Raw genomic sequence first — 111540 nt, 5'->3', positions numbered from 1 at the left:
CAGCGAGCACGGCGCGCGCGTGGCGATGCTGGAGCCGGGCGAACTGGGCGGCACCTGCGTCAACGTCGGCTGCGTCCCCAAGAAGGCGATGTGGCTGGCGGCGCAGCTGTCCGAGCACATCGCGCTGGCGCGGGAGGTGGGCTTCGAGGTGGCGCGGCCGAAGCTGGACTGGTGCGAATTCATCGCCGACCGCCAGCGCTACATCGCCAACATCCACGCCAGCTACCGCCGGCGCCTGGACGCCGGCGGCATCGTCCTCGTGCCCGCGCGCGGACGGCTGCTCGATGCCCGCACCGTCGTCACCGACGACGGCGCGCGCCTGGTGGCCCCGCACATCCTGATCGCCACCGGCGCGCGGCCGCAGCGGCCGTCGATCCCCGGTACGGAGCTGGGCCAGGTGTCCGACGACTTCTTCCGCTGGGTCGAGGCGCCCGCGCACGTGGCCGTGGTCGGCGGCGGCTACATCGGCGTGGAACTGGCCGGCGTGCTGCAGTCGCTGGGCAGCTGCGTGGAGCTGTTCGTGCGCGGCGACCGCGTGCTCGGCCATTTCGAGGCCGAGCTGGCGCTGCACCTGGAGGAGAACTACCGGCAGGCCGGCATCGCGCTGCATCACGGGTTCGATCCGGCCGCGCTGGAGCGCGGCGGGGACGGGCGGCTGCGCATCCTCGCCCGCGACGATCGCTCGGCGACGGAGTTCGACGCCGTGCTCTTCGCCACGGGCCGCGTGCCCAATACCGGCGATCTGGGCCTGGAAGCGGCCGGCGTCGCGCTCGGCGAGCGCGGCCATGTCTGCGTCGACGATCGGCAGAACACCAATGTCCCCGGGCTGTATGCGGTGGGCGACGTCACCGACCGCATCGCGCTGACGCCGGTGGCCATCGCGGCCGCGCGGCGACTGATGGATCGCGTGTTCGGCGGCAAGGCCGAGGCCCGGCTCGACTACGGGAACGTGCCGACCGTGGTGTTCTCGCATCCGCCGCTGGCCAGCGTGGGCCTGAGCGAGGCGCAGGCGCGGGAGCGTTTCGGCGAGGACGTGCACGTCTACCGCGCGGAATTCCGCGCCATGCTGCACGCCCTGGCCGAGTCGCCGCAGCGCAGCCTGTTCAAGCTGGTCTGCGTGGGCGAGGAGCGCCGCGTGCTCGGCATCCACCTGCTCGGCGACGGCGCCGACGAGATCCTGCAGGGCTTCGCGGTGGCGCTCAAGCGCGGCATCGTGCTCGACGACCTGCGCGACACGGTGGCGATCCACCCGACCTCCGCCGAGGAAGTCGTGCTGATGAAGTGACGTCCGCGGCGCGCGGGCGCCGCCTTCCCGCTGGCATCGGCGGCCAGCGGCATTTTCCTCCAGCGAGCGAAACGACGATGCGAGTTCGGACAATCTGCGGGGCGGTGTGGATCCTGCTGTCGGCCTTGCCGCTGGCGCAGGCGGCGGCGCAGGCCCCCGCGATCGACGCGCTGCTCGGCGCGCCGCTCCCCGATGCGCCGGTGGCCGCCGCGCGCGCACCGGTGATCGCCTGGAGCGCCAGCGAGCGCGGCGTGCGCAACGCCTGGGTGGCGCGGGCGCCGGCGTTCGCGCCGCGCAAGCTCACCGCCTACGACCGCGACGACGGCCAGGCGCTCAGCGGCCTGCGCCTGAGCGCCGACGGCCGCTGGCTCGCCTACGTACGCGGCACTCCGAGCGCCACCGCGAGCGGGCAGGCGGTCAACCCCGACAACGATCCGGACGGCGCCGCGCGCGCCGTCTGGCTGCTCGCCACCGACGGCGGCGCGGCCGCGCGCAGCTTCGCCGGCCGCGATCCGCTGTTCTCGCCCGACGGCGCGGCGCTGGTGCTCGGCGGCGCGGCGGGCATCGAATGCCACGCCGTCGCCGCGGCCGGGCCGGGCTGGTGCGCGGAGACCCTGCTCAAGCTGCCGGGCAACAACAGCGCGGTGGCGTTCTCGCCCGACGGGACGCGCCTGCTGTTCACCAGCGACCGCGGCGACCATGCCTACGTCGGCGTGCTCGATCTGGCCGCACGCGAGGTGCGCTGGCTGGCCCCGGACTTCAACCGCGACGGCAGCCCGGCCTGGTCGCCCGACGGCAAGCGCGTGGCCTTCCTGCGCGGCGCCGGCGCGCGCAACGACGAGAAGTTCGACGTGACCGCGGCGAGTGCCTTCGAGGTGTGGACCGCCGACGCGGCGACGGGCGAGGGCGCGCGGTTGTTCCGCTCCGGGCCGCGCGCCGGCGGCTATGCGCAGTTCGCGGTCGAGGAGCCGCTGCGCTGGGCGCGCGACGGCCGCATCCTGTTCGCCTCCGAAGAGGACGGCTGGCTGCACTGGTACGCGCTGGCGCCGGGCAGCGGCGCGCCGAACCCGCTCAGCCGCGGCGAGTGCGAAGCCGAAAGCGCGGCGCTGGCCGACGACGGCGCGCTGGTGTTCGCCGCCAACTGCGACGACATCGAGCGCCGGCAGCTCTACGCGGTCGGGGCCGGCGGCGCGGCGCAGCGGCGACTGACCTCGCCCGAGGCCATCGCCACCGATCCGGTCGTGGCCGGCGAATGGATCGCCTTGCTGCATGCCGACGCGCGATTGCCGACCGCGGTGGCGGTGATGCCGCGCGCCGGCGGAGCGCCGCGACGCATCTTCCCCGCCGCGCTGCCCGCCGATTTCCCGGTGCGGGCGCTGGTCGTGCCGAAGACGCTGACCCTGCGCGCGTCCGATGGCGTGGTCTCGCATGCGCAGCTGTTCGAGCCGGCCGGCGACGCGGGCAAGCGCGCGGCGATCATCTATGCGCATGGCGGGCCGATCCGGCAGATGTTCCCGGGCTGGCACCCGATGGACTACTACTACCACGACTACGCCAACAACCAGTGGCTGGCGGCGCAAGGCTACGTGGTGCTCTCGCTCAACTACCGCGCCGGCACCGGCTACGGCCAGGCTTTCCGCACCGCGCCGAAACAGGGGCCGCGCGGCATGAGCGAGTACCAGGACGTGCTGGCGGCGCGCGCCTATCTGGCCGGCCGCTCCGACGTCGATCCGGCGCGCATCGGCATCTACGGCGGCTCCTACGGCGGGTACCTGACCGCGCAAGCGCTGGCGCGCGACTCCGCGCTGTTCGCCGCCGGCGTCGACCGCCACGGCGTGCACGACTGGCGCGAGGCCGCCAAGGGCGGCGACAACAGCGGACTGTGGGGGCTCAAGCCGGACGAGCTCGACCTGGCCTGGCAATCCTCGCCGGTGTCCCGGCTCGAGGGTTGGCGCTCGCCGGTGCTGGTGGTCCACGGCGACGACGACCGCGCGGTAAAATTCGCCCAGGGCACCGACCTGGTCGCGCGGCTGCGCGAACGCGGCGCGCCGGTGGAGACGCTGGTGGTGCCGGGCGAGGAGCACCTGTTCCTGCGCCATGCCACCTGGCTGCAGGTCTACCGCCACTCGGCGGACTTCTTCCGACGCAAGCTGACGCCATGACCGATCCGATCTTCCATCTGCACCGCGGCACCGCGCCGCTGCTGATCAGCGTGCCGCACAACGGCACGCACGTGCCGGCCGGGATCGCCGCGCGCCTGACCGAGGACGCGCGGCGCGTGCCCGACACCGACTGGCACGTCGCCGATCTGTACGCCCCCATGCGCGAGCGCCTGGGCGCCTCGATGATCGCGTCCACGCATTCGCGCTACGTCGTCGACCTCAATCGTTCCGAGGACGACGTCTCGCTGTATCCCGGCCAGAACACCACGGGCCTGTGCCCGGTGGTGCAGTTCACCGGCGAACCGGTCTACCTCGACGGCCAGGCCCCGTCCGAGGACGAAATACGTACCCGCGTCGACGCCTATTGGCGCCCCTACCATGCCGCGCTGCGCGAGGAGCTCGAGCGCCTGCTGGCCGAACACGGCCGCGTCGTGCTTTGGGAAGCGCATTCGATCCGCAGCGTGCTGCCGTTCCTGTTCGACGGCCGCCTGCCGGACCTCAACCTCGGCACCGCCGGCGGCGCCAGCTGCTCGCCCGGGCTGCAGCGGAGGCTGGAGGACGCGCTCGACGCGCAGGCCACCTACAGCCACGTCGTCAACGGGCGCTTCAAGGGCGGCTACATCACCCGCCACTACGGCGATCCGGCGCGCGGCATCGAGGCGGTGCAGCTCGAGCTGGCCCAGCTCAACTACATGGACGAGGACAGTTTCGCCTGGGCGCCGGAGCGCGCCGCGCGGCTGCAGCAGACGATCGCGCGCCTGCTCGACGCCGCGCTGGCATGAGGCGCGCGGCGGCGTGAGCGATCCGCGCGATGCGCCCGGAGCCACCGTGCAGGCGCTGGACGTGGCGCCGATCGACGCCCCCATCGAGTCAGCGGCCGAGCCGGCAGCCCCGTCGCGGGAAAGCGCGGCGGCGGCCGCGCACCGGCTCGACGCCGTCGGCGTGCTGCTGGCCGCGGGCGGCGCGATCGCGTTCTCGGGCAAGGCGATCATCGTCAAGCTCGGCTACCGCCATGGGGTCGACGCGGTCACGCAGCTGGGCCTGCGCATGCTGGTGGCGCTGCCGTTCTTCCTGCTGATGGGCCTGTGGGCGGCGCGGCGCGCGCGGCCGCTCGCCCGCGGCGATCGCGGGCGCATCCTGCTGCTGGGCTTCTTCGGCTACTACCTGGCCAGTTTTCTCGATTTCGCCGGACTGGCCTACATCACCGCCACGCTGGAACGGCTGATCCTCTATCTGACGCCGACGCTGGTGCTGTTGATCGGCGTGGTCCTCGCGCGGCGCCGGCCGACCCGCACGCAGCTGCTGGCGCTGGCGATCAGCTATGCCGGCGTGCTGCTCGCCTTCGGCCACGACCTGCGCGCCGGCGAGGGCAGCATCGCGATGGGCAGCGCTTTGGTGTTCGGCAGCGCGCTGTCGTACGCCATCTATCTGTTCGGCAGCGGCGAGATCGTCGCGCGGGTGGGCGCGGTGCGCCTGACCGCCTACGCCAGCGTGGTGGCGAGCGTGCTGTGCATCGCCCAGTTCCTGCTGACGCGGCCGCTGGCGGCGCTGCGCCTGCCGGCCGAGGTGTATTGGCTGTCGCTGCTCAACGGCACCGCGTGCACGGTGCTGCCGGTGCTGGCGGTCATGATGGGCGTGGCGCGGATCGGGTCCTCGCTGGCGGCGCAGATCGGCATGATCGGGCCGGTGTCGACCATCGTGCTCAGCCTGTTGATCCTGCACGAACCGATGGGGCCGTGGCAGTTGGCCGGCACCGTACTGGTTCTTGCCGGCGTGCTGGTGGTGACCCGGGTGCGTTCGGCCTGAGCCGATCTCCCCGGCGCGGCCCTTCAGGCCTTGGCCAACGCCTGCAGCTTGCAGGCGGTCGCCCAATTGCGCGTGGTGATGGCGTCGCGGAACCTGGCGCCGACCAGGGCGTTGGCGACCTTGTCTTCCAGGATGCCGTGCCGGCACCAGAGATAGAACGCGTGCGCGCCGAGCGAGCAGTCCTCGCCGGTGTCGGCGAGGGCGCGAAGCGCCGTCCGATCGGCTTTGGCCCCGAAGAAGCCGAGCAGCATCCGCGACGGATCGTCGATGCGCGCGGCGAACGGATTGCCGGCGATGGCCGCGTCCAGTTCCTGCACGGTGATTACCAGCACGTTGGCGGTGACGCCGGTGCGCTCGGCCAATGCGGCGGCGATGCGCGTCGCGTTGGCGGCGGGCGCCCTGCGTCCGGCCTCGAACACCGCGTTGCCGCTGTTGAGCAGGGTGCGTACCCGGGTGAAGCCCAGTTCCTCCAGCAGCGTGCGCAGATCGGCCATGGCGACGCGCTTGGCCTTGCCGACGTTGATGCCTCGGAACAGGGCGATCTGGATGGCCACTCAGACTTCCAGGGTCGCCAGATCGCCCTTGGTTTCCAGCCAGGTCTTGCGGTCGCCGGCGCGCTTCTTGGCGAGCAGCATGTCCATCAGCGAGCGCGTCTGCGGCTCGTCGTCGACGGTGAGCTGCACCAGGCGGCGCGTATCGGGGTGGATGGTGGACTCGCGCAACTGCTGCGGGTTCATCTCGCCCAGGCCCTTGAAGCGGGTGACGCTGACCGCGCCCTTGATCCTCTCGCGCTCGATGCGCTCCAGCAGCAGGCGCTTCTCCTCCTCGTCCAGCGCATAGAACACCTGCTTGCCGACGTCGACGCGGAACAGCGGCGGCATCGCCACGAAGACGTGTCCGGCCGCCACCAGCGCCGGGAAGTGGCGCAGGAACAGCGCGGTGAGCAGGGTGGCGATGTGCAGTCCGTCGGAGTCGGCATCGGCCAGGATCACGACCTTGCCGTAGCGCAGTCCGGTGATGTCGTCCTTGCCGGGGTCGCAGCCGATCGCCACGGCGAGATCGTGCACTTCCGTGGACGCCAGCACGCCGCCGGAGGCCACTTCCCAAGTGTTGAGGATCTTGCCGCGCAGCGGCAGGATCGCCTGGAAGTCCTTGTCGCGCGCCTGCTTGGCCGAACCGCCGGCCGAATCGCCTTCCACCAGGAACAGCTCGGTGCGGGAAAGATCCTGCGACAGGCAGTCGGCGAGCTTGCCGGGCAGGGCGGGGCCCTGGGTGACCTTCTTGCGCACGATCTGCTTTTCGGTCTTCAGGCGCGCGCTGGCGCGCTCGATCGCCAGCTGCGCGATGCGCTCGCCCAGGTCGGTGTGCTGGTTGAGCCACAGCGAGAAGGCGTCGTGGGCGGCGTTCTCGACGAAGCCGGCGGCCTGGCGCGAGGACAGGCGCTCCTTAGTCTGTCCGCTGAACTGCGGGTCGGTCATCTTCACGCTGAGCACGAAGGCGACGCGGTCCCAGACGTCCTCCGGCGCCAGCTTGACGCCGCGCGGCAGCAGGTTGCGGAAATCGCAGAACTCGCGCAGCGCGTCGGTGAAGCCGGTACGCAGGCCGTTGACGTGGGTGCCGTGCTGCGCGGTCGGAATCAGGTTGACGTAGCTTTCCTGCACCAGGTCGCCTTCCGGCACCCAGGCCACGGCCCAGTCGGCGACTTCGGTGTCCTTCTTCTGCGCGCCGACGAACAGATCCGCCGGCAGCAGTTCGCGGCCGACGAGCTCGCCCTTCAGAAGTTCGCCTTTCAAATACGCGCGCAGGCCGTCCTCGTAATGCCACTCCTCGCGTTCCTTGCTGGCCTCGTCGTACAGCTTCACGGTCAGGCCGGGGCACAGCACGGCCTTGGCGCGCAGCAGGTGCTTGAGCGCGCGCAGGCCGAACTTCGGCGTGTCGAAATATTTCGGATCTGGCCAGAAGCGCAGGCGCGTGCCGGTATTCTTCTTGCCGACGCTGCCGACGACTTCCAGCTTGGAGGCCCGGTCGCCGTCCTGGAACGACATCTTGTATTCGTTGCCGTCGCGCTTGATGTAGACATCCACGCGCCTGGACAGCGCATTGACCACGCTCACGCCGACGCCGTGCAGGCCGCCGCTGAAGGTGTAGTTCTTGTTGCTGAACTTGCCGCCGGCGTGTAGGCGGGTGAGGATCAGCTCGATGCCGGGGATCTTCTCCTCCGGGTGGATGTCCACGGGCATGCCGCGGCCGTCGTCGGCCACCTCGCAGCTGCCGTCGGCGAACAGGGTCACCTCGATCTCGCGCGCATGGCCGGCCAGCGCTTCGTCGACCGCGTTGTCGATCACTTCCTGCGCCAGGTGGTTCGGGCGCGCCGTGTCGGTGTACATGCCGGGGCGGCGCTTGACCGGGTCCAGCCCGGAGAGGACTTCGATGTCTGCGGCGTTGTAGCGTGAACTCATGCGGTTCGGATTCTCGGTGCTGGCGGTTGCGCCGTGGCGGCGGAGGCGCCGCGGCGGGGGAAGGCGCCCTAGTTTAGAGATTCTGGGCTGCCGCGGGGCGATTCGGCCCGTCGGAATCCGGGGCGCGCCGGTCTAGGTGTCGGGCCGCGAGTCGCGGCTGCGCATGGCATTCGGGAGCGCCGGCCGCGGGCCGGGTGGGCCGCTGGCGCCTGCGCGAACGGCATCGGCCCGGCGCTGTCCACGCGGCTGATGCGAAGTCTCCGTTCCCCCTGCATGCAAGGCCGGATGGACGGGAATCCGGCCCGGTTCGCATGCGGCTGCCGGCATCGATCCGTATGCTATGGTCGCAGCGCAGGGGCGAACGCGGACAGCTCAGGGGTGCCGTAGAAAACGCATGCACGCAGGCCGCGAGTCGCCATCGCAGGACATCACGCAGCTGTTCGTCTCGTGGCGGCACGGGAACGGGGCGGATTTCGACGCCCTGTTCGCCGCGCTGTACCAGGAGCTGCGCGCGATCGCGCACCAGCAACTGGCGCGCGCCAGGGCCTCGGACACGCTGCGCACCACCGCCTTCGTGCATGAGGCCTATCTGCGGCTCGCGGACGGCAAGCGGCTCGACGTCAACGACCGCGGACATTTCCTCGCGCTGTGCGCGCGCGTGATGCGCAACGTCCTGGTGGACAGGTCGCGCGAGCGCGGCAGACAGAAGCGCGGCGGCGATCTGCAGCGGGTCGAGCTCGACGAGGAACCGGTCGGCGACGCGCCCGGCGCGGCCGACGTGCTGGCGGTGGATGCCGCCCTCGAGCGCCTGGCCCGGCTCGATGCGCGCCAGGTCGAGATCGCGCAGATGCGCGTGTTCGGGGGGCTGACGCTGGAAGAGGCCGCCCAGGCGCTGGGCGTGTCCGCGGCAACGGTCAAGCGCGATTGGCGCAAGGCGCGCATGTTCCTCGTGCGAGAGCTGAACCTCGAGCCCGGCGCATGAGGCAGGAGGGCGAGGAGAAGCGCCGGCAGGCGCGATGGCGGCGAATCTGCGCGGTGCTCGATGCGGTGCTCGACGCACCGGAGGCCGAGCGCGCACGCATGCTCGACGCGCAATGCGCCGGCGATCCGGACCTGCGCGCGGAGGTGGAGGCATTGCTCGCGGCCGAGGCCGTGACCGACCGGCGTATCGACTCGCCGGTCGCCGACTGGGCCGGCGGCGCGCTCGGCGAGGGCGAAACCGCGCAGGCGCATGTCCCGAGCGAGACGGTCGGCCGCTATCGCCTGGTGCGGGAGCTGGGACGCGGCGGCATGGGGGCCGTCTGGCTGGCGGAGCGCTTCGAGGAAGGCTTCGAGCAGCAGGTCGCGCTGAAGCTGCTCAAGCGCGGCCTGGACACGGATGCCATTCTCGAGCGCTTCCTGGAAGAGCGCCGCATCCTCGCCCGGCTGCGCCACCCGAACATCGCGCTGTTCCTCGACGGCGGCGTTTCCGGCCACGGGCAGCCGTGGTTCGCCATGGAATGGGTCGACGGCGAGCCGATCACGCGCTGGTGCGATGCGCGCACGCTGGCGGTGCGCGAGCGCGTCGCATTGTTCCTGGACGTGATCGCGGCAGTGCAGTACGCCCACCAGCAACTGGTCGTGCACCGGGACCTCAAGCCCGGCAACGTCATGGTGGGCGGCGGAGGACAGGTCAAGCTGCTGGACTTCGGCATCGCCAAGATGCTCGAGGCGACGGAGGGCAGCGCCGAGGCGGCGACCCTGACCCGCCTGGGCTGGCGCATGCTCACGCCCGAGTACGCGGCCCCCGAGCAATTGCGCGGCGAGCCGGTGAGCACGGCCACCGACGTCTACGCGCTGGGCGTGCTGCTCTGCGAGCTGCTCGTCGGACAGCGTCCGTCGGTTGCCGGCGCCGCGGCGCCGCAGCGCCCCTCCGCGCAGCTTTCCGAGGCCGCCGCCGCGCTGCGCGGCGGCGGCAGGGAGCGCCTGCGGCGCATGCTGCGCGGCGACCTGGACACTATCGTGCTCAAGGCCCTGCAGCCCGAGCCGGCGCGCCGCTACGGCTCCGCGCAGGCACTGGGCGAGGACCTGCGGCGCTGGCTGGACGGCCAGCCGGTGCAGGCGCGGCCGGACAGCGCCTGGTACCGCACGCACCGGTTCGTGTCGCGCCATCGCTGGGGCACGGCGGCTGCGGTCGTCGTGGCATTGTCGCTGGCGACGGGCGCGCTGGTGGCCGCGTGGCAGGCGCGCGAGGCGCAGCGGCAGGCGCTGGCGGCGAAGCAACAGGCGCTGGAAGCCAAGAGGCAGACGCAACGGGCGGAGCTAGCCAAGGATTTCCTGATCAAGATCATCTCGCAGTCCGATCCCTACGCCTGGCGCGACGACAAGGAGCCGACCGTGACGGCCGTGCTCGAGGCCGGCACCAGGCTCGCCGACGAGGATCTGCGGCAGTCGCCGCAACTGCATGCGGAAATGCTGGTCGCGCTCGGAAACATCTACGAGGCGCGAGGCCAGCTCGATCGCGCCGAAGGACTGATGCGGCGTTCGCTCCAGGAGCGGCGCAAGCTCTTCGGCGAAAACCATGAGGCGTATGCCGACTCGCTGTTCCAGCTCTCCAGCGTGCTTTATGCCAAGGGCGACTGGAAGGCGGCGCAACAGGCGGCGAGCAGGGCGGCTGCGATCTTCGAGCGCACGCTCGGGAGTCATCCACGCACCGCGGAGGCGTACGAGGGGATGGCGAATGCCCTGGGGCTGGGGAATGATCCGGACGAGGCCATTCGTTTGCGGCGCCGCGCGCTGGAAATCTTACGCCGCGCGAAAGGCGAAAACGGCACGCAAGCGGCCCGCGTCGAGCAGACGCTCGGCCTGGATCTGATCGATCGGGGACGGCACGCAGAGGGCGAGGCCATGCTGAAGCATGCGGTCGACGCCCGCAGGCGGCTTTCCGGTCCCCGTAGCCTGGGCTACGCGAATGCGCTGGGCAGCTACGCGACGGGACTGGCGAACATGGGGGAGATCGAGCGCTCCATCGCGCCGGATCGTGAAGCTCTCGCGATCTACCGCAAATTTCGGGATGCCGGCCAGTTGGAAATCGCGATCGGCAATCTGGGACAGACGTACCAGCGGGTCGGCCGCTTCGGCGAGGCGGAACGAGCCCTGCGCGAGGCCTTGGATATCGCCATGAAAGGCCCCAAGGCCGGTACGCGCTGGGAGGGACGTCGACTCCTCGGCTTGGCCAACCTGTTGGTCGCAAGCGGGCGGCACGACGAGGCGGAGCCCTTGATGCGCCAGGCGTTGGCGATCATGGAGCGCGATGCGGGCCCGGAGCACGAATGGACGGCAGAGGTGTTGAACAAGTTTGCGGGACTGCGCCTGGACCAGGGTCGCACCGAGGAGGCCGCCGTCCTGGCAAAGCGCGCCGACACGATGCTTCGGCGCCAATATGGACCGGACGATTTCAGGACCGCGCTGAACCAGGGACTGCTGGCACGGTTGCAATACCTCGATGGCGATCCTGAGGCAGGATTGGCCTCGTCGGAGCGGGCATTGCGGAGCGTGGCGCGGGCACGCGGCACGGGCTGGGCATCGACATCTTCGGCCGCCTCGGGGCTGGCCAAACTGCAATTGCAGGTCGGTCAGGCGCGGCAAGCCGAAGCCGCTTTCGGCGAGATCGCCCGGGCGTCCGACGCGAAGGAACTCAGGCCGGAAGCGGTCGAGGCCGGGATGCTGCGCGGTGCGGCGCTGATGCTTCTCGGTCGCCTGAAGGAGTGCGAGCCCGTCCTGCGTGAGGCGCTGTCGCGGCGACAGGCGCTGTATGGAGACGGAAATCCATGGACCGGCGAAGCCAGGCTTTATCTGGGGGTGTGCCTGTCCAGGCAGGGCAGGGTTGACGAGGGACGCGCCTTGATCGGTCGGGGGCGCAAGGAGTTCGCTCGTCAGTTCGGCGCCAACCACTTCGTGGTGCGATTGGCGGACCAATCGCTGCGATCAGGCCGATGACCAGGGCATGGCGGCGTAGCCTGTCTCCAGGCGATACGCCGTCGCTCGCTTCGGCTTGATCCACAGGTCTGGCGATGCGCCTGCCGGATTTATCTGTGCGGAACCCCGCCCATGGGATGGCGGCGAGCGGTGCGATGCCCGCCTCGCTGCAAGACAGTTTCGGCGGATGCCGACGATCTTTTACGAACGCGTCTCGAGCTGCTCCAGCATTTCCTGGATCGCCGTGCGCGCCTCTTTCGTCGGCGCCGTTTCCAAAAGCTTTTCGAGCGCGCCGGCCAGGGAGGCCTGGTCCCGAGACTTGGCCAGTTGCGCTCTCCACTCCGGGCTGATCACGGCCGCCTTCACGAAATGCCGCAGACCCGTTTCGCCCGTCGCCGAGAGCAAATCCATGATTCTCGCCGGCTGCAGACCAGCGCCTTTGAGTGCGTCAATCAGGATGCCCAACCCGAGCATGTCTCCCTTGCTGGAGAGAAGTCCCGGAAAGCGCCGGGCGAGAGCGGCGACCTGACCGGGATCGAAACCAGCGTCCACGAGCTGCTTGATCGAATCCGGATTGGCGGCGAATACTTCGGCCAGGCTCGGTTCGAAACCGATCTGGCCCAGGTATTTCCTGATCTCGGCTTGCATCTGCTGTTCATCCACGAAGTCCCCGATCACCTGGCCCGCGATGCTCAAAACGACCGCCGCAACCGCCAGGAACGGGGATGCGGGCGTGGGAATGGCCGCTGCGATGGCGACCATTCCGCTGGCGATATTGAACATGTCCGCCCAGTTGAGCTTGCCTTCCTGCATCTGTCTCTCGAGGCTTTCGCCAACGCTCACCAAAGACAGGAGCACGCCAAGGGTCTTGCCGAGGAACTTTACCGTTATCGCGGCGCCTTCAAGGACCGCGGCGAACTTTCCGCTTTCGGAAGCGAAGTGGCTCAGGATCGCGACGATGCCGCCGGCGGTGTCGGTTGTCGCCACGCCAAGCTCGATCAACGCACGCATGGAGTTGTCGAGTTCTCCGCGGCTCGATGCCGTAAGCGCGACCGTCATCGACAGAATTCCGCCAACGAGATTGCGGAAAGGCCCCGTCTCGTCGAGGATTTCGGCCAATTCCCTGGCATTTGGACAACGACCTTCCGGGAAGAGGGCGAGCAGTTTCTCCAGTTTTCCGATGACGCCGTCCACGCCATCGAAAGAACCCTTCAATGCTTCCAGGAGCGCCTGCAGCCCGCTTTTGACGTCACCCTCGTTCTGAACGGTGGTCTGTGCGAGCGCGCTGGCGCCCGCGGTCCGCTCCAGCGCCGCCACGTCGATGCCGCTCTTTTCCAATTGTGCGAGTGCGGCCGGAACCGCTTTTACCGCTATCAGCACTTGGACAGCAGCGATGCCCTCGCCGTATCTGGCCAGGCTGCCGATCAGGTCCGGAATGTCGGACAACTCGTATCTGTTCAGAAGCGTCGCCACGACATCCCTGGCGGCAACGGCCACCACTTCGGCCATGGGCGCCGCGGTGCTCGCGGCCCTTTCGTAGATCGCCGCGTTCGCGGGATCGCTGATGAACTTCCGATAGAGCTCCTGCTTCTGCTCGTTGGTCAGACTGTTCCCGAGCCGGACCAGCATGGCGAAGAACTCCTTGTCCTTGGCCGCCTTGGCATCCTGTGCGGATTTGTAGGCCTGATAAACTTCCTTGACCAGTTCGGCGACGCCGTTGCGGAGTTCAAGAGCCTGTACCGAACGAAGGGTCCCGTTCTCGACCCTGGATTGAAGTTCCTTGAGGACCAGGATTTTCAGCGTCCGGCTATCACTGGCACCCTGATGCAGCGCCTGCAGGAACTCGCGAACCTGCTGGTCCGACATCGCCCCAGCCAGATTCCGCGCGACCTCACGCATCAATTGCTGGCCCTCGATGCTTCCGGAAAAGCGCGACATCATGCTTCCGAGCGTCGCCTGCAATTGCTTGTCCCCCGCCGCATCCCTGGCCAGTTGCCCGAGGACGTCCTTGCATTCCGTTGCGAACCGGGCGGCCACTTCGGGCGGCATGTCCTTCATCTTGTCCGCCAGGTACTTCGCGGCGGCTTCCTTCATGCCCGCGTTGTACAGCTGCTCCGCCACCTGCCGCTCGTTCGCGGCCATTTCCTTGAACTCCGGGCTCTTCAGGTACTTCTGGATCGCCTCGCGGCTCATCGATTTGAAGTCCGGCACGACCTGCAGGCCACCGTCCTCGCCCGGGGGCGGGGCGGGCTTGAACTCGACCGATTGCGCCGTGCCGCTGTCGCCCGCGGCCGGAGCGGCGCGCGGCGGGATCAGCAGGGCGGTTCCGGGGTACACGGCCTGCCCGGGGCCGAGGTCGTTCGCCTCGCGCAGCGCGGGCTCGGTCACGCCGTGCTGGTCGGCGACGCTCGCCGGATCCTCGCCGGACTGGAGCACGTGCAGCTTGGGCGCCGCGTCGGTCTTTGCCGGAAGCTGGTCGGCCCGCGCGGGCGAAGGGGCGGGGGCCAGTCGAGGCAGGGCGTTCTCAATCATGGGGGTCTCCGGTTCGGAAGCGGGGTTGGCATCCAGGTCGCCGGGGCGATGCTTCGCCCGCGACCGGTTTGCCGGGAACGGCAGCGCGCTTCGCGGTCGCCGTCTCCTTCAACAACGCCCATCGCCGTTCGGCGACGGATTGGATCGCCGGAAGATGAACGGCGTGCTCCGCAGCGGTACGGGGCGCGGTCGAGTGCGGAAAATGGGAGGCGCGGGCGGGGCGTTCCGGCGCCCGGCCTGTCTTCAGCCCGTCTCCGGCCGGTGCAAAGGCGTCGCCGCGCGCCATTCAGCCGAGAGCCGAGCCGCGAGGGGTAGGGTGGCGGCTCGGCGCGAATCCATCGCGCCTTTCGCGACCACAGGAGAGTCCCATGACCCATCGCAGATTTCTGTTCGCGGCCGCCATCGCCGCCGTGATCGCCGCGCCGGGCGCCCTGGCGCAGTCGCACGCCGATGCCGACAAGGCCGCCAAGGCCGAGCAAGCCGAGCAGGCCAGGCAGTCGGCCGAGGCCGCCGAGGCCAAGGCGCGCGCGGCCGAGCAGAAGGCCCGGGAGGCCGAGCGCAAGGCCGCCGCGGCCGCCCAGCAGCCCGAGGAAGAAGAAGAGGAACGCAAGAAGCCGATCTGACGGCCGGAGGCGCCACTGCGTCACAAAAGGGTGGAAATCGGCGCCCGATCGGCGCTTTTTCGCCGATCGGGCGCCGTCGCGCGATTGCGAAGGCCATCCCGGACCAGTATCTTGGCCGCCTCGGCTGGCGACCCCACCTCCGCCGCCTGTCAGCCTTCAAGGAGCGAATGCTATGAACAGATTGATCGTGACGGCCGTTCTGGCCGTTTCCGCGCTGGGCCCGTCGCAGGCGGCCCAGGCGCAATCCCGCGTCCAGCCGCAACTGCAGACGGATTCGCAGCGCGCCGGCACCGCGGGCGAGGGCTATACGCAACTGCTCACCGACTCCCAGCGCCGGCAGAGCCGCCAGGACACCGCCGGCGCGGCCGCCGGCATGCGCGGCGGCCAGGTGGAAGCGCAGGTGGACGGATACGCCGCGCAGGGCGAGGGCCAGCAGGGCTACGGCGACGAGTCCTCGCGCCGGCCCGCCGGCGCCATGACGAGCCTGGGCCGGGCGGCGGCGGTCGACGCGGTGAATGCCGCCGCCGGCATCGCCAACAACGCCATCATCCGTCACGGCGGCCAGACCCTGGAGCTCTACAAGGGCCCGGACGGCATCGTCAGGAACCGCGTGCGCGGGGGCGAGGACGGCCACGACCACGCGCAGGAAGCCGCGCCCGCTTCGGGCGAATAAGCGCCGCAAGGCACCCGCCGGGGCCGCCGCGGGCGCGCCCTGCGGCGGTTCATGTTCCGGCGCAGCCGCCGAACCGGTAGAATGTGGCTTTCCAGCGATCTGCTGAGCCCATGACTCCCCCTGCTGCAGTTACCCCGCTTGTTTTCGTTACCGGCGGCGTGGTCTCTTCCCTCGGGAAGGGCATCGCGGCCGCCTCCCTGGCTGCCATCCTCGAAGCGCGCGGCCTGCGCGTGACGATGATGAAGCTCGACCCCTACATCAACGTCGATCCGGGCACGATGAGCCCGTTCCAGCACGGCGAGGTCTACGTCACCGACGACGGCGCCGAGACCGACCTCGACCTCGGCCACTACGAGCGCTTCGTCAACGTCCGCCTGTCCGGCAGGAACTCGATCACCACCGGCAAGATCTACGAGAACGTGATCCGCAAGGAGCGCCGCGGCGACTACCTGGGCGCCACCGTGCAGGTGATCCCGCACATCACCGACGAGATCAAGCGCTGCATCGACGCGGCCACCGAAGGCCACGACGTGGCCCTGGTGGAGATCGGCGGCACCGTCGGCGACATCGAGTCGCTGCCGTTCCTGGAAGCGATCCGCCAGCTGCGCACCGACCGCGGCGCCGACAAGGCCATGTTCATGCACCTCACCCTGGTGCCGTACATCGCCGCCGCCGGCGAGCTGAAGACCAAGCCCACCCAGCACTCGGTGAAGGAGCTGCGCTCGATCGGCATCCAGCCCGACGTGCTGCTGTGCCGCAGCGAGCAGCCGCTGCCGGACGGTGAGCGCCGCAAGATCGCCTCCTTCACCAACGTGCCGGAGAAGGCCGTCATTTCGGCCATCGACCTGGACAACATCCACAAGATCCCGATGTGGCTGCACGCCCAGGGGCTGGACCAGATCGTGGTCGAGCGCCTGCGCCTGGAGGAGAAGGCGGCGCGTTCGGCCGACCTGTCCGAGTGGCTGGCCGTGGTGGACGCCGCCGAGCACCCGATCGACGAGGTCACCATCGCGGTGGTCGGCAAGTACGTCGACCACAAGGACGCCTACAAGTCGGTGGGCGAGGCGCTCAAGCACGGCGGCATCCGCCAGCGCACGCGCGTGCAGCTGAAATGGCTGGAGTCGCAGGACATCGAGCGCAACGGCGCCGAGGCCGAACTGGCCGGCGTCGACGGCATCCTGGTGCCGGGCGGCTTCGGCGACCGCGGCTTCGAGGGCAAGGTGCTCACCGCGCAGTACGCGCGCGAGCGCAACGTGCCGTACTTCGGCATCTGCTACGGCATGCAGGCCGCGGTGGTCGACGTGGCGCGCAACCTGGCCGGCCTCGAAGGCGCCAACAGCACCGAGAACGACAAGCGCTCGCCGCATCCGGTGATCGGACTGATCACCGAATGGCGCACGCAGGCAGGCGAAGTCGAGCGCCGCAGCGAGGAGAGCGACCTGGGCGGCACCATGCGCCTGGGCCTGCAGGAGCAGCGCCTGAAGCCCGGCACCCGGGCGCGCGAGCTGTACGGCAAGGACGTGGTGGGCGAGCGCCACCGCCACCGCTACGAGTTCAACAACCGCTACCGCACCCAGCTCGAGGATGCCGGCCTGCTGATCTCCGCCAAGTCGATGGACGACCTGCTGGTGGAGATGGTCGAGCTGCCGAACCATCCGTGGTTCATCGCCTGCCAGGCGCATCCCGAGTTCCTCTCCACCCCGCGCCACGGCCATCCGCTGTTCGTCGGCTTCATCCGCGCCGCGCGCGAGTTCAAAGTCAATGAAGGCAGGGCCGGCGGGCGCCTGCTCAAGGAGGCCAACGCGTGAGCGCGCGCGCCGCCGTCCCGTCCCCCGCAGCGACGAAGGGTCGAATGCGATGAACCTGTGTGGCTTCGAAGTCGGCCTCGACCGGCCGTTCTTCCTGATCGCCGGCCCCTGCGTGGTCGAATCCGAGCAGCTGCAGCTCGACGTGGCCGGGCAGCTGAAGGAGATCACCTCCGACCTCGGCATCCCTTTCATCTTCAAGTCCAGCTTCGACAAGGCCAACCGCACCTCCGGCAGCAGCTTCCGCGGCCCCGGCATGGAGGAGGGCCTGCGCGTGCTGGCGGAGGTCAAGCGCCAGATCGGCGTGCCGGTGCTCACCGACGTGCACGAGTACACGCCGATGGACGAGGTCGCGGCGGTGGTGGACGTGCTGCAGACCCCGGCCTTCCTGGTGCGGCAGACCGACTTCATCCGCAAGGTGTGCTCGGCCGGCAAGCCGGTGAACATCAAGAAGGGCCAGTTCCTCTCGCCGTGGGACATGAAGCCGGTGGTGGAGAAGGCCAAGTCGACCGGCAACCAGGACATCCTGGTGTGCGAGCGCGGCGCGAGCTTCGGCTACAACAACCTGGTCAGCGACATGCGTTCGCTGAGCGTGATGCGCGACACCGGCTGCCCGGTGGTCTTCGACGCCACGCACTCGGTGCAGCTGCCGGGCGGGCAGGGCACCTCCAGCGGCGGCCAGCGCGAGTTCGTGCCGGTGCTGGCGCGCGCCGCGATCGCGGTGGGCGTGGCCGGCGTGTTCATGGAAACCCATCCGAAGCCGGAAGAGGCGCTCAGCGACGGCCCCAACGCCTGGCCGCTGCCGAAGATGCGCGCGCTGCTGGAGACGATGCTGGAGCTGGATCGCGTCACCAAGCGCGGACAGTTCCTGGAAAGCACCGTATGAAAGGGGCCGTATGAAATTGTTGCCGGCGGCGCGGTTCCCGCGCCACCGCATTCGCTTCGCCATTCGCGCCTCCGCCGGGACGGCAGCGATCCACGACACCGTCTCCAAGTAGCCAGCCCATAACCCCATGAGCAAAATCGCCAAGATCCACGCCCGCGAAATCCTCGACAGCCGCGGCAATCCCACCCTCGAAGCGGAAGTGACGCTGGAAGACGGCAGCTTCGGCCGCGCCATGGTGCCTTCGGGCGCGTCCACCGGCACCAAGGAGGCCGTGGAGCTGCGCGACGGCGACAAGACGCGCTATCTCGGCAAAGGCGTGCAGAAGGCGGTGGCCAACGTCAACGGCGCCATCGCCCAGGCCCTGGTCGGCTTCGACGCCGACGACCAGACGGGGCTCGACAAGCGCCTGATCGATCTGGACGGCACCGAGAACAAGGGACGCCTGGGCGCCAACGCGCTGCTCGGCGTTTCGATGGCCAACGCGCACGCCGTGGCCGCCTCGAAGAAGATCCCGTTGTGGCGCTGGCTGGGCGATATCAACCAGGCGCACCTGGCGGCCGTCCATGGCGCGGCGGCATCGGCTGCGGATGGTCCGGCCAGACCATCCGCAGCCGGGCGCTCGCAGGCGCTGACGGCGCCTGCTCTCCCGGTGCCCATGATGAACATCATCAACGGCGGCGCGCATGCCGACAACAACGTCGACCTGCAGGAGTTCATGGTGCTGCCGGTGGGCTTCGATTCCTTCTCCGAGGCGCTGCGCGCCGGCACGGAGATCTTCCATGCCCTGAAGTCGGTGCTGAAGGGCAAGGGCCTGAGCACGGCGGTGGGCGACGAGGGCGGTTTCGCGCCCGACCTGCGCAGCAATGCCGAGGCGCTGGACACCATCCTCGAAGCGATCGGCAAGGCCGGCTATCACGCCGGCGAGGACGTCCTCCTCGGCCTGGACGTCGCCTCCAGCGAGTTCTACGACAACGGCAAGTACCACCTGGTCGGCGAGAACAAGCGCCTGACCAGCGAGCAGTTCGTCGACTTCCTGGCCGACTGGTGCGCCGAGTACCCGATCATCACCATCGAGGACGGCATGGCCGAGGACGACTGGAACGGCTGGAAGCAGCTCACCCAGCGCCTGGGCGAGAAGGTGCAGCTGGTGGGCGACGACCTGTTCGTCACCAATCCTAAGATCTTCAAGGACGGCATCGACCAGGGCGTGGCCAACGCCATCCTGATCAAGGTCAACCAGATCGGCACGCTGAGCGAGACGCTGGAGGCCATCGCGATGGCCGACGCCGCGAAGTACGCGGCGATCGTCTCGCACCGCTCGGGCGAGACCGAGGACACCACCATCGCCGACATCGCCGTGGCCACCACCGCCACGCAGATCAAGACCGGCTCGCTGTGCCGCAGCGACCGCGTGGCCAAGTACAACCAGCTGCTGCGCATCGAGCAGGCGCTGGGCGCGCAGGCGCGCTACGCCGGCCGCGACGCCTTCGTCTCGCTCAAGCGCTGACGGTCGCCGCATGCGGGTCCTGTCCATCGTCGCGCTGCTGCTGGTGCTGCTGCTGGCCTGGCTGCAGTACCGGCTCTGGGTCGGCCATGGCGGCGCGGGCGATGTGGCCGAGCTGCAGCAGCAGGTGCTGGAGCAGGAACGCGCCAACAGCGGCCTGCGCCAGCGCAACGACGCCCTGGCCGCCGAGGTGAAGGACCTCAAGAGCGCCGACGGCGGCGCCGCGGTGGAGGAGCGCGCGCGCAGCGAGCTCGGCATGATCAAGCCGGGCGAGACGTTCTACCGCGTCGTCGAGCGCAGCCCGCAGTCCGCGCCGGCGCAGCAGCAGGCGCCGCAGCCGCAGGAGCAGACGCCGTGACCCCGGATCGGGTCCGGGGCAGGCTCTGGGCGGTGGTGCCGGCCGCCGGCAGCGGCAGCCGCTTCGGCGGCGAGGTGCCCAAGCAATACCTCGCGGTCGACGGCCAGCCGCTGCTGGCGCATACGCTGCAGGCGCTGCTGGCGCATCCCAACCTCGAAGGCGCCGTGGTGGTGCTGGCCGAGGGCGACGCGCATTGGGCCGGCTGGTCGACGTTCGCCGGCAAGCCGCTGCTGACCTGCGTCGGCGGCCGCGCGCGCGCCGACTCCGTGCTCGCCGGCCTGGCCGCGCTGCCCGACTCGGTGCGCATGGACGACTTCGTGCTGGTGCACGATGCCGCGCGACCGAACCTGCGCGCGGCCGATCTGGACCAGCTGCTCGAGCGCGGCCGCAACGATCCGGTCGGCGCCATCCTGGCCTCGCCCGTGCGCGATACGCTCAAGCGCGCCGGCGACGACGGCGGCATCGATTGCACCGAACCGCGCGAGCGGCTGTGGCGCGCGCTCACGCCGCAGCTGTTCCGGCGCCTGCAGCTGGCGCGCGCGCTCGAGGCCGCGCGCGAGGCCGGCGTCGACGTCACCGACGAGTCGATGGCGATGGAACGGCAGGGCCTGCGGCCGTTGCTGGTGGAAGGCGCCGAGGACAACTTCAAGATCACGACCCCGGCCGACCTGGCGCGGTTCGAATTCGTGCTGTCGCAGCGCTGAGGCCGGAATGGACGTCAGGATCGGACAGGGCTTCGACGTGCACGCCTTCGGCGAGGGCGACCACGTGATGCTGGGCGGAGTGCGCGTGCCGCACGCGCGCGGCGTGCTGGCGCACAGCGACGGCGACGTGGTGCTGCATGCGCTGTGCGACGCCATGCTCGGTGCGCTGGCGCTGGGCGACATCGGCAAGCACTTTCCGCCCTCGGATCCGCGCTGGAAGGGCGCGGACAGCCGGACGTTCCTGCGCCACTGCCGCGACCTGCTGCGCGAGCGCGGCTGGCGCCTGGGCAACGCCGACCTCACCGTGATCTGCGAGCGCCCGAAGCTCGGGCCGCACGCCGAGGCGATGCGCGCGCTGATCGCGGCCGACCTCGGCGTCGACGCGGACGCGGTCAGCGTCAAGGCCACCACCAGCGAGAAGCTCGGCTTCACCGGCCGCGAGGAAGGCATCGCGGCGCAGGCGGTGTGCCTGCTCGTGCGCGCGTGAGTTCCGTCGCGATGCCTGCCGCGCTTGCGCGCGCCGCGGGGGCGCCGGCGCTGTCGGCGCGCATCCGCACCGAAGCCGAGGATTTCTTCGTCGAGGAGCTCGACGGCTTCCAGGCCAGCGGCAGCGGCGAGCATCTGCTGCTGACGGTCGAGAAGCGCGGCATGAACACGGCCTTCGCCGCCAGGCGCATCGCCGAATGGGCGGGAGTGGGCGAATCGTCGATCGGCTATGCAGGCCTGAAGGACCGCCATGCCGTGACGCGCCAGCGCTTCAGCGTGCACCTGCCGCGGCGCAACGCGCCGCCGGTGGAGACGCTGGGCGGCGACGACCTGCGCGTGCTCGCGTATGCCTGGCATGCGAAGAAACTGCCGCGCGGCGCGCTGGCGGGGAACCGCTTCGCGCTGCGCCTGCGCCAGGTGCGGGGCGAGCGCGCCGCCATCGAGGATCGCCTGCGCCTGCTGTCCGCGCGGGGCGTGCCGAACTATTTCGGCGAGCAGCGCTTCGGCCGCGAGGGCGGAAACCTTGCCAATGCCCTGGCGATGTTCGCCGGGCGACGCGTGCACCGCGACCAGCGCACGCACCTGCTCTCGGCCGCGCGCTCGGAATTGTTCAACCGGGTGCTGGCCGCGCGCGTGGCGGAAGGCTCGTGGAATCTCGCCCTCGACGGCGAAGTGTGGATCCTCGATGGCAGCCGCAGCGTGTTCGGTCCGGAAGCCTGGAGCGACACGCTGGCCGAACGCCTGGCGCGCTTCGACATCCATCCCAGCGCGCCGTTGTGGGGGCAGGGCGCCTCGCGCGCGACGGGGGACGCGCTGGCGCTGGAGCAGCGCGTGCTGTCCGACGGGACGTCGCCGGCATTGCGCTCCGGCCTGGAAAAGGCGGGGCTCAGGCAGGAACGGCGCGCGACGCGCCTGCGTCCGCAGGAATTGTCCTGGCAATGGCGCGAAGACGGGGACTTGCAGCTGGCCTTCGCCCTGTCGCCCGGCGCGTACGCGACGACCGTACTGGCCGAGCTCGGCGAGATCGCCGACGCGCACGGCGATTAGCGCATCGCGATGGGGCGATCGGAAGCGGTTCCGGCCGGTTCAGGCATCGCCCTGATGCACGTAGAGGGTTTCATGGATCTCGGCGACGACGCTGTCCTCCTCCAGATCGAACTCCAGGTAGCCGTAGTGCTCGGTGAACACGGCAGCCACGGAGTGCGCCGGGCGAATGAGGGCGAACGCCAGGGAGAACCGGACGACCCTGCCGGGCGGTTCCCGAATCTCCACCGAACGCGAAACGGAGAAGTCGGAGGCGCTGAGGCCCTCGCGCGCGATCTCGGCGATCGGACGGCCCAGTCTGGCCGAGAGTTCCGGCGCCCAGTCCTGGATCATTTCCTGCATGGGGCGGGGCGGTCTCATCGGCGTCCTATCGGGGCTTGAGCAGCACCAGCACCGCGCCGCCGCCGCCCTGCGCGGCGGGCGCGGAATGGAAGGCCAGCACGTCGGCGCGCTGGCGCAGCAGGCGGTCGACCAGGTTTTTGAGCACCGGCACGCGGCTGTCGCCGTGCAGGCCCTTGCCGTGGACGATGCGCACGCAGCCGATGCCGGCCTCGCGCGCCTCGCGCAGGAAGCGGCGCAGCAGCGCCTCGGCCTCGGCGCTGTCGGCATGATGCAGGTCGAGCTCCTCCTGCGCGGCATAGTCGCCGCGCCCGAGCCGGCGCAGCACGCGCGGCGGCACTTCGTCGCGGCGGTACTGCATCGCGTCGCCGGCCTCGAGGAAGGACGCCTCCAGCGCACGCTGGAATTCGCTGCGCGCGTCCTCCTCGTCGCGGCGCGCCATGCGCGGCACCGGCGCCGGCTTCGACGCCGCGGGCGGGGCCTGGACGGCCGGCAGCTCGCGCACCGGCCCGATGGCCGCGCGGAACAGCGCCGCGTCGTCGTCGCCCCGTGCGTCCGCCGCCGGCCCGGGATCGGGGCCCGAAGGCTTGGAACTGGGACGTTTGCCGGTGGGAGCCATGTCCCAGCCTAGGAAATTTCCGTCGCAGTGTCATGCCGGCCGTCATGCCGGCCGGAGCGGGGATCGGCGGACGGGACAGGCGCGGCGTTCGGGAAGCAGGTCCATTCGAACGCCCGTGTCCGTCTGGCTTCCCGAGCGCCGCGTGCGAGGAGTTCATCACACCCGGGCCGGGAACGCCCGTGACCCCTGTCAGAATTGACAGGGTCGGCGCCGATGTAACGCGTTACAGCGCGATCAGCCCCAGCGCCACCGCCCGCGCGCAGGCGGCGCGGCGTCCCTTCACTTGCAGCTTGCGCGCGGCCTGCTGCAGGTGGAAGTTCACCGTACGCTCGCTCAGCTGCAGGATCACCGAGATTTCCCACGAGGTCTTGCCGACCGCCGACCAGCACAGCACCTCGCGCTCGCGGACGCTGAGCGGGCGGACCGATTGCCGGTTGTCCTGCAGGCGGTCGAAGGTGGCCTGCAGGCAGTTGACGAAATACACCATCGCGCCGATGTCGCGATCGATCGCCGCCAGATCGTGGGTGGCATCGGTGGAGAAGGTGACGAAGGCCCAGTCGATGCCGCGCGACCAGCTCGGCACCGTGATCCCGGCCGACATGCCGAAATCGCCGGCGGCGCGCGTCTGCCGGCGCGCGCGCCGCAGCAAGGCCGGCGTGGGCGGCAGGTAGCCGAACTGTCCGCGCGTGTTCCAGGAGATCGCCGGCATCCCGGTGCGCGCGTGCAGCACGCGGGCATCGCCGCGCGCCATCTCCGGCCGGTGCAGGGTGGCGTAGCGGTCTCCCCACTCGTTGCGATAGTTCTCGAAGCTGTGATAGCCGGCGCGCCCGGTCGCGGGCCGCGACAGCCGTGCCGCGAAGCCATGGTGCTCGAAGCCCAGCGCGGCGGCGAAATCGGAGGTGCTCCGCCGCAGCGCCTCCATCGAGCCGGCCGCCAATACACGCTGGATGTGATCCCCGTATTGCATGCGGTCTTCCAGGGCGATCTTCCACGATGATCGGCCGGAACGATCTTCCGGGCGATCCTCGGCGCCATCTTAGTCGTTTTCGCGCTCCCGGCCCGGGACGCATATCCGTTATCATTCACGCTTTCCACGGAAAGCCTATGCGCATACTCGTCAGCAACGACGACGGCGTCGACGCCCCCGGCATCCGCATCCTGGCGGAGGGCCTGCGCAACGCAGGCCATGACGTGCGGATCGTCGCGCCCGACCGCGACCGTTCCGGCGCCAGCAACTCGCTGACGCTGGACATGCCGGTGCGCGTGACCCGGCTCGACGAGCGCACCTGGCGCGTGGCCGGAACGCCGACCGATTGCGTGCACCTGGCGCTCACCGGCATGTTCGAGGACGACGCCGAACCGGACATCGTGGTCTCGGGCATCAACAACGCCGCCAACCTGGGCGACGACGTGATCTATTCCGGCACCGTCTCGGCGGCGATGGAGGGGCGTTTCCTCGGCCTGCCGGCGGTCGCGGTCTCGCTGGCCACCGTCGACCAGGAGCCACGGCACTTCGAGACCGCGGCGCGCGCGGCGGTGGAGATCGTGGCGCGGCTGAAGTCCGATCCGCTGCCGGCCGACACCATCCTCAACGTCAACGTCCCCGACCGCGCCTGGCAGGACGTCAGCGGCTTCGAGGTCACGCGCCTGGGCAACCGCCACCGCTCCGAGCCCTGCGTGCCGACGCAGGATCCGCGCGGGCGCAGCGTGTACTGGATCGGTCCGGCCGGCCGCGAGCAGGACGCCGGTCCCGGCACGGATTTCCACGCCGTGCGCACCGGCCACATCTCGATCACGCCGATCCACGTCGACCTGACCCGCTACCAGGCGCTCGAGCAGGTCGCCAGCTGGGTCGGCGGCCTGGCGGCGGAGCTGCGCGAGGAGACGGGTGCATGACCGCGAGGATCCGCCTCGATTCGCAGGCGATCGGCGTGGGCATGACCTCGCAGCGCGTGCGCGACCGCCTGATCGAGCGCCTGCGCGAGGCCGCTCCCAACGGCGGGGGCATCCGCGACGAGCGCGTGCTCAACGCCATCCGCACCGTGCCGCGCCACCTGTTCGTGGACGAGGCGCTGGCCACGCGCGCCTACGAGGACACCGCGCTGCCGATCGGCTTCGGCCAGACCATCTCGCAGCCCTGGGTGGTGGCGAAGATGACCGAGGCCCTGTTCGCCAACGGCGCGCAGCCGCAGAAGGTGCTGGAAGTGGGCACCGGCTCCGGCTACCAGGCCGCGATCCTGGCCGCGCTCGGGCTGGAGGTGCATACCGTGGAGCGCATCGGCGAACTGCTGCGCACCGCGCGCAAACGCTTCCGCGCGCTGGGCCTGAACGTGCGCAGCAAGCACGACGACGGCCGCATCGGCTGGCCCGAGAACGGCCCGTTCGACGCCGTGGTGGTCACCGCCGCGGCGCCGTCGCTGGTGGACGCGCTGACCGAGCAGCTGGCGCCCGGCGGCACCCTGGTGGCGCCGGTGGGCGGCGGCAACGCGCAGTCGCTGCTGTGCCTGCGCAAGGACGCGAGCGGCGCGATCGAGCAGACCACGCTGGCGCCGGTGGTGTTCGTGCCGCTGCTTTCGGGCCTGGTGGACTGATGCGGGCGAAGCGGCGCGTCTACGGGCCAGTGGCTCGTGCGCTGCCGGGCGCACGGCCACGGGTGGCCGGGCCGGACTTTCCGGAGACCGCATCGCAGCGCCATGGATGGCGGCAGGATGCGATCGCGGCTGGAATCGCCTGCGGTAGAAGCATCCAGGGAGCGTTCGCATGAAGCTGTTCGCCCCCCTCTACGAGCGCGCGCTGGCCTGGGCGCGCCATCCGCGCGCGCCGTCGCTGCTGGCCGGCCTGAGCTTCATCGAGGCCATCGTCTTTCCGGTCGCGCCGGAAGTGATGCTGGCGCCGATGTGCCTGGCGCAGCCGCGGCGCGGGTTCTGGTTCGCCACGCTGAGCCTGGCCGGCTCGCTGGCGGGCGCGGTGATCGGCTATCTGCTGGGCCATTACGCCTACGAGGCGGTCAAGCCGCTGCTGCAGACGCTGGGCTGGATCGACAGGATCGAGGCGCAGGTGGCCTATTTGCGCGAGGTGGTGGCGCAGTCGCCGTGGAAGGCGTTCTGGATCCTGGTGATCGCCGGCTTCGCGCCGATCCCGCTGAAGATCTTCACCTGGGCCTCGGGCATCGTGGGGGTGCCGTGGCTGCCGTTCCTGGCCAGCATGGCGGTGGGGCGGGGCAAGCGCGTGTTCCTGATCGCGCTGGCGATCCGCCTGGGCGGCGAGCGCGCCGAGCGCGCGCTGCACCGCTACATCGAACCCATCGGCTGGGGGGCGCTGGTGCTGATCGCGGCCGGCATCGTCTACGTTGCATTCAGGGCGCATGCGGCATGAAAGGCGTTCGGATGCCGAGAGGGACGGATATGCTGCGCAGGGCCTGGGTGCGGATCGCGATCGCGTTGCTGGCTTCTGCCGTGCTGGCCGCGTGCAGCAGCTCGGTGGTGCGCGACAAGCGGCCGGGGCGGACGGTGTCCACGCCCAAGTACGGCGCCACCGCGGTGGTGAACCGCGGCGAGACCCTCTACCGGATCGCCACCAACAACGGCATCAGCCCGCTCGACCTGGCCACCTGGAACAACATCCCGCCGCCCTACACCATCTATCCGGGCCAGCGGCTGCGCCTGTATCCGGGCAGCGGCCGCCGTCCGGTGGCCTCGGTGCCGCGCCGCGCGACGGGAGGCACGGCGCCGTCGCGTCCGCCCGCCTCCACCGCCGCGCCGACGCCGGCTCCCGTGGCGGCGGCGCCGGTGGCCAGCCCGTTCGCCTGGCGCTGGCCGACCGAAGGACAGCTGGTGGGCACCTACATCGCCGGCAATCCCACCCGCCAGGGCGTGGACATCGCCGGCAGCGCCGGGCAGCCGGTGCGCGCGGCCGGCGACGGCGTGGTGGTGTACTCCGGCTCGGGCCTGGTCGGCTACGGCGAGCTGATCATCATCAAGCACAACGAGGAATGGCTGTCGGCCTACGGCCACAACCGCGCGCGGCTGGTCAACGAGGGCCAGATCGTCAAGGCCGGCCAGCAGATCGCCGAGATGGGGCGCAGCGGCGCCACCCGCGACATGCTGCACTTCGAGATCCGCTACAACGGCAGGCCGGTGGATCCGATGCAGTACATGCCGAGGCGATAGCCGCGCGGCCGGGATGACGCGCATGCGCACCGTGCCGCTCGTCCTGCTGGCACTGCTCTCGCTGGCGCTGCTTTCGTCAGCGCCGTCCGGCTGCCGTAGCGCCCCGCGCGCCGCCGCCGATGGCAAAGCCCATGCCGGCCCGGCGCCGGCGGCCGCGCTCGAAGTGGTCACCCTCAATCTCTGGCACGACAAGGGCGACTGGCCGCGCCGGCGCGAGATGATCGTCGCCGCGCTGCGCGCCTCGCGCCCGGACGCGATCTTCCTGCAGGAAGTGCTGCAGGACGCAGGCCTGCCCAACCAGGCCGAGGATCTCGCGCGCGCACTCGGCTATGCCTGCTTCTTCGTCTCCGTCGATCCGCCCGACAGGACGCGGCGCTACGGCAACGCGGTGCTGACCCGGCACCCGGTGCGGATGCGCGCACAGCGGGCGCTGCGGCCGCCGGAGGACTACCGCGTGGCCGGCATGGTCCGCGCCGACGTCGGCGGGCAGCCGCTCAACCTCTACGTGACCCATCTGAATTTCACCGACGCCAGCGGCGCCACCCGCGCCCGGCAGATCGGCGACCTGCTGGCCTTCGTCGACGCCACGCGCGGCGACGCGCCCTCGGTGATCGCCGGCGACTTCAACGTCGGCGCCGCCGCGCCGGAGCTGGCGCCGCTGCGCGCGCGCTACACCGACGCCTTCGCGGCCCTGCACGCCGCTCCCGATGCGCCGGCGAACACCACGCTCAATCCGCATTACGGGCATCCGCGAACCCGGATCGACCACGTATTCCTGCAGACCGGCGTGCTGATGCCGGTGCGCGCGCGGATCGTGCTCGACCGGCCGGATGCGTCGGGCACCTGGCCTTCGGATCACTTCGGATTGCAGGTCGGCTTCCGGCGCGAATGAGCGCGGGCCCGACCGCCGGCTACCGGCAGGGCGAGCTGCGGCGGCGGTAATCGCTTCCCCAGGTGCGATAGCCGGCGCTGTCCACGTGCACGTGGCGGTTGTCGTACAGGCCGAGCCCGAAGCCGCTGGACGCCCCGGCCTTGCGCCAGTGCGCGCACAGCCGGGCGATGCGCGAGGGATCGGCCGGAAGATCGAAATCGAGCGCGGCGTTGCGAAGATGCTGGCTGCGCGTGCTGCCGCCCTCGCAGCGGTTGAGGGTGGCACCGCGATACGCCGATCCGACCTCGGCGCCGTCGAGCAGGCCCTGTTGGCGCAATGCGCGCACCAGGCGCAGGGTGGGAATCATCCGCGGCCAGGCAGCGCGTGGCGGCACCGCGAACTCGGAAGCGCCGCAGCGCCACCAGGCGCGGCCGCTGCGCAGCAATTGCGCGGGCGGCAGGACGTCCGCCACGCCCGCCTGCCGCAGATAGGCCAGGTAATCGTCGGTCGCAGCCGCGGCGTCGGACTCGCGCCAGCGGGCGTAGCGTTCGGCGGGAGAGGGCGAGAACGCCCCGCAGGCGGCGAGCAGAAGCGGCATCGCCACGGCGGCACCGGCCAGGCGCCACGGCGCGCCACCGGCTAGGCGGGGAATACGAACCCGGCGACCACGCGCCGGCCCTCGCTGGCCAGCACGTTGAAGGTGCGCGCGGCCGCGGCATTGGTCATCGCCTCCAGGCCGATGCCCCGCGCGAGGCAGGCGGCCTGGACCTCGGGCGGCGGGAAGGCCTGGGCGCCGCCGCTGCCGAGCACGATCAGCTCGGGCGCCAGGCGCAGCAGCGGCTCCAGGTCGGCGGGCGTCATCCGCGCGACGTCGGTGACCGGCCACTGTTCGACCAAAGCGGCGGGCGAGAGCACGAAGCTGGCGTGCAGGGTGCGCTCGTTGACCAGGGCGTGGCGCCCGTCGGCGCCGCGCAGGAAGTAGTCGTAGTCCGGGCGTTCCAGAAGCAGTTGCACGCGAGCTCCGAAGCGGTGTCCTAGGCGCGCGGCAGCACGATCTGGCGCTTGTCCTTGCTCGGCCGGTAGAGGGTGGCGGTATGGCCGATCCGCTGCACCAGGGCGGCGCCGCTGCGCTGGGCGAGCTGCTCGATCATGGCGTCGCGCGTCTCGCGGTCCTCGGCGGCCACCTTCACCTTGACCAGCTCGTGGTGCTCCAGGACTTCGTCGAGTTCGGCCACCACCGCGTCGGTGACGCCCTTGCCGCCGATCTGCAGCAAGGGTTTCAGGCCATGGGCCTGGCCACGCAGGAAGCGGTTCTGGGCCGCGGTCAGGGGGGCCGGGCCGCGCCCGGCCGATGCCGTATCCTTATCGGCCGCCGCAGGTCGCGACGCCCGGCCGCGGACGGCCGGGCCGGACGTTCCGTAAGCCGATCTGCGCTGCGCCATGGGTGGCAACCCGATACGTTATGAAGTGGCGGACAGAGTATCATAACTGCCCGCAAAGCCCTGATTTGCAGGCATTTCCCCCGCCGCATGGCCACCCGCAGCAAAAGCAGCCGCCGCTGGCTGCAAGAGCATTTCTCCGACCCCTACGTCAAAAAGGCGCAGGCCGAGGGGATGCGCTCGCGCGCGGCCTACAAGCTGGAGGAGCTGGTCGAGCGCGACCACCTGCTCAAGCCCGGGATGGTGGTGGTCGATCTGGGCGCCGCCCCGGGTGGCTGGTCGCAGTGGGTGCGCCAGGAACTCGACCGCCTGGCCCCGGCGCAGCCGGGGCGCGTGGTGGCCCTGGACATCCTGGAGATGCCGCCGCTGGCCGGGGTCGAGTTCCTTCATGGCGACTTCAGGGAGGAAGCCGTCTTATCGCAGCTTGAGACCAGCCTGGACGGCCGTCCTGTCGACCTTGTCCTGTCCGATATGGCCCCCAATAAGAGTGGCGTGGACGTCGTCGACCAGCCGCGGGCCATGCACCTGGCGGAGTTGGCGATGGACTTCGCCGATCACCACCTGCGCACCGGCGGCGCGTTCCTGATCAAGCTGTTCCAGGGCGCGGGATTCGACGATTACGTGCGGGAGCTGCGGCGGCGCTATGCCAAGGTGGCGGTCCGCAAGCCGGCGGCCTCGCGCAAGCGTTCGCCGGAAGTCTATGCCCTGGCGCAGGGCAAACTGGCGCAGATGAAGTAAGGTAGCGGCGGTGCCGCGGAGCGAAACTGGATGAACGATTTGGTCAAGAATCTGCTGCTCTGGGTGGTGGTCGCCATCGTGCTGATGATGGTGTTCCAGAGCTTCAACCCGAAGAGCGGCGTAGGCGGCTCGGAAGTCGACTATTCGTCGTTCATTTCCGACGTGCGCGGCGACCGCATGAAGCAGGTCAAGATCGCCAGCGACGAGCGCCATGTCGAGTTCGTGCGCAAGGACAACTCCACCGGCAAGACCATCGCGCCGCTGCGCGACGACAAGCTGATGGACGATCTGGTGCTGCACAAGGTCGACATCGAGCAGGCGCCGCCGGAGTCCAACAACCTGCTGTGGACCCTGCTGATCAATTTCCTGCCGGTGCTGCTGATCATCGGCTTCTGGTTCTTCATGATGCGGCAGATGCAGCAGGGCGGCAGCAAGGGCGCCATGTCCTTCGGCCGCTCGCGCGCCAAGCTGCTCAACGAGGACCAGACCAAGGCCACCTTCGCCGACGTCGCCGGCTGCGACGAGGCCAAGGAGGAAGTGGCCGAGCTGGTGGAATTCCTGCGCGACCCGGGCAAGTTCCAGAAGCTCGGCGGCAAGATCCCGCGCGGCGTGCTGATGGTCGGCCCGCCCGGCACCGGCAAGACCCTGCTCGCCAAGGCGATCGCCGGCGAGGCCAAGGTGCCGTTCTTCTCGATCTCCGGCTCCGACTTCGTCGAGATGTTCGTCGGCGTGGGCGCCTCGCGCGTGCGAGACATGTTCGAGCAGGCCAAGAAGCACGCGCCGTGCATCATCTTCATCGACGAGATCGACGCGGTCGGCCGCCATCGCGGCGCCGGCCTGGGCGGCGGCCACGACGAGCGCGAGCAGACGCTCAACCAGCTGCTGGTGGAAATGGACGGCTTCGAGGGCGGCGAGGGCGTGATCGTGATCGCCGCCACCAACCGCCCCGACGTGCTCGACCCGGCGCTGCTGCGCCCGGGCCGCTTCGATCGCCAGGTCGTGGTCGGCCTGCCGGACGTGAAGGGCCGCGAGCAGATCCTGCGCGTGCACATGCGCAAGGTGCCGCTGGCCGACAACGTCGAGCCGATGGTGGTCGCGCGCGGCACGCCCGGCTTCTCCGGCGCGGACCTGGCCAATCTCGTCAACGAGGCGGCGCTGTTCGCCGCGCGCGAGAACGCCAAGGAAGTGCGCATGGACCACTTCGACCGCGCCCGCGACAAGATCCTGATGGGCGCCGAGCGCCGCTCGATGGCGATGAGCGAGGACGAGAAGACGCTGACCGCCTACCACGAGGCCGGCCATGCCATCGTCGGCCGCCTGGTGCCCGAGCACGACCCGGTCTACAAGGTGACGATCATCCCGCGCGGCCGCGCGCTGGGCGTGACCATGTACCTGCCCGAGGGCGACAAGTACAGCTACAACCGCACCGCCATCGAGTCGCAGTTGTGCTCGCTGTACGGCGGGCGCGTCGCTGAGGAGCTGATCTTCGGCGTCGACAAGGTCACCACCGGCGCCTCCAACGACATCGAGCGCGCCACCAAGATGGCCCGCAACATGGTCACCAAGTGGGGCCTGTCGGACGAGCTCGGCCCGATCGCCTACGGCGAGGAGGAGGACGAGGTATTCCTCGGCCGTTCGGTGACCCAGCACAAGAACGTCTCTGACGACACCGCGCGCAAGATCGACGAAGTGGTGCGCAGCATCCTCGACAAGGCCTACGGCCGCACCACCCAGATCCTCACCGAGAACATCGACAAGCTGCATACGATGGCCAAGCTGCTGCTGCAGTACGAGACCATCGACGCGCCGCAGATCGATGCGATCATGGAGGACCGCGATCCGCCGCCGCCGGCCGGCTGGGGAAAGAGCAACGGCAAGGGCGAACCGCGCCCGCTGCCGCCCATCGGCGGTCCCGCGGAGCAGACCTGACGCCCGGGCGTTGCGATCGGCAGTCGAAAAGGCCAGAGTCCGCTCTGGCCTTTTTCTTTTGCGGGGGCGGGATGGAGCAGGACAAGACTGCGGCGCAGGCAACCTCGAAGATCGGCACCGGCATCGCCCTGGGCACCGCGCTCGGCGCGGCGATCGGCCTGGCATTCGACAACCTGGTCATGGGCGTCGGGATCGGCGTGGCGCTGGGCGTGGTGCTCGGCGCCGGCATGGACGGCGCGAGCGCGAAGAAGAAGACCAAGGCACAGGCGGACTGATGTTCGACGCCTCGCCGCAGCTGGACTGCGCCGGACGCGTGCTGACGCTCGATCGGCCGCGCGTGCTGGGCATCGTCAACGTGACGCCGGATTCGTTCTCCGACGGCGGCGCGCACCACAGCGCCGAGGCCGCCGTCGCGCACGGGCTTCGATTGGCGGAGGAGGGCGCGGACGCGCTCGACGTCGGCGGCGAGTCGACGCGCCCCGGCGCGGACGAGGTGCCGCTGGAGGAGGAGCTGCGGCGCGTGGTTCCCGTCGTCGAGCGCCTGGCGCGCGAAACCGCGCTGCCGGTCAGCGTCGACACCTCGAAGCCGGAGGTGATGCGCGCGGCGGTCGCCGCCGGCGCCGGCATGATCAACGACGTTTACGCGCTGCGCCGCGAAGGCGCCCTCGATGCCGCCGCGGCGCTGGGCGTGCCGGTGGTGCTGATGCACATGCTGGGCGAGCCGCGCTCGATGCAGGATGCGCCCGAATACGACGACGTGGTCGGCGAGGTGCATCGCTTCCTGGCCGAGCGCCTGTTCGCGGCGGAAATGGCGGGCATCGCCAGGAAGCGTATCGTCGTCGACCCCGGTTTCGGCTTCGGCAAGACGCGCGATCACAACCTCGCGCTGCTGGCCCGGCTGCAGCGCTTCACCGAACTCGGCGTGCCGGTGCTGGCCGGGCTGTCGCGCAAGCGCAGCATCGGCGATCTGACCGGCCGCGCGGCGCCGGCCGAGCGCGTGCACGGCTCGGTCGCCGCCGCGCTGATCGCGGCCCAGCGCGGCGCCATGCTGCTGCGCGTGCACGACGTCGCCGCGACCGTGGACGCGCTCAAGGTATGGACCGCCGTCGCGGCGGTGCCGACGCCGCGCGCTAAGACGCCAGGTCCGGATATCCGCTGGCCTGACGAGATCTGAGGCTTCGTTCCGCCGCGGCGAGGCGGATGCGCTTCATTCGCTGGGCAGGTCGAAAGGCTCGATCGGCGTATCGAAGTCGAAGACGTAGGTGGCATCGGGCATCGTCCGTTGCCAGGTGGTGGAATATCGCTCCGCGAATACGATCGGCTTGCCGTCCTGGTCGCGTGTGAGCGTATAGATGTGGAAATAGGTCTCGGGCACGGCGGTAATGGCGACGCCATCGTTGGCCAGGGTATAGGCCTGCTTGATCCGGTATGCGTCGCAGATCCCGGTCTTGCAGAGCAGCCGGCCATGCTCGACGTCGAGGATCGCGTCGCGATAAATCTTCGGAAGGCCGAGATAGAAGCCGTCGGTATGCGGATCGCATTGCCATGCCGGCGCGGAAAGCGTCCTTCTGCAAACGGTTGCATCGATGGCAATGGCTTCGTGGCCGGGACGGATCTCGCGAAGCCGGCGCCTGGCACCGCCGAGGTAGTAGTCGGTGCCGTAGCCCATGGTTCCGTCGGGAGCGACGAGAACGACGTCGGCGGAAAACCCTTTGATGGACCTGTCGATCAGGTAGCGATGCGCCTGCGAGAAGGCCGTGACCGCTTCGTCCAGCAGCGGGGGCGCAGGATATCTGGCGCGAAATTCCGCCGGACTCAGATAGCCCTGCCGGGCCCGATCGAGCTTCTCCGGGTCGGGCTTGCCGGCATTCGCGGACGATGAAGCAAGCGCGAGCGCCAGGCAGAGAGCCGCATACGGGGAAGGTTTCGGGTAAGTTCTCCAGCGAGACGGCTTCAAGACGATCATCCCCAGGCAATGGCGCACGTATTCCAGAGCACCAGGATGCCCTTTCGCGGGAGGGCGCCCGATGGGGGCTGATGCCCGTTTGCCCGCCATCGCCATTATGGGCCCCACCGCGTCGGGCAAGACCGCGCTGGCGCTGGAATGGGCGCGGCGCCTGGGCGGCGAGATCGTCAGCGTCGACTCCGCCCTGGTGTATCGGGGGCTCGACATCGGCGCGGCCAAGCCGACGGCCGAGGAGCGGGGCGGGATTGCGCATCATCTGATCGACGTGCGCGATCCCTGGCAGGCGTACTCGGCCGCCGAGTTCGCCGAGGACGCCCGCCGCGCCGTCGCCGGCATCCTCGCCCGCGGCGGCATGCCGATCCTGGCCGGCGGCACCGGCCTGTATTTCCGCGCGCTGCTGCAGGGCCTGGCGCCGATGCCCGAAGCCGACGCCGAGGTTCGTGCGGCCATCGCGGCCGAAGCGGCGGCGCGCGGCTGGCCTGCCCTGCACGCGGAACTGGCGCGCGTGGATCCGGCCGCGGCGGCCAAGATCCGGGCCGGCGATGCGCAGCGCATCCAGCGCGCGCTGGAGGTCCACCGCATCAGCGGCCGGCCGATCAGCGCATGGCAGCGCGACGCGGTCTCGCCGGCGCGGCTGCCGTGCCGGGTGCTCAAGCTGGTGGTGGCGCCGCGCGAGCGCGCCGTGCTGCATGCCCGCATTGCCGAGCGCTTCGACGCGATGCTGGCGGCGGGCTTCCTGGAAGAGGTGCGGCGCCTGCGGGCGCTGCCGCAACTGCGGGCGCACCCGCGCCCGGACGAGCTGCCGGCGGTCCGGGCGGTGGGCTATCGCCAGGCCTGGGCGCATCTGGACGGCGCCACGCCGGCTGCCGATTTCCGCGACCGCGCGATCTTCGCCACCCGCCAGCTTGCCAAGCGCCAGATCACCTGGCTGCGCGGGGAGCTGGATGCCCGGTGGTTCGACCCGGCCACGGACCGGCCGCGGCTGGAAGCCGCCGTCTCGCTGTTCCTCGGCAAGCGCGTAGGCTGAACGGGCGGGGCGAGGGGCGTGGGGCACCCGCGAGGCGGGAGGCTGGCCGAGCGGCCCATGGCCGGCGTCGCGACCGGGCGGACCATTCCGCGACATGCGTCACCATCATGCGGCCAACATCGCCCAACTGTTGTATAACATCGCTTGCGCCGCCGTGGGGATACGGGTCGGGCGTTGGGGCGCAAGCCATAACAACAATAACCAAGCTGAGAAAAAACAATGTCTAAGGGGCAATCTCTCCAGGATCCATTCCTGAACGCGCTGCGGCGCGAGCGTGTGCCGGTCTCGATCTATCTGGTCAACGGCATCAAACTGCAGGGCACGGTAGAATCCTTCGACCAGTTCGTCGTGCTGCTGCGCAACACCGTCAGCCAGATGGTCTACAAGCACGCGATCTCCACGGTGGTGCCGGCGCGCAACGTGCGCGTGGGTCCGGGCGGCGGCTATGTCCAGCCTGGCGATGGCACCGCGACCGAAGCCGACGGCGACGAAGCCGAATAGACCCACCCGAACACCAGAGGCCTGAACGCTCTTGTTTGAACGCTCCCGCAAGGGCGAACACGCGCTGCTGATCCAACCCCACGCCGGCGGACCGCCGGACGAGGGCGTGCTGGAGGAATTCGCCGATCTGGCGCGCTCCGCGGGGGCCGGCGTCGCGGCGGTGCTGACCGCGCGCATCGACCGCCCCAATCCGGCCACCCTGATCGGCAGCGGCAAGCTCGCCGAGGTGAAGGCGGCCGCCGACGCCAGCGGCGCCGACCTGGTACTGGTCAACCACCCGCTCACGCCCGGCCAGGAACGCAACCTGGAGAAGGCGCTGGAGCGGCGCGTGGTCGACCGCACCGGCCTGATCCTGGACATCTTCGCTCAGCGCGCGCACAGCCATGAGGGCAAGCTGCAGGTCGAGCTGGCGCAGCTGCGCCACATGGCCACGCGCCTGGTGCGCGGCTGGACCCACCTGGAGCGCCAGCGCGGCGGCTCCATCGGCCTGCGCGGTCCGGGCGAGACCCAGCTCGAGACCGACCGCCGCCTGCTGCAAAAGCGCGTGGAGCAGCTGCAAAAGCGCCTGGAGAAGGTGGAGGTGCAGCGCACGCAGATGCGCCGCGCGCGCGTGCGCAGCGAGATGCCGCGCGTGGCCCTGGTCGGCTACACCAACGCCGGCAAGTCGACCCTGTTCAACGCGCTCACCGGCGCCGGGGCCTACGCCGCCGACCAGCTGTTCGCCACCCTCGATCCGACCGTGCGCCGCGTCGTGCTGCCCGGCGGCGACATCGTGCTGGCCGACACGGTCGGCTTCGTGCGCGACCTGCCGCACGAGCTGGTCGCCGCCTTCCGCTCCACGCTGTCGGAGGCGCGCGAGGCCGACCTGCTGGTGCACGTCATCGACGCCGCCGACCCGCTGCGCGAGGAGCGCGTCGCCCAGGTCGATGCCGTGCTGCACGAGATCGGCGCGGGCGAGATTCCGCAGTTGCTGGTCTACAACAAGATCGACAGGATCGACACCGACAGGCCCGAGGGGGTGCAGCCTCGGCACGACCGTCCCGGCGGCGAGGACGCGGATGCGGCCGCGCGCGATCGCGTATGGATATCCGCGCGCGACGGGATCGGCCTCGACCTGCTGCGCACGGCGCTGGCCGCGCGCCTGGGCCTGCGCCGGGTCCGGGCCGAGCTGCGCCTGCCGCCCTCGGCCGGGCGTCTGCGCGCACGCCTGCACGCGCTGGATGCGATCCGCGGCGAGACGCACGACGAACACGGCTGGACGCTGGAAGTCGATCTCGCCCTGGCCGACGCCGAGCGCCTGGCCGGGCAGGCCGACGGCGCGCCGCTGCTGGCGCTGCTGGCCGATGCCGATCCGGCAAGCCCGGGTTTCAACGAGCCCGATTCAAGGCGTCTTGATCCGGCACGTCCCGACCGGGCATGAGCGTGGCGCTCCCGTCCGACGGCGGGTGCTTGTGTCCGGGCGGTCCCGGCCCAACCTTCAGTAAACTGTCGCGCCGGCCCCCGACCAGGCCGCGCGGCAACTTCCCAGATTGGAGCAGGCATGGCCTGGAACACCCCCGGTAGCGGCAGCCCGAAGAAAGACGAGGACGGATCCGGCAGGAACGGGCAGCAGCGCAACCCCTGGCAGTCCAGGCGCGGCCGCGGTGGCGGCGGCGGATTCGGCGACTGGTTCAACAACCTGCGCGGCCTGCCCGGCGGCGGTCCCTGGCGCTGGATCGGCCTGGCCGCGGTATTGTGGCTGGCCTTCAGCGGCTTCGTGCTGGTGGCCGAGCAGGAGCGCGGCGTGGTGCTGCGCTTCGGCCTGTTCTCGCGCGTGCTGCAGCCCGGCCCGCATTTCAAGCTGCCCTGGCCGATCGAGCGCGTCACCAAGGTCCAGGCGACCAAGATCCAGAGCTTCGGCGAGAGCGTGCTGGTGCTCACCTCGGACGAGAACATCGTCCGCGTCGACATCAACGTGCAGTACCGCATCAACGACCCGCAGAAATTCCTGTTCGGCACCCGCAACAGCCGCGAGGTGCTGGAGCAGGCGGCCCTGTCCACCGTGCGCGAGCAGATCGGGCGCTCCAGCCTCGATACCGTGCTCGGCGCGCGCGAGCAGCTCGCGGTCTCGGCCAAGACGCAGCTGCAGAAGTCGCTGGACGCCTACCGCACCGGCCTGTACGTCACCGAGCTCAACCTGCCCAACGCCCGGCCGCCGGAAGAGGTGAAGCCGGCCTTCGACGACGTCAACAGCGCGCAGCAGGACAAGGACCGCTCCATCAGCGAAGCGCAGGCCTACGCCGCCAAGCTGGTGCCCGAGGCGCGCGGCCAGGCCGCCGGTGTGCGCACCGTGGCCGAGGGCTACAAGACCGCGGCCATCGCCCGCGCCACCGGCGACGCCGAGCGCTTCTCGCTGCTGGTGGAACAGTACCGCGGCGCGCCCGAGGTCACGCGCAAGCGCCTGTGGCTGGAGGCCGTGCAGCAGGTGCTGGCGAACAACCGCAAGATCGTCGGCGGCGACAGCCGCCAGCTGATCTACGTGCCGATGGTGGGGCAGGGCGGCGGCGCCTCCGCTGCCGCCTCGCCGGTCATCACGCCCGACATGATCGCCCCCACCGTCAGCGCCACGCCGGGCGATGCCGATCCGCGCGGCGAACGGACGTCGCGCAGCAGCCGTGACGAGGAGCCCGGCCGATGAGACTGAATCTTGTACTCCCGGTGCTGATCGCCGCGGCCCTGGCCCTGCTGGGTTCGGTCTATGTCGTGGCCGAAGGCCATACCGCGATCGTGCTCAACCTCGGCCGCGTCACCCGCACCGACATCGCTCCCGGCCTGCATTTCAAATGGCCGCTGATCGAGCGCGCGCTGGTCTTCGACCGCCGCCTGCAGGTGATCCCGGCCGATCCCGAGCGCTACCTAACCTCCGAGCGCAAGGACGTGAGCATCGACTTCTTCGCCGTGGGCATGATCCAGGACGTGCGCGCCTTCTACCGCGCCACCGGCGGCGACGAGGAAGTGGCGACCAAGACGCTGGCGCCGATCATCACCGACTCGCTGCGCAACGAGATCAACTCGCGCACGCTGTCGCAGGTGGTCTCGGGCAACCGCTCCGAAGTGATCGGCGAGCAGCTCGACGCCATCAACAAGGGCGCGGCCAACATCGGCGTACGCATCGTCGACCTGCGCATCAAGCAGGTCGACCTGCCTACCGACAGCACGGTGATCAAGGACGTCTACCGCCGCATGAGCGCGCAGCGCCAGCAGGTGGCCAGCCGCCTGCGCGCGGAAGGCGAGGAGCAGGCCCAGGCGATCAAGGCCAAGGCCGACCGCGACCGCGCCGTGATCCTGGCCGAGGCCGAGCGCGACGCGCAGAAGCTGCGCGGCGAGGGCGACGCCGAGGCCACGCGCATCTACGGCGCCGCCGCCAACAAGGACCCCGGCTTCTACGCCTTCCAGCGCAGCCTCGATGCCTATCGCGCCACGTTCAGCGACGGCAAGGCGGTGATCGTGCTCGACCGCAACGATCCCTTCCTGCAGTACATGCGCAGCGACAAGTAGCGGGCAATGCGATGAAGGACATGCTGGCGGCCCTGTGCCTGGTCGCCATCCTCGAGGGCCTGCTGCTGTTCGCCTTTCCCGACGCCTGGCGGCGCATGGCCGAGCAGCTGCACGCGATGGACGACCGCAAGCTGCGGCGCGCCGGCGGCATCCTGCTGGCGATCGGCCTGGTCGCGCTGTTCCTGGTGCGCGGCTGACGGACGGAGGGGCGGCGGCTGCCCGCCCGCACTGAACGGCGGCCGAGCGGCGCCAGCGCCTTGCCGGCAACGGCCGCGCGCAGGGTGGCAAGGGCACCATGAAACCCGGATAATGCACAAAAGCCGGACGAGCGCGCCCCCAACCCGGGGCAGCCCGCCGGCTTTTGCGTGTGCGGATCCCTCCGCAAGAGCCCGGCCGTCCCTGGCCGGACTTTCTAATGCTTAGGAGCTTAGCCATGGGTCAGTCAGTTGTGGTCTTGGGAGCCCAGTGGGGCGATGAAGGCAAGGGCAAGATCGTCGATCTGCTCACCGAGGAGATCGGCGCCGTCGTCCGTTTCCAGGGCGGCCACAACGCCGGGCATACCCTGGTCATCAACGGCAAGAAGACCGTCCTGCACCTGATTCCCTCCGGCATCCTGCGCGCCGACGCGCTGTGCCTGATCGGCAACGGCGTGGTGATCAGTCCCGCCGCGCTGCGCAAGGAGATCGAGGAGCTGGAGAACGGCGGCGTCGAAGTGCGCTCGCGCCTGAAGATCTCGCCGGCCGCGCCGCTGATCATGCCCTACCACATCGCCCTCGATCAGGCCCGCGAGAAGGCCGCCGGCGGCAAGGCCATCGGCACCACCGGTCGCGGCATCGGCCCGGCCTACGAGGACAAGGTGGCGCGCCGCGGCATCCGCGTCGCCGACCTGCACTATCCCGACCAGTTGGCCGAGAAGCTGCGCGCCGCGCTCGACTACCACAACTTCGTCCTCACCCGGTATCTGGGCGTGGACGCCGTCGACTACCAGCAGACCTACGACGAGGCGCTGGCCTTCGGCGAATACGTGCAGCCGATGAAGTCCGACGTCGCCGGCATCCTCCACGACCTGCGCAAGCAGGGCAAGCGCGTCCTGTTCGAGGGGGCGCAGGGCTCGTTGCTGGACATCGACCACGGTACCTATCCCTACGTCACCTCCAGCAACACCACCGTGGGCGGCGCCCTGGCCGGCGCCGGCGTGGGCGCGGACGCCATCGACTATGTCCTGGGCATCGCCAAGGCCTATGCCACGCGCGTGGGCGGCGGCCCGTTCCCGACCGAGCTGGACGACGACGTGGGGCAGGGCATCCGCGACCGCGGTCAGGAATACGGCGCCACCACCGGCCGGCCGCGCCGCTGCGGCTGGATCGACATCGTCGCCCTCAAGCGCGCGGTGGCCATCAACGGCATCAGCGGCCTGTGCATCACCAAGCTCGACGTGCTCGACGGCATGGACAAGCTCAACATGTGCATCGCCTACCGCTACCGCGGCAAGGAAACCGAGTACGCCCCGCTCGACGCCCAGGGCTGGGACGAATGCGAGCCGGTGTACCTCGAGTTCCCGGGCTGGAAGGAGACCACCCACGGCATCACCGAGTGGGACAAGCTGCCGCCCGCCGCGCGCGCCTACCTGCGCGCGCTGGAGGAGCTCTCCGGCTGCCCGCTGGCGATCGTCTCCACCGGCCCGGACCGCGAGCACACCATGGTGCTGCAGGATCCCTTCGCCTGAGGCGAGGTCGGCGGCATCGAGCGATGGACAAAAAGCCCGCGCGACGCGGGCTTTTTGTTTTGGCGCGTGCTCCAGGCAATATTGCGGATCGAGCCGGTTCGGATACCGGGCATCGGAGTAGGCCATGTTCATGACCAAGCGCCGCATCCGCTTTGGAGACTGCGATCCGGGCGGCGTGATCTACGCGCCAAGGCTCGGTTATTTCGTGGTGGAGGCGGTCCTGGATTTCCTCTCGGATCGACTCGGCGGCCCGGCGGAGCGGGAAATCATGAAGATGGGAGTGCTCCCGCCCGCGCGCGCATTGTCGATCGAATTCCTGAGCCCCCTCGAGTGGGACGCGGACGTCGAGATCCGCGTATCCGTGCGCGAACTGCGGACCCATGCCATCGCGTATGCCGTCGTGGGCAAGCTGGCGTCGGGCGAGACGGCGTTTCTCGCCGAACTCACCCAGGTCTGCGTATCGCCGGAAACGCGTCGTCCGGTGGCCGTGCCGGAAGCGTTGCGCCGGGCGTTGGGCGGGTCCGTCGATGCCTGATGCGGCCGGCGGCGCGAGAACCGTTTCGGGTAGCCACTTCCCGAATGTTGTGCGATAACCGCGGTCGAGCCATCGGAGGCGGTCCTTGGAATTCCAGCAGATCCTGTTCCTGATCATCCTCGGCGTCAGCCTGGCGCTGTTCGTCAGCGAGAAGCTGCGCGTGGACGTGGTGGCAATGCTGGCGCTGATGGCGCTCTCCTTCAGCGGCATCCTCAGCCCGCGCGAAGCCTTGTCCGGGTTTTCCAGCGAGCCGGCGATCATCGTCGCCGCGGTCTTCGTGCTGTCGGCCGGCCTGTCCTCCACCGGCATCACCGAGCGCATCGGCGCGGCGATCGGCAAGGCCGCGGGCGGCAGCGAGTGGCGGACGATTGCCGTGATCATGCCGGCGACCGCCGCGCTCGCCGCGTTCTCGCATCATGTGATGGTGACGGCGATGATGCTGCCGATCCTGATGCGCCTGGCGCGGGACCAGAAGATGGCGGCCTCGCGCCTGCTGATGCCGATGTCGCTGGCCGCGTCCCTCGGCACCACGCTGACCCTGGTCAGCGCGCCGGCCTTCCTGCTCGCCAACGATTTCCTCAAGCGTTCCGGCGGCGATGCCCTGGACCTGTTCGCGATCACCCCGATCGGCGCGGTGCTGGTGCTGCTGGGCACGCTGTACATGCTGCTGGGGCGCTGGCTGGTGCCCAAGCGCAGCGGCGAGGCGGGCCAGGCGGACTATCTGCGGCTGGAGCGCTACTACACGGAGCTGGTGGTGGACGCACAGTCGCCGTGGATCGGCAAGACCTACGGCGAGTTCCGCAAGCATTTCGACGAACGCCTGCAGGTGGTCGACTGGCTGCGCTACGGCATGCGCCGCCGCCGGCAGGCGCCTGAAAGCCCGCTGGCCGAGGGCGACGTGCTACTGGTGCGGGCCTCGCCGGACGAGATCGCCTCGATCAAGGACGAGCCCGGCCTGTCGCTGCACGCCGTGGTCAAGTACGGCGAAAACCCGAAGGACGGCCGGCACACCGATCTGCTCGGCGAGGAACAGCTGATCCAGGCGGTGGTCGCGCCGAACTCGGAGTTCGTCGGACGCAGCGTCGGCAGCATCGATTTCCTCAACACGCTGGGCGTGGTCGTGGTCGGGCTGTGGCGACGGGAGGGATGGCTGAGCGGAGAACTGTCCGAGCAGGTCCTGGAGCAGGGCGACCTGCTGGTGCTGTGGGGCGCGCAGCAGACCTTCAGCCAATTGTCCCAGCATCACGGCTTCATGATGCTGGTGCCGTTCGAGGCGCAGAAGCGCACGCGCCGGCGCGCGCCGCTGGCGCTGGCGATCATGGCGGCCACGGTGGTCGCGGCCGCGACCGAAACGCTGAGCCCGCAGATCGCCTTCCTCGCCGGCGCGGTGGCGATGGTCGTCACGCGCTGCGTCGACATCAAGCGTGCCTATGCCGAGATCGACGTGCGCATCTTCGTGATGATCGCGGGCGTCATCCCGCTCGGCATCGCGATGGAGAAGACCGGGACGGCCGAGTGGCTGGCGCAGTTGCTTTCCAGCCACACCAAGGACTGGTCGCCGCTGATGCAGCTGCTGGTCATGTTCTCGGCCGCCGCCCTGCTGACGCAGATCCTGTCCGACGCCGCCACCACGGTGCTGTTGGCGCCGATCGCGCTGGCCATGGCGGAAGCCTTCGGCCTGCCGCCGGCGCCGTTCGTGATCTGCATCGCGATGGGCGCGGTGGCCTCGTTCCTCACGCCGATCGGCCACCACGGCAATCTTCTGATCCTCAACCCGGGGCAGTACACCTTCGGGGATTTCCTGCGCGTGGGCGTGCCGCTGACCGCCCTGATCGGCATCGCAACGGCATGGATGGCGCGCTGGCTTTGGCTGGGAGGGCCGTTGCTGCCGTAGGGCCGCAACGGTCGGGGCCGTCAGCCTCGACGCGCCGCCTCGATCGCGGCGATGTCGATCTTGCGCATCTGCATCATCGCCTCGAAGGCCCGCTTGGCGGCCGCCCGGTCGGGATCGTTGATCGCATCGATGAGCATGCGCGGCGTGATCTGCCACGACAGGCCCCACTTGTCCTTGCACCAGCCGCAGGCGCTTTCCTGGCCGCCGTTGTCGACGATCGCGTTCCACAGGCGGTCGGTTTCGGCCTGGTCGTCGGTCGCGATCTGGAACGAAAACGCCTCGTTGTGCTTGAAGGCGGGGCCGCCGTTCAGGCCGACGCAGGGAATGCCGGCCACGGTGAACTCGACGGTCAGCACGTCGTTCTCCTTGCCGGAAGGATTGTCGCCCGGGGCGCGAAGGATCCTGCCGACGGCGCTGTCGGGAATGGTTTCGGCGTAGAACCGGGCGGCGTCCAGGGCGGTGCCGTCGTACCAGAGACAAATCGTGTTCTTGCTGATCATCCACGTTCTCCATCGATGACAGGGGGCGGAACCTCGGCATCCGGCCCGGTGCGTGCCGGCGCGGCGGTTTGCGCGTCGGCGAGAATACCCGGTTCGGCTTCCGATGGCGTTGCGCAAAGCCGGATATCGCCGCTGGGGCGCGCGCGGCACGCGGAAGGCCATCTCCAGGATTGCGACGGCCGTCGCGATCTTCGCGGCCGCTCGCGGTCCTCTCGCCTGCGTTCCAAGCCAAAAACAAAAAAGGGGAGGCGCCGCGCGCCTCCCCACCATCAATTTATACAACACGGGGGGGCTTGCGGCAAGGCCCCGCGCGCGATGCAGCATCGCCGCCTTCACGCAAGCGGAGAAAGGCAATGACGGGTTCGCAAACGTACTACCACGGCACGAAGGCCGACCTGAAGGTCGGCGACCTCATCGAACCGGGCCGTGCCTCCAATTACGGCAAGAGAAAGCCCGCGGTTTTCATCTACCTGTCAGCGACATTGGACGCGGCCATCTGGGGCGCCGAGCTGGCCGTCGGTGCGGGACGCGGCAGGATCTACATCGTGGAACCGACCGGCTCCATCGAAGACGATCCGAACCTGACCGACAAGAGATTCCCCGGCAACCCCACCAAGTCCTACCGCTCCCGCGAACCGTTCCGTGTGCTCGGCGAGGTCATGGAGTGGCAGGGACATCCGCCCGAGCGGCTCAAGGAGATGCGCGATTATCTCGAGGACCTCAAGCGGCGCGGCATCGAGGCCATCGAGGAATGAGCGCGCCCGCCAGGCGGGGCCGGCCCGTGCCGGCCCCAGGGGCCGGCGGAATCCTCGCGGGGCCAATTCAAAGGTCCAACACCCAATCGTTGTAGCCCGGGAAATAGGTCGGGTGCGCGTCCATGTAGGCCTTCATTTCGTCCATCTGCTCCTTTTCCCGCTTGAAGTCGGCCTTGCGCTTGTCCGGGTCCAGGAATTCCACGTAGGTGTCCGCGCCGCGATCCTTCTCCCACTTGCTCTTGAAGTCGGCGAACTCCTCGCGGTGGAAGTCGAAAATGCTGCGGTCGCCGGGCGACTGTCGGCCGCCCCAGTCGTCGTCCTTCAGATCATCCACGTTGTCGATGTACGAGCGCGCCTCGTCGAAGCGGGCGAGGGTGGTGACGGCGTAGTCGTACTTGACGTTCCAGTCGCCCTTGGTGACGCCGTCCTCTCCCAGCTTGGAGAACCACTCGTACTGTTCCTTGGCCTCCTTCTTCTCCTTGGCGTCGCTGACGAACACCGAGACCAGCTCGGAGGCGATCGTCAGCAGCACGCCGACCGGACCCAGGCCGCGGGTGATGGCGCCGATCACGCGCTCGGCGACCTCGCCGGCCGCCTTTCCGCCCACGGCGGAGACGAACTTGCCGCCCGCGTTCAGGACGTCGGGCGCCAGGTCGAGCGTCCCGGACATCACGCCGAGCACGGCGGACGCCTTCTCGGCGCTCGAGGAGTCGTCGTTGAAGGTTGCCGCGGCGTCCATTCCGCCGGTCACCACGCCGAGCAGGCCGCCCGCCTTGCCCGAGTAGTCGCTCAACACCTTGAGCGTCGACTTCGACATGCGCGACAACAGGCCGTCGCTCGGCGGCGATCCGTTGGGATCGCCTGCGGCGCCGCGCAGGCCCTCGAGAACCTTGTCGGCGTTCTTGACGCCGTCGGCGTCCGGGATCTCGGTGCTGCCGACGTTTTCGCCGATGGCCGAGACGGCGCGGTTGCCGTTCCTGGTTTCCACGCCCATGTGGGACTTGATCGACTTGTCGACTCCGAGCAGATCGAGCGCCGAGCCGTCGACGCCCTTGACCAGGTTGCCTAGCAGCTTGGTCGTGTCGGGCAGCGATCCGACCATCTCGACCAGGCCGCCGACGGTGGCGAGCTTCTCCTCCGGCGTCTCGCCCAGGCCGTCGTTGACCAGGCCGCGAACCGTCGAGGCGATGCCGATCGCCCCGGTCACCGCCGGCAGCACGCCGTTGGAATCCAGGCTGTCGTAGAGCGACCGGATCGATGCCTTCTTGTCGCTGCTGAAGTCGAAGCGGCCGAAGACCTTGTCGATGTCCTCCTGGGAATGCCCTTCCTGGCGCAGTTCCGCGGCGATGTCGGCGAAATCCGTCTTTGCCTTGTCGCCGCCGTCCTTGAGGAAGCCGTCGATCTTGTCGGCCAGATCGAACGGCAGGCCGGCCTTCTCGATGCCGTTGGTGATCGCTTCCAGGCCGGCATCGACCGCGTCCACCTTGGCGTCGTCGCCGATCTCGTCGGGGTTGGCGAAGGACGCGTCGATGTCGCTGGCGAGCGCGTTGACGGCGAACTTCTGCCCGGCGCCCTTGGCGCGCTCGGGATCGAGCAGGGACAGCTGCGAGATCGCGTCCTCCACGTCGGCCTGCATCCGCGGCTTGTCCCAGGCCGGCAGCTTGCCGGCCTCCGCCACGTAGTCGGGGCTCTCGACGACCTTGGCCAGCTTGTCGGCCATGTCCTTGCGGTCGCTTTCGGGCACTTTGCCGATGGCTTCCTTCAGGCTCTTCTGATAGAGCGTGGAGACCTGCTCGTTCCGCATCACCTGGTCGAGCTTCTGGTTGATGGCGCCCTCGTCGAGCATGTCCCGCATGTCCGCCGGCTCGAGCTTGACCAGGTTCTCGGACTCGGTGATGGTGACGCCGCCGACGTTGATGTTGCGGTTCTCGTACACCGGATGCACGAACTTCCCGTTGGTGACCGCGCTGCGCGCCTCGATCAGGCGGAGGAACTCCGCCTGCGGGCTGTCCTCGTACAGATCCTTCTTGCCCTTGATCTCGTCCACCATCAGCTTCATGGCGGCATCGCCGACCTTGAGCTTGTGGCCGTCCACTTCCTCGCTGGTCTGCAGCGAGAACAGGTCGGTATCGGCGATGGGGTCGAGGCCGGCGCGATCGCGGGCGTTGTCGATCGTCTGCCGGCCGACGTCGAGGTACTTCTGCTTGGCGGCGGCGTAGGCGCCCGGCGAGTTGGCTTCGTTGACCGCGTACTTGCCGCCGCCCTGGGTGTCGAAGCGGAGCCAACCGTCGGCATATTCGCCCGGATACGACACGTTCTTGATGTCTTCGTAGACGAACTTGTCGTCCGGCCCGATTTCCTTGTAGCCGTCGGCGAGTACATCCTTCGGCGCGTCGCTCTTGTCCGGGGGAGGCGACGGATCGGGCTTGTCGCTTCCGCCCGGGTTGTCGGTGTCGATGAGCTTCGACGCCTTGTCCTTGCCGATGTGGTTGTCGGTGTAGCCGCGCCCGACGGCGTCCAGGACCCGGGTTCGGTCCTCGGCGCCGATGCGGCCGCTGTCGACCATCTTGTCCAGGCGGGCGCTCTGCAGCCAGGACTCCGTGGCGCCCTTGTCCTTCTCGAGGATCACGCCGAGGAAGCGGCCGCGGTCCTCCTGGCTGAGGGTCGGGAGGAATTCGTTGGACAACGATTCCAGGCGCCGGTCGTAGTCGTCCTTCTTGGCTTTCTTCTCGCCGACGTCGTGCAGCTTGTCCGCCAGCTTCTCGAGGTCCGCCTTGCTCGGCGAAACATAGTGTTCGTTTGCGCCGGTGGGAGTGTTGACGCTTTTGCTCTGATTGCCGGCAGGTCCGATAGCCATATGCGCCTCGCGTCATGGAGAGGAAGGCCGGCAAACATGCTGTCCGGAGACGAGCCTGGCGGCCGCGGAATCTGCGGGTCGAGCGGCGTCTTGCCGTCGGCGCCCGCCGCAACGCAAACGGTGCTGCGAAGCTTTCGCCGAAATCAGGATGGGCGCGGGATTGGATCGTGTTAACTGGGGTAATCCCTAGGTTTTGCGCACAAGCGGTTTTCTGAATTGAAGACGCATCACGGAATGCGAAGAGCGAACGGGATTGGGTTTGCCGGTGGCCGGACGAGAAGGACGTGCGCGGTGTCCGGATGCTTCGGCATGCGATGCCGCCGCCGCGCGAGGCCGTGATGGCGCCGTGAAATCGTGATGCCTCGTTCGACACCGGCTGGAAGGGCTATTGGCGGCGGCCTGTCGATGCGCCGGCGATCGGACGCGCGATGCGGTGGAAAGAGGCTAGTCCGCCTTCAGCCACCGCCGGATGCGCGCGTACACGGCCGCATCGCCAAGAAGCTCGAGATGATTGATGCCGTACCCGATCCATCGCCGCGACGCGGGAATGCCGAGGTCGAAAGCGGGATTGGCGTGATCGCCCAGGGCGCTGGCGACCGGGACCAGTCCGTCGCCGCTCAGGCGGCGGGGCTTGCCGTCCCGGCGTGCCGCCTGCGTGGTCGCGGCGATGGCGTAGGCGCGGACCGCCGCGGGGAGCGGCAGCGGGGTTCGGTTGTCCTCGCGGCCGTTGCCGCGTTTCCAGTCGCGATCGAGGAGGTTGCCGTGGCGAAGATCCTGGATGCCCGCGCTGCGCAGCTGGCTCAGGCGCACGAACGGGGCGCTGTAGGGGCTGAAGGCAATCAGTTGCTCGGCCCAGTTGCCGGCGCGTTCCAGCGGCGCGCCATGATGCGGGGTGCCCAGGAATACGGCACGCAGCGGCAACCGCGTCCAGGACTTGTCCTTGCGCAGGCCGGCCTCGAGCGCGCTCCTGACCACCAGCCCGCCCATGCTGTGGCACAGGAACACGACGTCCTCCACGTCGACCGGCCAGGCCTTGAGCAATCGCTCGAGCAACCCGGCCAGTTCCCGTCCGTTGTCCGAGATGCGCCGTCCGGAGTTGTAGTGCAGGTAGACCGGGGTGTAGCCCAAGGTGCGCGCGAGGGCTTCGCCGTGGTCGTGGCCATCGTATTTCCACTGCCTGTCGTTCATGCACAGGCCGTGCACCATGACCAGCAGCTTGCCGCCGGCTTGAGGCAGCCGTGCGCGCAGGGCGCCGCGCGCCAGCGGCAGTTCCTGCCCATCGCGTCGAAACCGCATGGGGATCGCCAGCGGATTGCCGCTGGCTTCCAGGTGATCGCCCAGCACGCCGTTGATCGCGGAGAGGATCGCATCGCGCCACGGCGACGGGCCGACGCTGCCCAGCGTCGAGGCGAACGCGGACAGCGACAGGTCCATGCCGTCGCCCACCAGGCGGGTGAGACCGCGAACGCTGCGGTACGCCAATCCGGTCACGCCGGTGGTGGCGGCAGGGGCCGGGCGGCCTATCGCCGCAGGCAGGTACGTGATCGCGGCATGCGTGGCCTCGACCAGTTCGGCAGCGCCGATCACGCCGTCGATCGCGAGTTGTCCGATGCCGCGCAGATCGTCCGCGACGCCTCGTGAAACCTGTCGCTTGCGCAAGGACATCGCGTGGCCAGGAAAAGTCGGTGCCGAAATCCTAGGCGCCCGTCGCGGCGGAATCAACGGCGATCGGAGTGCCGCGCCGGTCCATGGCCGGCGCGCGCGGCTGTTCGGGCCGTCGCGGACGGCTATCGGCAGTAGGCCTGCCATCGCCTGCGCTGGCGTTGCAGTTCCGGACTGTCCCCCTGCGGCTCGAGCGCCGCAATCGACATGCGTGTCCGCGCGCAGAAGTCCTGCAGGTATCCCGCTTCGCCCATCATCCGCCGCCCGCGGTCGATGCCTTCCAGGGTCGGGGGCGGCGGCGGCGCGGGAAGCCATCCTTTCTTGCCGGGCAGCCTGGGAATATGCGAGCGCATCGGGTCGGCCGGCGCGATCACGATCGGTTCGTTGGCGCGTACCCATCGATGCGCCTGCGCGAGGATGTCGGCGGCGCCGGAGGAAGGGGGAGGCGCATCCACGGTTGCCGTCGCGGGTCGTGGCGCGCGCGTGCGGGCCGGCCGCGGGCGATGGGAGGCCGCCGGCGCCCTGCGTTGCGACGGCCCCGGCGGCCGGGCAAGCGGCGTCGGGGCGGCGGGCGGATCGATCCAGACCACAGCCGTGGCCGGTGCGCGATGGGGAGGCGGCGGCGCCAGGACGAGCATCCGCCAGAGCAGGAGGTGCACGAGCACCACGGCAAGGCAGGCCAGCGCTCTCCCTCCGGTTCCCTCCACTCGTCGGCTGCGCTTCCCTGGCAGCGTCCGTGCAACGACCGGACTTGGAGCGCGGCGGTGGAGGGAAAGTTCAACGACGGCCCGCCAGCCCTGCATGGCCGGCGCCGCCGGCCCGGCATCAAAAGCGGTAGGTCACCGCCAGGCGCACGTTCCGCGGCTCTCCCCAGGTGTAGGTGCTGTAGACATCGAAGATCGTGTAGTAGCGCTTGTCGAGCAGGTTGCCGACATTGAGCGTCGCCGACAGCCGTTCGTTGAACTCGTGGCGGGCCATCAGGTCGAGCAGCCAGTAAGGCGCCGTGCGATGCTCGACCGTGCCCCCGGCGGGCAGCGGGATCGATCCCCAGGTCGAGCTCTGCCAGCGTGCGCCGCCGCCGACCGTCCAGCCTTGCAGCGAGCCGCGCAGGCGATAGCTGGTGTGCACGCTGAACTGGTCTTCCGGCTCCAGCGTCGAGATCTTCTCGCCGGACTGCCGCGCCACCTTGCGCGTATAGCCGCCCTGGATCTGCCAGCCGGGGCGCAGCTGTCCGGACAGTTCGAGCTCGTAGCCTTGGGTGCGCACGCCGGGCAGGGCGCGGTAGGCGATGCCGCCGCTCGGCGTGCGCCCGCCGGTGGGCTGCGGGAAATTGTCCTGCTCGAGCCGGAACGCGGCTACGCTGGCGTTGAGGCGGCCGTCGTAGAACTCCGCCTTGAGGCCGGCCTCGTAGTTGCGGCCTTCCAAGGGGTCGAGCCTGCGGCCTTGCTCGTCCTGGTTGCTCTGCGGCTTGAAGATCGTGGTGTAGCTGGCGAAGGCGGACAGATGCGGGCTCAGGTCGTAGACCAGGCCGGCGTAGGGCACCACGATGCCGCTCTTGTCGATATCGACCGATCTGTAGTTGGCGATGCGGCTGCCGACGATGGCCTTGAGCGGATCGGCGAGATCGAAGCGGCCGACCAGGTACAGGCCGCTTTCGCGGGTGACGTCGTCGTTGGCGAAGCTGGGGATCCAGGCCGGCTCAGGGATGTCGCCGTCCCAGGTGCGGTAGTCGGGAACCTGCAGCGGGTAGTCCGCGGGCGCGGAGTAGCCGGTATTGGTCCAGCGCTTGCGCGACACGCTGCCGCCGACCACCAGTTCGTGCTCGCGGCCGAACCACCGGAAGCGGCCGCTGAGATAGAAATCGGCGGCGTTGCTGACGGTCTTGCCGACGTACTGTCCCAGCCACAGGCCGACGCCGGTGCCGGTGAGCGGATCGGGATTGCCGGAGGCGGCGGCGCCGAGCGCGGCGTCGTAGCCGTTGACCTGGTGGTTGAGCTGCAGCTTGGCGATCCAGTCGTCGCCGAAGCGGTGCTCGAGCGTGGCGAAGCCGGTGCGGGTGTACTGGCGCCAGCGGCTCCAGCGCGCGCCGTTGTTGAACGAGCGCGGCCTGCGGTAGAAATCGCCGTTGCCGTCGAGCAGCGGGATGCCGCCCCAGCTGGAGCCGCGCGGGTCGCTGTCCTGGTAGTCGGCGCCGACGGTGAGCAGCGTGCCGTCGTCCAGGTCGGCCTCCAGGATGCCGTACAGGACTTCGTTGCGCCGCCGGTAGTGGTCGGTGTGGGCGTGCGCGTCCTGGAACGCGGCCACCGCGCGGCCGCGCACGCGGCCGTCCTCGCGCAGCGGTCCGCCGACGTCGATTTCGGCGCGGTACTCATCCCAGGAGCCAGCGCCCAGGGTGGCGCTGCCGCGCAGGCCCTCGCGCGCGGGCTTCTTGCGGATCAGGTTGATGGTGGCGCCCGGATCGCCGATGCCGGTCAGCAGCCCGGTCGCGCCCTTGAGCACCTCGACGCGGTCGTAGATGGCCATGTCGCTGAGCGTATTGCCGGCGGAGTAGGCCGAATCGCGCTGCATCGGGATGCCGTCGTACTGGAAGTTCTGCACCGGGAAGCCGCGCGCGTAGTACTCGGTGCGCTCGCTGTCGTAAGTCACGATGCTCAGTCCGGGCGTGACGCGCATGACATCGTCGATGCCGGTCATGCCGAAGTCGTCCATCTGCTGGCGGGTGATTACGCTGATGGTCTGCGGCGTCTGCCGCGGCGTGAGCACCAGCCGCGTGGCGGTGGCGATGGTGCCTGGCGTATACGCGCCGCTGCCCTCGGTGACGGTGCCGAGCTGGTTGGCGGTGACCTGCACCGTGTCCAGCGTTTTCGCTTCGTCCGCATGCGCAGCGGCCGCCTCCACGGGCGGCGATTGCGCCCACGCGTGTCCCGCGGCGAGCGCGAGCATGGCGGCTACGACGGCCTTCGCCAATGGCGTGCGCCGCCGGCGCCTCCCGGCGGAACAGGGAAGCACGGCGTCAGGAGCGGAAAGGAAAGGAGACCACCACGAGCGGCAAGGCACGGACATGCATGCGATTCCAGGGGAAGAAAGACATTCCTCTGGCGTCGGCTTGAGGCGTTGGAGGCGCGGGCCGGAGCCTCGCGCAGCGCCGTGATTATACGGCCGGCGCGCGGCCGACGGGAGGCGCGGCCGGCCGCCGCGGGGCCTTTCCCCCAAGCGTTCGCGGATCAGCCGTGGGGCCCGCCCATGACGGGCAGGACGATGCCGTTGACGTAGGCGGCGGTGACCGGAGAGGCCAGGAAGACGAACGCCGGCGAGATCTCCTCCGGCTGCGCGGGACGGCCCATGGCGCTGTCCTGGCCGAATTTCGCCACCTCGGCGGCGGGCCTGTCGGCCGGATTGAGCGGAGTCCAGACCGGCCCCGGGGCGACGCAGTTCACGCGGATGCCGCGTTCGAGCAGATTGCCCGCAAGCGCCTTGGTGAAGGCATGGATCGCCCCCTTGGTGGCCGAATAGTCGAGCAGGTGCTTGCTGCCGAACAAGCCGGTTTCTGATCCGTTGTTGACGATGCTCGCGCCGCGCTCCATCAGCGGCACCACGGCGCGCGCCATGTGGAAGTAGCCGCCGATGTTGGTCTGCAGGGTTTCCTGCAGATGCTCGTCGGTGATGTCCTCGATGCGCTCGGCATGGAGCTGGAAGGCGGCGTTGTTGACCAGGACATCGATGCGCCCGAACTCGCGCTTGACCTGCGCGGCGGCCTTGCGGCAGAAGGCGCTGTCACGCACGTCGCCGGAGATCAGCAGGCAGCGCCGGCCCTCGTGCTCGACGTCGCGCCTGGTCTGCTCGGCATCCTCGTGCTCGCTCAGATACAGGACGGCGATGTCGGCGCCTTCGCGCGCGAACAGCACGGCCACGGCGCGGCCGATGCCCGAGTCGCCGCCGGTGACGATCGCCGCCATGCCCTCGAGCTTGCCGCTGCCGCGATAATCCTCGGCCAGATAGCGGGGCGGCAGGCGCAGGTCGGCCTCGAGTCCCGGCTTGCGCAGGTGCTGCGCGGGCAGCGGGTTCTGCGGCTGCTTTCTGGGACCGGCCTGCACGGGCGTGGATTTCGCGGCCTTCTTCGCCGGCGGCTTGGCGTCGATGCGTTTCTGGATCTTGCGCTGCCGCTTGGCTGTCGCGGATGCGCTTTTCGGGGCGGTCATGGGGCGTCCTTGGTCGTCACATCATTTTTTCGCGTGCCTTCTCGGCGCGCGCGGCGCCGATCGCCGTCTCGACATGCTTTACCTCCTCTGGCGGAGGCAGCACGGCCGGCATCCCGAGGCTTTGGATCCACAGCTCACGGCACCAGCCCTTGGTGTGATAGAGGTGATGGTCCTCGTCGCTCTCCACCGCCTCGAAAGCCTGCTGGAACAGCGCCGCATGCGGGCCGCCTTGCCGCGCCACCTGTCCGATCAACTCCCAATTCTGGTGATCCTTGGTTTCGGCCAGCACCACGCATTCGGCGGCCACCAGTTCGGCCGCCGCGGGGTCGGCCTTCGACGCGGCCATCTCGATGGCCTGCACGAGCGAGGCGCCGAGGTGCGCGACCACCGCGCGACCGGGGCTTTTCTCCTCGAGGTCCATGCCGAGCTCGCCGAAGACGTGCGTCAGCACCCGTTCGTGGGTGCGGGTTTCCTCCAGATAGCCCTGCCATTCCTTGCGCAGGTCTTCGTTCTTCGCCGCCTTGATCGCGGCCGTGTAGATCTCGATGCCGCCACGCTCCGTCTCCAATGCCTGCAACAGCAGTTCGTGGACCTGCGCACCATCGGCTTTTCTTCCCATCTCGATGCTCCCGTTGGATCGTGCATCCTGATTACGCCGCGCATCGTTCCCGTTCCGTGAACAGTTCATTGCTTGCGCGTGGAAGATGGCTGCATGATGAATGCATCCGATCAACTTGACGGAATGCAATCGCCGTCGATTGAAGTGGCGTGTAGGGTCTGTCACCGTGAATGCGACGCGGAACCGTGGTCATAGCGAATAGTTAACAAGCGGGGGATCCAGCACCGAAGAAGGAGCGGAAAATGGGCATTCGTGCGGAAAGCAATGTGATGCGGACCAGGACGAACCGGGCGACGAGGGACAGGCTGGAAGTCCTCATGGTCGAGAATTCGCCCTACCTCTGCCGGGGCGCTTCGAAAACAGGCAGCGCGCCGACGCGCGGGAGGGATTCGGCATGCCATGCGCCGGGCGATGCCGGGGCCGTTCGCGAATTCGTCAACATGGAAGCGGAATTGGGCCGTTGGTGCGACCGCTACCGGGAATTCGCGCTCGGCATGGGAATGCGCCGCAGCGATTACGTCCCCGCCGTGAAGCTGGGCATCGATGCCTACGTGCGCGCGCACGGCCGCCCGGTGGACGCGCTGAAGACGGAGCTCATGGGTTGCTACCTGCGTACCCGGGGCGTTTCCCGCCTGAGCTGGGACCAGGCCTGGCCGGTCGTCGAAACCGTCTGGCGGGGCCTTCAGAAGCAGGGCGCGGGCGCTTTCCGTCATGCCGCTCCGGCCGTCCCGAGCCAGCGGGGCTGAGCCATGGCGCGCCCCATCTGGACAGGTACGATTTCCTTCGGGCTGCTCAATATTCCCGTCAGGCTGATGACCGGCGAGCGCCGCGTCGATCTGCATTTCCGCATGCTGGACAGCCGGAACAAGGCGCCGATCCGCTACGAGCGGATCAACGAGGAAACCGGCGAGGAGGTGCCTTGGAAGGAGGTGGTCAAGGCGTTCGAATACGACAAGGGAAGCTATGTCGTGATCGAGGAGGAGGACATCGCCGCCGCGGCGCCGGACCACAAGGAGACGGTCGAGATCGACGCGTTCGTCGACGCCGACAGCATCGCCGCGGAATTCTACGAAAAGCCCTACGTCCTGGAGCCGGGCAAGAAGGCCGAAAAAGGCTATGTCCTGCTGCGCGAAGTGCTCAAGAACACTGGCAAGGTCGGAGTCGGGCATGTGGTGATCCGCACGCGCGAGTACCTGGCGGCGGTGATGCCGCGCGGCGACGCCCTGGTCATGATGATCCTGCGCTATGCCCAGGAGCTGGTCGATCCCGCGGACTACGGCCTGCCCAAGGGCGGCATGTCGAAATGGAAGATTTCCCCGCGCGAGGTGCAGATGGCCGAGAAGCTCATCGACTCGATGAGCGGAAGCTGGGAGCCGGGCCGCTACAAGGACGACTTCCGGGAGCGCCTGCACAAGGTCATCGAGAAGCGGGTCAAATCGAAGCACGTGGTGCGCGGCAAGGCCTCGGAAGAGGCCAGGCTGCCGGAGAACGCCGCGACCAACGTCATCGACTTCGCGGAGCTGCTCAAGCGCAGCCTGGAGAAGAAGGGCGGTTCGCCCGCCAAGGGCGCGAAGAAAACGCCGGCGAAAAAGGCCCGCAAGGCGCCGGCCAGGAAGAAGCGCGCCAAGAAGACGGCCTGACGCCGAACGCCCCTTCGCCGCGGCGGCGCCTAGTCTTCGGCAGCCGTCGCGTCGGCCGGGCCGCGGGCCGTCACGTCCCCGTTGCTCTCGCGAAACTCCCGGGCCAGGCGCACGTACTCGTCGCGCAGCTTTTCCAGCTTGGCCTCGTCCAGGTTCTCCAGGTCGAGGAGGGCGTTGCTGGCCTTGCTGATCCGGATCAGCTCGTCGAGCTTGATCTGCAGCGCGGCGGTGTCGCGGTTCTGCGTGCTCTGCAGCAGGAATACCATCAGGAAGGTGACGATGGTGGTGCTGGTATTGATCACCAGCTGCCAAGTCTCGCTGTAGCCGAAAAGCGGCCCGGACGCGGCCCAGGCCACGACCAGGGCCGCCGCCGCGACGAAAGTGAGCGGATGGCCGGCGATCCTGGAGGCGTGGCTGGTCATGCGGTTGAACCAGGACGACATGGCGTTCTCCTGTCTAGCCTTCGGTGGATGCGCGCAGCTTGAGGAGCCGGCGCACCTGGTCGAGATCCTGCCGGACCTTCCCGATGCCCGCCCATGGGTGGGATCGCCAGCGTTTCACCCGTCGCGGCGCGTTCTCCAGCGTGAACTGGTGCCCGCCGGCGACCTTGGAAAGCTCGGACCAGCGCAGCGGCATGGCCACCGGGGCGCCGGGCCGGGCGCGCAGCGAGAACGAGGCGACGCTGGTGGCGCCGCGGCCGTTGCGCGGGTAGTCGACGAAGATCCTGCCCTTGCGGAATTTCTTGGTCGCCGTGGAGACGAAATCCAGGGGGCGGCTTTCCGAGAGCATCTCCGCGATCGCCCTGGCGAACGGCTTGACCAGGGACCATGGGCAGCCGGGATTGAGCGGCACGACCACGTGCAGGCCCTTGCCGCCGGAGGTGCGCACGAACGACCGGAGCCGCAGGTCGCGCTCGAGGATGCGGTGCAGCAGCCGCGCCGCGGAAACCACCTCGCGCCAGGCCACCTCGGGGCCGGGATCCAGGTCGAAGACGATGCGGTCCGCGCGGTCTGGCGTCTTGGCCAGCGCGCCCCAGGGATGGAACTCGATGGAATTGAACTGGACCAGTTCCATCAGCGCGTCTGCGTCGCGGACGACCAGGTAGTCGGCGCGATGCCCCGACTCCTCCTTCAGCCGCACCGTGTCGACCGCGTGCAGGCCGGCCACGTGGTGCTTCTGGAAGAAGCACTGCCGGTCGATGCCCTGCGTGCAGCGCACGATCGACAGCGGCCGCCCCTCGATCTCCGGCAGCATCCACGGCGCCATCGCGGCATAGTAGTCCGCCACCTGCCGCTTGGTGATGCCGTCCTCGGGGTAGAGCAGCTTGTCGGGGCTGGTCAGGCGCGGGGCGGTCTTGGCGGTCTTCACGGTCTTCTTCCTAGCGATGGGGCGCGGCGCGCGGTCGGAATCGAGCAGGTCGCGCGGCGTCTTGTCCGGGCGCAGCGCCTTGAGCGAGGGCTGGCGCAGCAGGCCCTGGCTTCCGGTACCGCGATAGAAGACTTCCACGACCGCGGCCGGCGCGAACCAGCGGGCCGATCGCAGGTCGGTGTCGTTGGGCGGCACGTAGACGGTGGGGCGCTTGGCGGAGGCGCCCAGCGTGGCGCTGATGTCGTCGATCATGGCCTCGCTGAAGCCGGTGCCGACGCGGCCGGCATAGCGCCAGCCGTGCTCGGCATCCGGGCGCGCTAGCAGCAGCGAGCCGAAGCCGGTCCTGCGCCCCTTCGGCGCGGTGTAGCCGACGATGGCGAACTCGTCGCTGGCCAGCGACTTGGTCTTGCGCCATTCGCCGCTTCTTCCGGAAACGTGCGGGCGATCGGCGCGCTTGGAGAGGATTCCCTCGAATCCGCCATCGATGGCCAGGCCGTAGGCATGTGCGCCGCTGCCGGGAACATGCGAGCTGAAGGAGAGATGGGCGGGGGCGGGATCGAGGATCCGCGCCAGCAATGCCTTGCGCACGGAGAGCGGCGCCTTGCGGATATCGATGCCGTCCACCTGCAGCAGGTCGAACAGCACGTAGCTGAGCACGCCCTGCTTGTCGCCCGAGAGCGTGGCCTGCAGGAGATTGAAGTCGTCCTTGTTGCCGCCGCCGGCGATCAGTTCTCCGTCCAGCGCCGCCGAGCGCAGGCCCAACGTTTCCAGCGCCGCCGCGATCTCGGGGACCTTCGCCGTCCATGCGAGCGCATTGCGCGACCAGAGCTCGGCCTTGCCGTCGACGATGCGGGCGACCAGGCGGTAGCCGTCCCATTTGATCTCGTGCAGCCATTGCGCGCCGTCGGGAGGCGCCTCCACGAGCTGGGCGAGCTGCGGCTCGAAGAAGCCGGCTTGCCGGCCCGCCTTCGTCGCGCCGGGCAATTTCGCCGCGATTTCCGCCCATGGCCGCTTGCGCCGCCTGGGCTGCGCGACCTCGCGCAGCCGCTTTTTCCCGGGCTTGCCCTTGCCGGCGCGTTTCGCGTCCGCGGCCGGCGGCGGCGCGACGTCGGCGAGCAGATCGTCGGCCTCGAGCGTGCCGGCGAACGCGTCCTGGTCCTTGATCAGCAGCCATTGCGGCTGCCGGGCCGACTTGCCGGAGCGCACCAGGTGCCAGGCGCCCTTGAGCTTGGCGCCGAACAGCTCGAAGCGCAGATGCCCTTTCGCCAGCTGCTCTTCCGGATCGCCTTCGGTCGACCAATAACCGGTGTCGAATCGCGCCACGTGGCCGCCGCCGTAATGGCCGTGCGGAATCTCCCCTTCGAACTCGGCGTAGTCCAGGGGATGGTCCTCGACCTCCACGGCCATGCGCTTGACCTTGGGGTCGTAGGACGGCCCCTTGGGCACTGCCCAGCTCTTGAGCGCGTCGCCGACCTGCAACCGGAAATCGTAATGGCGGCGGCTGGCGTGATGGAGCTGGACGACGAAGATCGACCGCCGGCCTTTCGGCAGGCGCTTGCCGGGTTCCGGTTCCCGGGTCTGGTCGAAGCGTCGCTTGCGTTGGTAATCGGTCAGTGTCGCCACGATGCGCTCGGCGTGCGATCAGGCGGCATCGATGGAGCGTCCGGGCTTGATCGCGTGCCAGAAGATTGCGATGCCGGCGATCATGCGTCGGCTTTCGTTATGCCTCCGCAAAGAAACGCATCCGTCGACCGGATCGAAACGTTAAGCGCGTCGCATTCGGAGCGGCATTGCCAAACGGTTCATCTGTCCATGAGATTCTGCCCGGGATCCGTGCGGCGCCATGCCGGCGCCCGCACGCCTACGCGAATGGAGTCCCGGCATGCCGTCGCAACCTCGAGATCGATCCGCGGACGCCACCGGAAAACGCAGCGCCCGCGCGGCGGGCCTGCTGTACGTCAACGACCAGGAGCCGGGCATCGTCCGCATGCGCTCCGGGCGCGGCTTCGTGTACCGCCTGCCCGGCGGCAGGCGCGTGGCGCAGCCGCGCACGCTGGAGCGCATTCGCGCACTGGCGATTCCGCCCGCATACCGGGACGTGTGGATCTGCCGGACGCCGCGCGGACATCTGCAGGCCACGGGCAGGGACGCGCGCGGCCGCAAGCAATACCGCTATCACGCCGACTGGCGCTCGGTCCGCGACGCGGACAAGTTCGCCCGCCTGGTCGACTTCGGCAATGCGCTGCCGCGGTTGCGCAGGCGGCTGCGCGCCGATCTGCGCCTGCCGGGCCTGCCGGCGGACAAGGTGCTGGCGATCGCGGTATCGCTGCTGCTGGAAACGCAGATCCGCATCGGCAGCGAGGCCTACGAGCGCAGCAACGGTTCCTACGGCCTGACCACCTTGCGCAATCGGCACGTCAGCTTCCTGCGCGCCGGGCGCGCGCGGCTGAGCTTCAAGGGCAAGGGTGGACGCCGGCACACGCTGTCCGTGGACGATCCGCGCCTGGTGCGCCTGGTGCGGGCCTGCCAGAGCCTGCCGGGACAGCAGCTGTTCCAGTACCGCGACGACGGCGGCCGCTTGCGTCCGGTCGATTCCGGGGCGGTGAACGAATATCTGCTGCGCGTCCTGGGCGCGCCGTTCACCGCCAAGGAATTCCGCACCTGGGCCGGCACCATGAAGGCTTTCCAGTGCCTGGCGGCGATGCCGCTGCCCAAGCGCCTGTCCGACCGCGCGCTGGCGAAAGTGCGCGGCGAGGTGACAGGCGAGGTCGCCGCCCTGTTGGGCAACACGCCGGCGGTGAGCCGCAAATCCTATATCGACCCGTCGCTGTTCCCGGGATGGCAGGACGGCAGCCTGGCGCGTGCGGCCGCTACGGCGCGCGGCGCGCGCCAGTGGGAACAGGCATTGGTCCGTTTCCTCAAGCAGGCGCGCCGCAGGCCGCGGCGCTGAGGTGCCGGCGCGGGGAGCCCGCGCCGGGCCCGCTCTCGGACCCGGTGCGCATCGCGCGAAGCGGGCGGGCGCCGGGCCATGAAGATCCGGCGCCTGCATCTGGCTTATTCCGCCGTGTGCAACTCCCAGCAGAACAGCGGCCCATCCTCCGCATCCATGCGTTCGCCTGTCCGCCGGAATCCGTTTCGCGCCAGGACCTGTTGCGAACCGATGTTGCCGACGGAGGTCTCCGCGGTGATCCTGGCCACGCGCGGATCGCCGCGCGCCCAATCGGCCAGGGACGCGACGGCGCGGGTGGCGACGCCGGCGCCCTGCCGGCGGGGCGCGATGCCGTAGCCGATGTGCAGTTCTCCGGCCAGCGGCGGGCGGATCACCGAACACAGGCCCACCACTTCGCCGTTCTCCACGATCATCCACGCCGATGGTGCGAAATGCCGCCGGATGTCGGCGGCGAGATCGCCCAGCATCCGCAGGACGTCGGGTGGGGCGATGGCGCAATCCGGCACCAGTCGCAGGTTTTGCCTTGGCGCGCGCGCGTCCAGGAGCGCGGCAAAGTCGCGCGCCTTTGCTTCGATCAGCATGATGTTCTCGACAATGAGGGTTGTGCCCAAGGGGCAGCGGCGGTCGAGAAGCGGGAACCGGGCGCGAAGCCCGGCCGTCAGCGATAGCGGCGTTTCGTCCCCGCCTTCGCGACCGGTGCGGTCCGGGATTCGATGACGGTGGACAAAGGCCTGTCTCCCTGCGAGATGGCGGGCAAGGTAACAGCTTGCCGCTGCGGCGGGAAGATTCGTCGCCGCGCGTCGTGCGTTCAGCGCGCCAATCCCGCCCGATAGTCGGGGTACAGCGGCGTCCATGGCAATCGCTCGCGGGCGCGGCGGTTGGAAACACGGAAGGAGGGCATCAGCATGCGTCCGCCGGGTTGCGGAGGCGCGCTTCCGGCAAGGACGCAGACGTGGCCCAGCACCTCGCGCCAGGGCGAAGGGCGGTCGTCGGCCACGATCAAGGCCTGCCGGGACGGCCAGCGCTCGATCGCCGCGACGGTCGCCGCGGCCATGTCGGCGACGTGGACCAGCGAGATGTAGTCCTCGCCGTCGCCGGGCATCCGCAAGCCGCCGGCGCGCGCGCGGGCGAACCACGCGTCGTCGAAGCCGGTCCCGGGTCCGTAGAACAGGCCGCCGCGCAGGATCAGCCAATCCAGCCGCGATGCGCGGATCGTCGCTTCCATCTCGCCGACGGCGGCGATGGCGGCGCCGGCGAGGCTGTCCTGCGCCTGCGGATGAAACGTGTCCTCGTCGGCCCAGGCGGCGCCGCCGCCGGCATGGACCATGGCGATGCTCTGCTGCACGACGCGCGCGACGCCGGCGGCGTGGCAGGCGCGGATCCACAGCGGCGTGCCTTCGCGGCGCAGCCGGTCGGTGGCGGCGTAGTCGCCCGGCGAGGCCGGGCTGGGCAGCTGGGTGGCGAGATGGATCGCGACGTCGCAATCGGCCAGGCCGGCGCGCAGCGAAGCCTCGTCGAACAGATCGGCCGCCGCGAGCTCGGCCCCGCAGGCAAGCGCGGAAGCCGCGGCCGACGGCGTGCGCATTAGGGCGCGCACGCGGTGGCCGGCGGCCGCCAGGCGCGGCAGCAGATGGCGGCCGTAGACGCCGGTCGCCCCGAGGACGGCGATGCGCATGCCCATGAGCCCACGTTCCTTCGATGTGTTGCGCCTGGGCCAGCATAACCGCGCGCGAGGTCGGGAAAGGGGGAGGCCGGAGGTCCTGCCGAAGGCTTGCCGCGCCGTCGGCGAAGTGCTCCAGGCCAGCGGATTCGGGGCCTCGGCCGTGGAGAGGGCCATCCGGGCAAAAAAATGTCGCCGCCTTGTCGATCCGGCGCCTGCCCGCGCGTCGCTTGGAGGAAATCCATCGAACCGTGCCTCGGCACCCATGCAACCGGAGAGTCCCATGCGCCAGTTCCTGCTCCAGACCTGCCTGCTCCAGACCTGTCTGCTCGCCGCCCTGCTGGCGGTATCCGCTTCCGCCGCCGCCGTTCCCGTCCCGCTGGACGCCGAAGCCGCGCCTGCCGCGGCGGCGGCCCGCAGCGGTACGCTGTCGGTCGACGGCGTCGACTACTACTACGAACTGCACGGGCAGGGGCAGCCGCTGCTGTTGCTGCACGGCGGGCTTGGCGCGGGGTCGATGTTCGGGCCCGTGCTGGAACGCCTGGCCGAGCGGAACACGGTGATCCTGGTGGACCTGCAGGGACATGGCCGCACGCCGCTCGGCGAGCGGCCGTTCAAGATCGAATCGATGGGCGACGACATGGCGGCGCTGGTGCAGCGCCTGGGCTATCGCCAGGTCGACGTGATGGGCTATTCGCTGGGCGGCGGCGTCGCCCTGCGCATGGCGGTGCAGCGGCCTGCCCAGGTGGGCAAGCTCGTGCTGGTGTCGGCCTCGCACACCAGCGAGGCGTTCTACCCCGAGATCCGCGCGATGCAGAAGACGATCGACGCCAACAGCGCGCCGATGATGCGCGACACGCCGATGTACAACACCTATGCGGCGGTGGCGCCGAAGCCGGAGGATTTTCCGCGCCTGCTCGACGCGATCGGCGGCCTGATGCGGCAGTCCTTCGACTGGTCGGCGGACGTCGCCAGGCTGCAGGGGCCGGTGATGCTGGTGTACGGCGACGGCGACATGTACCGGCCCGAGTCCGAAATCGCGTTCTACCAGCTGCTGGGCGGCGGCAAGCGCGATGCCGGCTGGCAGCGCGAGACGCTGTCGAAGAACCGGCTGGCGATCCTGCCCGACGCCACCCATTACGACATCTTCGCCTCGCCCCGCCTGGTCGACGCGGTGGCGCCGTTCCTGGCCGGCCGCAGCGACGCGAAGTCCTGGGATGCGCAGCTGTCCGGGGAAAAGAACTGATCCGTCCGCGCCCACGCGATGCCGGCGGGCCGTTCGAGTCCTTCTCCCGGCGGCCCGCCGGCTGGAGCTAGTCGGCGTCCTTCAGGCTGACGGTCGCCGGCTCGCCGCCGCCGGGGACGACCGTCAGCGTGACCTGCGAGGGATACTGCGCATCGTGGTGGACGGCGTTGCGTGCGATCACGCCCTGGGTCTCGTCGTAGTTGTTGCCGCCGGTGTTGAGGTTGCGGTCGAAGCGCGGGAAATTGCTGCTGGAGACCGCCACCCGCAGCTTGTGCCCGGCCTTGAAGTAGTTGCTGGTGTCGATCGGCTGGAACGTGACCTTGTAGACGCCGTCGGGCTGCATCCATACCGGCGGCCTGTCGTAGCCTTCGCGGTAGCGCATGCGCTGGATGTTCTCGGTGACGTTGAAGGCCTTGCCGTCCGGGGCCACGTCCATGACCTGGAAGGTGAAGTCGGTGTCCTTGGCGCTGGAGGAGACGTACAGCGTGACGGTGATCGGGCCGCTGACCTCCACGCCTTCGCGGAACGGCTCGGTGTCGTAGACGAGGATGTCGTTGCGGGTCTCGTGCGCGCGCTGGTCGAAGGCGCCGAACTTCACCGCATTGCCCTGGCAGCAGCCGCCGCCGCCGAAGGTCGGCACCGGGTTCGCGGGGTCGTAGACGAAGCGGTCCGGCCGGTCCTCGGCATCCGGCTGCGCGGTGAGCTTGCCGTCGCCGTAGAGCGTGTTGGCCTGGCCGCCGCTGCTGAAGTGGAAGGTTCGCGTCTGCGCGCCCTTGGGCGGCCAGGTGGACGATTGCCGCCACTTGTTCTCGCCCATCACGTAGTACATCACCTTCGGCTGCTTGCGCAGCAGGCCGTTGTCCTCGCCCTTGAGGAAGTGGTCGAACCAGCCGTAGACCAGCGCGTCGTAGTCCAGGCGCGGATCGCCGACGCTCAGGTCGCCGATCTCGGTGTCCTTGGTGTCGCGCTTGTAGGCGCAGTGCAGCGACGGCGAAATCACCGCGTACTGCTGGTCCGCGATCGCCTTGCTCGCGTTCTGGCGCACCCAGTTGTAGGCGGCCAGGTTCGGCGACACCGAGACGTCGTACCAGCTCATGAACCACAGCCCCGGCCTGTCGATCTTCATGCCCTCGTGCCAGAGGCCGCCCTTGCGCCAGGCCGGATCGTCCGGCGCGCGCGCGATCATGTTGCCGCCGGTCGGGATCGGCATCGGATCGGCGAACATGCCGGGCGGGCCGTCCACGGCTTTCAGGATGTCCTTCACCGGCAGGTGCCAGAACGCCTTGTCCCAGTCCACCGGCGGCATCAGCGGCTGCAGGTCGAACATTTTCGAGACGCGGATCAGCTCGGCCTGCGAGGTGCCCGGCGGGAACATCGGCCGCACCTGGTTCTGTTCGCCGTAGAGCCAGGACAGGAACAGCAGCTGCACCGCGCCGCCGCGATACCAGTTGCCTTGCTCCCAGTACGGGCCGACCTGGCCGACGCCGGCCCCGAAGCCCTGCACGTTGAAGGTCGCGAAGGCCGGCTCGCCTTCGGATACCACCGCCAGCTGCCATTCCGCCGTCGACGAACAGCCGGTGGTGCCGACCTTGCCGTTGGACCACGGCTGGGAGGCCATCCAGCGCACCGCATCCACGCCGTCGCTCAGTGGCGCGCCGAGGATCTCGTAGTTGCCTTCGGAAAAGAAATGGCCGCGCTCGTTCATCTGCACGTAGGCATAGCCGCGCTTCACCGCTTCCAGCTCGTCGCTCATGTCGCTGGGCGCGCCGAGCCGCACGTCCCAGAAATTGAAGTTGTACGGGGTGCGCACGAAGATGACGGGCACCTTGCCCTTGGCGTTCTTCGGGCGATAGACGTCGGCCGCCATGCGCTTGCCGTCGCGCATCGGCACCATGACCTTGCGCTCCACCACGGCGATGTCCTGCAGCCGCTTTTCGATGTCGTTGCGCTGCGCGATCAGCTTCGCGTTCGGATCGCGCTGCTGGGCCGCGGCCGGCAGGCCGGCCGCGAGCGTCAGCGCCGTCGCCAGGGCGGCATGGACGAGGGGATGGCGCGGGGCGGCGGTCTGCATGCGGGCTGTCTCCGGACGAGAATCGCGAAGTATCCCGCAGCGCGCCGCCCGGCGAACGTGACTTTCTTCCTATCGTTCGACAAGTCCGGTCGACAAGTCCGGATCAGGCAAGGATGTACTCGGCTGTCCCGGAAGCATGGCCCGCCGCTTATTTGGCCGGGCGCAGCAGCAGCCAGGCGGCCACCGGCAGGAAGGTGGCGTACACCAGCGGCAGGTACAGCATGTCGTAGAGCGCGTCGTGGTTCGATGGCGGAAAGGCGTAGACGTCCAGCTGCCGCAGCACCAGCCGCAGGGCGTTCAAGCCGAAAGCCAGCCGGGCAAGCCAGTCGTAGCGCCTGCCGCCGAGGGCGGCGCACAGCAATGCGCTGCCGAGGATCCAGCTCAAGCCGAGGGGGAAATACAGCGCGCGCTGCACGGCGCCGAACAAGGCCTGCTGGCCGAGCAAGGCGGCGCGCGCCTGGTCGGTCGTGGCCGCCAGGTACTGCGCGGGCAGCGACAGGTAGACGTGGAACAGCTCCACCGAACGCAGCATCACTTCCAGCAGGCAGAACACGAAGAAGCCGAGGAAGGCGGCCACCGCGGCCGACGGCCGGCGGGGGAAGGCCAGCGCGCAGCACACCAGGAACAGATAAGTCAGGCCGAAGAACGACAGCAGCATCGACAGTGCGCGTGCGATGTTCAGGGGATGCGGACCCTGCAAGAGGGCCTGCGCCGCGTCCTGCGCGGGCGGCAGCGCGGCGAACACCGACCACTGGAAGGTCTGGATGCCGACGTAGGCCACCGCCACCAGGGCGGCCGCGATGCGATGAGCCCTGGAATCGAACATGCCGGCCGTCCCGCGATAGGGTGGCGCGACTCTAGCAAGGCGGCATCGGGTGCCAGCCTGCCGGAAGTCACGCACGGCGTTGTCGCCCTCACGCAGCGCGCTTGCGGCCGATGCGCGCGCGGGCCGAGGGGCGTCGCCCGGGCGGCGATAGGGCGGCGCGGCCTCGGCCGGCTACGTCATCCCTGGGCGGTACTGGCGCGCAGGAAACGCAGGATCCGTTCGTTGACGTCCTCGGGCTGCGCCATGGCCGCGATGTGGTCGGCGTCGGCGACGATGGCGCCCTCGAGCGCCGGCATGCGTTTGCGCGCCAGCGCGAGCATCGCGGACGGATCGTAGAGCTGCTCGCGGTCGCCGATCAGCAGCAGGGCGGGCGCGCGGAGGCCGCGCAGCTGGCGGCGGCCGAACACCGTCGGCGTGATGACGCTCACTTTCGCGGTCGACGCCATCGTGACGGCCATCAGCGTCGCCCATTTGGCGTCGCGCGGCCGGATGCCGAGGTCCGCCATGCTGGCGGCTTTCCCGCTGCGGGAGAGCCGGCGAAGGAGCTTGACCAGCGGCCGCTTGATGCGCGCGCGGAAGGTCAGCGTCCAGAATTGCGAGGCGAATACGCCGACCGGGCTGATCATCACGATGCGTTCGACGCGCCCGGGCGTCGACAGGGCCTGGTTCATGGCCAGGAAAGCGCCGAAGGAGCAGCCGACGAGCGACGCGCGCCGGATGCCGAGGCCGTCGAGCAGATCGGCGAGCCAGTCGGCGTAGTCGTGCCGGTTGCGCAAAGGACGGTCCGCCCATCCTTTTCCCGATTGCCCGACGACGTCGACGGCGTAGGTCCGGTAGTGGCGATTCAGCCCCGCGGCGTTGAGACGCCAGGCGGTGGCGGTGCCGGCGAAACTGGGAAGCAGCAGAAGCGGCGGCGCGTCCTCGGGGCCGCTCGCGACGACATGGGTCGTTCCCAGGCGGGTGCGGATATCCAGCTCCGCGCAAGGCGTCGGCCAGTCCCCGAGCACGGCGTCGTAGGCGGAGAAGTATCGATCCCGATGGGCGTCGCTCTTGAACGCGGGGAGCGCCGCGGATGGCCGGAGCGACGGAGCCTGCGCGGTTGGGATGGAGGTATCCATGGTCGCGGCGGGGGGGGCGGGCGGAAGACGTAACTATATGAATTTGTGGGGATTCGAAAAGTCTTGAAGTGCGCCATCCAGGCCCCAAGATCGGTAATGAGGGGCATGGAAGCACGCACGATGGCCATGCGAGTGCCATGGCGGCACGTCTCCCGATATGCGGCGCAGTGGTGGTGCGCGCCCCCTCTTGCACGCATCGGGACCTAGGCGGGCGCGTCGCCCGTTTGCAGGGTCGCCAGGCGCAGGAACGCCTCGTGCTGGTAGCGGCTCATGCGCAGCTGCTGGCCGGTATCCATGGTGACCACGTGATGGCCGTTGAACCACGGATGGATGTGCTTGACCCGGCGCACGTTGATGATCGCCGAACGGTGGATGCGGGCGAACTGGCGCGGGTCGAGGCGGGCGGCGAGGGCGGTCATGGTTTCGCGCAGCTCATGGACGCGGCCGGCCAGGTGCAGCTCGACGAGATTGCGGTTGGCCTTGATCCAGACGATCTCGCCGACGTCGACGAAGACCACGCGATCCTCGGCCCGCACCGGAATGCGTTCGATGTACTGTTCGCGGCGGCGCAGTGCTTCCAGCGCGTGCAGGATGCGCGCGGTGTCGCGGTCGGCGGCCGACAGCCGCGCCTTGGCGCGCCGCAGGGTGGCGGCGAAGCGCTCGCGGCTGAACGGCTTGACCAGGTAGTCGACGGCATTGGCTTCGAAGGCGCGCACCGCGTACTGCTCGTAGGCGGTGACGAAGACGGTGGCCGGCATGCGCTCGGCCCCGATCTCGGCGACCACGTCCAGGCCGGTCATGGCCGGCATCTGGATGTCCAGGAACACCAGGTCCGGCGAGCGGTTGCGGATCGCGGTCGCGGCCGTGGCGCCGTCGCCGCATTCGCCGACCACGACGATGTCCGGATCATCGCGCAGCAGGCGCACGATGGCGTGGCGCGCGATCGGCTCGTCGTCGACCACCAGCGTGGCGATGCTCATGCCGCGACGTGCTCGGGTATGTCTTCCGGCGTTTCGAGCTCGCGGAAAGGCAGGCGGACGCGGCAGGCCACGCCTTGCGGCCAGGTCATGTCGAGGCGGATGTCGGCGCGCTCGCCGTAGAGCTCCTTCAGCCGCAGGCGCGTGTTGGACAGGCCGATGCCGTGGCCCGCGGGCGCCTCGCCGGGTTCGAGCGTGCTGTTGCCGTTGCGCACCTCGATGCACAGCATGTCGCCTTCGCGCCGGCTTTCGATCTCGACGCGGTCCGCGCCCACGCGCCGGCCGATGCCGTGGCGGATGGCGTTCTCGACGATCGGCTGCAGCAGCAGGCTGGGCACGGCGCAGTCGAGCGTGTCCGGGGCGACGTAGACCTGGGTGGTGAGCCGGTCCTTGAAGCGCTTGCGCTGGATGCCGAGGTAGAGGTCGAGCAGGTCGAGTTCGCGGCGCAGCGCGATTTCCTGGCCGTCGTAATCCTCGAGGAAGGCGCGCAGCAGCTCGCTCAGGCGCAGCAGCATGTCCTCGGCGGACAGCTTGTCCTCGTCGAGCAGGGTGACGATGGCGTGCAGGGTGTTGAAGAGGAAATGCGGCTGCAGCTGCGTCTTCAGCACCTGTAGGCGCGACTGCGCCAGTTCGGCGGCGAGCCTGCCGGCCTCGATTTCGCGCTGCGCCTTCTCGGCGTGGAATCGCAGGGAGTGCTGGATCGCCAGCAGGCTCCAGTAGGTGAGCATGCCGGTGGCGCCGTGCTGGCCGAGGAACTGCAGCAGTTGCTCGACCAGGCCGCTCGGCTCGAACGGCACCGACACGATCGCGCCGATCACCAGGGCGAGCAGGGTGATGCCGGCGCTGGCGAACAGATGCCACGCCAGCGCGCGCAGGCGCAGCGGCGCCTGGATCGGATGGCGCGCGGCCAGGCGGAACACCCAAGGCGCCAGCCCGGCCCAGGTGTACCACTGGATCATCGACCAGCGCAGATAGACGCCGAGCGACCAGACCTCGCCGCCGAGCAGGACGTCGCGCAGCAGGCGCTGCACGGCGAACACCAGCGCCACGGCCGTCCACAGGGCCAGGTAGCGGGTCGCGTCGATCTCCATGTCGCCGAGCCGAATCTTCATCGCATTCGTCCGCTTGGGATGACGCATGCTAATCACGGCGAGCGGCGCCTGAAAAGCGCCGGAAGCCACGGCTACGATTGGGGGCGCCGCAGCGACGATTCGTCCCGGAACGGTTGCCGTGACGGCCCCGGGACGGCGTGATGGCGCCGCCGGATCGCGACCGGCGACCGCGTCCGCCCCGGAGTCCGCCATGCGCATGATCGTCCCGTTGCTTCTCGCCGCTTGCTCGCTCGCCGACACCGCGCACGCGCGCGCCGAACCGCCGACCCGCTACCTGGAGCTGACCAATCGCGCCCACGACAGCATCGCCTCGCTGGCGATCGCTGCGGCCGGCGGCGATGGATTCCGCGAGCTGGCGATCGACGCCCCGCTGCGCGGCGGCGGCGAGGCGGTCACCGTCGCGGTGGCCGGGGAAGGCTGCCGCTACGACCTGCGCGTGGCGTTCCGCGACGGCCGGACGCGGGTCTACAGGGATTTCGATCTCTGCCGTCATCGCGGGCTGCGGGTGCTGCCGTCGCCGCGCGGCGACGGCCGGGGAAGATAGCGCCTCCCAGGGGCGATCCTTCGCCCGCGCGGGCGGACGGCGACGTCCGCTCGCGTTTTTTCGATGCAGTGCGCTTCCGCGCGACGCGCTTTGATGGCGCGTTAACCGCGATCCGCGCATGGTGACGCAAAAGCCAGGAGCGCGGCATGCGGCACAAGCACTTCCGTTTCGGCAAAGGATTCCGCGTGGCCTTCGACGTGCGCAGGCTTCAGGCGGCGGAAATGGTGATCGCGCCCGGGGACAGCGAAGGCGGGCCGGACAATCGCCACCGCGGCGCGGACCAGTGGCTGTACGTGGTGTCCGGCACGGGCCTGGCCATCGTCGAGGGCGAACGGCAGCGGCTGCGCGCGGGCAGCCTGCTGGTGATCGAGCGCGGCGAGCGCCACGAGATCCGCAACGTCGGGCGCACCCTGCTGAAGACGGTCAACTTCTATTCCCCTCCCGCCTATCGTCGCGACGAGACGGCCCTTCCGGCGGGGAAAGGCTAGCGGTCGCCCATGCCGGGCAGAAACATCCCGCCGATAGCGGCCGCTACAAGATCATCCGAAAAGATCTGCCGAAAGCAGGCTGCCGAAAGCGGACGGTCGAAAGCAGGCCGTCGAAAGCGCTCCGTCGAAAGAGGAAGGGGCGCCGAGGCGCCCCTTCCTGGCTTGCCTATGCCTCTTCCGCCTCTTCCTTGTAGGCGTCGATGGGAATGCAGGCGCACATGACGTTCTTGTCGCCGTAGACGTTGTCCACGCGCGCCACCGGCGGCCAGTACTTCTGCTGCTTGAGCACGGGCAGCGGAAACACCGCCAGCTCGCGCGGATAGGCATGCGTCCATTCGCTGGCGGCGGCCATGGTGGCGGTGTGCGGCGCGTTGCGCAGCGGGTTGTCCTCGCGGTCCAGGCGGCCGTCCTCGATGGCGCGGATCTCCTCGCGGATCTCGATCATCGCGTCGATGAAGCGGTCGAGCTCGTGCAGGGATTCGGATTCGGTCGGCTCGACCATCAGGGTGCCGGCCACCGGGAAGCTCAGCGTCGGGGCATGGAAGCCGAAGTCGATCAGGCGCTTGGCCACGTCCTCGGCGCTGACGCCGGTGCTGTCCTTGAGCGGGCGCAGGTCGAGGATGCACTCGTGCGCGACCAGGCCGTTGCGGCCGGTGTAGAGCGTCTTGTAGTGCGGGGCCAGGCGCTTGGCGATGTAGTTGGCGTTGAGCAGCGCCACCTGCGTGGCCTTGCGCAGGCCGGCCGCGCCCATCAGCGTGATGTACATCCAGCTGATCGGCAGGATGCTGGCGCTGCCATAGCTGGCGGCGCTGACCATGCCGACCGCCCCTTCGCCGCCGATGGTGCGGGGCAGGAACGGCGCCAGGTGCGACTTGACCGCGCAGGGGCCGACGCCGGGGCCGCCGCCGCCGTGCGGGATGCAGAAGGTCTTGTGCAGGTTGAGGTGCGAAACGTCCGAGCCCCACTTGCCGGGCTTGGCCACGCCGACCAGGGCGTTCATGTTGGCGCCGTCGGTGTACACCTGCCCGCCGTGCTGGTGGACGATGTCGCAGATCGCGACCACGTCCTCCTCGAACACGCCGTGGGTGGAAGGGTAGGTGATCATCAGCGCGGCGAGGCGATCGCCGTACTTCTCGGCCTTGGCTCGGATGTCGTCGAGATCGACGTTGCCGTTGCCGTCGCACTTGGTGACCACCACGGTCATGCCGCACATCTGCGCCGAAGCCGGGTTGGTGCCGTGCGCGGATTCTGGGATCAGGCAGATGTCGCGATGGTCGTCGCCGCGCGAGCGGTGGTAGGCGCGGATGGCGAGCAGGCCGGCGAACTCGCCCTGCGCGCCCGAGTTGGGCTGCAGGCTGACGGCGTCGTAGCCGGTGCACTCGACCAGCATCGCCTCCAGTTCGTCGATCAGCTGCCGGTAACCGGCGGTCTGCGCGGCCGGGGCGAGCGGATGGATGTTGGCGAACTCGGGCCAGGTCACCGGGATCATCTCGGCGGTGGCGTTGAGCTTCATGGTGCAGGAGCCGAGCGGGATCATGGTGCGATCCATCGCCAGGTCCTTGTCGGCGAGCTGGCGCATGTAGCGCAGCAGCTCGTGCTCGCTGTGGTGGGTGTTGAACACCGGGTGCTGCAGGAAGGTGCTGGCGCGCAGCAGGCCGGCCGGCAGGGCATCGGCGGTCGCGGCATCGAGCGCGTCGATGTCGTCGATGCGCGCGCCGAACAGCGCGGCCAGCTCGATCACGTCGGCGCGGGTGGTCGTCTCGTCCAGGCTTAGGCCGACGCGGCCCGGGTCGCCGGAGGCGTTGAGGTTGATGCCCGCGGCGGTCGCCTTGGCGTGCAGCGCGTCGGCGTCCACGCCGGCGATGTCCAGGGTGTCGAAGAAGTCCCCACCGACCTCGAGGCCGGCCTGGCGCAGCGCGCCGGCCAGGATCGCGGCCAGGCGGTGCACGCGGCGGGCGATGCGCACCAGGCCCTCGGGGCCGTGGTAGACGGCGTACATGCTGGCCATCACCGCCAGCAGCACCTGCGCGGTGCAGATGTTGGAGGTGGCCTTCTCGCGGCGGATGTGCTGCTCGCGGGTCTGCAGGGTGAGGCGGTAGGCCGGCTTGCCCTCGGCGTCGATCGAGACGCCGATCAGGCGCCCGGGCATGGAGCGCTTGTAGGCGTCGCGGCAGGCCATGAAGCCGGCGTGCGGGCCGCCGAAGCCGAACGGCACGCCGAAGCGCTGGCTGTTGCCGACCACGATGTCCGCGCCCCATTCGCCGGGCGAGGCCAGCAGGGTGAGGGCGAGCAGGTCGGTGGCCACGGCCACCAGCGCGCCGCGCGCGTGCGCCGCGTCGGCCAGGGCCTTGTAGTCGTGGGCCGCGCCGCGCGTGTCCGGGTACTGCAGCAGCAGGCCGAAGGCGTCGACGCTGGCGGCCTCGGCGTCGTCGCCGATGTGCAGGGCGATGCCGAGCGGTTCGGCGCGGGTCTTGAGCACCTCGATCGTCTGCGGGTGCACGCCGCTGGACACGAAGAACGTGTCGGACTTGGACTTGACCGAGCGCTTGGCCAGCGTCATCGCCTCGGCGGCGGCGGTGGCCTCGTCCAGCAGCGAGGCGTTGGCGATCTCCATGCCGGTGAGATCGGCCACCATGGTCTGGAAGTTGATCAGCGCCTCCATGCGGCCCTGCGAGATCTCGGCCTGGTAGGGCGTGTAGGCGGTGTACCAGGCCGGGTTCTCGAGGATGTTGCGCAGGATGACGTTGGGCGTGTGCGTGCCGTAGTAGCCCTGGCCGATGAAGCTCCTGAACACGCGGTTCTTGCCGGCGACGGCGCGGATCTTGGCCAGCGCCTCGACCTCGGTGATCGCCTCGGGCAATGCCAGCGGCGTCGGCGACTTGTCCGCACCGAGCCGGAGCTGGCCGGGCACGATCGCGTCGGTCATCGATTCCAGCGAGTCGTGGCCGATGGCGCGCAGCATCTGCGCGATCTCGGCGTCGTTGGGGCCGATGTGGCGTGCGACGAAGGCGGAATGGTCTTCGAGATCGCGCAGCGAAGGCGAAGCGCTGTGGGATGAGCCGTGATTCGACATGGCAGGGGCGTCCGGAGGCTTGGGAACAGGGGCTTGGGAACAGATCGGGAACATCATCGGCAACGGCGGGATCGGCAACGGCCGGGCCGATGAGGCCGGGCGTGCGTCCCCGCGCGTTGGATGCCCCTCTGTCCTTTTGCCTGAGAGTTTGGAAGCTGACCCGCATTTCGGCGGAAGCCTCGTGCCCCTTCGGCGCCGGAGCGCACCCTCGCGGGCGGTCCGGTCTCTCCAGAGTTTTTGCCGCGAGTCCTGCGTGTGGTCTTTGGGCCTGAGCGATTACGGGCGTTTGCGCCTTCGGCAGCGGTTCCGGCCCCGGAGGGCGGGACCGCTTCTCCCACGGTCTTGCCGGCGGAATTATAGCCCGGACCGGGGCCGGGACGGCCGGGGCCGACGGCCTGGCCGGACGCCGGAGACCCTGGAACGGAACGTCCCGCCCGGCATGGGCGGCGGCAATTCCTTAACATGTGCGCTCGCACCGTTCGGATCCCCCCATGTCCGTCCCGCCATTCCAGCTTCACCGGATCGACCACATCGTGCTGCGCGTGCGCGACAGCGCGCGCATGCAGGCCTTCTATTGCCAGGTGCTGGGATGCACCGTGGAGCGCAGGCAGGACGAGATCGGCCTGCTGCAGCTGCGCGCCGGGGACTCGCTGATCGACCTGGTGGACGTCGCCGGCAAGCTCGGCCGCGCCGGCGGCGCGGCGCCCGGGGCCGAGGGGCACAACCTCGACCATCTATGCCTGCGCGTGGATCCTTTCGATCACGATGCCATCCTGGCCCACCTGCATGCCCACGGCGTGGCAGTCGGCGATTTCGGCCCGCGCTACGGCGCCGAGGGCGAGGGGCCGTCGCAGTATCTGTCCGATCCAGAGGGCAACACCGTGGAACTGAAGGGCCCGCCGCAGCCGCCCGCAGCGACCCCGGCCTGAGATGACCGCCTCGACGATCCCGACGCGGCGGCTGGCGATGCTGCTGGCCGGACTGGCGATGTTCGGCCCGTTCTCCATCGACACCATCTTCCCGGCCTTTCCGCAGATCGGCGCGCAGTTCGGCGCCGACAAGCTGGTGATGCAGCAGACTATCAGCGCCTACCTGATCGCCTACGCGGCGATGAGCGTGGTGCACGGCCCGCTTTCGGACGCGCTGGGGCGGCGGCGGGTGATCCTGACCGGACTGGTGGTGTACGCATTGGCCTCGGTCGGATGCGCGCTGGCCACCGACCTGACGATGCTGCTGGCCTTTCGCGTATTGCAGGGCCTGTCGGCGGGTGTGGGCCTGATCGTCGGGCGCGCGGTGATCCGCGACGTGCTGCACGGCGACGACGCGCAGCGACTGATGAGCCAGGTGTCGATGATCTTCGGGATCGCGCCGGCGATCGCGCCGATCATCGGCGGCTGGCTGCTCGGCTGGGGACGCTGGCCGATGATCTTCTGGTTCCTGGTTGCCTTCGCGCTGCTGCTGATCGCGACCACCTCGCTGTGGCTGCCGGAAACCCATCCCAAGCCGGCGCGCCTGCCGCTGCGGCCCGGTCCGCTGCTGCGCGGCTACCTGGCGATCTTCGTCAACCCGCGCTTCCAGCGCCTGGCGGCGGCGGGCGCGTTCAACTTCGCCGCGCTGTTCCTGTACATCGCCTCGGCGCCGGCGTTCGTGCTGGACCTGCTGAAATTGAACGAGCGCCAGTTCGCCTGGTTCTTCGTGCCGATGATCGGCGGCATGATGCTCGGCGCGTTCCTGTCCGGGCGCGCGGCCGGACGGATGAGCGGCGCGCGGCTGGCGGGCATCGGCTTCGCCTGCTGCGGCGCGGCGGTGACGGCGAACATCCTCTACAGCGCCTTCGCGCCGCAACCGTCGATCCCGTGGGCGGTGCTGCCGGTGATGCTCAATTCCTTCGGCGTGGCGCTGGTCTTCCCGATCCTGACGCTGGCGATCCTGGACATGTATCCGCGCCAGCGCGGCTCGGCCTCGTCGCTGCAGGCCTTCACCGGCCTGACGATGAACGCGCTCGTGGCCGGCGTGCTGTCGCCGCTGCTCAGCGACCATGCCCTGCATCTCGCGCTCGGCGCGGGCGTGTTCGCGCTGCTCGGCTGGCTGTGCTGGCGCTGGGAGATGACGCGCAAAGGGCATCCCGCGCCGGACGTGCCCGACGAGCCGGCCGCGCTGGAACCGACCGAGCGCCTGTAGCGGCGCTTCAACGCCTGCGCGCGCGCCGCGGCTTCGCGCCGGCGCCGATGGCCGTGTCCTCGCCGCGATGCGCGTCGAACACCGCGACCACGTGCTCGACGAAGGCGCGCACCTTGGGCAGGTGCTGGCGATCGGGCGGCCACAGCAGCCAGTTCTCGGTCTCGTCCTGCGGCGACAGGACCTCGGCGAGCACCGGCTGCAGGCTGCCGTCGGCGAAGGCGCGCAGCGCCGCGTAGCGGGCGAGGGAGGCGATGCCGATGCCGGCCAGCGCCGACAGGCGCACCGCCTCGGGATCGCCCAGCACGATGGTCTGCGGCACCTCCACGCCGCAGCCGCTGGACGTCGGCGGCAGCGGCCAGGGGCGGATGCGTCCGGTGGTCGGGCTGCGATAGCGGATGCAGCGATGATCGGCCAGTGCGGCCGGGCTCGCCGGCACGCCGCGTTCGCGCAGGTAGTCGGGCGAGGCGCACAGCAGCGAGCGTTCCGTGCCGAGGCTGCGCCCGCGCAGGCCGGAATCGGGCGGGGCCACGCCGCCGCGCAGCACCAGGTCATAGCCCTCGGCCACGACGTCGACCTGGCGGCTGTCGAAATCGATGTCGAGCAGGATCTCGGGATACGCCTGCATGAAGGCGCGCAGCGAGGGCAGCACCAGGGCACGGCCGATGCCCGGCGCGAGGCTCACCTTCAGCCGTCCGCGCGGTCCGGCATCGGCCTGCGCCAGCGAGGCCTCGGCCTGCGCGATGGCATCGAGGATGCGGTCGGCGTGTTCGAGCAGCAGCAGGCCGGACTCGGTGAGGCTGAGCTTGCGCGTGGTGCGCGCGAACAGCGTCGTGCCCAGGCGACGCTCCATGCGCTGCACCGCCTTGGCCACGCCCGAGGGCGTGCCGCCCATGCGCTCGGCCGCCTTGGCGAAGCTGCCCATGCGCGCGGTCTGCACGAAGGCGGCCAGGCCGCTGCTGGCGCGATCGCCGAAGACTTCATTAAGGATGTTTTGTCTTGAATGATCCGACATGGCGGGTATTCAACCGGATATAGAGGACAAACTAGGCTGTTCGCACCTCCCGAGCAAGCCGTCGCCATGAACTGCGAAGCCGCCATTCCCCTCGATGCCCTGGCCGCCGCCGATCCCCGCGGCCGGACCGCCCCCGATCTTTTCGCGCCGGCGCGGCTGGGCAGCCTGCGCCTGCGCAACCGCCTGGTGATGTCGCCGATGCAGCAGTACCAGGGCGCCGCCGACGCCCGCGCCACCGCCCATCACGTGCACCACTACGCGCGCCGCGCGCGCGGCGGCGTCGGCCTGGTGATGGTCGAGTCCACCGCCGTCGCGCCGGAAGGACGGCTGTTCGGCGACGACATCGGCCTCTACAGCGACGCCCACGTCGCGCCGCTGCGCGCGGTGGTCGATGCGGTGCACGCCGAGGGCGCGGCGATCGCGGTGCAGCTCAGCCACGGCGGGCGCAAGTCCTTCCGCGGCACGGGCCCGCTGCTGGCGCCGAGCGCGATTGCCTTCGATGCCGGCTACGGCACGCCGCAGGCGATGTCGCAGGCGCAGATCGATGCCGCCGTCGCCGCCTACGGGCGCGCCACGCGCTACGCGCTGCAGGCCGGCTTCGACGCCATCGAACTGCATGCCGCGCACGGCTTCCTGGTGCACCAGTTCCTGTCGCCGATCGGCAACCGTCGCGACGACCGCTACGGCGGTTCCGCGCGCAACCGCGGCCGCTTCCTGCGCGAGGCGTTCGCGGCGATCCGCCGCGCGGCGGGGCCGGACTATCCATTGCTGGTGCGCGTGTCGGGCAGCGATTTCGATCCGCAAGGGCTCGCGCCCGAGGACGTGGCCGAACTGCTGCGCCCGCTGCGCGAGCTCGGCCTGCAGGCGGTGGACGTGTCGGCCGGCGGCATCTCGCCGGCCGTGCCCTACGGGATCGGCGTGGAATACCAGGTGCCGTTCGCGGCGACGATCCGCCGGGCGCTCGCGGTGCCGACCATCGCGGTCGGCCTGATCCGCGGCGCCGAGCGCGCCCAGGCGATCCTGGACGCCGGCCATGCCGACTTCATCGCCATCGGCAGGCCGTTGCTGGAGCGCCCGGACTATGCCGAGGATCTGCGGCGCGCCCGGGGCGGGCGCGCGGCGTCCTAGGGCGCCGCGCGGTCGCGCCCCGAAGGTCAGCTCTTGCCGGTCGCCGGCTTCGCCTTCGCAGGCTTCGTCGCCTGCGCGGCCTGCGGGTTCGCCGCCGGCACCGTCCAGCCGCAGGTGCGGCCCTCGTTCTGCTGCTTCAGCCAGGTCTGCAGCGGCGCGAAGTATTCGAGCATCGGCGCGGCATCGAGCTTGCCGTTGCCGGTGAGCTCGCGCATCGTCGATTGCCACGGCTGGCTGGCGCCCTTGTCGAGCATCGCCCAGAATTTCTGCCCGGCGACCTTGTTGCCGTAGAAGCTGCAGGCGTACAGCGGACCCTTGTAGCCCGAGGCGTCGCACAGCGCCTTGTAGAACTGGAACTGCAGGATGTGCGAGAGGAAGTAGCGCGTGTAGGGCGTGTTGCCGGGCACGTGGTACTTGGCGCCGGGATCGAAGAACTCCTCGCCGCGCGGCGTCGCCGGCGCCACGCCCTGGTACTGCGCCTTCAGCCGCCACCAGGCCTTGTTGTAGTCGCCGGGCTTGATCGAGCCGTCGAACACGCCCCAGCGCCAGCGGTCGATCATCAGGCCGAACGGCAGGAACGACACCTTGGCCAGGGCCATGCGCATCTGCGAGTTGATCAGCGCCTCCTGGTTCTCCTTCTGCTCGCCGACCAGGCCGATCGACTGCAGGTACCGCGGGGTCATGGCCAGCACGATGGTGTCGCCGATGGCCTCGTGGAAGCCGTCGTTGGCGCCGTTCTGGAACAGCGGCGGCTGCTTGTTGTAGGCCAGGTCGTAATAGATGTGGCCGAGCTCGTGGTAGATGGTGGTGAAGTCCTCCTCGTTCGGCTTGATGCACATCTTGGTGCGCACGTCGCCGGACATGTTCATGTCCCAGGCGCTGGCGTGGCAGACCACGTCGCGGTCGCGCGGCTTGATCAGCTGCGACTTCTCCCAGTAGCTGGCCGGCAGCTTGGGCATGCCCAGCGAGGTGTAGAAATCCTGCGCGCGCTCGGTCATGCGCCGCGCCTGGTCGAGCTGCGCGCGATGCACGATGTCGGCCTCGCGCTCGGCGGGCATGGTCTCGTTTTCCTGGATCAGCAGGTCGTTCAGGCCGGCCTGGTACTGCTTCTCCAGCGTGGCGGTGATGTTCAGGTCGCCCGCGTCCGGGAAGGGCACCAGCATCGGCCACAGGTTGCTCCAGTCCTGCTGCCACATGTTGCCCATCAGGTGCGCCGGCAGCAGGCCGCCGGCGACAGAGCCCTTGTCCGGGTACTTGGCTTCCAGCTTGGTGCGCGCGTAGCAGTGCAACTGCTCGTAGAGCGGCTTCACCTGGCCCCAGAGCCGGTCGGTCTCGGCGGCGAACTCGGTCGGCGACATGTCGTAGCCCGAGCGCCACATCTCGCCGGCGTCGGCGTAGCCCATGTCGCGCGCGCCCTCGTTGACCAGTTCGGCGAAGCGCTGGTATTCGCCGCGCATCGGCTGGGCGATGGTGTGCCAGCCCTGCCAGGCCTGCAGCTGTTCGTCGTAGTCGCGGCTGTTGCGCAGGACTTCCTCGAGGTCGCCGAGCTGGCGGCAGCTCTTGGGATCGCTCTTGTCGCGGCACCAGGTGCCGGCGCCGTACTGGCCTTCCAGGTCGGTGGCGATGGCGGTGAGTTCGGTGAGCTTGGCGGGATCCTTCGGCGGCGGCATCGAGGTGCCGAGCTTGAGCAGGTTGATGGCGCGCGCCGTGGCCGGCGACATCTTCTGTCCCTCGAAGCGCTTGGCCTGCTCCAGCCAGCGCTTGAGCTGGGTGAGGAAGCGCTCGTTGCCCTTGGCCGCCAGCAGCTTGGTGTCGTCGTTGATGTAGGTGCTCGACAGCCATTGCGAGGAGGTGAACTCCGGATACATCTCCTTGTATTCGCGGTTGACCCGGGCGATGAACTCGTCGGCGGTCTCGTCCTTGGGCACGTTGTCGGCCTGCTGGCCGGTGCGGGACGCATCCTTGCAGCCGGCGATGGCCAGCGCGCAGACGCAGGCGAGGAACGCGGCACGCAGAGGCGGGGAATGACGGCGATGGCTCACGGGCGAGTCTCGGGCACGCGCCTCGGGGGCGCAGGTGCGGGCAGGCTAGTGGGCCGGGGGAGGGATCGCAAGCCTGCGGGCGTATGGAAACCGCGTCCGATGCCGAGAGGGCATCGGATCGGCATGGCCGCTCAGGTCAGCGCCGGGTCGCTGAAGCTGGCCTGGCCGGTCTCGGCGTGGCCGGCGAGCCGGCGCAGGTAGCCGCCGTCGCTGCTGGAGGTGATGCTCAGGTCGTACCAGTGGTCGCTGCCGGCGATTTGCCAGACGTCCTCGATGCTGGCGTCGGCGCCCAGCGCGTGCGTGCGCGCGGACTCGTTGCTGTAGCGGTTGGGCTTCACGGTCAGCGTGCAGGCCGCGGCGCCCTGGTTGCGCAGCCGCAGGCGCAGGACGCCGCCGGCCGGATCGTAGGCCGCTTCCACTTCCGGCTGCGCCTTGCCGGCGCCGGCCAGCGCCACGTCGCCCTTGAATTCGCGCAGGAAACCGTTCGGGCCGAAGGCGCGCAGGTCGTACTTGCCGGCGGTGACCGCGGCCGCGCTCCAGTAGTCGGACAGCCGCTTGCCGGCTTCCACGGTGTAGAACCAGGGGCCGTCGCCGCGATTGTGCGAATAGACGTTGAAGCCGGCGCCGCCGGCGCCGTCGTTGACGAAATCGAGCCAGTACTTGCCGGCCGCCACGTCGACGCGGCCATGCACGTGCAGCGCGTAGGGCAGGGCGCAGGCGGGGCGGCGTCCGGGCTCCTGGCGCGGCATGGCCTGCTTGCTGGGCACGCGCGGCGGATCGAGCGCGCAGCTGGCGTCGGCGTTGCCGATGTGGCCGCTGGTGTCCGGCAGGGCGGGCCAGGCGCTGTCGGGATCGGCGAATTCCAGCGCCGAGGTGAGATCGCCGCACACCGCGCGCCGCCAGGCGCTGATGTTCGGCTCGACCACGCCGAAGCGCTGCTCGAGCAGGCGCAGCACCGACGTGTGGTCGAACACCTGCGAGTTGACCCAGCCGCCCTTGCTCCAGGGCGAGATCACCAGCATCGGCACGCGTACGCCCAGGCCGACCGGCACGCCCTTGTAGTTCTCGGTGGCGGTGTCGACGGTGCTCAGGCCGAGGTTGCGGTCGATCGCCGGCAGGTGCGGCGCGGCATGGTCGAAGAAGCCGCCGTTCTCATCGTAGTTGACGATGAACACCGTCTTCGACCAGACCTCGGGATGGGCGGCCAGCGTCTCCAGCAGCCGCGCGGTCAGCGATTCGCCGTAGGCGGGCGTGGCCGCCGGATGCTCGCTCATGATGTACGAGGGCACGATCCAGGACACCGCCGGCAGCGTGCCGTTGCGCACGTCCTCGGCGAAGGCGGCGATCAGGTGTTCGCCGCGTGAGGTGTCCTTGTTGCCGGCGTTGGACCCGGGCACCACGGCGCGGCCGCGCCGGTAGAGTTCGGAGGCGGTGTCGAGCTTGCGGAAGTTCCTGAAGTAGGCGAGCGAGTTGTCGCCGTAGTTGTCGTACTCCTGGTACACCTTCCAGGCCACGCCGGCCGCCTGCAGGCGCTCGGCGTAGGTGGACCAGGCGTGGCCGGCGAAGTCCGGGTTGTCCTTGCCCATGTCCCCGGTCCAGTTGCCGTCGTCGGCGTTGTTGACGGCTTGCGGACCGTAGTCGCCGACGGTCATGCCGCTGGTGCCGGTGAACAGGTGCATGCGGTTGGGGTTGGTGGGGCCGTGGTGCGAGCAGTAGTAGGCGTCGCAGATCGTGAACGCGTCGGCCAGGGCGTAGTAGAACGGCAGGTCGGCGCGGGTGAAGTGCCCCATGCAGAACTTGCCCTTGACCTGGATCCAGGCGTCGTAGTTCTTCCACAGCGCATGCGATCCCTTCCAGCTGTGGTCGATGTCGGCCAGGCACTGCGCCGCGGTCTTGTCGGTGTCCAGGCGGAACGGCAGCGTGGTGCTCTTGCTGCCGATGCGGTTGGGCTGTTCCCAGACGCTCTTGCCGCCGGGCAGCGGGATCGGGCGCGGATCGCCGAAGCCGCGCACGCCGCGCAGCGCCCCGAAGTAGTGGTCGAAGGAGCGGTTCTCCTGCATCAGGATCACCACGTGCTGCACGTCGTTGAGCGTGCCGGTGACGCGCGCGGCGGGCACCGCCAGCGCATCGCGGATCACCTGCGGCAGCAGGTGCATGCCGGCCGCGGCACCGGCCGAAGTCGCCGCCAGTTTCAGGAAATGACGCCGTTGCTCGGAAACCATGGGCGGTGCCTTTCGGGAGACTAGGCGCCGAGTCTAACCGGACATCATGACATTGCGTCGGGATTCTGCGGCCTGCGCCCGTGACGTGCGGCGCATGCGGCGCTATGCGGTTGCAGCATCAGTGCGCGCGCGCCGCCGCGCGCTGTGGGATCAGCGCGACCAGGACCACGATCGCGATGAGCAGCGTCGTGGTGGCGGGATACAGGCCCAGTTCCAGGCCGCCCTTGGCGACCGGCTTGTCGAGAAAATCGCCGACCACGGCGCCGAGCGGCCGCGTCAGCACGAACGCCGCCCAGAACAGGGCGGTACGCGGCAGCTTTGTCCACAGCGCCGCTGTCGCGATCAGCGCCAGCGCGCCGCCGAAGATCGCGGCCCCGCCGAGATAGCCCAGGCCCGGGATGCCGGCGGTCCAGTCGCCGAGCGCGGTGCCAAGCGTCTGCGACAGCATGATCGTCAGCCAGTAGAACGCTTCGGATTTCGGCGTTGCGACCGTGCCCGGATCGATCGAGCCCAGCGAGCGGTGCCATGCCGCGAGCGACAGGCCGAGCAGCGCCAGGACGACGAGCGTTCCGCCGGGATACCCGATGCCGAGCGAACGGTCGACGAAATCCGCCAGCGTGGTTCCGACGGTGGTCGAGGCCACGATCGCGGCCCAATAGAATCCGGCGCGGTAGGACGTGGTCGCGATCTGCGCGTTGACCGCGACCAGGAAGATCGCCATGAAGATGGCGGTGGAGACGAGATAGCCCAGGCCCAGTGCCATCGAAACCGAGTCGCCGCCGGTTTCGCCGAGTGTCGTCGCGACGATCTTGATGACCCAGAACCCCAGCGTGACCGCCGGAACCTTGGCGGCGCCTTCGGCGTTCGCCCCGCGCGGCGGCGCGGGAATGCGGGCCGTGCGATTCACCTGGCTGTCGCCGTCGCGCCAGGCGCGCCCGGTGCCCTGCGGCACGAACGGAACAGGTCGAGGCTGGCGTCGTACAGGCGCGTGCGTACGTCCATCAGGCCGAGGATCGACGGGAACAGATTGTCGTGGCTGGCGGGCGCGGCCGCCGCTGCGCGCAGGCAGGCGAGGTCGAGGCCGTCTGCCCGCGCGAACCCCGGCGAGAACCACATCGCCATCGGCACGTGGGTCTGCTCCTGCGGCGCGATCGCGTAGGGCACGCCGTGCAGGAACAGCCCCTTCTCGCCGAGCGACTCGCCGTGGTCGGAGACGTAGATCAGCGCGGTGTCGTAGGCCTCCTGTTTCCTCAGGAATGCGATCGTCTGGTCGATGAAGTGGTCCGTGTACAGCAGGGCATTGTCGTAGCTGTTGACGATCTGCTCGCGCGAGCAGTCGCCGAGTTCGTCGGTGTCGCAGGTGGGCACGAAGCGGCGGAACCGCTGCGGGTAGCGCTGGAAGTACGCCGGGCCGTGGTTGCCCAGCCCGTGCAGCACCACGATGCGGTCGCGGCCGTCCGGCGCGATGCGCGCGGCCAGGCCCTGCAGCAGGATCTCGTCGAAGCAGCGCTTGCCGTTGCACAGCTGCGGGTCCTTGGCGTCGGCGACCGACTCGAACGGCAGGCCGTCGCACACGCCCTTGCAGCCGGTCTGGTTGTCGCGCCAGAGCGTGTCCACGCCGGCGCGCTGCAGCACGTGCAGCAGGGACTGGTGGCGGCGGATCGTGTTCTCGTCGTAGTCGTGGCGGCCCCAGGGCGAGAACAGGCAGGGCACCGAGACTTCGGTGCTGGTGCCGCAGGAATCGGTGCGCGGGAAATTGATCAGGTCCGGCAGCGCGGCCAGCTCCGGCGTGGTCTGCCGCGCGTAGCCGTTGAGTCCCCAGTTGGCGGCGCGCGCGGTTTCCCCGAGCACGAAGACCAGCAGGCGCGGCTTGCCGCCGGGCAGGCGCGGCGCCTGCATCGCGTCCTCGCCGATCGGTTGCAGCGGGGCGTGCGCCTGCTGCTCGTCGGTGGCCAGCACCCTGGCCAGGGAGACGATGTAGTTGGAAGGCGTGACCAGGTAACGCACCTCGCGCTGGTTGCGGATCAGCGCGGACAGGTCCTTGAACGCGAACATCGCGCCGGCGGCGCCGACCAGCAGCATGGCCGCCAGGAACCCGGCGCGCACCGCCAGCGCGCGCGTCCATGTCCGCCTGGCGAACCGCAGCCGCCACAGCAGCAGCGTGGGCGCGACGCCGAGCAGCAACAGGTAGGGCAGCAGCCCCGGCACGATCAGCTCGCCCGCCTCTCGGGTTTCGGTGTGCACCACGTTGCGGATCATGTCCGCGTCGAGGTAGATGTTGTAGGCGGTCATGTAATAGGCGGCGCAGGCGCTGACCAGCAGCAGCACGGTCAGCACCGGCTTGGCGGTCCAGCGCGTGAACGCCAGCCCCAGCAGGAAGGCCTGCAGCGCCCAGATCAGCACCACCAGCGCGGCGATCAGGCGCCAGGAGGCATCGAGCTGGACGACGATCGCGCGCCAGAAGGCGATGTTGTAGCAGGCCAGGAAGAACGCGCTGGCCAGCATCGCCAGCACTTCCAGGCTCAGCGTGGGGCGCAGCGCGATCCAGCCCGGCAGGGACCATTGCCGCGCCGGCGCCTGGCGGGGCAGGGCATTCATCGCGCCACGCTCCGGCCGGCCCCGGCGGACGATGCGGCCAGGGCGTTGCGCCGCGCGGCCAGCGCCGCGCGCGCCAGCGACCAGCGGATGCTCGCCCGGTGCAGCAGCAGCGCCACCAGCCAGCACAGCATCAGCGACCAGACGTCGTGGGAGAGGAAGTGCGCGCCGCGCAACTGCTGCGAGACGCCGAACACCAGTCCGGCGGCGAGGCCGATGCCCAGGCCGTACCAGCGCCAGTCGCGGCGCGTGCTCAGGAAGAAGAAATACAGCGCGACCCAAGCATAGCCGGCGCTGGCATGGCCGGCGGGGAAGCAGCCGCTGGCATGCAGCCAGGCCGGACGCGCCTCGAAGAGGCCGAGATAGGGGCGCGTGCCGCCGTAGGCGGCCAGGTCCCAGGGGCAGTCGACTTGCAGCCGGTGCTTGAGCACGGAGACCAGCAGCGTGGAAAGCAGCACCGACAGCGCCAGGCAGGCCAGCGGGCGGCGCAGGCGCGTCCGGTCCGGCCTGCGCCAGACGGCTGCCAGGCAGGCCAGTACCCCGATCCATGCCAGGGCGCTCAGGCGCTTGCCGCCCTCATGGATGATGCCGGAGGTGAGCATGGCGTCCTGCAGCGCCCAGCGATGGCCCTGCCAGGCGAACAGGCGGTCGGCCAGCCAGCGGTCGCCGCCCAGGCCGAGCAGCACGACATTGGCGGCCACGAACGCGGCCAGGGGCAGCAACAGTTGCGGGACGAACCAGGCCGGCGGCTGCCAGGCCGGCGCCGCGCCGGCGATGCCGCGGTACCGTGCCGCCGGCAGCAGGGGAAGGGACCTCGCGCTCGGCAAGGAAGGGATGGGTTCGGACACGCTCGCGGACTCTGTCACCGGCTTCGACGCGGCGGCATGGTGTGGCCGGCGCTGTCGGAGAGCGGTCGGAACGGCGTTGCCCGGGCGTTAAATCCGGATGCGCGCGGGCCGCGGACACCGGGCATTCAGTCGGCGGTGTGCGAACATGGCCTCCCACGTTTTTTCGACATGCGCCATGCACAGTACGCGGGCTCGGGAAGGACGGCCGCGGGCCGGTCGGGAGGTGCCCTGCCATGCGGCTGCTGGTCGTTGAAGATAACAAGAACCTGGTCGCCAACCTGTTCGACTACTTCGAGGCGCGCGGGCATACCCTCGACGCCGCGCCCGACGGCGTGACCGGCCTGCACCTGGCGGTCACCCAGGCCTACGATGCGGCGATCCTGGACTGGATGCTGCCGCGCATCGACGGCCAGGAGGTCCTGCGCCGCCTGCGCGACGAGCACGGCAGCGGCCTGCCGGTGCTGATGCTCACCGCGCGCGACGAACTGCCCGACAAGATCGCCGGTTTCCGCGCCGGCGCCGACGACTACCTGACCAAGCCTTTCGCGCTCCCCGAACTGGAGGTGCGGCTGGAGGCGCTGGTCGCGCGCGCGCTCGGGCGCGGCCGCAGCCGCACGCTGGAAGTCGACGACCTGCGGCTCGACCTGGCCACGCTCGAGGCCACGCGCGCCGGCCGGCCGCTGCACCTGTACCCGGCCTGTCGCAAGCTGCTGGAGACGCTGATGAAGGCGAGCCCGGCGGTGGTGACGCGCGAACAGCTCGAATACGCGCTCTGGGGCGACGATCCGCCCGACCGCGACATGCTGCGTTCCCACATCTACGAGCTGCGGCGCAGCGTCGACGGGCCGTTCGAGGCGAAACTGATCCAGACCCTGCCGCGGGTCGGCTACCGGCTGGCGCCGGGCGGCGCGGGGGAGGCCGGCGGTGCGTAGGGCGAGCCTGCAGCTGCGCATCACCGTCGGCGTGATCGTCTACATGCTGCTGCTGTCGCTGGCGGTGGTCTACCACGGCAACACCGTCAACGAGCGCGCGGAAAGACTGTTGTGGCGCTCGCTGCTGCAGTCGGAACTGGACCATTACCTCGCCCGGCACCGCGAGGATCCGGACTACCACTGGCGCGACACGGAGGATGTCACGCTCTACGACAGCGCCGAACCGAGGGCGTTGCCGCCGCGCATCGCCGGGCTGGCGCCCGGCTTGCACGACGAGATCAAGGTCGACGGCCGCGAGCGCGTGGTGCTGGTCAAGGACGTGGAAGGCCGGCGCTTCGTGGTCGCGCTGGACATCACCGGCTTCGAGGACGAGGAGCGCCACCTGACCACGCTGATGGTGGGCTCGGCGCTGGGCGGTCTGCTGGTGGCGGGCATCCTCGTCGCCTGGGGGTTGCGCCGCATGACCAAGCCGCTGGCCACGCTCGCCTCGGACATCGCGGCGCTGCAGCCCGATCGCCCCGCGCAGCGCATCGCCCCCGGCCGGCGCGCCAGTTCCGAGCTGGTGGTGATCGCCGACGCGGTCAACGGCTACGTCGAGCGCAATGCGCGCTTCGTCGAGCGCGAGCGCGCCTTCATCGACAGCGCCAGCCACGAGCTGCGCACGCCGATCGCGGTGATCGCCGGCGCCAGCGAAATCGCGCTGGAGCAGCTGGCACCCGGCCAGGCCGGCGCGCCGGCGGCCACCCGCCAGCAGCTGCAGCGCATCCTGCACACCGCGCGCGGCGTGGAGCAGCTGATCTCCCTGCTGCTGGTGCTCGCGAAGGACCCGCAGCGCCTGGCGCGCAGCAGCGACCGCTTCCGCCTGGACCAGCTGCTCCCGGAGATCGTCGAGGACCATCGCCACCTGTGCGCGGACAAGAACCTGACGCTGGAACTGGCGCCGCTGCCGCCGTGCGAGGTGATCGCGCCGCTGGCGATCGTGCAGGCGGCCGTGGGCAACCTGCTGCGCAACGCCATCGAGAACAGCGACCGCGGCAGCGTGGCGATCGCGCTGCTGCCCGGCGCGGTGGTGGTGATCGACGATCCCGGGCACGGCATGACGCCCGAGGAGATCAGCGCGATCTACGCGCGCATGGCGCGCGGCGGCGGACGCGAGGGCAGCGGCATCGGCCTGGAACTGATCGCGCGGCTGTGCGAGCACCTGGGCTGGCACCTGCGGATCGCGCCGCGCGCCGAGCGGGGCACGCGGGTCACCCTCGATCTGGGACGCGCGCTGGCGCGCGGCGGCGAAGGGCCGGCGGGCGGCTAGGCTAGCGCGGTATCGGCCGGCGGCGGCAGCAGGTCGCGCCGCTGCAGCCACAGCCGGGCGTCCTCGGCGTCCTGTTCGAACCAGGCGCGGGTCGAGCCCAGGCGGAAGGAATATCCCCAGGCGTCCATGTCGCGCATCAGCCGCGCGCTGCCGACGCCGGGCAGGGCGTCGGCGAGCACGATCTGCAGATAGCAGGTGGCGTCCTCTTCCTCGACCGAGTCGGTGGCGTCGGTATGCACCGCGGCGCGCCGCGGCGCCGGCAGCACGATCAGGTGGCAGGCCTCGTGCAGCAGCGAATGCACGGGCGTGTCCTCGCGCGCGTACACGGTGGCGCCGATCACGCCGGCCTCGGGATCGCCCCAATAGCTGCCGGGGATGGGCGCATCGGCGGCGACCTGTTGCAGCTGCAGGCCATGCCGCGCGAGCAGCGCCCGCGCGGACGCGACGGTGATGTCGCGCAGGCGCAGCACCTCGCGGGCATCCGGGTCCGCGGCGGCCGGGCCGGCAATGTCCGCGCCGGAGGCATGCGGATTCGGAGCGGGATGCGTCGGGGTTCGCATGCGATATGCGCGGATTCTGGCGAGGCGGCGGCGCGGCCGAGGGGCGGTGGCCGCACCGAAGGTCGGAAAAGGCGCCGCCGGCCGGCTTACGGGGAGGCCGGGACGCGCTCGTCCGGAAGCGCCACCGAGATGTCGAGCACGTCGTGCTCGCCCTCCTTGACCAGGTCGACCTTGACCGCGTCGACGTCGATGCTGACGTACTTGCGGATCACTTCCAGCAGTTCGCGCTGCAGCAGCGGCAGGTAGTCGGGGCCGCCGCGGCGCGTGCGTTCCTGCGCGACGATGATGCGCAGGCGCTCCTTGGCGATGGTCGCGGTGTTCTTCTTGGTCTTGAGGAAGTCGAACAGTCCCATGCTCAACCCCCGAAGAGCTTGCTGAAGAAGCCCTTCTTCTCGTACTGGGTGAAGCGCATCGGGCGGTTTTCGCCGAGCAGGCGGGCGACGGCGTCGTCGTAGGCCTGGCCGGCGTTGGACGCCGGGTCGAGGATCACCGGCTCGCCCTTGTTGGAGGCATTGAGCACGTCGCCGGATTCGGGGATCACCCCGATCGTCTTCAGGCCCAGCACTTCCTCCACGTCCTTGACCGAGAGCATCTCGCCGTTCTCCACGCGCTCGGGGTTGTAGCGCGTGAGCAGCAGGTTGGCCTTGGGCGACTCGCCGGCCTCGGCCTTGCGGGTCTTGGAGTCGAGCAGGCCGAGGATGCGGTCGGAGTCGCGCACGCTGGAGACTTCCGGGTTCACCACCACGATCGCCTGGTCGGCGAAGTACATGGCCAGGAAAGCGCCCTTCTCGATGCCGGCCGGGGAGTCGCAGACGATGAAGTCGAAGCCCTCGTCGGCCAGTTCCTTCAACACCTTCTCCACGCCCTCCTTGGTCAGCGCGTCCTTGTCGCGGGTCTGCGAGGCCGCCAGGATGTACAGGTTCTCGAAGCGCTTGTCCTTGATCAGCGCCTGCTTCAGCGAGGCCTCGCCCTGGGTGACGTTGACGAAGTCGTACACCACGCGCCGCTCGCAGCCCATGATCAGGTCGAGGTTGCGCAGGCCGACGTCGAAGTCGATGACCGCGACCTTCTTGCCATGGCGCGCGAGTCCGCTGGCCAGGCTGGCGCTGGTGGTGGTCTTGCCGACGCCGCCCTTGCCGGACGTGACTACGATGATTTCTGCCAAAGCCCTATCTCCTGTTGATCGAGGCGCCGCTGCCGTTCGAGGGGTTCGCGCCGGGACGTGCGGTCCCGCGCGCAGTGCCCCGCATTATGACAAAGCGGCTATCTTGAGTTCTTCATTGTCCAGCCAGACCTGCACCGCCTTGCCGTGCAGGTCCTTGGGGATTTCGTCCAGCACCTTGTAGTGCCCGGCGACCGCGACCAGCTCGGCGTGGAACTCGCGGCAGAAGATGCGGGCCTTCTCGTTGCCCTGGGCGCCGGCCAGGGCGCGCCCGCGCAGGGCGCCGTAGATGTGCACCGAGCCGTCGGCGATCACCTCGGCGCCGGCGCCGACCGTGGTCAGCACGGTCAGGTCGCGGTTGTCGGCGTAGACCTGCTGGCCCGAGCGCACCGGGCTGGTCTGGATCATGCCCGGTTCGCCGCCGGGCCCCGCTGGCGGGGCCGGGGCGGGCGCGGCGGAGCGGGCCGGCGGGACCGGCTCGGCGGCCGTTGCCGGCGCCGGGGCCGGGCGCGCGGGGGCCTCGGAGGCCTGGGATTCGTACTGGGCGCGGAACTTGGCCAGCAGCGGCAGGCCGAGCTCCACGGCGAGCTTCTCGTTGTCGTTGCTGCCGTAGGCCAGGGCGACCGGCAGCACGCCGGCCTCCTTCAGGCCCTCGAGCAGGGCGCGGGCGGTGGCCGCGTCCGGGGTGCCGGGCAGGCCGCCGAAGTCGACGATCACCGCCGCCCGGGCGAACAGCTTCGGCGCGCGGGCCACGCGCTCGCGCATTTCCTGCGCCAGCTGCGCCACGTCGAGCGTGCGCACGCGCAGGTTGGCGATGCCAACCTGGCCGATCTTCAGTTCGCCGGCGAGCTCGTAGCTGGGAATCGGGGAAGGGGGGCTGGCCGCCATGTTCAGGTCCCCGTCGCGCGCGGTGCCTGCGACAGGTCGCGCGGGCGGGTGAGCCAGGAGGCGTTGGGCAGGGCGTCGCCGTAGTGCTCGCGCACCCAGGCGTAGCTGCACAGCTCCTTCATCAGCATGGAGGCGCGCACGGCGTTCTCCGGCATCACGTGCTGGCCGATTTCCTGGAAACCGAAGCTGCCGTGGAACACGCGCGCCGGATCGCTGTCGTGCTCGATGAAGACCTCGCAGGCGAGCAGGGGATAGCGCAGCTCGGCGTAGCTCTGCACGTCGGCGTAGAAGGCGCGGCCGACGCCGCCGCCGCGACGGCGGCTGGCGACCACGATGCGGTCGATATAGAAGAAGCGCTCGTGGCGCTCCCGGAACCAGCGGAAGTTGCTGCTGTCGTGGCCGGAATCGGGTCCGAACCCGACCAGGAAGCCGGCCATCAGTCCGTCGCGCTCGGCGACGCGGAAATACTCGGCCGTGTGGAAGAACCGGCGCAGCCGGGCGGCATCGAGCGGCAGGATCACGGGGCCGGCGGCATTGTTCAGGGCAAGGATGGAATCCAGCTCGTGCTCGCGCACGTCGCGGATGACAATCGACATTCCAAGGTTCCTCGCTACGTCAAAACGTCCTGGTGCGGCCGCGCATGCAGGCATCGCGCAACCGGACAGGGATTATCGCATATGGGTGAGCCGGGGCGAGCTTGGCGCGGCATGCCGCGCCGCCCCGGCGAACGCCCGGCCACGGATGGCCGGGCCGGACGTTCCGGAGCCGAAACATCGCGCCATGGACGGCAACGAAAAAATAGCGAACAAGGATCGCGCTTGGCGCGGCATGCCGCGCCGCCCCGTCAGCGCGGCGAGGGCTTCGCCCGCCCGGCCACGGATCTCGAGCCGCACCGCCAGTACGCCGAGGGGGCCGGACGTTCCGGAGCCGAAACATGGCGCCAAGGACGGCAACGAAAAAATAGCGAACGAGGATCGCGCTTGGCGCGGCATGCCGCGCCGCCCCGGCATCGAGCCGCGCCGTCAGCGCGGCGAGGGCTTCGCCCACCCGGCCACGGATCTCGAGCCGCACCGCCAGTGCGGCGAGGGGCCCGGACGCTCCGTAGCCGAAACATCGCGCCACGCACGGCAACGAAAAAATAGCGAACGAGGATCGCGCTCGGCGCAGGCACCGCCACGCCCCGGCAACCCGCCCACGTCCCGGCCCCCGCCGCAAGCCCCTGAATTGTTCCAAACTCGTAAAGCAGCATGACTTTCGGTGGGGTCGTCACTGCGCGATTGCGCCTACCATGGCAGGATGTTCGCCCGTCTGGACCACCGCCGCCTGCTGCGCTATGCCGGCCTGTTCACCTGGGGCGCGGTGGGCGTGCCGCTGCTGGTGCTCTCGCAGCCGGTCGACCCGGCCGTCGACCTGAGCCAGGCCGGCCTCGAGGGCTTCGTCTCGATCTGGCGCGCCTGGCTGGCCTGGATCCTGTTCGGCGCGAGCTACGCCTGGCTGACGCAGAGCCTGGGCACGCGCCGCGTCGGCATCTTCGACTACCTGGTGCTGGTGCTGCTGATTGTCAGCGCCGTGGGCGTGGGCTACTACAGCAACAGCGGCCTGGGCAGCATCCTGCTCATGGTGGTGGCCTGCGTGCTGCCCTGGCTGCTGCCGGTCGCGGTCGGCATCGCCTGGCTGATCCTGAGCCAGCTGGTGGTGATGCCGCTGTTCCGCGGCATCGGCTTCTCCTGGACCGAGGCCGTGCTGCAGTCGATCCTCTACGCCGGCTTCTGCGTCTTCATCTTCGTCACCAGCCTGGTGGCGCGGCAGCAGTCGCTGGCGCGCGAGGAGCAGCGCCGCCTCAACTCGGAGCTGCGCGCCACGCGCGCGCTGCTGGCCGAGAGCGCGCGCGTCAACGAACGCACCCGCATCTCGCGCGAGCTGCACGACCTGCTCGGCCACCACCTCACCGCGCTGAGCCTGAACCTGGAGGTCGCCAGCCACCTCACCGAGGGCCAGGCGCACGAGCACATCGACCAGGCGCACACGCTGGCGCGCCTGCTGCTCAGCGACGTGCGCGAGGCGGTCAGCCAGATCCGCGACAACGACGCCATCGACATGGCCGCGACCCTGCTGCCGCTGGCCGACAACGTCCCGGGCCTGAGCATCGACATGGCCATGCCGCGGCCGTTCCTGATCGACGATCCCGAGCGCGCGCACGTGCTGCTGCGCTGCACGCAGGAGATCATCACCAACGCCGTCCGCCACGCCCAGGCGCGGATCCTGCGCCTGCGCTACAGCTGGGACGGCCACGCCATCCGCCTGCACGCCCGCGACGACGGCCGCGGCGCCGAGGACGCCGTGGCCGGCAATGGCCTGCGCGGCATCCGCGAGCGCCTGGCCGAGTACGGCGGCGAGCTGGAAACCGAAACGTCCGCCGGCCAGGGCTTCGTCCTGCGCTTGCGCCTGCCGCTGGAGCCGGGCACCCCGGTCCCGGCCGAGCCGCCGGCCCCCGAGCCGGCCGTGGCGCCGAACCCCGTGGGGGCGGCGTCATGAAGATCGCCGCGCGCACGCTCCCGACTTGCCGGGCCGGCGCGCGGGCAGGCTTCCCGAAAGGTTTTTTCAAGGAGTCATGAGCATGATCCGTGTGTGTCTGGTCGACGATCAAACGCTGGTGCGGCAGGGCATCCGCTCGCTCCTGGCGCTCGACGGCGGCATCGAGGTGGTCGCCGAGGCCGGCGACGGGCGGCAGGCGGTCGAACTGATCCCGCAGGTCAAGCCCGACGTGGTGCTGATGGACATGCGCATGCCGGCGATGTCCGGCCTGGAGGCGCTGCAGGCGCTGGCGCGCGTGAACGCATTGCCGCCGACCATCATCCTCACCACCTTCGACGACGACCAGCTGGTGCTGGCGGGGCTCAAGGCGGGCGCCAAGGGCTATCTGCTCAAGGACGTGTCGCTGGAGCAGCTGGTGGGCGCGATCCGCACCGTGGCCGAGGGCGGATCGCTGGTCCAGCCGGCGGTGACGCAGCGCCTGCTCTCGGGGCTGGAGCACATGCGCAACGATTTCGTCAGCCTGGACCGCCCCGATCCGCTCACCGACCGCGAGACCGAGATCCTGCGGCTGATGGCCAGCGGCTTCTCCAACAAGGAGATCGCCAATTCGCTCGGGGTGGCCGAGGGCACGATCAAGAACCACGTGTCCAACATCCTTTCCAAGCTCGGCGTGCGCGACCGCACGCGGGCCGTCCTCAAGGCCTTCGAACTGCAACTGGTCTGAGGCGAAAGGATGCCCGGCCCGCCGCAGCGCGGCGGGCGTTCGCCGGTCGGCATGGCGCGCGGAAGGGGCCGGAACGGCGCCGAATGCGGCCGGATGCCGTCCATATCGGCGAAATCCGCCGATGCGCCGGGCCCGCGCGCCGCCGGCCGGCCGCATCTCGCCCCCCGCCCCCTGAATTGCTACGATTGTCGTTCTGCGCCCGGCCCCAGCCGGTCTTGGTCCTGGAGAACCCTGAATGACCCGCCTCATCGAGATTCTGATTTCGTTCGCGATCGTTGCCGCCCTGATGCTGATCGTCGGCCTTGTCCTGCCGTCCGAGCGTCAATTGAGCGAGAGCGTCGAAACCAATCGCAAGATGACGATCGTGTACGACACGATCAACAGCCTGCGACGCTTCAAGGATTGGAATCCGCTGTTCCTGCGCGACCCGCGCCTGAAGACCGAGCTGTCGGGCCCCACCTCCGGCGTCGGCGCCAAGCTGAGCTACACCTCCGACGTGAACCAGGTCGGCGACGGCAGCTGGGAGATCGTCGAGTCCGTGCCGGGCAAGAGCGTCAAGTACGCCGTGGATAACCCGCAGCGCGGCCACGACAAGACGATGACCTTCACCCTGAAGCCGACCGGCCAGGGCGCGGTGAAGCGCAACATCGAGATCACCCAGGCCTACGACGTCAAGTACGGCTGGAACCTGTTCGGCCGCTATGCCGGTCTGTACGTCAAGCGCCATGTCGGCGACGACATGAAGCTCGGCCTGTCGCGCCTGACCAACATGCTGGCCACCGTGCCGAACGTCGACTGGGCGGTGCCGGGCACGAAGATGCGCGGCATGCAGGTGGTCGAGCGCCCGGCCGAGGATTTGCTGGTGGTGAAGGCCGGCTCGATCGAGCGCAACAACGAGAAGATCAAGACTTCGATGAAGTCGAACGTGGAATGGATCAAGCGCACCATGGACGCCAACGGCCTGGTCGCCGCCGGTCCGATGCGCATCATCTCCACCGAGCTCGGCCGCGAGAACTACACCTTCGACGTCGTGCAGCCCGTGCGCAAGGCCGGCAGCGGCGAGAAGCCCAAGGCCGACGAGGAAAAGGCCGAAGAGAAGCCCGCCGCCGACGCCGCCAAGACCGACGAGGCCGAAGCCGCGCCCAAGCCCGACAGCCTGAGCACGGTCGCCGCCGCCGGCGAGAAGCTGGAGGTCAAGATTCCGGCCGGCGCCCCGGTCGAGTACGTGCAGACCAAGCCCGGCCGCGTCGCAGTCGCCTACTACACCGGCTTCATGGCCGAGCTGGACAACGTCCGCAACGCGCTGCGCGCGTGGACGCTGACCCAGGGCTACGAGGTCACCGACCGTCCGTACGAGGTCTACAAGAACGGCATCGACAAGGCGTTCAGCGCCGAGGGCGAGTACGAGGTCTACTGGACGCTGAAGTAAGCCTTCGTCCAGTCATGAGGTTCCACCGGCGCGCCGCATCCCGTGATGCGGCGCGCCGCGTTTCGGGAGGAGGAAAACATGCGCGAGCGGAACGCAGGCGTGCGCTGGCTGGCGTGCGCCGGCGCCTTGCTGGCCGCGGCCGCAGTGGCGCTGTCGGCCTATGCCGCGCACGGCGCGGAGGGCGCGGCGCAGGCGCGGCTGCAGACGGCGGCGATCTTCGCCTTCGGCCACGGCGTGGCGCTGGCCGCGCTGGCGCGCGCATCCGTGCGCGGGCTGGCCGTGATCGCCCTGGCGGGGCTGCTGTGCGGCACGCTGCTGTTTTCCGGGGCGCTGGTCCTGGCCGAGCTCGCCGGCGTGCACGCGCGCACCGCGCCCGCGGGCGGCAGCCTGCTGATCCTGGCCTGGCTGCTCTATGCGATGGACGCGCTGCGAAAATAGGGCGGATATCGACCGCTATGCCGGTCATGCTCGCGGCGGGCGCGCCCGCCCTCATCACGGAACCGACGTCATGCCACGACACGCCAGGGGATTCGACACCGACGCGGCCTTCGCCCATCTGAGCAGGCGCGACCGCAAGCTCGGCACCTGGATGAAGCGCCTGGGCGCCATCGCCCCCGATCCGCGCTGGCGCAAGTCCTTCGATCCGGTCGACGCGCTGGCGCGGGCGATCCTCTACCAGCAGCTCAGCGGCAAGGCCGCCTCGACGATCGTCTCGCGGGTGGAGGCGGCGATCGGCAGCGACCGCTTCCATTGCGACACGCTCGGCCGCATCGACGACGCCGGCCTGCGCGGCTGCGGCGTGTCGGGCAACAAGTCGCTGGCCCTGCGCGACCTGGCGCTGCGCGAATCGCGCGGCGAGATCCCCGACCTGCGCCGCATGTCGACCATGCACCACGACGACATCGTCGCCGCGCTGGTGCCGATCCGCGGCATCGGCCGCTGGACGGTGGAGATGATGCTGATGTTCCGCCTCGGCCGTCCCGACGTGCTGCCGGTGGACGACCTGGGCATCCGCAAGGGCGCGCAGGCCGTGGACAGGCTGGAGGCCATGCCCACGCCGAAGGAACTGGCCGAGCGCGGCGAGCGCTGGGGCCCGTACCGCACCTACGCCAGCCTGTACCTGTGGCGCATCGCCGATTTCGCCATCGAGGCGAAGGAGCCGACCAAGCGGTCGCAGGAATGAGCGCTTGAGGAGCTAGGCGGCCGTGCGGGAGGAGGGCGGCTCGTCCGTGTCGCGCGGTTTGCCGCATCCGAGCGCGACCAGCAGTGCGCACAGCAGCTTGTAGACCGCCCGCAGGACGACGTAATGCAAAATGCCGCCGAACAGGAAAGCGGTGGTGACGATCGGCACGAAATCGGGTTCGCTGCGGATCATCTTGCCGATATCGCGCAGGCCGATGTCCTGGTGATCCGGCCATTGCAGCATGGCCAGAATGAAGAGGCCCAGCCCGAGCAGCCACGTCGGCAGGCAGGCGACCGTTGAGCCGAGGGCGAGGCGATGGCTTTCGGTACCGAAGAAGCGCGGCGTCGCCGGGCTGGCGGATGGGACGCGCGCAAACGCGGGCGACTGCGACGGCATTCGCCCCTGTTCGCGGACGAAGCAGTAGCTGGGGTACAACGCGCTGAGCACGCTCGGGCCGAACAGCAGCCACCAGGCGATGTCGGCGTGGTTCTTGCCGTCCGCCAGCAGCAGGAAGATGCTCACCCACAGCGTAAGATAGGCGGCGCCGAAACGCAGCGCATAACGGACCACCGAAACGCCCGGGGGACCGTTGATCGCGACAGTGGCGTCTGGCTTGACGGAGGGCATGCCGCGGATATTCGGGGGTCGCCGCCAATCCCGCAACGTCTGCTCAGGCCTTGGCCCCCTAGCGCGAATTCCATCCGGCGCAGCCGTTGTGCGTGTGCTCGCCCCATTGCCAGAGCTCCTCCGAGGACAGGCGCCCGTCCCGGTTCGTATCCAGCGCGTCGAAGGCCGCGCGGGTGTTCACCGCCACGTCCAGCGTGGTGCCATACCCGGCGTCCTCCAGGCCCGACGGCGCGGCCAGCAGTTCGGGCAGCTGCAGATGGCCGTCGCCATCGCGGTCGGCGTCCTTCAGGTAGGCGTCGAAATCGAACGCCGCCGGATCGCAGGCCCAGGCCAGGGGCGCGAACAGGCACAGCGCGGCGGCGGCGATGCGGATGCGGGCATGTGGCATGGAGCGGACTATAGGACAACGCCGCCGGCCATGGGGCATGGCCGGCGCGACGCTAGGCGGTCGGCCGCAGCGCGGTCAGGATTCCGCGCGCGGCGTTGAAGCGCGAGGCCGCGTCCGGCAGGTCGAGCTTGACCCGCAGCTTGTCCGGGCCGTCCATCTGGTAGAGCTTGGGCTGGCCCTGGATCATGCGGATGATCGCCATCGGATCGACATTGGGCTTCTCGACGAACTGCACGCGGCCGCCGCCGGGGCCGAGGTCGAGCTTGCGGATGCCCAGGCCGGTGGCCTGCAGCTTGAGCTCGGCGGTGGCGAACAGGTGCTTGGCCGCGTCCGGCAGCAGGCCGAAGCGGTCGATCATCTCCACCTGCAGCTCGCGCAGTTCCTCGGCCGAGCGCGCCGAGCTGATGCGCTTGTACAGCGTCAGGCGCGTGTGCACGTCGGGCAGGTAGTCGTCGGGGATCAGCGCCGGCACGTTCAGCGTCACCTCGGCGCCGCGTTCCTCCGGCGCGTCCGCGTCGGGCAGCTTGCCCTGGCGGATCGAGCGCACCGCACGCTCGAGCAGCTCGGTGTAGAGGCTGAAGCCGACTTCGGCCATCTGTCCGCTCTGTTCCTCGCCGAGCAGTTCGCCGGCGCCGCGGATTTCGAGGTCGTGGGTGGCCAGGGTGAAGCCGGCGCCCAGCTCGTCCATGGCCGAGATCGCATCCAGGCGCTTGCGCGCGTCGGAGGTGATCGAGCGCTGGTCGGGCGTGACCAGGTAGGCGTAGGCGCGATGATGCGAGCGGCCGACGCGGCCGCGCAGCTGGTGCAGCTGCGCCAGGCCGAACTTGTCGGCCCGGTTGATGATGATGGTGTTGGCGTTGGGGATGTCGATGCCGGATTCGATGATGGTCGAGCACAGCAGCACGTTGGTGCGCTGCTTGTGGAAATCGAGCATCACCCGCTCCAGCTCGCGCTCGGGCATCTGCCCGTGGGCGACGCCGATGCGGGCGTCGGGCACCAGCTCCTGCAGCTGCCGCTGCATGCGCCCGATGCTCTCCACGTCGTTGTGCAGGAAGTACACCTGGCCGCCGCGCGCCAGCTCGCGCTGGAAGGCCTCGCGCAGCTGCGCGTCGTCCCAGGGCACCACGAAGGTCTGCACGGCCAGGCGGTGGGCGGGCGGCGTGGCGATGATCGACAGGTCGCGCAGGCCGGCCATCGCCATGTTGAGCGTGCGCGGGATGGGCGTCGCGGTGAGGGTGAGCAGGTGCACGTTGGCGCGCAGCGCCTTCAGCGCCTCCTTCTGGCGCACGCCGAAGCGCTGCTCCTCGTCCACGATCACCAGGCCCAGGTCCTTGAACTTCACATCCGGCTGCAGCAGCCGGTGGGTGCCGACGATGACGTCGAGTTTGCCCTCGGCCAGCTTGTCGAGCTCGGCCTTGATCTCCTTGGCGGTCTTGAAGCGCGAGAGCACCTCCACGCGGATCGGCCAGTCGGCGAAGCGGTCGCGGAAGTTGCGGTAGTGCTGCTCGGCCAGCAGGGTGGTGGGCACCAGCACCGCGACCTGCTTGCCGGCGGTGGCGGCGACGAAGGCCGCGCGCACCGCGACTTCGGTCTTGCCGAAGCCGACGTCGCCGCAGACCACGCGGTCCATCGGCTGCGACGAGGCCAGGTCGCGGATCACCGCCTCGATGGCGCTGTGCTGGTCGGGGGTTTCCTCGAACGGGAAAGTGGCGGCGAAGGGCTCGTACAGGGAGCGGTCGACGTCGAGCGCGAGCCCGGCGCGCGCCTGGCGCTTGGCCTGGATCTCGAGCAGTTCGGCGGCGACGTCGCGCACCTTCTCGGCGGCCCTGCGCTTGGCCTTGCTCCACTGCTCGCCGCCGAGCGAGTGCAGCGGCGCGGTTTCGGCCGAGGCGCCGGAGTAGCGGCTGATCAGGTGCAGTTGCGCCACCGGCACGTAGAGGCGGTCGCCCTTGGCGTACTCGATCTCCAGGTATTCGCCCGGCTGGCCGCCGGCCTCGAGCGTCAGCAGTCCGCGATAGCGCCCGACGCCGTGGTCCTCGTGCACGATCGGCGCGCCTTCGCTGAGCTCGCCGAGGTCGCGGATGATCGCTTCCGGCTCGCGCCCGGCGCGCTTGCGACGGCGCGGCTGGGCGGCGCGCTCGGGAAACAGCTGGCGCTCGGTGAGCACCGCGACGGCCTCGCCGGCGGCCTGCGCCTGCAGCGCGAAACCGTTGTCCAGCGGCGCGACCGCGATGGCGAACCTGGCCGGCTTCCCGTCGCCAGGCAGGAAGGCCCGGAAGTCCGGCAGCACCCGCGGCTGCAGCCCGGCGGCGTGCAGCACTTCCAGCAGCGCCTCGCGCCGGCCGGCGGAATCGGCGGCGATCAGCGTGCGGCCCGCATAGGCGGCGAGGAAGGATTTCAGCGCCGCGGCGGGCTCGGCGTCCTTGGCCGCGATCGGCAGGTCGGGCGCGGGCTGGTCGCCCAGCGGCATGGCCTGGGCATGGCGGGGATGCTGCGCACCGCAGATTTCCACGCGCTCGCCGAGGTTCAGGCGCTCGCGCAGCGTGTCCGGCGGCAGGTACAGCTCGTCGGGCGGCAGCAGCGGACGCTCGATGTCGTGCCGGCGCTGTTCGTAGCGGTCGGCGGTCTGCTTCCAGAAGTGGTCGGCCGCGCCGGCGACGCCGTCGCAGAGCACCGGCAGGACCGCCGCGTCGAAGTAGTCGAACAGCGTCGCGGTCGCGCCGGCGGCCTCGCGCGCCTCGCCGAGCGCGGCGCGGGCGCGCGGGCGCGCGGCCTCGAAGAACAGCGGCAGGTAGTACTCGATGCCCGCCGGCGCCAGTCCGGCCTTCAGGTCCTGGAACAGCGCGCTGCGCCGCGTGTCGATGTCGAAGCGCTCGCGCAGCGCGTCCATGGCGCGCTCGATCGAGGCCTCGTCCATCGGCACCTCGCGGCCCGGGAGCAGCTGCACGGCGTCGACCTTGTCCAGCGAGCGCTGGCTCTCCGGGTCGAAGCCGCGGATCGTGTCGATGCTGTCGTCGAACAGCTCGACGCGATAGGGCACCTGCGCGCCCATCGGGAAGACGTCGAGCAGGGCGCCGCGCACGGCGAAATCGCCGGGATCGAAGACCTGCGGCACGTTGCGGTAGCCGGCCGCCTCGAGGCGGCGCTTCTCGGCGTCGAGGTCGAGCTTCTGGCCCACGCGCACGTCGAAGGCGCTGCCGACCACGTAGGACAGCGGCGGCAGGCGCTGCATCAGCGTCTGCACCGGCACCACCACGATGCCGCGCTTGAGCGTCGGCAGCCGGTACAGCGTGGCCAGCCGCTGCGAGACGATGTCAGGGTGCGGGCTGAAGCGGTCGTAGGGCAGGGTTTCCCAATCCGGGAAATTCAGCACCGGCAGCGCGGCGTTCTCGCCGATCAGGGTATGCAGGTCGGATTCGAGCTGGTGCGCGCTCTGGTTGTCGCGCGCGATCAGCAGCAGCGGGCCGTCGTGGGCGGCGCCCGCCCGTGCCAGGCTCCAGGCGAGCGCGCTGGCGCTGGCCGGCGCGCGCCACCAGGCGCGCTGACGGCCCGGCGCGGGCAGCAGGTCGGGAAGGGAGGCGGATGTCATGGAACTGCATAGTTTAGCGGTACCGCACATCGGTGGCGGCGTCGGCGTGCTATATCAAGCCGGGCCGGTTGTCGCGCGCCTCCATGCAGGTTCAGGTCGGGGCGTGGTCCATTCGATCGCTGCCTGCGGATCGCGGCACGCAGGGATGCGCGGACGGCCGTTGCGTTGTCATCCACCAACAATCAAGGAATCGAGCACATGAAGACTACGAGGAAGGGCATGCGCACCGTGACCAAGGCCGCGCTGGCGGGCGGCATCCTGGCGCTGGGAACGCTGTTCTCGGCCGCGGCGATACCGCCGGTGCCGGCCAACGGCTGGATCACCTACACCTTCCACAACGGCGAAGGCGAGATCATCGGCGAACGCTCGGAGGTGTCCGGCTACTGCAACGGCATGCAGCCCTACTCGTGGGGCGTGCAGACCGGGAGAATGACCTGGCGGACAGGCAGCTGCGGTCCGATCGAGTAAGCGCGCGCGGCGCTTCGTGCAATCGGGCGCCGGCGGGGATTCCCGCGCCGGCGCCATCGCTTCATTCCAGGTCCAGCACCACGTGGATCAGGCCCGGGGTGTCGGCCAGCTCGCGGCGAAAGCCCAGCGACTGCACCAGCGAGAGCATCGGCTGGTTGCTTTCCAGCACGTCGCCGTACAGGCGCTGCAGCTTCTTGCCGCGCGCCCAGCGCACCAGGCGCCGCATCAGATGGCGTCCCAGGCCCATGCCGGCGATGTAGCGGCTGACCAGGATCGCGAACTCGGCCTCGCGGGTGCCGGGCATGATCGAGGCGCGCGCGACCGCGCCGACCAGCGCCTCCCCGGCGGGGAGCGGCTCGGCGGCGACCAGGGCGAACTCGGTCTTGGGGTGCGGCTGGGACAGCCGCTGCGCCATCTCCGGCGAGAGTTCCTTCACCGCGTACAGAAAGCGCTGCCGCACCTCGTCGGGTTGCAGCAGGGTGAAGCCCGCGCGCAGCGGGCCGGCGTCGTCGGCGCGGATCGGCCGGATCAGGATGTCGCGCCCGTTGGCGAGGCGGATTTCCTCGTGCCAGGGCGGAAGACGGTTGCGTGCTGCCATGGCCGGATGGTGCCACGGCCGGAGTGAAGCCCGATTTTACATGCCGCTAACGCGCGGGAAGGCGGCAGCCGGGCCGCCGCCCCGCACGGCCGGGCCGGCTTGCGCCGCCTCCCTGCGGGCGGGGAAGATGCCCGGCCCGGGAGGGCAAAGGAACAGGCGCGATGAAGACGGGAACGGCGGTCCTGCTGTCGACGGCGATCGTGGTGGCGGTGCTCGCGGCGCTGGTGGCGCTGGGCTATGTCGGTTTGCGGCATCTGTCCGCCCGAAAAGCCCTGGCCGACGCGTCGGCGCCCGCAGCCGGACAAAAGGCGGACGGACGCACCGCCGCCGATGCCGAAGCGGCCAGGCGGCATGCGCGCGAGCTGCTGGCGCCGATGCTGCCGGCACTGGAGGCCACGCGCCGTCCGGTGCTGCGGCTGGCCTTCGCGCCGCTGGCTGCGCAGGACGACGATCCGCTGGCGAGCAAGCTCGGCGGTCGCGCCTACTGGAGCGCGGAGCGTCCGTACCCCGTGGATGCCGCAGGCCGGCCGATGGTGCTGCTGGCGCAGCTGGATTTCGCCAGGCTGCGCCTGGACGGCTACCCGCGGCAGGGTTTGCTGCAGTTCTTCCTCACTCCGCACGACGATCTGTACGGCGCCGAGATCGACGCGCTGGGCAAGGACGGGATGCGCGGGCTGTCGCGGCAGCGGAACTTCCGGGTCGTCTACTGGCCGCAGCCGTCGGCGCGCGCCGCAATCGCGCCGCCGGCGGCGGCGCTGGAAGCCAACGATTCGCTGCCTTTCGATCCGGGCAAGCCGCGCCGCATCGAGGGCAGACCGGAGAGCGAAACCATCGGCCGCAACGATGCCGGCCTCGCCGGCGTGCTCGGTGCCGAGATCGACACGCTGATCGAGGACTATGCGGCCAGGCACCCGCAGGTCGAGCGCGATGCGCTGTACGAGGCGGTGGGCGATTCGCTGGAGCGCTTCGGCAGCAAGCTCGGCGGCTACCCGGAATTCACGCAGAGCGATCCGCGTTCGCCCGGCGACCGGCACGTGCTGCTGCTGCAGCTCGACAGCGACGACGCCATGATGTGGGGCGACTCGGGGGTGGCGAACTTCTTCATCGACCCGGACGACCTCGCGCGCGCCGATTTCAGCCGCGTGGCCTACCACTGGGACTGCTACTGAGACGCCCCGCGACCGGGCGCCGCGGCGGACCTCAGGCGTCCGCCGCCTTCTTCGCTCCGCGCAGGCGCGAGAACAGGGAGACCACCGCCAGGATCACCGCGCCGGCGGCGATGCCGACCGCGCCGTCGAACAGCAGCCGCAGCACCGTGCCCAGCGCGCCCTGGCTGTAGGGTTCGATCAGGTGGTGCAGCACGGCGATGCCGTGGACGAGGATGCCGCCGCCGACCAGGAACATCGCGGCGGTGCCGGCGATGGACAGGCCCTTCATCAGATACGGCGCGCCGCGCAGGATCGCCGCGCCGACGCCGCGCTTGATCCGCGCCCAGGCGTTCGGGCGCGCGTCGCGGCTGAGCAGCAGGCCGAGATCGTCGAGCTTGACGATGCCGGCGACCAGGCCGTACACGCCCACCGTCATGATCAGCGCGATCGCCACCAGCACCGACAGCTGGCGGGTGAAGTCGGCTTCGGCGACGGTGCCCAGCGAGATCACGATGATCTCCGCCGAGAGGATGAAGTCGGTGCGGATCGCGCCTTTGATCTTGTCCTTCTCGAAGGCGACCATGTCGACCTGCTCGTCGTTCACGGCCTGCACCAGCTGCGTGTGGCGGTGCTCGTCGTCGGCCTTGCTGTGCAGGAACTTGTGCGCCAGCTTTTCCACGCCCTCGTAGCAGAGGAAGCCGCCGCCGAGCATCAGCAGCGGCGTCACCGCCCAGGGCGCGAATGCGCTGATCGCCAGCGCCGCCGGCACCAGGATCGCCTTGTTGAGCAGCGAGCCCCTGGCCACCGCCCACACCACCGGCAATTCGCGGTCGGCCTTGATGCCGGACACCTGCTGCGCGTTGAGCGCGAGGTCGTCGCCGAGCACGCCGGCGGTCTTCTTGGTGGCGACCTTGGTCATCACCGACACGTCGTCGAGCAGTGCGGCGATATCGTCGATGAGGGCGAACAAACTGCTTCCGGCCATGGGATCGGGCTTCTTGCGGGAGCGCCATTCTGGCATACCGGCTTCGCCGCCGGGACGGCCCCGGCTAGCCGGGCGCGCGCAGGAATTCCAGCCGCCAGGCGCCTGCGTTCGGGTCCTCTTCCAGCGTCCGCTGCAGTGCCGGCAACGCGGGGGCCAGGCGCTCCTCGAGCTTCCACGGCGGATTGAGCAGCAGCATGCCGCTGCCGTTCAAGCGCAGCGGCGAGTCGTCGCGACGCACCAGCAGCTCCGCCACCAGGGCCGACCGGGCGGGCAGGGCGGCGGCCTTGCGCAGGAACGGCAGCAGGCTGCGGCGCCGCTTGATCGGGTACCACACGGCGCACACCGCCTGCGGCCAGCGCGCCAGGATCTCCTGCAGCGCCTGCAATACCTGCGGGTACTCCGCGTCCTGCGCCTCGTAGGGCGGATCGATCAGCACCAGCCCGCGCGCGTAGCGGACGGCCCCCGCGCGCGGCGGCAGCAGCGCCTTGATCGCATCGTAGCCGTCGCGCGCGTGCACGGCCACGCGCGGGTCGGCGGCGAACAGCGCCTTCAGCGCCGCCGCCTCGCCGGGTTCGAGCTCGCAGGCGGCCAGGCGGTCCTGCGCGCGCAGCGCGTCGGCGGCCAGCAGCGGCGAGCCGGGGTACACGTCCCAGGCGCCGGGCGGGTTGTGCGCGGCCACCGCCTGCAGATAGCGCGCCACCGCGGGCGGCATCGCTCCGCCGGCGGCCAGGCGCGCGATGCCGAGGCCGGATTCGCCGGTCTTGCGGCTTTCGTCCCCGGTCAGCGCGTAGCGGCCGCGGCCCGCATGCGTGTCGAGCACGAAGCAGCCGGCCTCCTTCTCCTGCAATGCGTCGAGGATCGCCAGCAGCGCCACGTGCTTGAGCACGTCGGCGTGGTTGCCGGCATGGAAGGCGTGGCGGTAGTTCATGGGGGACGGAGAGGGGCGTGAGCGCAAAGCGTACCGGTTTTCGTCGCGATCCCGGTCGCCGGGCGGATTTTGCCCGAAGGGGCGCGAAGCATCAGAATGCTCCCGGCTTGCGCCGGAACGACGGGAAGTGGGATTTTCGGGCTTCCGGCCCGCGCTCCCGATCGATCGCGGCCGCGACCATCGTCCCCTCAGCCTGGTCCGCCATGCCCCATATTCTCCTCGTCGAAGACGAAAGCGCCATCGCCGATACCGTGCTGTACGCGCTGCGCGCGGAGGGCTTCGCGGCGACCCATTGCCTGGCGGGGCACGAAGCGCTGCGGGCGGCGCAGGCGCAGGCCTTCGACCTGGCCATCCTCGATGTCGGCCTGCCCGACATCGGCGGCTTCGCGCTGTGCCGGGAACTGCGCCGCGAGCGCGACCTGCCGGTGATCTTCCTCACCGCGCGCGATGCCGAGATGGATCGCGTGCTGGGGCTGGAGCTCGGCGCCGACGACTACGTGGTCAAGCCGTTCTCGCCGCGCGAGCTGGTGGCGCGGGTGCGCGTGGTGCTGCGGCGGCTCGCCGCCGGCGCCGCGGCGCCGCAACGGCACGGTGATTTCGAGCACGACGGTGAGGGCAAGCGCATCCGCTACCGCGGGCAGGCGCTGGAGCTGACCCGCTACGAGTACGGCCTGCTGGCCGCGCTGCTGGCGCGCCCGGGGGCGGTGCTGTCGCGCGCCCAGCTGATGGACCGCGTCTGGGGCGACGCCCTGGAGAGCGGCGACCGCACCGTCGACACCCACGTCAAGACGCTGCGCGGCAAGCTGCGCGCGGTCGCGCCGGATGCCGATCCGATCCGCACCCACCGCAGCCTGGGCTATTCGCTGGAGACCGCCGGGGCGGCGCAATGAGGATCGATCCATGAAGATCGGCCTGCGCATCCTGCTGGGCTATTTCCTCATCGTCGCGCTGGCCGGCTGGCTGCTGGCGAACGTGTTCGTGCAGCAGGTCAAGCCGGGGGTGCGGCAGGCGGTGGAGGACACGCTGGCGGATACCGCCAACCTCCTGGCCGAGCTGGTCCGCGACGACTTCGTCGCCGGCACCATCGGCGACGGGCGTTTCGCCCAGCGCATGCGCGCGCTGGCGCGGCGCCAGGTCGGCGCCGACATCTGGGGCTTCAAGAAGGGGCGCGTGAGCTATCGCGTCTACATCACCGACGCGCGCGGCACGGTGGTGTTCGATTCGTCCGGACGCGACGTCGGCAAGGACTATTCGCGCTGGAACGACGTCTATCTCACCCTGCGCGGCAAGTACGGCGCGCGCTCCACGCGCCTGGACCCCGACGACGACAGCACCAGCGTCATGTACGTGGCCGCGCCGATCCGCGACGTCGACGGCCGCATCGTCGGCGTGCTCAGCGTGGCCAAGCCCAACCAGGTGCTGGCGCCGTTCATCGCCCGCAGCCAGCAGGTGGTGCTGCGCTGGGGGCTGGTGCTGCTGGGAACGGCGCTGCTGGTGGGCCTGCTGGCCGCCTGGTGGCTGTCGCGCCAGCTCGGCGGATTGCGCCGCTACGCGAACGCGGTCACCGCCGGCGAGCGCGCGCAGCTGCCCGATCGCGGCTTCGAAGTGCCGGCCGGCGAATTCGCCGACCTGGGCCGCGCCCTGGAAACCATGCGCGCGCGCCTGGAGGGCAAGCAGTACGTCGAGCAGTACGTGCATGCGCTGACGCACGAGCTGAAGAGCCCGCTCTCGGCGATCCGCGGCTCGGCCGAACTGCTGGAGCCGCAGCCGGGACAGCCGCCGCTGCCCGAGGCCGACCGCGCGCGCTTCGTCGCCGCGATCCGCGCGCAGGGCGAGCGGATGGCGCAGACCATCGACAAGCTGCTGGCGCTGGCGGCGGTGGAGCATCGCCAGCGCATCGAGGAGCCGGAGACGATCGCGCTGGATGCGCTGCTGGCGGACGCGGCGGCGCAGGTCGCGCACCGCGCCGTGCACGCCGGCGTCGACATCGCGCTGCCGGCCGCCGCGTCGGCGACCGTGCGCGGCGACCGCTTCCTGCTGCGCCAGGCGCTGGTGAACCTGTTCGACAACGCCATCGATTTCGCCCCGCGCGGCAGCCGCGTCGAGGTGGACGCGCGCATCGAGGGCGCATCCGTGCGCATCGCCGTGAGCGACCGCGGCCCGGGCGTTCCGGACTACGCCATCGGCCGCGTCTTCGAGCGCTTCTATTCCCTGCCGCGCCCCGACGGCGGCAGCCGCAGCAGCGGGCTGGGCCTGTGCTTCGTCGCCCAGGTGGCCGACCTGCACGGCGGGCACGCGGTGCTGGCCAACCGCGCCGGCGGCGGCGCGCAGGCGAGCCTGGAGCTGCCGCGTTCGGAGCTTGCGCGTTCCGAACTTCCGCGGGGCTGACTTCACTTCCGCTTCACCATGCCGCCATCGCCGCCCCGCGCGGGCCTGGAATCCTCTCCCCGACACGACAAAGGAGGATTTCCGTGCAACTGGCCACCAGGTTCTCATCGATCTTCAAGGTCTTCATCGTCTTCGTGCTGACGCTGCTGATCCTGATCCCACTGAGCATGATCCGCGGCACCATTTCCGAACGGCAGGCCTACCGCGAGGAGGCGGTGGGGACCATCGCGCGCAGCGAGGCCGGCGCCCAGGGCGTGGCCGGGCCGGTCCTGGTGGTGCCCTACACCGAAACGATCGAGGTGGAGGAGACCAACCAGGCCGGCAAGGTGGTGCGCAAGGTCAAGCGCGACGGCGAGAGCGGGCAGTGGATCTTCTTCCCGAAGTCGCTGGCGCTGTCCGGGCGCATGGCGCCCTACACGCGCCGCCTCGGCCTGCACGAGGTACGGATGTTCACGCTGGACGGCACGATGGACGCGCGTTTCGATGCGCTCATCCCGCGCGACGCCAATCCCGATCTGCCGCGCAAGATCGGCCGCCCCTGGCTGGCCTACGGGATCGCCGACGTGCGCGGCCTGCGCGGCGTGCCGAAGCTGCGGATCGACGGCAAGGAAGTCCAGCTCGAACGCGGCCTCGGCGCGGGCGACCGCCCGGGCCTGCACGTGCGGCTGGCGGCGCCCGCCGCGGGGACGCGGGTGGCGTTCTCGTCGAAGCTGCAGGCGGAGCTGACCGGCAGCGAGGCGTTCGCGTTCGCGCCGCTGGGCGACCGCAACGCCATCAAGCTCGACTCGGCCTGGCCGCACCCGCAGTTCAACGGCGCCTTCCTGCCGCGCAGCCGCAAGATCGATGCCGCGGGATTCCAGGCCGACTGGGAGGTGTCCTCGCTGGCGAGCAACGCCCAGGCGCAGTACCTGCGCGGCAACCGCATCGACTCCGACGGTGTCGCCGCGCTCGGCTCCGGAGCGTCCGGCAGCCTGGACCTGATCGGCGTCTCGCTCGTGGAGCCGGTCAATGTCTATTCCCAGGCCGACCGGGCCAGCAAGTACGGCCTGCTGTTCGTCGCGCTCACCTTCGTCGGATTCTTCATGTTCGAGCTGATCAAGCAGCTGCGCATCCACCCGATCCAGTACGGGCTGGTGGGGCTGGCGCTGGCGATCTTCTTCCTGCTGCTGGTCAGCCTGTCGGAACACATCGACTTCGCCTGGGCGTACCTGAGCGCGAGCGCGGCCTGCATCGGCCTGATCGGCTTCTATCTGTGCACGGTGCTGCGCAGCGTCGGCCGCGGCATCGGTTTCGCGGCGATGCTGGCCGCGCTCTATGCGGTCCTCTACGGCCTGCTCGTCTCCGAGGACAACGCGCTGGTGATGGGCGCGGGACTGCTGTTCGTGATCCTCGCCGCGATCATGGTGATCACCCGCCGGGTCGACTGGTACCGGGCCACGTCGCCCGCGGCGTGAGCGGACCGTGCCTGCGCCGATCGACGCGACGCCCGGCCGTTCCGGCCGGGCGTCGCCGCATCAGGCCATCAGGCTCGCGTTGGGCACCAGCCACAGGGAGAAGCCGGCCAGCCCGCTCCCGATCGCGGTGGCGGCCAGCACGTCGCTGGGGTAGTGCAGGCCGAGCACGACGCGCGAGAGCGCCACGCTGGCCGCGAACGGCAGCAGCAGCCAGGCCAGCGCGGGATAGTGCGCGATCGCCACCAGGGTGAAGGCGACGGCGTGCAGCGTATGGCCGGACGGGAAGCTGAACTCGTCCAGCGGCGCCACCCAGGCGCGGATGCGCACGTCCGACTTGAACGGCCGCGGCCGCCGCGTCCAGCGCTTGAGGCCCTTGTACAGCAGCAGGGCCACCACGCCGGTGCAGGCCATGTGCGCGGAGGCGAACAGGCCGTCCAGGCCGTCGCACACCACCAGCAGCGCCATCAGCGCGTACCAGAACGCGCCGTCGCCCAGGCGGCTGACGGCGGCGAAGAAGCGGCGCACGCCGTCGCGCGCCCCGTAGCGGTTGGCGCGCAGGCACCAGCCCGATTCGCGGGCGAGCATGCGGCTACGCGGCGACAGCACCTGCATTGGCGCCTCCTCGTGTGTGCGCGAGTCTTTCCAGGATGGCGTCGAATTCCGCCGCCACCTGTTCCGGCCGCAGGCTCGCCACCGCGTCGCGCGCGGCCGCGCCCATCGCGGCGCGCAGCGCGCGGTCGCCGCCGATGCGGCAGGCGGCCTCGACGAAGCCGGCGTCGTCGCCGTTGGCGATGGCGGCGCCGTGCACGCCATCGCGCAGGTACTCGCGCGCGGCGCCGTAGTCGAAGGCCACCGTCGGCACGCCGCTGGCCATCGCCTCCAGCGTCACGTTGCCGAAGGTTTCCGAATGGCTGGGGAACAGGAACAGGTCGCCGCCGGCGAAATGCCGCGCCAGCGCCTCGTCGCGCTGCACGCCGCGAAAGATGAAGTCCGGATGCTCCTGCTGCAGCCGTTCGCGCGCCGGGCCGTCGCCGATCCAGACGAAGCGCGCCCGCGGCTGCTGCGCCTGCAGCGCGCGGAAGGCGCGCACGGCCAGCGCCAGGTTCTTCTCGGCGGCGATGCGGCCCACGTAGATCGCCGCCACTGCGTCCTCGTCGATGCCCCATTCGGCGCGCAGCGCGGCATCGCGCCTGGCCGGGTCGAACAGCGCCGTGTCCACCGCGCGCGGCAGCAGCGTCACGTCGTGGAAGCCGCTGCCTTGCAGGAACGCCTGCAGCTCGCGCGTGGGGACCAGCGTGGTGTCGGCGCCGTTGTGGAAATGGCGCATCCAGCGCAGCGCCACGCCTTCCAGGAAGGCGGCGCCGTAATCGCGCATGTAGCTGTCGAAGCGGGTGTGGAAGCCGGTGGCGACGGGGATGCCGAGCCTGCGCGCGGCGCGCAACGCCGACCAGCCGAGCGGCCCCTCGGTGGCGACGTAGATCGCGTCGGGGCGGTGCCCATGCCAGAGCCGCGACAGGCGGCCGCCGGCGGGAAAGCCGAACTTCAGGCCGGGATAGCGCGGCAGGCCCGCGCCGCGCACCAGGGTTTCGCCGGCCGAGGCCTGTTGCGCGCCGTGCTGGCGCGGGCGCACCAGGGAGACCTCATGCCCGCGCGAGCGCAGCCCCTGCGCCAACGAATGCACCGTCAACGCGACACCGTTGACTTCTGGCGGCCAGGTTTCGGTCACGATCGCGTAATGCATACGCGGCGTCCGGGCTGTGTTCGGATGCCGGCATCCTCCCGGATGCCGGTGACGTCAAGATGGCGGTTTCATGACGGGATCGAGACAGCCGTCATCGCCCGCGGAAGGCGCGTGGCGCTCGCGCGCCGTGCCTTGGATCAGCTTTCCCCGGCCTGCTGCAGCTGCTGTTCGAGTCGCGCCTTCAGCGCGTCGTCGATCTTGAGCTGGCGCGCGAGCTCGTCGAGATAGGCGCGCTCCATGTAGCTCTGCTCGTCGGCGGCGAGCAGGCTGGCCAGGTACATCTCCGAGGCGATCTCCGGGGTGGCGGCGGCGCTGGCCACTTCCGCCGGATCGAGCGGCTTCTCCAGTTCGGCATGCAGCCACTGGCGCAGCTGCGGATCGTTGTCGATGCGGGTGAACTCGCCTTCGATCACCTCGCGCTCGCGGGCGTCGATGTGGCCGTCGGCCTTGGCGGCGGCGACCAGGGCCTTGAGGATGGCCTGGCTGTGCTGCTCGGCCTGCGGCGGCGGCAGGCGGTCGACCGTCTGCGGTTCGACGCCCGCCTGTCCCTGTTGCCGGCGATAGTCGCCGTAGGCCTTGTAGGCCAGCACGCCGACCGCGGCGACGCCGCCGTACAGGGCCAGCTTGCCGGCCTTCTTGCGCACCTTCTTGTTGCCCAGCAGCAGGCCGAGCGCGCCGCCGGCCAGGGCGCCCTTGCCGAAATCGGCGTTCAGGAAATCGGTGCCGAGGATGCCGCGCTTCTCCTGCTGCGGCGCCTGCGACGGCCGCGGGGCCGGGGCCTTGTTGCCGAGCAGGCCGTCGAGCCCGCCGCCGCCGAGGCTGTCCTGCGCGGTCTTCAGCAACTGGTCCAGAAAGCCCTGGGTCTTCATGCAGATCGCTCCGTCGCGTCGGGTCGTTCCCGATGAGCTATGGGCGATGGCCGGGGGCTTCAAGCAGGCGGCCGCGCGGCCGCCGGGTGGTTCAGGCGCGCAAGCGGCTCAGATCTGCTCGATCGCCAGGACGATGCCGAGCGCCTCGAGGTCGTCCGGCTCGCCGGCGAGGTCGGCGCGCAGCAGCGGGCGCGCCTCCAGCCAGCGCTTGGACAGCGCGATGGCCAGGGCCGGACCCTCGGCGGCGGCGTCGAGCTGGGAGATCGCCTCGGTCTCGTGGGCGCGATGCAGCAGCACGGCCACGCGCAGCAGCGCGGCGTTGCGCCGCGCCGCCGCCAGCAGGCGGTCGGGCAGGGCGTTGAAGTTGG

At 69.9% G+C, this 111540-nt stretch carries 103 protein-coding genes and 2 riboswitches (2 of these 105 cut by a window edge); of the genes, 55 read left to right on the top strand and 48 right to left on the bottom strand.

The features are described 5' to 3' along the window. The 4 genes from gorA to MD221_RS05400 all read left to right on the top strand — a co-directional run. Positions 1-1285, top strand: the 3' portion of a protein-coding gene (gene gorA, locus MD221_RS05415) for a glutathione-disulfide reductase (RefSeq protein WP_242108365.1). Its footprint begins 83 nt before the window's first position; 1285 of the gene's 1368 nt are visible here — the last part of the coding sequence; its start codon lies off the left edge, out of view; its stop codon occupies positions 1283-1285. A 77-nt stretch (positions 1286-1362) separates the two neighbouring features. After that, positions 1363-3447 carry a prolyl oligopeptidase family serine peptidase gene (locus MD221_RS05410; RefSeq protein WP_242108363.1) on the top strand — a complete coding sequence of 695 codons (2085 nt, stop codon included), beginning with the start codon at positions 1363-1365 and terminating at the stop codon, positions 3445-3447. Next, a complete protein-coding gene (gene hutG, locus MD221_RS05405; protein WP_242108361.1) occupies positions 3444-4229 on the top strand; it encodes an N-formylglutamate deformylase in 786 nt (261 codons plus the stop codon). The genes MD221_RS05410 and hutG overlap by 4 nt, the downstream gene beginning before the upstream one ends. A gap of 160 nt (positions 4230-4389) precedes the next feature. Continuing rightward, a complete protein-coding gene (locus tag MD221_RS05400) occupies positions 4390-5253 on the top strand; it encodes a DMT family transporter (protein ID WP_242108597.1) in 864 nt (287 codons plus the stop codon). A gap of 23 nt (positions 5254-5276) precedes the next feature. Here the strand turns inward: MD221_RS05400 and MD221_RS05395 are convergent, their stop codons facing one another. Then, the gene (locus MD221_RS05395; protein WP_242108359.1) at positions 5277-5807 is read right to left on the bottom strand and encodes a DUF1697 domain-containing protein; all 531 of its coding nucleotides are present in this window, start codon (positions 5805-5807) and stop codon (positions 5277-5279) included. Then, entirely contained in the window at positions 5808-7712 is a 1905-nt protein-coding gene (gene parE / locus MD221_RS05390; RefSeq protein WP_242108357.1) for a DNA topoisomerase IV subunit B, read from the bottom strand. It lies immediately after the preceding gene. Between the two features lie 394 nt (positions 7713-8106). Here parE and MD221_RS05385 point away from each other — a divergent pair, with 394 nt between their 5' ends. Both MD221_RS05385 and MD221_RS05380 read left to right on the top strand, forming a co-directional pair. Further along, on the top strand, positions 8107-8694 hold the full coding sequence (locus MD221_RS05385; protein WP_242108355.1) for an ECF-type sigma factor: 588 nt from the start codon (positions 8107-8109) through the stop codon (positions 8692-8694). Further along, entirely contained in the window at positions 8691-11690 is a 3000-nt protein-coding gene (locus tag MD221_RS05380; RefSeq protein ID WP_242108353.1) for a serine/threonine-protein kinase, read from the top strand. Before MD221_RS05385 ends, MD221_RS05380 begins: the two co-directional genes overlap by 4 nt. A 180-nt stretch (positions 11691-11870) precedes the next feature. On the opposite strand, the gene MD221_RS05375 is transcribed toward MD221_RS05380, so the two are convergent. Continuing rightward, on the bottom strand, positions 11871-14201 hold the full coding sequence (locus MD221_RS05375; protein ID WP_242108351.1) for a LysM peptidoglycan-binding domain-containing protein: 2331 nt from the start codon (positions 14199-14201) through the stop codon (positions 11871-11873). Between the two features lie 368 nt (positions 14202-14569). Between MD221_RS05375 and MD221_RS05370 the strand changes: the two genes are divergently transcribed. The 9 genes from MD221_RS05370 to truD all read left to right on the top strand — a co-directional run bounded on the left by MD221_RS05370 (position 14570) and on the right by truD (position 22287). After that, positions 14570-14824, top strand: coding sequence for a hypothetical protein (locus MD221_RS05370; RefSeq protein WP_242108349.1), 255 nt, complete (start codon positions 14570-14572; stop codon positions 14822-14824). Between the two features lie 172 nt (positions 14825-14996). Then, positions 14997-15497, top strand: a complete 501-nt coding sequence (locus MD221_RS05365) for a hypothetical protein (protein ID WP_242108347.1) — start codon at positions 14997-14999, stop codon at positions 15495-15497. A gap of 110 nt (positions 15498-15607) precedes the next feature. Continuing rightward, the gene (gene pyrG, locus MD221_RS05360) at positions 15608-17305 is read left to right on the top strand and encodes a CTP synthase (RefSeq protein ID WP_242108346.1); all 1698 of its coding nucleotides are present in this window, start codon (positions 15608-15610) and stop codon (positions 17303-17305) included. A 49-nt stretch (positions 17306-17354) separates the two neighbouring features. After that, a complete protein-coding gene (gene kdsA, locus MD221_RS05355; RefSeq protein ID WP_242108344.1) occupies positions 17355-18188 on the top strand; it encodes a 3-deoxy-8-phosphooctulonate synthase in 834 nt (277 codons plus the stop codon). A 127-nt stretch (positions 18189-18315) separates the two neighbouring features. Continuing rightward, positions 18316-19695 carry a phosphopyruvate hydratase gene (gene eno, locus MD221_RS05350; protein ID WP_242108342.1) on the top strand — a complete coding sequence of 460 codons (1380 nt, stop codon included), beginning with the start codon at positions 18316-18318 and terminating at the stop codon, positions 19693-19695. 10 nt (positions 19696-19705) lie between these two features. Next, positions 19706-20050: a cell division protein FtsB gene (gene ftsB / locus MD221_RS05345; protein ID WP_242108340.1), complete on the top strand. Its 345-nt coding sequence runs from the start codon at positions 19706-19708 to the stop codon at positions 20048-20050. Beyond that, a complete protein-coding gene (gene ispD / locus MD221_RS05340) occupies positions 20047-20754 on the top strand; it encodes a 2-C-methyl-D-erythritol 4-phosphate cytidylyltransferase (protein WP_242108338.1) in 708 nt (235 codons plus the stop codon). The genes ftsB and ispD overlap by 4 nt, the downstream gene beginning before the upstream one ends. Positions 20755-20761: 7 nt before the next feature. Further along, on the top strand, positions 20762-21241 hold the full coding sequence (ispF, locus tag MD221_RS05335; protein ID WP_242108336.1) for a 2-C-methyl-D-erythritol 2,4-cyclodiphosphate synthase: 480 nt from the start codon (positions 20762-20764) through the stop codon (positions 21239-21241). A gap of 11 nt (positions 21242-21252) precedes the next feature. After that, the gene (gene truD / locus MD221_RS05330) at positions 21253-22287 is read left to right on the top strand and encodes a tRNA pseudouridine(13) synthase TruD (RefSeq protein WP_242108334.1); all 1035 of its coding nucleotides are present in this window, start codon (positions 21253-21255) and stop codon (positions 22285-22287) included. Positions 22288-22326: 39 nt separating this feature from the next. On the opposite strand, the gene MD221_RS05325 is transcribed toward truD, so the two are convergent. From MD221_RS05325 to MD221_RS05315, 3 genes are all read right to left on the bottom strand, one after another. Then, the gene (locus MD221_RS05325; protein WP_242108332.1) at positions 22327-22626 is read right to left on the bottom strand and encodes a hypothetical protein; all 300 of its coding nucleotides are present in this window, start codon (positions 22624-22626) and stop codon (positions 22327-22329) included. 25 nt (positions 22627-22651) lie between these two features. Continuing rightward, positions 22652-23242, bottom strand: a complete 591-nt coding sequence (locus tag MD221_RS05320; RefSeq protein WP_242108329.1) for a Smr/MutS family protein — start codon at positions 23240-23242, stop codon at positions 22652-22654. A gap of 223 nt (positions 23243-23465) precedes the next feature. Next, complete coding sequence (locus tag MD221_RS05315; RefSeq protein WP_242108327.1) at positions 23466-24209, bottom strand: helix-turn-helix transcriptional regulator; 744 nt, start codon at positions 24207-24209, stop codon at positions 23466-23468. A 137-nt stretch (positions 24210-24346) separates the two neighbouring features. On the opposite strand from MD221_RS05315, the gene surE reads away from it, so the two are divergent. The 5 genes from surE to MD221_RS05290 all read left to right on the top strand — a co-directional run bounded on the left by surE (position 24347) and on the right by MD221_RS05290 (position 28303). After that, on the top strand, positions 24347-25138 hold the full coding sequence (surE, locus tag MD221_RS05310) for a 5'/3'-nucleotidase SurE (protein WP_242108326.1): 792 nt from the start codon (positions 24347-24349) through the stop codon (positions 25136-25138). After that, positions 25135-25833: a protein-L-isoaspartate(D-aspartate) O-methyltransferase gene (locus MD221_RS05305; protein ID WP_242108323.1), complete on the top strand. Its 699-nt coding sequence runs from the start codon at positions 25135-25137 to the stop codon at positions 25831-25833. The genes surE and MD221_RS05305 overlap by 4 nt, the downstream gene beginning before the upstream one ends. Before the next feature lie 169 nt (positions 25834-26002). Continuing rightward, positions 26003-26617, top strand: coding sequence for a YqaA family protein (locus MD221_RS05300; protein WP_242108321.1), 615 nt, complete (start codon positions 26003-26005; stop codon positions 26615-26617). A 29-nt stretch (positions 26618-26646) separates the two neighbouring features. Continuing rightward, positions 26647-27411, top strand: coding sequence for a peptidoglycan DD-metalloendopeptidase family protein (locus MD221_RS05295; protein WP_242108320.1), 765 nt, complete (start codon positions 26647-26649; stop codon positions 27409-27411). A gap of 22 nt (positions 27412-27433) precedes the next feature. Beyond that, positions 27434-28303, top strand: a complete 870-nt coding sequence (locus tag MD221_RS05290) for an endonuclease/exonuclease/phosphatase family protein (protein WP_242108319.1) — start codon at positions 27434-27436, stop codon at positions 28301-28303. A 19-nt stretch (positions 28304-28322) separates the two neighbouring features. Here MD221_RS05290 and MD221_RS05285 read toward each other — a convergent pair whose 3' ends face one another. From MD221_RS05285 to yhbY, 3 genes are read right to left on the bottom strand one after another with little or no spacing between them, the layout of a single operon-like run. Next, entirely contained in the window at positions 28323-28880 is a 558-nt protein-coding gene (locus tag MD221_RS05285) for a D-Ala-D-Ala carboxypeptidase family metallohydrolase (RefSeq protein ID WP_242108596.1), read from the bottom strand. A gap of 41 nt (positions 28881-28921) precedes the next feature. After that, complete coding sequence (locus MD221_RS05280; protein ID WP_242108316.1) at positions 28922-29296, bottom strand: Mth938-like domain-containing protein; 375 nt, start codon at positions 29294-29296, stop codon at positions 28922-28924. A 20-nt stretch (positions 29297-29316) separates the two neighbouring features. After that, on the bottom strand, positions 29317-29610 hold the full coding sequence (yhbY, locus tag MD221_RS05275) for a ribosome assembly RNA-binding protein YhbY (protein WP_242108595.1): 294 nt from the start codon (positions 29608-29610) through the stop codon (positions 29317-29319). A 201-nt stretch (positions 29611-29811) separates the two neighbouring features. Here yhbY and rlmE point away from each other — a divergent pair, with 201 nt between their 5' ends. The 4 genes from rlmE to folP all read left to right on the top strand — a co-directional run bounded on the left by rlmE (position 29812) and on the right by folP (position 33562). Then, entirely contained in the window at positions 29812-30459 is a 648-nt protein-coding gene (gene rlmE / locus MD221_RS05270) for a 23S rRNA (uridine(2552)-2'-O)-methyltransferase RlmE (RefSeq protein ID WP_242108315.1), read from the top strand. Positions 30460-30489: 30 nt separating this feature from the next. Continuing rightward, positions 30490-32388 carry an ATP-dependent zinc metalloprotease FtsH gene (gene ftsH / locus MD221_RS05265; protein ID WP_242108314.1) on the top strand — a complete coding sequence of 633 codons (1899 nt, stop codon included), beginning with the start codon at positions 30490-30492 and terminating at the stop codon, positions 32386-32388. 71 nt (positions 32389-32459) lie between these two features. After that, positions 32460-32663: a glycine zipper domain-containing protein gene (locus tag MD221_RS05260; RefSeq protein ID WP_242108313.1), complete on the top strand. Its 204-nt coding sequence runs from the start codon at positions 32460-32462 to the stop codon at positions 32661-32663. Next, a complete protein-coding gene (folP, locus tag MD221_RS05255; protein WP_242108312.1) occupies positions 32663-33562 on the top strand; it encodes a dihydropteroate synthase in 900 nt (299 codons plus the stop codon). The genes MD221_RS05260 and folP overlap by 1 nt, the downstream gene beginning before the upstream one ends. A 33-nt stretch (positions 33563-33595) precedes the next feature. Here the strand turns inward: folP and MD221_RS05250 are convergent, their stop codons facing one another. Next, complete coding sequence (locus tag MD221_RS05250) at positions 33596-34450, bottom strand: hypothetical protein (protein WP_242108608.1); 855 nt, start codon at positions 34448-34450, stop codon at positions 33596-33598. Here MD221_RS05250 and miaA point away from each other — a divergent pair. From miaA to MD221_RS05205, 9 genes are all read left to right on the top strand, one after another. Beyond that, positions 34416-35381, top strand: a complete 966-nt coding sequence (miaA, locus tag MD221_RS05245) for a tRNA (adenosine(37)-N6)-dimethylallyltransferase MiaA (protein ID WP_242108311.1) — start codon at positions 34416-34418, stop codon at positions 35379-35381. The two genes, MD221_RS05250 and miaA, sit on opposite strands and share 35 nt — an antisense overlap. Before the next feature lie 219 nt (positions 35382-35600). Then, positions 35601-35882 carry an RNA chaperone Hfq gene (hfq, locus tag MD221_RS05240; protein WP_242108310.1) on the top strand — a complete coding sequence of 94 codons (282 nt, stop codon included), beginning with the start codon at positions 35601-35603 and terminating at the stop codon, positions 35880-35882. A 31-nt stretch (positions 35883-35913) separates the two neighbouring features. Then, positions 35914-37302: a ribosome rescue GTPase HflX gene (gene hflX / locus MD221_RS05235; protein WP_242108309.1), complete on the top strand. Its 1389-nt coding sequence runs from the start codon at positions 35914-35916 to the stop codon at positions 37300-37302. Positions 37303-37422: 120 nt separating this feature from the next. Beyond that, entirely contained in the window at positions 37423-38559 is a 1137-nt protein-coding gene (gene hflK, locus MD221_RS05230; RefSeq protein WP_242108307.1) for an FtsH protease activity modulator HflK, read from the top strand. Next, the gene (gene hflC, locus MD221_RS05225) at positions 38556-39419 is read left to right on the top strand and encodes a protease modulator HflC (RefSeq protein ID WP_242108305.1); all 864 of its coding nucleotides are present in this window, start codon (positions 38556-38558) and stop codon (positions 39417-39419) included. The genes hflK and hflC overlap by 4 nt, the downstream gene beginning before the upstream one ends. Before the next feature lie 11 nt (positions 39420-39430). After that, on the top strand, positions 39431-39616 hold the full coding sequence (locus MD221_RS05220; protein WP_242108302.1) for a DUF2065 domain-containing protein: 186 nt from the start codon (positions 39431-39433) through the stop codon (positions 39614-39616). A gap of 236 nt (positions 39617-39852) precedes the next feature. Continuing rightward, positions 39853-41145, top strand: coding sequence for an adenylosuccinate synthase (locus MD221_RS05215; protein ID WP_242108300.1), 1293 nt, complete (start codon positions 39853-39855; stop codon positions 41143-41145). A 124-nt stretch (positions 41146-41269) separates the two neighbouring features. Beyond that, a complete protein-coding gene (locus MD221_RS05210) occupies positions 41270-41680 on the top strand; it encodes an acyl-CoA thioesterase (RefSeq protein WP_242108298.1) in 411 nt (136 codons plus the stop codon). Positions 41681-41765: 85 nt separating this feature from the next. Further along, positions 41766-43574, top strand: coding sequence for an SLC13 family permease (locus MD221_RS05205; RefSeq protein WP_242108296.1), 1809 nt, complete (start codon positions 41766-41768; stop codon positions 43572-43574). Between the two features lie 20 nt (positions 43575-43594). Here the strand turns inward: MD221_RS05205 and MD221_RS05200 are convergent, their stop codons facing one another. After that, the gene (locus MD221_RS05200; protein ID WP_242108294.1) at positions 43595-44074 is read right to left on the bottom strand and encodes a VOC family protein; all 480 of its coding nucleotides are present in this window, start codon (positions 44072-44074) and stop codon (positions 43595-43597) included. Between the two features lie 353 nt (positions 44075-44427). On the opposite strand from MD221_RS05200, the gene arr reads away from it, so the two are divergent. Further along, on the top strand, positions 44428-44829 hold the full coding sequence (arr, locus tag MD221_RS05195) for an NAD(+)--rifampin ADP-ribosyltransferase (protein ID WP_242108290.1): 402 nt from the start codon (positions 44428-44430) through the stop codon (positions 44827-44829). A 67-nt stretch (positions 44830-44896) separates the two neighbouring features. On the opposite strand, the gene MD221_RS05190 is transcribed toward arr, so the two are convergent. From MD221_RS05190 to MD221_RS05165, 6 genes are all read right to left on the bottom strand, one after another. Then, positions 44897-47686 (bottom strand): hypothetical protein, encoded by a 2790-nt coding sequence (locus MD221_RS05190; protein WP_242108288.1) that lies wholly within the window; start codon positions 47684-47686, stop codon positions 44897-44899. 444 nt (positions 47687-48130) lie between these two features. After that, a complete protein-coding gene (locus MD221_RS05185; protein WP_242108287.1) occupies positions 48131-49351 on the bottom strand; it encodes an esterase/lipase family protein in 1221 nt (406 codons plus the stop codon). 122 nt (positions 49352-49473) lie between these two features. Then, positions 49474-50016 carry a hypothetical protein gene (locus MD221_RS05180; protein ID WP_242108286.1) on the bottom strand — a complete coding sequence of 181 codons (543 nt, stop codon included), beginning with the start codon at positions 50014-50016 and terminating at the stop codon, positions 49474-49476. A 157-nt stretch (positions 50017-50173) separates the two neighbouring features. Further along, positions 50174-52291 (bottom strand): TonB-dependent siderophore receptor, encoded by a 2118-nt coding sequence (locus MD221_RS05175; protein ID WP_242108285.1) that lies wholly within the window; start codon positions 52289-52291, stop codon positions 50174-50176. A gap of 281 nt (positions 52292-52572) precedes the next feature. Then, complete coding sequence (locus tag MD221_RS05170) at positions 52573-53547, bottom strand: SDR family oxidoreductase (RefSeq protein ID WP_242108284.1); 975 nt, start codon at positions 53545-53547, stop codon at positions 52573-52575. 16 nt (positions 53548-53563) lie between these two features. Continuing rightward, positions 53564-54166 (bottom strand): hypothetical protein, encoded by a 603-nt coding sequence (locus tag MD221_RS05165; protein WP_242108283.1) that lies wholly within the window; start codon positions 54164-54166, stop codon positions 53564-53566. A 317-nt stretch (positions 54167-54483) separates the two neighbouring features. On the opposite strand from MD221_RS05165, the gene MD221_RS05160 reads away from it, so the two are divergent. Both MD221_RS05160 and ku read left to right on the top strand, forming a co-directional pair. Further along, positions 54484-54912, top strand: a complete 429-nt coding sequence (locus tag MD221_RS05160; RefSeq protein WP_242108282.1) for a hypothetical protein — start codon at positions 54484-54486, stop codon at positions 54910-54912. Between the two features lie 3 nt (positions 54913-54915). Continuing rightward, the gene (gene ku, locus MD221_RS05155) at positions 54916-55806 is read left to right on the top strand and encodes a non-homologous end joining protein Ku (protein ID WP_242108281.1); all 891 of its coding nucleotides are present in this window, start codon (positions 54916-54918) and stop codon (positions 55804-55806) included. 29 nt (positions 55807-55835) lie between these two features. Here the strand turns inward: ku and MD221_RS05150 are convergent, their stop codons facing one another. Then, the gene (locus MD221_RS05150) at positions 55836-56249 is read right to left on the bottom strand and encodes a low affinity iron permease family protein (protein WP_242108280.1); all 414 of its coding nucleotides are present in this window, start codon (positions 56247-56249) and stop codon (positions 55836-55838) included. Between the two features lie 13 nt (positions 56250-56262). After that, positions 56263-58797: a DNA ligase D gene (gene ligD / locus MD221_RS05145; RefSeq protein WP_242108278.1), complete on the bottom strand. Its 2535-nt coding sequence runs from the start codon at positions 58795-58797 to the stop codon at positions 56263-56265. Between the two features lie 259 nt (positions 58798-59056). Here ligD and MD221_RS05140 point away from each other — a divergent pair, with 259 nt between their 5' ends. Next, positions 59057-60124: a DNA topoisomerase IB gene (locus MD221_RS05140; RefSeq protein ID WP_242108275.1), complete on the top strand. Its 1068-nt coding sequence runs from the start codon at positions 59057-59059 to the stop codon at positions 60122-60124. 104 nt (positions 60125-60228) lie between these two features. Here MD221_RS05140 and MD221_RS05135 read toward each other — a convergent pair whose 3' ends face one another. Next, the gene (locus tag MD221_RS05135) at positions 60229-60705 is read right to left on the bottom strand and encodes a GNAT family N-acetyltransferase (protein WP_242108273.1); all 477 of its coding nucleotides are present in this window, start codon (positions 60703-60705) and stop codon (positions 60229-60231) included. Positions 60706-60932: 227 nt separating this feature from the next. Next, complete coding sequence (locus MD221_RS05130; RefSeq protein ID WP_242108271.1) at positions 60933-61799, bottom strand: NAD-dependent epimerase/dehydratase family protein; 867 nt, start codon at positions 61797-61799, stop codon at positions 60933-60935. A 268-nt stretch (positions 61800-62067) separates the two neighbouring features. On the opposite strand from MD221_RS05130, the gene MD221_RS05125 reads away from it, so the two are divergent. Then, the gene (locus MD221_RS05125) at positions 62068-63030 is read left to right on the top strand and encodes an alpha/beta fold hydrolase (RefSeq protein WP_242108269.1); all 963 of its coding nucleotides are present in this window, start codon (positions 62068-62070) and stop codon (positions 63028-63030) included. 67 nt (positions 63031-63097) lie between these two features. Here MD221_RS05125 and MD221_RS05120 read toward each other — a convergent pair whose 3' ends face one another. The 5 genes from MD221_RS05120 to MD221_RS05100 form a co-directional block, all read right to left on the bottom strand. Next, positions 63098-65101, bottom strand: a complete 2004-nt coding sequence (locus MD221_RS05120) for a CocE/NonD family hydrolase (RefSeq protein ID WP_242108267.1) — start codon at positions 65099-65101, stop codon at positions 63098-63100. Between the two features lie 148 nt (positions 65102-65249). Further along, positions 65250-65927: a hypothetical protein gene (locus MD221_RS05115; RefSeq protein WP_242108265.1), complete on the bottom strand. Its 678-nt coding sequence runs from the start codon at positions 65925-65927 to the stop codon at positions 65250-65252. A 176-nt stretch (positions 65928-66103) separates the two neighbouring features. Further along, on the bottom strand, positions 66104-67045 hold the full coding sequence (locus MD221_RS05110; RefSeq protein WP_242108263.1) for an alpha/beta fold hydrolase: 942 nt from the start codon (positions 67043-67045) through the stop codon (positions 66104-66106). Positions 67046-67248: 203 nt separating this feature from the next. Further along, complete coding sequence (locus MD221_RS05105; protein WP_242108262.1) at positions 67249-68025, bottom strand: LytR/AlgR family response regulator transcription factor; 777 nt, start codon at positions 68023-68025, stop codon at positions 67249-67251. Continuing rightward, positions 68022-69134 (bottom strand): sensor histidine kinase, encoded by a 1113-nt coding sequence (locus MD221_RS05100; protein ID WP_242108261.1) that lies wholly within the window; start codon positions 69132-69134, stop codon positions 68022-68024. The genes MD221_RS05105 and MD221_RS05100 overlap by 4 nt, the downstream gene beginning before the upstream one ends. Positions 69135-69324: 190 nt before the next feature. Here MD221_RS05100 and MD221_RS05095 point away from each other — a divergent pair, with 190 nt between their 5' ends. Then, a complete protein-coding gene (locus tag MD221_RS05095; protein ID WP_242108260.1) occupies positions 69325-69678 on the top strand; it encodes a hypothetical protein in 354 nt (117 codons plus the stop codon). 146 nt (positions 69679-69824) lie between these two features. Continuing rightward, positions 69825-70166, top strand: coding sequence for a cupin domain-containing protein (locus MD221_RS05090; protein WP_242108259.1), 342 nt, complete (start codon positions 69825-69827; stop codon positions 70164-70166). 166 nt (positions 70167-70332) lie between these two features. Here MD221_RS05090 and gcvP read toward each other — a convergent pair whose 3' ends face one another. Continuing rightward, positions 70333-73239, bottom strand: a complete 2907-nt coding sequence (gene gcvP / locus MD221_RS05085) for an aminomethyl-transferring glycine dehydrogenase (RefSeq protein WP_242108258.1) — start codon at positions 73237-73239, stop codon at positions 70333-70335. 118 nt (positions 73240-73357) lie between these two features. Beyond that, a riboswitch (glycine riboswitch) is annotated at positions 73358-73481 on the bottom strand. Positions 73482-73485: 4 nt separating this feature from the next. Then, positions 73486-73586: riboswitch (glycine riboswitch) on the bottom strand. A gap of 144 nt (positions 73587-73730) precedes the next feature. Between gcvP and MD221_RS05080 the strand changes: the two genes are divergently transcribed. Continuing rightward, positions 73731-74168, top strand: coding sequence for a VOC family protein (locus tag MD221_RS05080; RefSeq protein ID WP_242108257.1), 438 nt, complete (start codon positions 73731-73733; stop codon positions 74166-74168). 1 nt (position 74169) lies between these two features. Continuing rightward, positions 74170-75420 carry a multidrug effflux MFS transporter gene (locus MD221_RS05075; RefSeq protein WP_242108256.1) on the top strand — a complete coding sequence of 417 codons (1251 nt, stop codon included), beginning with the start codon at positions 74170-74172 and terminating at the stop codon, positions 75418-75420. 7 nt (positions 75421-75427) lie between these two features. On the opposite strand, the gene MD221_RS05070 is transcribed toward MD221_RS05075, so the two are convergent. Then, positions 75428-76432, bottom strand: a complete 1005-nt coding sequence (locus MD221_RS05070; protein ID WP_242108254.1) for a LysR family transcriptional regulator — start codon at positions 76430-76432, stop codon at positions 75428-75430. A gap of 66 nt (positions 76433-76498) precedes the next feature. Here MD221_RS05070 and MD221_RS05065 point away from each other — a divergent pair, with 66 nt between their 5' ends. Further along, on the top strand, positions 76499-77560 hold the full coding sequence (locus MD221_RS05065) for an oxidoreductase (protein WP_242108253.1): 1062 nt from the start codon (positions 76499-76501) through the stop codon (positions 77558-77560). A 26-nt stretch (positions 77561-77586) separates the two neighbouring features. On the opposite strand, the gene MD221_RS05060 is transcribed toward MD221_RS05065, so the two are convergent. From MD221_RS05060 to MD221_RS05040, 5 genes are all read right to left on the bottom strand, one after another. Beyond that, entirely contained in the window at positions 77587-79602 is a 2016-nt protein-coding gene (locus MD221_RS05060) for a M2 family metallopeptidase (protein WP_425602203.1), read from the bottom strand. A gap of 131 nt (positions 79603-79733) precedes the next feature. After that, positions 79734-81824 carry a phosphocholine-specific phospholipase C gene (locus MD221_RS05055; protein WP_242108251.1) on the bottom strand — a complete coding sequence of 697 codons (2091 nt, stop codon included), beginning with the start codon at positions 81822-81824 and terminating at the stop codon, positions 79734-79736. Between the two features lie 118 nt (positions 81825-81942). Then, positions 81943-82776, bottom strand: coding sequence for a COG4705 family protein (locus MD221_RS05050; RefSeq protein WP_242108249.1), 834 nt, complete (start codon positions 82774-82776; stop codon positions 81943-81945). Next, on the bottom strand, positions 82728-84422 hold the full coding sequence (locus MD221_RS05045; protein WP_242108247.1) for a phosphoethanolamine transferase: 1695 nt from the start codon (positions 84420-84422) through the stop codon (positions 82728-82730). Before MD221_RS05045 ends, MD221_RS05050 begins: the two co-directional genes overlap by 49 nt. Next, positions 84419-85267, bottom strand: a complete 849-nt coding sequence (locus MD221_RS05040) for a phosphatase PAP2 family protein (RefSeq protein ID WP_242108244.1) — start codon at positions 85265-85267, stop codon at positions 84419-84421. Before MD221_RS05040 ends, MD221_RS05045 begins: the two co-directional genes overlap by 4 nt. Before the next feature lie 233 nt (positions 85268-85500). On the opposite strand from MD221_RS05040, the gene MD221_RS05035 reads away from it, so the two are divergent. Together MD221_RS05035 and MD221_RS05030 are read left to right on the top strand one after the other, a co-directional pair. Continuing rightward, on the top strand, positions 85501-86199 hold the full coding sequence (locus tag MD221_RS05035) for a response regulator transcription factor (protein ID WP_242108243.1): 699 nt from the start codon (positions 85501-85503) through the stop codon (positions 86197-86199). Between the two features lie 43 nt (positions 86200-86242). Then, entirely contained in the window at positions 86243-87508 is a 1266-nt protein-coding gene (locus MD221_RS05030; protein WP_242108593.1) for a sensor histidine kinase, read from the top strand. Here MD221_RS05030 and MD221_RS05025 read toward each other — a convergent pair. The 5 genes from MD221_RS05025 to MD221_RS05005 all read right to left on the bottom strand — a co-directional run bounded on the left by MD221_RS05025 (position 87505) and on the right by MD221_RS05005 (position 90714). Further along, on the bottom strand, positions 87505-88017 hold the full coding sequence (locus tag MD221_RS05025; RefSeq protein ID WP_242108592.1) for a hypothetical protein: 513 nt from the start codon (positions 88015-88017) through the stop codon (positions 87505-87507). The genes MD221_RS05030 and MD221_RS05025 overlap by 4 nt on opposite strands. Before the next feature lie 137 nt (positions 88018-88154). Next, complete coding sequence (gene minE / locus MD221_RS05020) at positions 88155-88421, bottom strand: cell division topological specificity factor MinE (RefSeq protein ID WP_242108242.1); 267 nt, start codon at positions 88419-88421, stop codon at positions 88155-88157. A gap of 2 nt (positions 88422-88423) precedes the next feature. Continuing rightward, the gene (gene minD / locus MD221_RS05015; RefSeq protein WP_242108241.1) at positions 88424-89233 is read right to left on the bottom strand and encodes a septum site-determining protein MinD; all 810 of its coding nucleotides are present in this window, start codon (positions 89231-89233) and stop codon (positions 88424-88426) included. 84 nt (positions 89234-89317) lie between these two features. Beyond that, positions 89318-90118, bottom strand: a complete 801-nt coding sequence (minC, locus tag MD221_RS05010; protein ID WP_242108240.1) for a septum site-determining protein MinC — start codon at positions 90116-90118, stop codon at positions 89318-89320. Between the two features lie 2 nt (positions 90119-90120). Further along, the gene (locus tag MD221_RS05005) at positions 90121-90714 is read right to left on the bottom strand and encodes a GNAT family N-acetyltransferase (RefSeq protein ID WP_242108239.1); all 594 of its coding nucleotides are present in this window, start codon (positions 90712-90714) and stop codon (positions 90121-90123) included. A gap of 700 nt (positions 90715-91414) precedes the next feature. Between MD221_RS05005 and MD221_RS05000 the strand changes: the two genes are divergently transcribed. The 5 genes from MD221_RS05000 (at position 91415) to MD221_RS04980 (ending at position 95989) form a co-directional block, all read left to right on the top strand. Next, entirely contained in the window at positions 91415-92653 is a 1239-nt protein-coding gene (locus MD221_RS05000; protein ID WP_242108238.1) for a sensor histidine kinase, read from the top strand. 82 nt (positions 92654-92735) lie between these two features. Beyond that, on the top strand, positions 92736-93377 hold the full coding sequence (locus MD221_RS04995) for a response regulator (RefSeq protein ID WP_242108237.1): 642 nt from the start codon (positions 92736-92738) through the stop codon (positions 93375-93377). A 235-nt stretch (positions 93378-93612) separates the two neighbouring features. Then, entirely contained in the window at positions 93613-94806 is a 1194-nt protein-coding gene (locus tag MD221_RS04990) for a polyketide cyclase (protein ID WP_242108236.1), read from the top strand. A 78-nt stretch (positions 94807-94884) separates the two neighbouring features. Then, positions 94885-95244, top strand: a complete 360-nt coding sequence (locus MD221_RS04985; RefSeq protein ID WP_242108234.1) for a DUF423 domain-containing protein — start codon at positions 94885-94887, stop codon at positions 95242-95244. A gap of 70 nt (positions 95245-95314) precedes the next feature. Next, a complete protein-coding gene (locus MD221_RS04980; RefSeq protein WP_242108233.1) occupies positions 95315-95989 on the top strand; it encodes a DNA-3-methyladenine glycosylase family protein in 675 nt (224 codons plus the stop codon). A 12-nt stretch (positions 95990-96001) separates the two neighbouring features. Here the strand turns inward: MD221_RS04980 and MD221_RS04975 are convergent, their stop codons facing one another. Genes MD221_RS04975 through mfd form a run of 3 tightly spaced genes read right to left on the bottom strand, consistent with a single transcriptional unit; the run spans position 96002 to position 100593 of the window. Next, entirely contained in the window at positions 96002-96616 is a 615-nt protein-coding gene (locus tag MD221_RS04975; protein ID WP_242108231.1) for a hypothetical protein, read from the bottom strand. 58 nt (positions 96617-96674) lie between these two features. Further along, positions 96675-97004, bottom strand: a complete 330-nt coding sequence (locus MD221_RS04970) for an EF-hand domain-containing protein (protein WP_242108229.1) — start codon at positions 97002-97004, stop codon at positions 96675-96677. Positions 97005-97056: 52 nt separating this feature from the next. Next, positions 97057-100593: a transcription-repair coupling factor gene (mfd, locus tag MD221_RS04965; RefSeq protein ID WP_242108227.1), complete on the bottom strand. Its 3537-nt coding sequence runs from the start codon at positions 100591-100593 to the stop codon at positions 97057-97059. 198 nt (positions 100594-100791) lie between these two features. On the opposite strand from mfd, the gene MD221_RS04960 reads away from it, so the two are divergent. Further along, positions 100792-101061: a hypothetical protein gene (locus MD221_RS04960; RefSeq protein WP_242108225.1), complete on the top strand. Its 270-nt coding sequence runs from the start codon at positions 100792-100794 to the stop codon at positions 101059-101061. Positions 101062-101122: 61 nt separating this feature from the next. Here MD221_RS04960 and MD221_RS04955 read toward each other — a convergent pair whose 3' ends face one another. Then, complete coding sequence (locus tag MD221_RS04955) at positions 101123-101659, bottom strand: GNAT family N-acetyltransferase (RefSeq protein ID WP_242108223.1); 537 nt, start codon at positions 101657-101659, stop codon at positions 101123-101125. 161 nt (positions 101660-101820) lie between these two features. Here MD221_RS04955 and MD221_RS04950 point away from each other — a divergent pair, with 161 nt between their 5' ends. Beyond that, positions 101821-102828, top strand: coding sequence for a YwqG family protein (locus tag MD221_RS04950; RefSeq protein WP_242108221.1), 1008 nt, complete (start codon positions 101821-101823; stop codon positions 102826-102828). Between the two features lie 31 nt (positions 102829-102859). Here the strand turns inward: MD221_RS04950 and MD221_RS04945 are convergent, their stop codons facing one another. Together MD221_RS04945 and MD221_RS04940 are read right to left on the bottom strand one after the other, a co-directional pair. After that, on the bottom strand, positions 102860-103792 hold the full coding sequence (locus MD221_RS04945; RefSeq protein WP_242108220.1) for a DUF808 domain-containing protein: 933 nt from the start codon (positions 103790-103792) through the stop codon (positions 102860-102862). 64 nt (positions 103793-103856) lie between these two features. Then, positions 103857-104720, bottom strand: coding sequence for a 23S rRNA (adenine(2030)-N(6))-methyltransferase RlmJ (locus tag MD221_RS04940; protein ID WP_242108219.1), 864 nt, complete (start codon positions 104718-104720; stop codon positions 103857-103859). 203 nt (positions 104721-104923) lie between these two features. Between MD221_RS04940 and creB the strand changes: the two genes are divergently transcribed. The 3 genes from creB to creD all read left to right on the top strand — a co-directional run bounded on the left by creB (position 104924) and on the right by creD (position 108562). After that, positions 104924-105610 carry a two-component system response regulator CreB gene (gene creB / locus MD221_RS04935; protein ID WP_242108218.1) on the top strand — a complete coding sequence of 229 codons (687 nt, stop codon included), beginning with the start codon at positions 104924-104926 and terminating at the stop codon, positions 105608-105610. Between the two features lie 10 nt (positions 105611-105620). Beyond that, positions 105621-107108: a two-component system sensor histidine kinase CreC gene (gene creC / locus MD221_RS04930; protein WP_242108217.1), complete on the top strand. Its 1488-nt coding sequence runs from the start codon at positions 105621-105623 to the stop codon at positions 107106-107108. Between the two features lie 83 nt (positions 107109-107191). Continuing rightward, the gene (creD, locus tag MD221_RS04925; RefSeq protein WP_425602202.1) at positions 107192-108562 is read left to right on the top strand and encodes a cell envelope integrity protein CreD; all 1371 of its coding nucleotides are present in this window, start codon (positions 107192-107194) and stop codon (positions 108560-108562) included. 60 nt (positions 108563-108622) lie between these two features. On the opposite strand, the gene MD221_RS04920 is transcribed toward creD, so the two are convergent. The 4 genes from MD221_RS04920 to ppx form a co-directional block, all read right to left on the bottom strand. After that, positions 108623-109174, bottom strand: coding sequence for a phosphatase PAP2 family protein (locus tag MD221_RS04920; protein ID WP_425602201.1), 552 nt, complete (start codon positions 109172-109174; stop codon positions 108623-108625). After that, entirely contained in the window at positions 109152-110303 is a 1152-nt protein-coding gene (locus MD221_RS04915) for a glycosyltransferase family 4 protein (RefSeq protein WP_242108216.1), read from the bottom strand. Before MD221_RS04915 ends, MD221_RS04920 begins: the two co-directional genes overlap by 23 nt. A 137-nt stretch (positions 110304-110440) precedes the next feature. Further along, positions 110441-111172, bottom strand: a complete 732-nt coding sequence (locus MD221_RS04910) for a tellurite resistance TerB family protein (RefSeq protein WP_242108215.1) — start codon at positions 111170-111172, stop codon at positions 110441-110443. Positions 111173-111280: 108 nt separating this feature from the next. Next, positions 111281-111540, bottom strand: partial view of an exopolyphosphatase gene (gene ppx, locus MD221_RS04905; protein ID WP_242108214.1) — the 3' end only. Its footprint extends 1273 nt past the window's final position; the window shows 260 of its 1533 coding nt (coding positions 1274-1533); its start codon lies off the right edge, out of view; it ends in the stop codon at positions 111281-111283.

It is taken from the genome of Luteimonas aquatica, from assembly GCF_022662575.1.
Taxonomy (GTDB): Bacteria; Pseudomonadota; Gammaproteobacteria; order Xanthomonadales; family Xanthomonadaceae; genus Luteimonas; species Luteimonas aquatica.
Note: the sequence above shows the minus strand (reverse complement) of the source record. Positions and strands in the feature narration are given on the sequence as shown.

Bases quoted from the DNA above. Each gene is read 5' to 3' on its own strand.
- MD221_RS05410 (WP_242108363.1), top strand. From the start codon at position 1,363: ATGCGAGTTCGGACAATCTGCGGGGCGGTGTGGATCCTGCTGTCGGCC.
- hutG (WP_242108361.1), top strand. From the start codon at position 3,444: ATGACCGATCCGATCTTCCATCTGCACCGCGGCACCGCGCCGCTGCTG.
- parE (WP_242108357.1), bottom strand. From the start codon at position 7,712: ATGAGTTCACGCTACAACGCCGCAGACATCGAAGTCCTCTCCGGGCTG.
- MD221_RS05385 (WP_242108355.1), top strand. From the start codon at position 8,107: ATGCACGCAGGCCGCGAGTCGCCATCGCAGGACATCACGCAGCTGTTC.
- MD221_RS05380 (WP_242108353.1), top strand. From the start codon at position 8,691: ATGAGGCAGGAGGGCGAGGAGAAGCGCCGGCAGGCGCGATGGCGGCGA.
- MD221_RS05375 (WP_242108351.1), bottom strand. From the start codon at position 14,201: ATGATTGAGAACGCCCTGCCTCGACTGGCCCCCGCCCCTTCGCCCGCG.
- MD221_RS05370 (WP_242108349.1), top strand. From the start codon at position 14,570: ATGACCCATCGCAGATTTCTGTTCGCGGCCGCCATCGCCGCCGTGATC.
- MD221_RS05365 (WP_242108347.1), top strand. From the start codon at position 14,997: ATGAACAGATTGATCGTGACGGCCGTTCTGGCCGTTTCCGCGCTGGGC.
- pyrG (WP_242108346.1), top strand. From the start codon at position 15,608: ATGACTCCCCCTGCTGCAGTTACCCCGCTTGTTTTCGTTACCGGCGGC.
- kdsA (WP_242108344.1), top strand. From the start codon at position 17,355: ATGAACCTGTGTGGCTTCGAAGTCGGCCTCGACCGGCCGTTCTTCCTG.
- eno (WP_242108342.1), top strand. From the start codon at position 18,316: ATGAGCAAAATCGCCAAGATCCACGCCCGCGAAATCCTCGACAGCCGC.
- ftsB (WP_242108340.1), top strand. From the start codon at position 19,706: ATGCGGGTCCTGTCCATCGTCGCGCTGCTGCTGGTGCTGCTGCTGGCC.
- ispF (WP_242108336.1), top strand. From the start codon at position 20,762: ATGGACGTCAGGATCGGACAGGGCTTCGACGTGCACGCCTTCGGCGAG.
- truD (WP_242108334.1), top strand. From the start codon at position 21,253: ATGCCTGCCGCGCTTGCGCGCGCCGCGGGGGCGCCGGCGCTGTCGGCG.
- MD221_RS05325 (WP_242108332.1), bottom strand. From the start codon at position 22,626: ATGCAGGAAATGATCCAGGACTGGGCGCCGGAACTCTCGGCCAGACTG.
- MD221_RS05320 (WP_242108329.1), bottom strand. From the start codon at position 23,242: ATGGCTCCCACCGGCAAACGTCCCAGTTCCAAGCCTTCGGGCCCCGAT.
- MD221_RS05315 (WP_242108327.1), bottom strand. From the start codon at position 24,209: ATGCAATACGGGGATCACATCCAGCGTGTATTGGCGGCCGGCTCGATG.
- surE (WP_242108326.1), top strand. From the start codon at position 24,347: ATGCGCATACTCGTCAGCAACGACGACGGCGTCGACGCCCCCGGCATC.
- MD221_RS05305 (WP_242108323.1), top strand. From the start codon at position 25,135: ATGACCGCGAGGATCCGCCTCGATTCGCAGGCGATCGGCGTGGGCATG.
- MD221_RS05300 (WP_242108321.1), top strand. From the start codon at position 26,003: ATGAAGCTGTTCGCCCCCCTCTACGAGCGCGCGCTGGCCTGGGCGCGC.
- MD221_RS05295 (WP_242108320.1), top strand. From the start codon at position 26,647: ATGCTGCGCAGGGCCTGGGTGCGGATCGCGATCGCGTTGCTGGCTTCT.
- MD221_RS05290 (WP_242108319.1), top strand. From the start codon at position 27,434: ATGCGCACCGTGCCGCTCGTCCTGCTGGCACTGCTCTCGCTGGCGCTG.
- MD221_RS05285 (WP_242108596.1), bottom strand. From the start codon at position 28,880: ATGCCGCTTCTGCTCGCCGCCTGCGGGGCGTTCTCGCCCTCTCCCGCC.
- rlmE (WP_242108315.1), top strand. From the start codon at position 29,812: ATGGCCACCCGCAGCAAAAGCAGCCGCCGCTGGCTGCAAGAGCATTTC.
- ftsH (WP_242108314.1), top strand. From the start codon at position 30,490: ATGAACGATTTGGTCAAGAATCTGCTGCTCTGGGTGGTGGTCGCCATC.
- MD221_RS05260 (WP_242108313.1), top strand. From the start codon at position 32,460: ATGGAGCAGGACAAGACTGCGGCGCAGGCAACCTCGAAGATCGGCACC.
- folP (WP_242108312.1), top strand. From the start codon at position 32,663: ATGTTCGACGCCTCGCCGCAGCTGGACTGCGCCGGACGCGTGCTGACG.
- miaA (WP_242108311.1), top strand. From the start codon at position 34,416: ATGGGGGCTGATGCCCGTTTGCCCGCCATCGCCATTATGGGCCCCACC.
- MD221_RS05250 (WP_242108608.1), bottom strand. From the start codon at position 34,450: ATGGCGATGGCGGGCAAACGGGCATCAGCCCCCATCGGGCGCCCTCCC.
- hfq (WP_242108310.1), top strand. From the start codon at position 35,601: ATGTCTAAGGGGCAATCTCTCCAGGATCCATTCCTGAACGCGCTGCGG.
- hflK (WP_242108307.1), top strand. From the start codon at position 37,423: ATGGCCTGGAACACCCCCGGTAGCGGCAGCCCGAAGAAAGACGAGGAC.
- hflC (WP_242108305.1), top strand. From the start codon at position 38,556: ATGAGACTGAATCTTGTACTCCCGGTGCTGATCGCCGCGGCCCTGGCC.
- MD221_RS05220 (WP_242108302.1), top strand. From the start codon at position 39,431: ATGAAGGACATGCTGGCGGCCCTGTGCCTGGTCGCCATCCTCGAGGGC.
- MD221_RS05215 (WP_242108300.1), top strand. From the start codon at position 39,853: ATGGGTCAGTCAGTTGTGGTCTTGGGAGCCCAGTGGGGCGATGAAGGC.
- MD221_RS05210 (WP_242108298.1), top strand. From the start codon at position 41,270: ATGTTCATGACCAAGCGCCGCATCCGCTTTGGAGACTGCGATCCGGGC.
- MD221_RS05200 (WP_242108294.1), bottom strand. From the start codon at position 44,074: ATGATCAGCAAGAACACGATTTGTCTCTGGTACGACGGCACCGCCCTG.
- arr (WP_242108290.1), top strand. From the start codon at position 44,428: ATGACGGGTTCGCAAACGTACTACCACGGCACGAAGGCCGACCTGAAG.
- MD221_RS05190 (WP_242108288.1), bottom strand. From the start codon at position 47,686: ATGGCTATCGGACCTGCCGGCAATCAGAGCAAAAGCGTCAACACTCCC.
- MD221_RS05185 (WP_242108287.1), bottom strand. From the start codon at position 49,351: ATGTCCTTGCGCAAGCGACAGGTTTCACGAGGCGTCGCGGACGATCTG.
- MD221_RS05175 (WP_242108285.1), bottom strand. From the start codon at position 52,291: ATGCTCGCGCTCGCCGCGGGACACGCGTGGGCGCAATCGCCGCCCGTG.
- MD221_RS05170 (WP_242108284.1), bottom strand. From the start codon at position 53,547: ATGACCGCCCCGAAAAGCGCATCCGCGACAGCCAAGCGGCAGCGCAAG.
- MD221_RS05165 (WP_242108283.1), bottom strand. From the start codon at position 54,166: ATGGGAAGAAAAGCCGATGGTGCGCAGGTCCACGAACTGCTGTTGCAG.
- MD221_RS05160 (WP_242108282.1), top strand. From the start codon at position 54,484: ATGGTCGAGAATTCGCCCTACCTCTGCCGGGGCGCTTCGAAAACAGGC.
- ku (WP_242108281.1), top strand. From the start codon at position 54,916: ATGGCGCGCCCCATCTGGACAGGTACGATTTCCTTCGGGCTGCTCAAT.
- MD221_RS05150 (WP_242108280.1), bottom strand. From the start codon at position 56,249: ATGTCGTCCTGGTTCAACCGCATGACCAGCCACGCCTCCAGGATCGCC.
- MD221_RS05140 (WP_242108275.1), top strand. From the start codon at position 59,057: ATGCCGTCGCAACCTCGAGATCGATCCGCGGACGCCACCGGAAAACGC.
- MD221_RS05135 (WP_242108273.1), bottom strand. From the start codon at position 60,705: ATGCTGATCGAAGCAAAGGCGCGCGACTTTGCCGCGCTCCTGGACGCG.
- MD221_RS05130 (WP_242108271.1), bottom strand. From the start codon at position 61,799: ATGCGCATCGCCGTCCTCGGGGCGACCGGCGTCTACGGCCGCCATCTG.
- MD221_RS05125 (WP_242108269.1), top strand. From the start codon at position 62,068: ATGCGCCAGTTCCTGCTCCAGACCTGCCTGCTCCAGACCTGTCTGCTC.
- MD221_RS05120 (WP_242108267.1), bottom strand. From the start codon at position 65,101: ATGCAGACCGCCGCCCCGCGCCATCCCCTCGTCCATGCCGCCCTGGCG.
- MD221_RS05115 (WP_242108265.1), bottom strand. From the start codon at position 65,927: ATGTTCGATTCCAGGGCTCATCGCATCGCGGCCGCCCTGGTGGCGGTG.
- MD221_RS05110 (WP_242108263.1), bottom strand. From the start codon at position 67,045: ATGGATACCTCCATCCCAACCGCGCAGGCTCCGTCGCTCCGGCCATCC.
- MD221_RS05105 (WP_242108262.1), bottom strand. From the start codon at position 68,025: ATGAGCATCGCCACGCTGGTGGTCGACGACGAGCCGATCGCGCGCCAC.
- MD221_RS05100 (WP_242108261.1), bottom strand. From the start codon at position 69,134: ATGAAGATTCGGCTCGGCGACATGGAGATCGACGCGACCCGCTACCTG.
- MD221_RS05095 (WP_242108260.1), top strand. From the start codon at position 69,325: ATGCGCATGATCGTCCCGTTGCTTCTCGCCGCTTGCTCGCTCGCCGAC.
- MD221_RS05090 (WP_242108259.1), top strand. From the start codon at position 69,825: ATGCGGCACAAGCACTTCCGTTTCGGCAAAGGATTCCGCGTGGCCTTC.
- gcvP (WP_242108258.1), bottom strand. From the start codon at position 73,239: ATGTCGAATCACGGCTCATCCCACAGCGCTTCGCCTTCGCTGCGCGAT.
- MD221_RS05080 (WP_242108257.1), top strand. From the start codon at position 73,731: ATGTCCGTCCCGCCATTCCAGCTTCACCGGATCGACCACATCGTGCTG.
- MD221_RS05075 (WP_242108256.1), top strand. From the start codon at position 74,170: ATGACCGCCTCGACGATCCCGACGCGGCGGCTGGCGATGCTGCTGGCC.
- MD221_RS05070 (WP_242108254.1), bottom strand. From the start codon at position 76,432: ATGTCGGATCATTCAAGACAAAACATCCTTAATGAAGTCTTCGGCGAT.
- MD221_RS05065 (WP_242108253.1), top strand. From the start codon at position 76,499: ATGAACTGCGAAGCCGCCATTCCCCTCGATGCCCTGGCCGCCGCCGAT.
- MD221_RS05055 (WP_242108251.1), bottom strand. From the start codon at position 81,824: ATGGTTTCCGAGCAACGGCGTCATTTCCTGAAACTGGCGGCGACTTCG.
- MD221_RS05045 (WP_242108247.1), bottom strand. From the start codon at position 84,422: ATGAATGCCCTGCCCCGCCAGGCGCCGGCGCGGCAATGGTCCCTGCCG.
- MD221_RS05035 (WP_242108243.1), top strand. From the start codon at position 85,501: ATGCGGCTGCTGGTCGTTGAAGATAACAAGAACCTGGTCGCCAACCTG.
- MD221_RS05030 (WP_242108593.1), top strand. From the start codon at position 86,243: ATGCTGCTGCTGTCGCTGGCGGTGGTCTACCACGGCAACACCGTCAAC.
- minE (WP_242108242.1), bottom strand. From the start codon at position 88,421: ATGGGACTGTTCGACTTCCTCAAGACCAAGAAGAACACCGCGACCATC.
- minC (WP_242108240.1), bottom strand. From the start codon at position 90,118: ATGGCGGCCAGCCCCCCTTCCCCGATTCCCAGCTACGAGCTCGCCGGC.
- MD221_RS05005 (WP_242108239.1), bottom strand. From the start codon at position 90,714: ATGTCGATTGTCATCCGCGACGTGCGCGAGCACGAGCTGGATTCCATC.
- MD221_RS05000 (WP_242108238.1), top strand. From the start codon at position 91,415: ATGTTCGCCCGTCTGGACCACCGCCGCCTGCTGCGCTATGCCGGCCTG.
- MD221_RS04995 (WP_242108237.1), top strand. From the start codon at position 92,736: ATGATCCGTGTGTGTCTGGTCGACGATCAAACGCTGGTGCGGCAGGGC.
- MD221_RS04990 (WP_242108236.1), top strand. From the start codon at position 93,613: ATGACCCGCCTCATCGAGATTCTGATTTCGTTCGCGATCGTTGCCGCC.
- MD221_RS04985 (WP_242108234.1), top strand. From the start codon at position 94,885: ATGCGCGAGCGGAACGCAGGCGTGCGCTGGCTGGCGTGCGCCGGCGCC.
- MD221_RS04980 (WP_242108233.1), top strand. From the start codon at position 95,315: ATGCCACGACACGCCAGGGGATTCGACACCGACGCGGCCTTCGCCCAT.
- MD221_RS04975 (WP_242108231.1), bottom strand. From the start codon at position 96,616: ATGCCCTCCGTCAAGCCAGACGCCACTGTCGCGATCAACGGTCCCCCG.
- MD221_RS04970 (WP_242108229.1), bottom strand. From the start codon at position 97,004: ATGCCACATGCCCGCATCCGCATCGCCGCCGCCGCGCTGTGCCTGTTC.
- mfd (WP_242108227.1), bottom strand. From the start codon at position 100,593: ATGACATCCGCCTCCCTTCCCGACCTGCTGCCCGCGCCGGGCCGTCAG.
- MD221_RS04960 (WP_242108225.1), top strand. From the start codon at position 100,792: ATGAAGACTACGAGGAAGGGCATGCGCACCGTGACCAAGGCCGCGCTG.
- MD221_RS04955 (WP_242108223.1), bottom strand. From the start codon at position 101,659: ATGGCAGCACGCAACCGTCTTCCGCCCTGGCACGAGGAAATCCGCCTC.
- MD221_RS04950 (WP_242108221.1), top strand. From the start codon at position 101,821: ATGAAGACGGGAACGGCGGTCCTGCTGTCGACGGCGATCGTGGTGGCG.
- MD221_RS04945 (WP_242108220.1), bottom strand. From the start codon at position 103,792: ATGGCCGGAAGCAGTTTGTTCGCCCTCATCGACGATATCGCCGCACTG.
- MD221_RS04940 (WP_242108219.1), bottom strand. From the start codon at position 104,720: ATGAACTACCGCCACGCCTTCCATGCCGGCAACCACGCCGACGTGCTC.
- creB (WP_242108218.1), top strand. From the start codon at position 104,924: ATGCCCCATATTCTCCTCGTCGAAGACGAAAGCGCCATCGCCGATACC.
- creC (WP_242108217.1), top strand. From the start codon at position 105,621: ATGAAGATCGGCCTGCGCATCCTGCTGGGCTATTTCCTCATCGTCGCG.
- MD221_RS04920 (WP_425602201.1), bottom strand. From the start codon at position 109,174: ATGCAGGTGCTGTCGCCGCGTAGCCGCATGCTCGCCCGCGAATCGGGC.
- MD221_RS04915 (WP_242108216.1), bottom strand. From the start codon at position 110,303: ATGCATTACGCGATCGTGACCGAAACCTGGCCGCCAGAAGTCAACGGT.
- MD221_RS04910 (WP_242108215.1), bottom strand. From the start codon at position 111,172: ATGAAGACCCAGGGCTTTCTGGACCAGTTGCTGAAGACCGCGCAGGAC.